The sequence below is a fragment of the Halomonas kalidii genome, assembly GCF_030010475.1.
Taxonomy (GTDB): Bacteria; Pseudomonadota; Gammaproteobacteria; order Pseudomonadales; family Halomonadaceae; genus Halomonas; species Halomonas heilongjiangensis.
The window spans coordinates 111,928-225,627 of the sequence record NZ_JASCQN010000052.1 but is presented as its reverse complement, the minus strand read 5'-3'; the positions used below and the strand labels follow the sequence as shown (position 1 = coordinate 225,627).

The 113,700-nt window shown below is 67.8% G+C and carries 100 protein-coding genes, 1 tRNA gene and 1 other RNA gene (1 of these 102 only partly in view); 37 read left to right on the top strand and 65 right to left on the bottom strand.

Annotation, left to right across the window (positions count from 1 at the left end):
- Positions 1-51 precede the first annotated feature (51 nt).
- Positions 52-1,412 (top strand): IS3 family transposase gene (locus QLQ85_RS20340; protein WP_407650358.1). Its coding sequence is split into 2 segments (ribosomal slippage): positions 52-517 and positions 517-1,412, totalling 1,362 coding nucleotides; the frame shifts between segments, so codons are not numbered across the junction.
- Positions 1,413-1,488: 76 nt separating this feature from the next.
- Here QLQ85_RS20340 and QLQ85_RS20335 read toward each other — a convergent pair.
- Positions 1,489-3,216 carry a bifunctional protein-serine/threonine kinase/phosphatase gene (locus QLQ85_RS20335; protein ID WP_282740657.1) on the bottom strand — a complete coding sequence of 576 codons (1,728 nt, stop codon included), beginning with the start codon at positions 3,214-3,216 and terminating at the stop codon, positions 1,489-1,491.
- Positions 3,217-3,452: 236 nt separating this feature from the next.
- Here QLQ85_RS20335 and ppa point away from each other — a divergent pair, with 236 nt between their 5' ends.
- Positions 3,453-3,983, top strand: a complete 531-nt coding sequence (ppa, locus tag QLQ85_RS20330; RefSeq protein ID WP_102628538.1) for an inorganic diphosphatase — start codon at positions 3,453-3,455, stop codon at positions 3,981-3,983.
- Positions 3,984-4,044: 61 nt separating this feature from the next.
- On the opposite strand, the gene QLQ85_RS20325 is transcribed toward ppa, so the two are convergent.
- Complete coding sequence (locus tag QLQ85_RS20325; RefSeq protein WP_282740656.1) at positions 4,045-5,253, bottom strand: DUF2333 family protein; 1,209 nt, start codon at positions 5,251-5,253, stop codon at positions 4,045-4,047.
- Positions 5,254-5,442: 189 nt separating this feature from the next.
- Here QLQ85_RS20325 and dsbD point away from each other — a divergent pair, with 189 nt between their 5' ends.
- From dsbD to purH, 7 genes are all read left to right on the top strand, one after another.
- Positions 5,443-7,296, top strand: a complete 1,854-nt coding sequence (gene dsbD, locus QLQ85_RS20320) for a protein-disulfide reductase DsbD (protein ID WP_282740655.1) — start codon at positions 5,443-5,445, stop codon at positions 7,294-7,296.
- 248 nt (positions 7,297-7,544) lie between these two features.
- Positions 7,545-8,009: an acetyl-CoA carboxylase biotin carboxyl carrier protein gene (gene accB / locus QLQ85_RS20315; protein ID WP_282740654.1), complete on the top strand. Its 465-nt coding sequence runs from the start codon at positions 7,545-7,547 to the stop codon at positions 8,007-8,009.
- Between the two features lie 29 nt (positions 8,010-8,038).
- On the top strand, positions 8,039-9,382 hold the full coding sequence (gene accC, locus QLQ85_RS20310) for an acetyl-CoA carboxylase biotin carboxylase subunit (protein ID WP_282740653.1): 1,344 nt from the start codon (positions 8,039-8,041) through the stop codon (positions 9,380-9,382).
- Between the two features lie 103 nt (positions 9,383-9,485).
- Complete coding sequence (prmA, locus tag QLQ85_RS20305; RefSeq protein WP_282740652.1) at positions 9,486-10,397, top strand: 50S ribosomal protein L11 methyltransferase; 912 nt, start codon at positions 9,486-9,488, stop codon at positions 10,395-10,397.
- A gap of 115 nt (positions 10,398-10,512) precedes the next feature.
- Positions 10,513-11,574 (top strand): tRNA dihydrouridine synthase DusB, encoded by a 1,062-nt coding sequence (gene dusB / locus QLQ85_RS20300; RefSeq protein ID WP_282740651.1) that lies wholly within the window; start codon positions 10,513-10,515, stop codon positions 11,572-11,574.
- Between the two features lie 74 nt (positions 11,575-11,648).
- The gene (gene fis, locus QLQ85_RS20295; RefSeq protein WP_282740666.1) at positions 11,649-11,921 is read left to right on the top strand and encodes a DNA-binding transcriptional regulator Fis; all 273 of its coding nucleotides are present in this window, start codon (positions 11,649-11,651) and stop codon (positions 11,919-11,921) included.
- A gap of 113 nt (positions 11,922-12,034) precedes the next feature.
- Complete coding sequence (gene purH / locus QLQ85_RS20290; protein WP_282740650.1) at positions 12,035-13,618, top strand: bifunctional phosphoribosylaminoimidazolecarboxamide formyltransferase/IMP cyclohydrolase; 1,584 nt, start codon at positions 12,035-12,037, stop codon at positions 13,616-13,618.
- Between the two features lie 206 nt (positions 13,619-13,824).
- On the opposite strand, the gene QLQ85_RS20285 is transcribed toward purH, so the two are convergent.
- From QLQ85_RS20285 to folE, 3 genes are all read right to left on the bottom strand, one after another.
- Entirely contained in the window at positions 13,825-15,282 is a 1,458-nt protein-coding gene (locus QLQ85_RS20285) for an NAD-dependent succinate-semialdehyde dehydrogenase (protein WP_282740649.1), read from the bottom strand.
- Positions 15,283-15,390: 108 nt separating this feature from the next.
- On the bottom strand, positions 15,391-15,801 hold the full coding sequence (gene folX / locus QLQ85_RS20280) for a dihydroneopterin triphosphate 2'-epimerase (protein ID WP_102628547.1): 411 nt from the start codon (positions 15,799-15,801) through the stop codon (positions 15,391-15,393).
- Between the two features lie 25 nt (positions 15,802-15,826).
- Entirely contained in the window at positions 15,827-16,384 is a 558-nt protein-coding gene (folE, locus tag QLQ85_RS20275) for a GTP cyclohydrolase I FolE (protein WP_102628548.1), read from the bottom strand.
- 319 nt (positions 16,385-16,703) lie between these two features.
- On the opposite strand from folE, the gene QLQ85_RS20270 reads away from it, so the two are divergent.
- Positions 16,704-17,255, top strand: coding sequence for a hypothetical protein (locus QLQ85_RS20270; protein ID WP_282740648.1), 552 nt, complete (start codon positions 16,704-16,706; stop codon positions 17,253-17,255).
- A gap of 69 nt (positions 17,256-17,324) precedes the next feature.
- On the opposite strand, the gene QLQ85_RS20265 is transcribed toward QLQ85_RS20270, so the two are convergent.
- Positions 17,325-18,311: a serine/threonine protein kinase gene (locus tag QLQ85_RS20265; RefSeq protein ID WP_282740647.1), complete on the bottom strand. Its 987-nt coding sequence runs from the start codon at positions 18,309-18,311 to the stop codon at positions 17,325-17,327.
- Positions 18,312-18,343: 32 nt separating this feature from the next.
- Positions 18,344-19,063 carry a ComF family protein gene (locus QLQ85_RS20260; protein ID WP_282740646.1) on the bottom strand — a complete coding sequence of 240 codons (720 nt, stop codon included), beginning with the start codon at positions 19,061-19,063 and terminating at the stop codon, positions 18,344-18,346.
- A gap of 70 nt (positions 19,064-19,133) precedes the next feature.
- Between QLQ85_RS20260 and bioB the strand changes: the two genes are divergently transcribed.
- From bioB to bioA, 7 genes are all read left to right on the top strand, one after another.
- A complete protein-coding gene (gene bioB / locus QLQ85_RS20255) occupies positions 19,134-20,264 on the top strand; it encodes a biotin synthase BioB (RefSeq protein ID WP_282740645.1) in 1,131 nt (376 codons plus the stop codon).
- 7 nt (positions 20,265-20,271) lie between these two features.
- Positions 20,272-21,450, top strand: a complete 1,179-nt coding sequence (gene bioF / locus QLQ85_RS20250; protein WP_282740644.1) for an 8-amino-7-oxononanoate synthase — start codon at positions 20,272-20,274, stop codon at positions 21,448-21,450.
- The gene (locus QLQ85_RS20245) at positions 21,447-22,172 is read left to right on the top strand and encodes an alpha/beta fold hydrolase (protein ID WP_282740643.1); all 726 of its coding nucleotides are present in this window, start codon (positions 21,447-21,449) and stop codon (positions 22,170-22,172) included. The genes bioF and QLQ85_RS20245 overlap by 4 nt, the downstream gene beginning before the upstream one ends.
- Positions 22,169-22,969 carry a malonyl-ACP O-methyltransferase gene (locus QLQ85_RS20240; RefSeq protein ID WP_282740642.1) on the top strand — a complete coding sequence of 267 codons (801 nt, stop codon included), beginning with the start codon at positions 22,169-22,171 and terminating at the stop codon, positions 22,967-22,969. The genes QLQ85_RS20245 and QLQ85_RS20240 overlap by 4 nt, the downstream gene beginning before the upstream one ends.
- Before the next feature lies 1 nt (position 22,970).
- Positions 22,971-23,672: a dethiobiotin synthase gene (gene bioD, locus QLQ85_RS20235; RefSeq protein WP_282740641.1), complete on the top strand. Its 702-nt coding sequence runs from the start codon at positions 22,971-22,973 to the stop codon at positions 23,670-23,672.
- A 44-nt stretch (positions 23,673-23,716) separates the two neighbouring features.
- A tRNA-Leu gene (locus QLQ85_RS20230) sits at positions 23,717-23,801 on the top strand.
- A gap of 126 nt (positions 23,802-23,927) precedes the next feature.
- A complete protein-coding gene (gene bioA, locus QLQ85_RS20225; protein ID WP_282740640.1) occupies positions 23,928-25,199 on the top strand; it encodes an adenosylmethionine--8-amino-7-oxononanoate transaminase in 1,272 nt (423 codons plus the stop codon).
- A gap of 77 nt (positions 25,200-25,276) precedes the next feature.
- On the opposite strand, the gene QLQ85_RS20220 is transcribed toward bioA, so the two are convergent.
- Together QLQ85_RS20220 and QLQ85_RS20215 are read right to left on the bottom strand one after the other, a co-directional pair.
- Positions 25,277-27,184: a CocE/NonD family hydrolase gene (locus tag QLQ85_RS20220; protein WP_456070619.1), complete on the bottom strand. Its 1,908-nt coding sequence runs from the start codon at positions 27,182-27,184 to the stop codon at positions 25,277-25,279.
- A gap of 113 nt (positions 27,185-27,297) precedes the next feature.
- The gene (locus QLQ85_RS20215; protein WP_282740639.1) at positions 27,298-28,602 is read right to left on the bottom strand and encodes an ATP-grasp domain-containing protein; all 1,305 of its coding nucleotides are present in this window, start codon (positions 28,600-28,602) and stop codon (positions 27,298-27,300) included.
- A 219-nt stretch (positions 28,603-28,821) separates the two neighbouring features.
- On the opposite strand from QLQ85_RS20215, the gene QLQ85_RS20210 reads away from it, so the two are divergent.
- The gene (locus QLQ85_RS20210) at positions 28,822-29,124 is read left to right on the top strand and encodes a winged helix-turn-helix domain-containing protein (RefSeq protein ID WP_282740638.1); all 303 of its coding nucleotides are present in this window, start codon (positions 28,822-28,824) and stop codon (positions 29,122-29,124) included.
- A 13-nt stretch (positions 29,125-29,137) separates the two neighbouring features.
- Here QLQ85_RS20210 and QLQ85_RS20205 read toward each other — a convergent pair whose 3' ends face one another.
- The gene (locus QLQ85_RS20205; protein WP_282721551.1) at positions 29,138-29,398 is read right to left on the bottom strand and encodes a hypothetical protein; all 261 of its coding nucleotides are present in this window, start codon (positions 29,396-29,398) and stop codon (positions 29,138-29,140) included.
- A gap of 235 nt (positions 29,399-29,633) precedes the next feature.
- On the opposite strand from QLQ85_RS20205, the gene QLQ85_RS20200 reads away from it, so the two are divergent.
- Positions 29,634-30,188, top strand: coding sequence for a thioredoxin family protein (locus tag QLQ85_RS20200; RefSeq protein ID WP_282740637.1), 555 nt, complete (start codon positions 29,634-29,636; stop codon positions 30,186-30,188).
- Here the strand turns inward: QLQ85_RS20200 and QLQ85_RS20195 are convergent.
- The gene (locus QLQ85_RS20195; protein WP_282740636.1) at positions 30,169-31,029 is read right to left on the bottom strand and encodes an MBL fold metallo-hydrolase; all 861 of its coding nucleotides are present in this window, start codon (positions 31,027-31,029) and stop codon (positions 30,169-30,171) included. The two genes, QLQ85_RS20200 and QLQ85_RS20195, sit on opposite strands and share 20 nt — an antisense overlap.
- Positions 31,030-31,132: 103 nt before the next feature.
- Here QLQ85_RS20195 and QLQ85_RS20190 point away from each other — a divergent pair, with 103 nt between their 5' ends.
- A complete protein-coding gene (locus tag QLQ85_RS20190) occupies positions 31,133-31,726 on the top strand; it encodes a TetR/AcrR family transcriptional regulator (protein WP_282740635.1) in 594 nt (197 codons plus the stop codon).
- 252 nt (positions 31,727-31,978) lie between these two features.
- Complete coding sequence (locus tag QLQ85_RS20185; RefSeq protein WP_282740634.1) at positions 31,979-32,584, top strand: hypothetical protein; 606 nt, start codon at positions 31,979-31,981, stop codon at positions 32,582-32,584.
- A gap of 72 nt (positions 32,585-32,656) precedes the next feature.
- Here QLQ85_RS20185 and QLQ85_RS20180 read toward each other — a convergent pair whose 3' ends face one another.
- Both QLQ85_RS20180 and QLQ85_RS20175 read right to left on the bottom strand, forming a co-directional pair.
- A complete protein-coding gene (locus QLQ85_RS20180; protein WP_282740633.1) occupies positions 32,657-33,805 on the bottom strand; it encodes a hypothetical protein in 1,149 nt (382 codons plus the stop codon).
- Entirely contained in the window at positions 33,802-34,644 is an 843-nt protein-coding gene (locus QLQ85_RS20175) for a hypothetical protein (RefSeq protein ID WP_282740632.1), read from the bottom strand. The genes QLQ85_RS20180 and QLQ85_RS20175 overlap by 4 nt, the downstream gene beginning before the upstream one ends.
- Positions 34,645-34,922: 278 nt before the next feature.
- Here QLQ85_RS20175 and QLQ85_RS20170 point away from each other — a divergent pair, with 278 nt between their 5' ends.
- Positions 34,923-35,399, top strand: a complete 477-nt coding sequence (locus QLQ85_RS20170) for a nucleoside deaminase (RefSeq protein WP_282721544.1) — start codon at positions 34,923-34,925, stop codon at positions 35,397-35,399.
- Between the two features lie 95 nt (positions 35,400-35,494).
- Here QLQ85_RS20170 and QLQ85_RS20165 read toward each other — a convergent pair whose 3' ends face one another.
- From QLQ85_RS20165 to QLQ85_RS20145, 5 genes are all read right to left on the bottom strand, one after another.
- Entirely contained in the window at positions 35,495-36,757 is a 1,263-nt protein-coding gene (locus QLQ85_RS20165) for an amidase (protein ID WP_282740631.1), read from the bottom strand.
- 181 nt (positions 36,758-36,938) lie between these two features.
- Positions 36,939-38,750 carry an acyl-CoA dehydrogenase C-terminal domain-containing protein gene (locus QLQ85_RS20160; RefSeq protein ID WP_282740630.1) on the bottom strand — a complete coding sequence of 604 codons (1,812 nt, stop codon included), beginning with the start codon at positions 38,748-38,750 and terminating at the stop codon, positions 36,939-36,941.
- 230 nt (positions 38,751-38,980) lie between these two features.
- Positions 38,981-39,748 (bottom strand): SDR family NAD(P)-dependent oxidoreductase, encoded by a 768-nt coding sequence (locus tag QLQ85_RS20155; RefSeq protein WP_282740629.1) that lies wholly within the window; start codon positions 39,746-39,748, stop codon positions 38,981-38,983.
- A gap of 19 nt (positions 39,749-39,767) precedes the next feature.
- Positions 39,768-41,438, bottom strand: a complete 1,671-nt coding sequence (locus QLQ85_RS20150) for an AMP-binding protein (protein ID WP_282740628.1) — start codon at positions 41,436-41,438, stop codon at positions 39,768-39,770.
- Positions 41,439-41,670: 232 nt separating this feature from the next.
- A complete protein-coding gene (locus tag QLQ85_RS20145) occupies positions 41,671-42,240 on the bottom strand; it encodes a TetR/AcrR family transcriptional regulator (RefSeq protein ID WP_282740627.1) in 570 nt (189 codons plus the stop codon).
- A 150-nt stretch (positions 42,241-42,390) separates the two neighbouring features.
- Between QLQ85_RS20145 and QLQ85_RS20140 the strand changes: the two genes are divergently transcribed.
- Entirely contained in the window at positions 42,391-43,578 is a 1,188-nt protein-coding gene (locus QLQ85_RS20140; RefSeq protein WP_282740626.1) for an acetyl-CoA C-acyltransferase, read from the top strand.
- A 45-nt stretch (positions 43,579-43,623) separates the two neighbouring features.
- Here QLQ85_RS20140 and QLQ85_RS20135 read toward each other — a convergent pair whose 3' ends face one another.
- Both QLQ85_RS20135 and QLQ85_RS20130 read right to left on the bottom strand, forming a co-directional pair.
- Positions 43,624-44,424 (bottom strand): ABC transporter permease, encoded by an 801-nt coding sequence (locus QLQ85_RS20135; protein ID WP_282740625.1) that lies wholly within the window; start codon positions 44,422-44,424, stop codon positions 43,624-43,626.
- On the bottom strand, positions 44,415-45,050 hold the full coding sequence (locus QLQ85_RS20130) for an ABC transporter ATP-binding protein (protein ID WP_282740624.1): 636 nt from the start codon (positions 45,048-45,050) through the stop codon (positions 44,415-44,417). Before QLQ85_RS20130 ends, QLQ85_RS20135 begins: the two co-directional genes overlap by 10 nt.
- Positions 45,051-45,196: 146 nt before the next feature.
- On the opposite strand from QLQ85_RS20130, the gene arsB reads away from it, so the two are divergent.
- Positions 45,197-46,276, top strand: coding sequence for an ACR3 family arsenite efflux transporter (gene arsB / locus QLQ85_RS20125; protein ID WP_282740623.1), 1,080 nt, complete (start codon positions 45,197-45,199; stop codon positions 46,274-46,276).
- Positions 46,277-46,338: 62 nt separating this feature from the next.
- Entirely contained in the window at positions 46,339-47,547 is a 1,209-nt protein-coding gene (locus tag QLQ85_RS20120; protein WP_282740622.1) for an MFS transporter, read from the top strand.
- A gap of 37 nt (positions 47,548-47,584) precedes the next feature.
- Here the strand turns inward: QLQ85_RS20120 and QLQ85_RS20115 are convergent, their stop codons facing one another.
- From QLQ85_RS20115 to QLQ85_RS20070, 10 genes are all read right to left on the bottom strand, one after another.
- The gene (locus QLQ85_RS20115) at positions 47,585-47,881 is read right to left on the bottom strand and encodes a metalloregulator ArsR/SmtB family transcription factor (protein WP_407650426.1); all 297 of its coding nucleotides are present in this window, start codon (positions 47,879-47,881) and stop codon (positions 47,585-47,587) included.
- A gap of 129 nt (positions 47,882-48,010) precedes the next feature.
- On the bottom strand, positions 48,011-49,234 hold the full coding sequence (gene arsJ, locus QLQ85_RS20110) for an organoarsenical effux MFS transporter ArsJ (RefSeq protein WP_282740621.1): 1,224 nt from the start codon (positions 49,232-49,234) through the stop codon (positions 48,011-48,013).
- The gene (locus QLQ85_RS20105; RefSeq protein WP_282740620.1) at positions 49,227-50,255 is read right to left on the bottom strand and encodes an ArsJ-associated glyceraldehyde-3-phosphate dehydrogenase; all 1,029 of its coding nucleotides are present in this window, start codon (positions 50,253-50,255) and stop codon (positions 49,227-49,229) included. The genes arsJ and QLQ85_RS20105 overlap by 8 nt, the downstream gene beginning before the upstream one ends.
- A 100-nt stretch (positions 50,256-50,355) precedes the next feature.
- On the bottom strand, positions 50,356-52,011 hold the full coding sequence (locus QLQ85_RS20100) for a methyl-accepting chemotaxis protein (protein WP_282740619.1): 1,656 nt from the start codon (positions 52,009-52,011) through the stop codon (positions 50,356-50,358).
- A gap of 144 nt (positions 52,012-52,155) precedes the next feature.
- Complete coding sequence (locus QLQ85_RS20095; protein ID WP_282740618.1) at positions 52,156-52,578, bottom strand: arsenate reductase ArsC; 423 nt, start codon at positions 52,576-52,578, stop codon at positions 52,156-52,158.
- Between the two features lie 126 nt (positions 52,579-52,704).
- Positions 52,705-53,541: a phosphate ABC transporter ATP-binding protein PstB gene (pstB, locus tag QLQ85_RS20090; protein ID WP_282740617.1), complete on the bottom strand. Its 837-nt coding sequence runs from the start codon at positions 53,539-53,541 to the stop codon at positions 52,705-52,707.
- A 26-nt stretch (positions 53,542-53,567) separates the two neighbouring features.
- On the bottom strand, positions 53,568-54,734 hold the full coding sequence (gene pstA / locus QLQ85_RS20085; protein WP_282740616.1) for a phosphate ABC transporter permease PstA: 1,167 nt from the start codon (positions 54,732-54,734) through the stop codon (positions 53,568-53,570).
- An 18-nt stretch (positions 54,735-54,752) separates the two neighbouring features.
- Positions 54,753-56,009 (bottom strand): phosphate ABC transporter permease subunit PstC, encoded by a 1,257-nt coding sequence (pstC, locus tag QLQ85_RS20080; protein ID WP_282740615.1) that lies wholly within the window; start codon positions 56,007-56,009, stop codon positions 54,753-54,755.
- 107 nt (positions 56,010-56,116) lie between these two features.
- On the bottom strand, positions 56,117-57,142 hold the full coding sequence (locus QLQ85_RS20075; RefSeq protein ID WP_282740614.1) for a substrate-binding domain-containing protein: 1,026 nt from the start codon (positions 57,140-57,142) through the stop codon (positions 56,117-56,119).
- A 217-nt stretch (positions 57,143-57,359) separates the two neighbouring features.
- Positions 57,360-58,544, bottom strand: coding sequence for a multidrug effflux MFS transporter (locus tag QLQ85_RS20070; RefSeq protein ID WP_282740613.1), 1,185 nt, complete (start codon positions 58,542-58,544; stop codon positions 57,360-57,362).
- Positions 58,545-58,680: 136 nt separating this feature from the next.
- On the opposite strand from QLQ85_RS20070, the gene tal reads away from it, so the two are divergent.
- Complete coding sequence (gene tal, locus QLQ85_RS20065; RefSeq protein WP_282721518.1) at positions 58,681-59,625, top strand: transaldolase; 945 nt, start codon at positions 58,681-58,683, stop codon at positions 59,623-59,625.
- A gap of 102 nt (positions 59,626-59,727) precedes the next feature.
- On the opposite strand, the gene QLQ85_RS20060 is transcribed toward tal, so the two are convergent.
- From QLQ85_RS20060 to QLQ85_RS20020, 9 genes are all read right to left on the bottom strand, one after another.
- Positions 59,728-60,237: an STAS domain-containing protein gene (locus tag QLQ85_RS20060; protein ID WP_282740612.1), complete on the bottom strand. Its 510-nt coding sequence runs from the start codon at positions 60,235-60,237 to the stop codon at positions 59,728-59,730.
- Positions 60,224-61,438 carry a PP2C family protein-serine/threonine phosphatase gene (locus QLQ85_RS20055; protein WP_282740611.1) on the bottom strand — a complete coding sequence of 405 codons (1,215 nt, stop codon included), beginning with the start codon at positions 61,436-61,438 and terminating at the stop codon, positions 60,224-60,226. Before QLQ85_RS20055 ends, QLQ85_RS20060 begins: the two co-directional genes overlap by 14 nt.
- Before the next feature lie 11 nt (positions 61,439-61,449).
- Positions 61,450-62,241, bottom strand: coding sequence for an MlaA family lipoprotein (locus QLQ85_RS20050; RefSeq protein WP_282740610.1), 792 nt, complete (start codon positions 62,239-62,241; stop codon positions 61,450-61,452).
- A 56-nt stretch (positions 62,242-62,297) separates the two neighbouring features.
- Positions 62,298-63,410, bottom strand: a complete 1,113-nt coding sequence (locus tag QLQ85_RS20045) for a beta-ketoacyl-ACP synthase III (protein ID WP_282740609.1) — start codon at positions 63,408-63,410, stop codon at positions 62,298-62,300.
- Positions 63,407-67,429, bottom strand: coding sequence for an ATP-dependent RNA helicase HrpA (hrpA, locus tag QLQ85_RS20040; protein ID WP_407650423.1), 4,023 nt, complete (start codon positions 67,427-67,429; stop codon positions 63,407-63,409). Before hrpA ends, QLQ85_RS20045 begins: the two co-directional genes overlap by 4 nt.
- A gap of 163 nt (positions 67,430-67,592) precedes the next feature.
- Positions 67,593-69,269, bottom strand: coding sequence for an AMP-binding protein (locus QLQ85_RS20035; RefSeq protein ID WP_282740608.1), 1,677 nt, complete (start codon positions 69,267-69,269; stop codon positions 67,593-67,595).
- Positions 69,270-69,464: 195 nt separating this feature from the next.
- Positions 69,465-70,262 carry a class II glutamine amidotransferase gene (locus QLQ85_RS20030; protein ID WP_282740607.1) on the bottom strand — a complete coding sequence of 266 codons (798 nt, stop codon included), beginning with the start codon at positions 70,260-70,262 and terminating at the stop codon, positions 69,465-69,467.
- Complete coding sequence (locus QLQ85_RS20025; RefSeq protein WP_282740606.1) at positions 70,255-72,105, bottom strand: vWA domain-containing protein; 1,851 nt, start codon at positions 72,103-72,105, stop codon at positions 70,255-70,257. The genes QLQ85_RS20030 and QLQ85_RS20025 overlap by 8 nt, the downstream gene beginning before the upstream one ends.
- Before the next feature lie 9 nt (positions 72,106-72,114).
- Positions 72,115-72,531, bottom strand: a complete 417-nt coding sequence (locus QLQ85_RS20020) for a hypothetical protein (protein WP_326521389.1) — start codon at positions 72,529-72,531, stop codon at positions 72,115-72,117.
- 90 nt (positions 72,532-72,621) lie between these two features.
- Between QLQ85_RS20020 and QLQ85_RS20015 the strand changes: the two genes are divergently transcribed.
- Complete coding sequence (locus tag QLQ85_RS20015; RefSeq protein ID WP_282740604.1) at positions 72,622-74,712, top strand: S9 family peptidase; 2,091 nt, start codon at positions 72,622-72,624, stop codon at positions 74,710-74,712.
- 131 nt (positions 74,713-74,843) lie between these two features.
- On the opposite strand, the gene QLQ85_RS20010 is transcribed toward QLQ85_RS20015, so the two are convergent.
- Positions 74,844-75,542 carry a hypothetical protein gene (locus QLQ85_RS20010; RefSeq protein WP_282740603.1) on the bottom strand — a complete coding sequence of 233 codons (699 nt, stop codon included), beginning with the start codon at positions 75,540-75,542 and terminating at the stop codon, positions 74,844-74,846.
- 289 nt (positions 75,543-75,831) lie between these two features.
- Between QLQ85_RS20010 and QLQ85_RS20005 the strand changes: the two genes are divergently transcribed.
- Positions 75,832-76,812: a cysteine synthase A gene (locus QLQ85_RS20005; RefSeq protein ID WP_282740602.1), complete on the top strand. Its 981-nt coding sequence runs from the start codon at positions 75,832-75,834 to the stop codon at positions 76,810-76,812.
- 7 nt (positions 76,813-76,819) lie between these two features.
- Here the strand turns inward: QLQ85_RS20005 and QLQ85_RS20000 are convergent, their stop codons facing one another.
- From QLQ85_RS20000 to ffs, 8 genes are all read right to left on the bottom strand, one after another.
- On the bottom strand, positions 76,820-77,269 hold the full coding sequence (locus QLQ85_RS20000; protein WP_282740601.1) for a YcgN family cysteine cluster protein: 450 nt from the start codon (positions 77,267-77,269) through the stop codon (positions 76,820-76,822).
- Between the two features lie 43 nt (positions 77,270-77,312).
- Positions 77,313-77,624 (bottom strand): YcgL domain-containing protein, encoded by a 312-nt coding sequence (locus QLQ85_RS19995; protein WP_282740600.1) that lies wholly within the window; start codon positions 77,622-77,624, stop codon positions 77,313-77,315.
- The gene (rnd, locus tag QLQ85_RS19990) at positions 77,621-78,751 is read right to left on the bottom strand and encodes a ribonuclease D (RefSeq protein ID WP_282740599.1); all 1,131 of its coding nucleotides are present in this window, start codon (positions 78,749-78,751) and stop codon (positions 77,621-77,623) included. Before rnd ends, QLQ85_RS19995 begins: the two co-directional genes overlap by 4 nt.
- A 35-nt stretch (positions 78,752-78,786) precedes the next feature.
- Positions 78,787-79,407, bottom strand: a complete 621-nt coding sequence (recR, locus tag QLQ85_RS19985; protein ID WP_282740598.1) for a recombination mediator RecR — start codon at positions 79,405-79,407, stop codon at positions 78,787-78,789.
- A 154-nt stretch (positions 79,408-79,561) separates the two neighbouring features.
- On the bottom strand, positions 79,562-79,888 hold the full coding sequence (locus QLQ85_RS19980; RefSeq protein WP_102629293.1) for a YbaB/EbfC family nucleoid-associated protein: 327 nt from the start codon (positions 79,886-79,888) through the stop codon (positions 79,562-79,564).
- A gap of 54 nt (positions 79,889-79,942) precedes the next feature.
- Positions 79,943-81,913: a DNA polymerase III subunit gamma/tau gene (dnaX, locus tag QLQ85_RS19975; RefSeq protein ID WP_282740597.1), complete on the bottom strand. Its 1,971-nt coding sequence runs from the start codon at positions 81,911-81,913 to the stop codon at positions 79,943-79,945.
- A gap of 106 nt (positions 81,914-82,019) precedes the next feature.
- Positions 82,020-84,338 carry a putative bifunctional diguanylate cyclase/phosphodiesterase gene (locus QLQ85_RS19970; protein WP_282740596.1) on the bottom strand — a complete coding sequence of 773 codons (2,319 nt, stop codon included), beginning with the start codon at positions 84,336-84,338 and terminating at the stop codon, positions 82,020-82,022.
- Positions 84,339-84,633: 295 nt separating this feature from the next.
- An RNA gene (gene ffs / locus QLQ85_RS19965) (signal recognition particle sRNA small type) lies at positions 84,634-84,730 on the bottom strand.
- 245 nt (positions 84,731-84,975) lie between these two features.
- Between ffs and QLQ85_RS19960 the strand changes: the two genes are divergently transcribed.
- Together QLQ85_RS19960 and QLQ85_RS19955 are read left to right on the top strand one after the other, a co-directional pair.
- On the top strand, positions 84,976-86,199 hold the full coding sequence (locus tag QLQ85_RS19960; RefSeq protein ID WP_282740595.1) for an ATP-grasp domain-containing protein: 1,224 nt from the start codon (positions 84,976-84,978) through the stop codon (positions 86,197-86,199).
- Between the two features lie 46 nt (positions 86,200-86,245).
- Positions 86,246-88,294, top strand: a complete 2,049-nt coding sequence (locus tag QLQ85_RS19955) for a hypothetical protein (RefSeq protein WP_282740594.1) — start codon at positions 86,246-86,248, stop codon at positions 88,292-88,294.
- Here the strand turns inward: QLQ85_RS19955 and QLQ85_RS19950 are convergent, their stop codons facing one another.
- Complete coding sequence (locus QLQ85_RS19950) at positions 88,295-89,314, bottom strand: AbrB family transcriptional regulator (protein WP_282740593.1); 1,020 nt, start codon at positions 89,312-89,314, stop codon at positions 88,295-88,297.
- A gap of 92 nt (positions 89,315-89,406) precedes the next feature.
- Here QLQ85_RS19950 and QLQ85_RS19945 point away from each other — a divergent pair, with 92 nt between their 5' ends.
- Positions 89,407-90,183: a TlyA family RNA methyltransferase gene (locus QLQ85_RS19945; RefSeq protein ID WP_282740592.1), complete on the top strand. Its 777-nt coding sequence runs from the start codon at positions 89,407-89,409 to the stop codon at positions 90,181-90,183.
- A gap of 18 nt (positions 90,184-90,201) precedes the next feature.
- Here the strand turns inward: QLQ85_RS19945 and mscK are convergent, their stop codons facing one another.
- Positions 90,202-93,570 (bottom strand): mechanosensitive channel MscK, encoded by a 3,369-nt coding sequence (mscK, locus tag QLQ85_RS19940; protein ID WP_282740591.1) that lies wholly within the window; start codon positions 93,568-93,570, stop codon positions 90,202-90,204.
- A gap of 399 nt (positions 93,571-93,969) precedes the next feature.
- Here mscK and QLQ85_RS19935 point away from each other — a divergent pair, with 399 nt between their 5' ends.
- The 4 genes from QLQ85_RS19935 (at position 93,970) to QLQ85_RS19920 (ending at position 96,165) form a co-directional block, all read left to right on the top strand.
- A complete protein-coding gene (locus QLQ85_RS19935; protein ID WP_407650422.1) occupies positions 93,970-95,016 on the top strand; it encodes a phospholipase A in 1,047 nt (348 codons plus the stop codon).
- 111 nt (positions 95,017-95,127) lie between these two features.
- Positions 95,128-95,460: a DUF883 family protein gene (locus QLQ85_RS19930; RefSeq protein ID WP_102627306.1), complete on the top strand. Its 333-nt coding sequence runs from the start codon at positions 95,128-95,130 to the stop codon at positions 95,458-95,460.
- Complete coding sequence (locus QLQ85_RS19925) at positions 95,460-95,852, top strand: phage holin family protein (RefSeq protein WP_282740590.1); 393 nt, start codon at positions 95,460-95,462, stop codon at positions 95,850-95,852. Before QLQ85_RS19930 ends, QLQ85_RS19925 begins: the two co-directional genes overlap by 1 nt.
- On the top strand, positions 95,845-96,165 hold the full coding sequence (locus QLQ85_RS19920; protein ID WP_282740589.1) for a YqjK-like family protein: 321 nt from the start codon (positions 95,845-95,847) through the stop codon (positions 96,163-96,165). Before QLQ85_RS19925 ends, QLQ85_RS19920 begins: the two co-directional genes overlap by 8 nt.
- 128 nt (positions 96,166-96,293) lie before the next feature.
- Here QLQ85_RS19920 and QLQ85_RS19915 read toward each other — a convergent pair whose 3' ends face one another.
- Together QLQ85_RS19915 and QLQ85_RS19910 are read right to left on the bottom strand one after the other, a co-directional pair.
- On the bottom strand, positions 96,294-96,944 hold the full coding sequence (locus QLQ85_RS19915) for a hypothetical protein (protein ID WP_282740588.1): 651 nt from the start codon (positions 96,942-96,944) through the stop codon (positions 96,294-96,296).
- 59 nt (positions 96,945-97,003) lie between these two features.
- Positions 97,004-98,200 (bottom strand): BaiN/RdsA family NAD(P)/FAD-dependent oxidoreductase, encoded by a 1,197-nt coding sequence (locus QLQ85_RS19910; RefSeq protein ID WP_282740587.1) that lies wholly within the window; start codon positions 98,198-98,200, stop codon positions 97,004-97,006.
- A 371-nt stretch (positions 98,201-98,571) separates the two neighbouring features.
- On the opposite strand from QLQ85_RS19910, the gene QLQ85_RS19905 reads away from it, so the two are divergent.
- The gene (locus QLQ85_RS19905; protein ID WP_282740586.1) at positions 98,572-99,474 is read left to right on the top strand and encodes a helix-turn-helix transcriptional regulator; all 903 of its coding nucleotides are present in this window, start codon (positions 98,572-98,574) and stop codon (positions 99,472-99,474) included.
- 185 nt (positions 99,475-99,659) lie between these two features.
- Here QLQ85_RS19905 and QLQ85_RS19900 read toward each other — a convergent pair whose 3' ends face one another.
- The 13 genes from QLQ85_RS19900 to QLQ85_RS19840 form a co-directional block, all read right to left on the bottom strand.
- Positions 99,660-100,952 (bottom strand): TadG family pilus assembly protein, encoded by a 1,293-nt coding sequence (locus QLQ85_RS19900; protein ID WP_282740585.1) that lies wholly within the window; start codon positions 100,950-100,952, stop codon positions 99,660-99,662.
- A 2-nt stretch (positions 100,953-100,954) separates the two neighbouring features.
- The gene (locus QLQ85_RS19895; protein WP_282740584.1) at positions 100,955-101,395 is read right to left on the bottom strand and encodes a TadE/TadG family type IV pilus assembly protein; all 441 of its coding nucleotides are present in this window, start codon (positions 101,393-101,395) and stop codon (positions 100,955-100,957) included.
- 49 nt (positions 101,396-101,444) lie between these two features.
- Complete coding sequence (locus QLQ85_RS19890; protein ID WP_282740583.1) at positions 101,445-102,395, bottom strand: tetratricopeptide repeat protein; 951 nt, start codon at positions 102,393-102,395, stop codon at positions 101,445-101,447.
- 67 nt (positions 102,396-102,462) lie between these two features.
- Entirely contained in the window at positions 102,463-103,446 is a 984-nt protein-coding gene (locus QLQ85_RS19885; protein ID WP_282740582.1) for a type II secretion system F family protein, read from the bottom strand.
- A gap of 12 nt (positions 103,447-103,458) precedes the next feature.
- The gene (locus QLQ85_RS19880; RefSeq protein ID WP_282740581.1) at positions 103,459-104,454 is read right to left on the bottom strand and encodes a type II secretion system F family protein; all 996 of its coding nucleotides are present in this window, start codon (positions 104,452-104,454) and stop codon (positions 103,459-103,461) included.
- A complete protein-coding gene (locus tag QLQ85_RS19875) occupies positions 104,445-105,791 on the bottom strand; it encodes a CpaF family protein (protein WP_282740580.1) in 1,347 nt (448 codons plus the stop codon). The genes QLQ85_RS19880 and QLQ85_RS19875 overlap by 10 nt, the downstream gene beginning before the upstream one ends.
- 134 nt (positions 105,792-105,925) lie before the next feature.
- Positions 105,926-107,113 carry an AAA family ATPase gene (locus QLQ85_RS19870; protein WP_282740579.1) on the bottom strand — a complete coding sequence of 396 codons (1,188 nt, stop codon included), beginning with the start codon at positions 107,111-107,113 and terminating at the stop codon, positions 105,926-105,928.
- 49 nt (positions 107,114-107,162) lie between these two features.
- Entirely contained in the window at positions 107,163-107,438 is a 276-nt protein-coding gene (locus QLQ85_RS19865; RefSeq protein WP_282740578.1) for a hypothetical protein, read from the bottom strand.
- An 80-nt stretch (positions 107,439-107,518) separates the two neighbouring features.
- A complete protein-coding gene (locus QLQ85_RS19860; protein WP_282740577.1) occupies positions 107,519-109,081 on the bottom strand; it encodes a type II and III secretion system protein family protein in 1,563 nt (520 codons plus the stop codon).
- Between the two features lie 168 nt (positions 109,082-109,249).
- On the bottom strand, positions 109,250-110,071 hold the full coding sequence (gene cpaB, locus QLQ85_RS19855; RefSeq protein WP_282740576.1) for a Flp pilus assembly protein CpaB: 822 nt from the start codon (positions 110,069-110,071) through the stop codon (positions 109,250-109,252).
- Positions 110,068-111,429, bottom strand: coding sequence for an AAA family ATPase (locus tag QLQ85_RS19850; protein ID WP_282740575.1), 1,362 nt, complete (start codon positions 111,427-111,429; stop codon positions 110,068-110,070). The genes cpaB and QLQ85_RS19850 overlap by 4 nt, the downstream gene beginning before the upstream one ends.
- A 136-nt stretch (positions 111,430-111,565) precedes the next feature.
- On the bottom strand, positions 111,566-112,105 hold the full coding sequence (locus QLQ85_RS19845; RefSeq protein ID WP_282740574.1) for an A24 family peptidase: 540 nt from the start codon (positions 112,103-112,105) through the stop codon (positions 111,566-111,568).
- Between the two features lie 133 nt (positions 112,106-112,238).
- Positions 112,239-112,445, bottom strand: a complete 207-nt coding sequence (locus QLQ85_RS19840) for a Flp family type IVb pilin (RefSeq protein WP_282740573.1) — start codon at positions 112,443-112,445, stop codon at positions 112,239-112,241.
- Between the two features lie 343 nt (positions 112,446-112,788).
- On the opposite strand from QLQ85_RS19840, the gene QLQ85_RS19835 reads away from it, so the two are divergent.
- Positions 112,789-113,700 carry the 5' portion of an efflux RND transporter periplasmic adaptor subunit gene (locus QLQ85_RS19835; RefSeq protein ID WP_282740572.1) on the top strand. It continues 174 nt past the right edge of the window, so the window shows 912 of its 1,086 coding nt (coding positions 1-912); it begins with the start codon at positions 112,789-112,791; the stop codon falls past the right edge of the window.

Genomic DNA, 113,700 nt, shown 5'->3' with positions numbered 1-113,700 from the left:
TGAACTGCACCCCGAAAGTTGGACACCTAATCCAACCCTCGGGGTGTTTCTATGAGCAATCGATACGACGAGTGGTTCAAGCTGCTAGTGGTGCAGCAGTGTTTGCATGAGGACACTAGCCTACGCGAGGTGGCTCGCCAGCATCGCCTTGACCATTCCCTGGTGCGTAAATGGCGGGAACGCTACCGCCAGCATGGCGCGCCGGGGCTAGGCAAGAAGTACAGTCACTACAGTGCTGCCTTCAAGCTGGCGGTACTCGAGAGAATGTGGCGAGATGGCTTGTCACGCCGGCAGGCTGCCACCCTGTTCGATATTCGCGGAGATGCCGCTATTGGCATATGGGAGCAGCAGTACCATAGTGGTGGCCTGACTGCGTTATCGCCAAAGCGAAAGGGACGCCGCCCGATGGTCAAAAAGCCGCCTTCACCACCACCCCCACCTGATGAAGAGCGCTCTCATGAGGAGTTGCTCAAAGAGTTGGCGTATCTGCGGGCGGAGAACGCCTATCTAAAAAAGCTCGATGCCTTGATCCGGGAGAAGCAGGCGGCAACGCAGGGCAGAAAGCCCAAGCCGTCCAAGGGTTAAGGCACGAGCATTCGCTGGCTCTGCTGCTGCGTGCGGCAGAGCTACCGCGCAGCACGTTCTACTACCAGCTCAAGGCCCTGGGCGCTGACGATCAGTGCGCGCCCCTGAAGGCGCGTATCCGGGCGATCTACGATAGCCACAAAGGGCGCTATGGTTATCGCCGCATCACTGCTGCCCTACGGCAGGCAGGTGAAGTGATCAACCACAAGGCCGTCCAGCGCTTGATGCAACAGCTGGGCTTGAAGTCCCTGGTTCGCCCAAAGCGGTATCGCGCCTACCGAGGAGCAGTGGGACATGTGGCTCCCAACGTACTCGACCGGCAGTTTCAGGCAGAAGGACCGAATCAGAAGTGGGTGACCGACATCACGGAGTTCAACGTCGACGGACAGAAGCTGTATCTGTCCCCCATCATGGATCTCTACAACGGCGAGATCGTCGCCTATCAGACCAGCAGGCGTCCCGTACTCTCACTGGTGAAGCACATGCTGCAGCAGGCCTTTGCCCGCTTGAAGCACTCGGACCGGCCACTGCTGCATTCCGATCAGGGGTGGCATTACCAGCATCCCACCTATCGCGCCCTGTTGGCAGGACAGGCGCTGACCCAGAGCATGTCACGCAAGGGCAACTGCTTGGACAATGCCGCCATGGAGAGCTTCTTCGGCACCCTGAAGGCCGAGTATTTCCACCTGAACCGGTTCGATACGGTTGAGCAGTTGCAGCAAGGCCTCGATCGTTACATCCATTACTACAACCACGAGCGCATCAGGCTGAAACTAAAAGGCCTGAGCCCCGTACAGTACAGGACTCAGGCCTTGGGCGCCGGCTGAACGAACCGTCCAACTATTGGGGGTCAGTTCACATCCGGTGGGGCTTTCTTGTGGCCCCACCAACGCTGCTGACGCATCAGCGCAATAGCCAGGACAGCACCAGCAGCAGCAGCAGGATACCCGCCACCCCCTGCCAGAAACCGCCCGGCTCACGCAGCATCCGCGGGCTGGTGCGCGAGCCGTCCCGTTCGGCCCCCAGCGGCTGACGCAGCGCATGGAGGAACTCCGACATGCGCCGGTAGCGCAGCGCGCGCTGCGGATCCAGCGCCCGGCGCAGGGCATCGTCCAGCGCCGGCGTCACTTCGGGGTTGAGGGTGCGGGCGCTGCGATAGGCGAGCTGCTCCAGGTCGGTGTGGCCGCGCAATCGGTCGGGTGTCAGGGCATAGGGCAACTCGCCGGTCAGCAACCAGTAGACGGTGGAGGCAAAGGAGTACTGGTCGCTGCGCCGCCCCACCGAGTCGTCCAGGGCATACTCCGGGGCGCTGTGCTCGGTGAGCCCCACCTGACGCACCAGTTCCCGCGAGCGCTTGTGGCCGTCCACGTCACGCAGGTGACAGGCACTGAAGTCGGTCAGCACCACCTGGCCATGGGTGTCGATCAGCACATTGCCGGGATGGATCTGCTGGTGCAACAGGTCACGGTGGTGCAGCGCCTGTACCGCCTTGCCGAGCTGGTTGGCGATGTCCAGGCGCTGGACCAGACTCGCCTGGGGATGCCGTCGTGCCCACTCGGTCAGGGTCTCCCCCTCCACGTAGGCCATCAGGTAGTAGAGATGGCGGCGCGGCCGCGAGGGCTCCATGATGCGCACCACGAACGGCGACTTGACCCGCTCCACCACCCACTGCTGGAGCAGGAAGTGCTCCAGGTAGGCATTGCGGTTCGAGAGCTCCGGGCTCGGCGCCTTCATCACCATCTCCCGCTCGCTGTGCACGTCGCGCACGCGGTAGACCCGCGACTGGGCGGTACGCGACAGCACCGCCTGAACCTCCAGCCCGTCCAGGCGCTCGCCGGGGGAGAGCTCGGGGGGGATCGGCAGGTCACCGTAGACCCGTCCCGGCGTGTCCTGCTCCTCGTCGGGCAGTTGATCGATGCGCACCAGTTGGAAGCAGAACTGCTCGGCACCATAGCCACGCTCCTGGGCCCGCGCGACCGCCGCCTCGGCGAGGCGTTCGCAGGCGGCATCCAGGTCGCTGGCGTCCTGGCGGATCAGCCGCACGTAGTCCGAAGGCATCAGGGTGCCCTGCGCCACCTGGGTGGTGAACAGGAAGAGGTCGCCCTGCTTGAGGGGCATGCGCATGTAGTCGATGTCGATGCTGCCATCCATGCCGAGCGCTCGCGAAGGATAGCGATAACCGCCCAGGTCGGTGACATGATCGCGGGAGAGCTGCTCGAACTCGGCACCGCGCAGCCGGAACACCAGGGTGTCGCCCATGTGGAAGAGATGCCCCTCGCGACCCCGGTAGACCAGCGCCGAGAGCGAGGAGACATAACTTCCCTCCTCGAGGTGCTGGCTCTGGCTGTAACACCAGCCGTTGAGGGCACGCAGCACCCGGGTGGCCGAGCTCTTGACGTCCCAGTGGTCGGGGGTCGAGAAGTAATCCGCCAGGAAACCGCGAACGCTGAGATCCCCCGCCTGCTTGGCGATGGCGTTGCGCGAGATGGAGTCGCTGATCACCGCACAGGCACCCTTGGCACGCATGAGCGTCTGCTCGGGAACGCGCACCGACATCGAGCTGCGGTGCCGGCGCAGGTCCGGGGCCACGAAGGCCTGTCCATAACTCAGTGACAGCGGGGCGGATGCCAAGATGCTCTCCTCAGGGTCGAACCTCGGGGTCGAAACGGCACGTCGTCACGGGCCAGGGGTTCATCGGAACACCATGATACACTCGTGACGGTGCGGCTGGAGTGTCAACCATGGCCGCACGCGCCACCCACGCCCCGCGTCGGCACCTATGTCGCATTGGTAATACCTGCCCCGGCTCCGTATAATTCGCCGGATTTTTCGCCTATCCGGATTTTCGCCAACCGAAGGAAGCGACGATGAACTTCGACAACATCCCCGCCGGCAAGGAACTCCCCAACGACGTCTACGTCGCCATCGAGATCCCGGCCAACCACGCGCCGATCAAGTACGAGATCGACAAGGACATGGGCGCGCTGCTGGTCGACCGCTTCATGGCCACGCCGATGTTCTACCCGGCCAACTACGGCTTCATCCCGCACACCCTGGCCGACGACGGCGACCCCCTGGATGCCCTGGTGGTGACGCCCTATCCGGTGCAGGCCGGTGCGGTGATCCGTGCCCGCCCGGTGGGCATCCTCAACATGACCGACGAGGCCGGCGAGGACGCCAAGCTGGTCTGCGTGCCGCATCCCAAGCTCTCCACCCTCTATGACGATGTCCAGGAGGTCACCGACCTGCCCGAGCTGCTGCGCCAGCAGATCGCCCACTTCTTCGAGAACTACAAGGATCTCGAGAAGGGCAAGTGGGTGAAGGTGGAGTCCTGGGAAGGCGCCGAGGCCGCCCGCAAGGCGATCGAGAAGTCCGTGGCCGCCTACCAGAAGGCCTGATCACGCCTCTCGCACACGCGAACGGGCCGCCCCTCCGGGCGGCCCGTTCGTTTATCGGGGCTCACCCCTCGGACGCCCCACCCTCCTCCGGGGTCGGCTCCGACAGCGGCTCGGACTCCCCGGTCTGCTCGTCCTCCCGGGCCTCCTCGGGCGATGCCAGGGCCGGGGGCGGGCTCTCTCCCCCGGCATCCTCGCTGCGTTCCACCGCTTCCACCGGCGGCTCGACGGGCTGCTCCTCCTCGACCGCCTCGGGGGCGGCCAACCCGGCCGGCGGCGCGTCGAGCGCCTGGGCCAGCTCCCGGGCCAGGTCCCTGGCCCGGATCACGTGGTTGGCCATCACCAGCGAATGGTTGGCGAAGATACCGAAGCCCGAGCCGTTGAGCACCATCGGACTCCACAGCCGTCGCTGGGTCCGCTCGAGCTCGGCGACGAGCAACTCCCACTCGCCCAGCACATCGGCCCGCTCGAGCGCGTCTGCCTGGTCGCGGCGCACTGCCTCGAGCAGATGCAGGAGCGCCCAGCCGGTCCCGCGGGCCTCGAAGAAGATATCGTCGACCCGGTACCAGGGCGTGCGCGAAGGCAACTCGCCGGCATCGATGCCCAGGTCGCGCAGCCGCTCACGGCTGCCGACGCTGGCGGAGAGCCGCGTCCCCAGATCGTCGAGCCGCCTGCCGACCTGCTCCAGCCAGGCCACCAGGCCGGTGCCGGCGTCGAAGCCCGCTCCCCCTTCCTCGCCCAGCGCCGCCAGGTAGTCGTCGAGAGCGTCGAACGCCTGCTCGAGACGATGCTCGGTCGATGGATAGAGCCAGTCGCGACCATCCCCTCCCAGTCGGTCGGCGACCTCCTCCAGCGCCGGCTGGTCGCCCTCCTCCATGGTCGGCAGCGCCCGGGAGAGGTCGTGAGCCTGTTTCAGCGCCCCCAGTTCCCAATTGGGCATGTTGTCCAGCCACAGCCCCGGCGGCGCGATGTCGTTGCGCAGGTAGCCACCGGGCTTGTCGCGCAGGGTACTCACGACGCTCATCAGGGTGGCGGTGGTGACGGCGCCACGGGCAGCCGGAGAGGATGCCGACTCGCCGCGCTGCTCGGCGGCGGCCTGCTCGACGTCGAAGGTCGCCGGCTCCCGGCTCCACCAGATCCCCAGCGCCACGACCACCAGCAGGTAGATCACCACCAGCGCCAGCAGCGGCTTCCAGATCCAGCCATAGTCCGGTCGCTCGAGTGCCTCGGTCCTCCTGCGGCGCCTGGCGGCACCCTTTTCCGTCAAAGCCATGGTCCTGATTCCCTGAAGTTGGCAAAGGCGGCGGCGCGACAATGAAGCGCAGCCGGAGCGGCATCATGCGATCAACAGTGCCGGCTTCCTGGGTTATCCTAGCAGCTGAACTCTCTCGCGGCGCCCGGTGTGGAACCCCGAGCAGCCGCCAGAGTCCTAATCGCGCCTACCTGGAAGAGGAAGACCGAGTTGATCATCAGACGCCTGGCCTGCCTGCTCGCCCTTGCGCTGCTGCCGCTCGCCGGTCACGCCCAGTGGTTCTCCTCGAACGGCTCCGACGGTGACTTCCTGCCGGTGCTGGAGGCCTTCCAGCCCAGTGCCTGGCACGACGGCGAGACCCTGTTCGTGGGGGTCGAGAATGCCGACGGCTACTATCTCTACCGTCACCAGTTCGCTGTCGAGGCCGGGGACGAAGCACTCGAGCTGGGTGAACCCCGGCTACCGCCGGGCGAGTTCAAGAGCGACGAGTTCCTCGGCGATGTCCATGTCTTCTATGACCGGGTGGTGTTCGAGGTGCCACTGGAGAAGGCCGCCCAGGGGCCGCTGGACCTTACCCTGACCTTCCAGGGCTGCGCCGATGCCGGCCTCTGCTACCCCCCGGAACGGGTCGACCTGCAGGCGTCCGAGAGTTCGCCGCCGGCGGCCTTCGCCGGCTGGAGCGCCAGCGGCGACGGCAGCGGTGGTGGCGCCGACGACGAGGGGACGCGCAGCGCCTCCGCCATGGTCGCCCCCCAGAGCGACGATAGCCGCTTCAGCGCCCTGATGAGCGATGCCAGCCTGCCGCTGGCCCTGGGCCTGTTCTTCCTCGCCGGACTGGGGCTCACCTTCACCCCCTGCGTGCTGCCGATGGTGCCGATCCTGTCGTCGATCATCGTCGGCCAGCACCCGACCCGCCCGCGCGCCTTCGCCCTCTCGGCCAGCTACGTGGCCGGCATGGCACTGACCTACTCGGTGGTCGGCGTGCTGATGGGGCTGTTCGGCGCCGGCCTCAACCTCCAGGCGCGGCTGCAGTCCGCCCCGGTACTGATCAGCTTCGCGGTACTGTTCGTGCTCTTCGCCCTGGCCATGTTCGGCGCCTTCAACCTGCGCCTGGCCCCCCGGCTGGCCGGACGACTCGACGCCTGGCAGGCTCGCGCCCAGCGCAGCGGCCCAGGCGGCCTGGCACTGGCCGGCGCGCTCTCGGTACTGGTGGTCTCGCCCTGCGTCTCGGCGCCCCTGGCCGGCGCCCTGGTGTTCATCTCCACCACCGGCGACGCCCTGCTGGGCGGCGCCGCCCTGCTCGCCCTGGGACTCGGCATGGGCGTGCCACTGCTCGTGGTCGGCACTTTCGGCACCACCCTGCTGCCCCGCACCGGCGCCTGGATGAACGGCGTCAAGATCGCCTTCGGCATTCTGCTGCTGGGTGTGGCGATCTGGCTGGTCGAGCGCCTGCTGCCACCCGCCATGGCCCTGCTGCTATGGGCCGCCCTGGCCATCGGCAGTGCCATCGCGCTGGGGGCACTGACCGTCAACCAGGCCCAGGGCTGGCCCCGGGTGCGCCAGGCCGCCGGCATCCTGCTGCTGGCCTGGGGCGTCGCCCTGGTGCTCGGCGCCGCCCGCGGCGCCCACGATCCGCTTCGCCCCCTGGCCTCCACCGCCGCGGTGCCCCTCACCGGGCAGGCGACCGAGGTCACCACCGTGAATAGCCTCGATACCCTGGAGGTGGCCCTGCGGACTGCCAACGACGAGGGCCGCCCGGCCTTCGTCCACTTCACCGCCGACTGGTGCATCTCCTGCAAGCAGCTCGAGCGCTATGTCTACCCCGACCCCCGGGTCGCCGAGCCGCTCTCCTCGTTCGCCCGCATCAATGTCGACGTCACCGCGACCGACGACACCTCCCGCGAGCTGCTCGACCACTTCGGGCTGTTCGGCCCGCCGAGCCTGCTGTTCTTCGATGACGCCGAGGAGATCCGCGCAGCGCGCATCCAGGGCGAGGTGCGCGCCGCCGCCCTGGCCAGCCACCTGGAGGGGGTGCTGGAGCGGCTGGAGGCCCGCCGGGGCTGAGCCTGCGCGTTGGGGCGGGGGCCGCGAAGATCGCCGAACAGGTGCTTGAATCTCGCGATCGAACGCTGTTCTCCTGCTCGCTGGACATCCACGCCGATTTTCGGCACACTCCGGCGTCAATGCCTTATCAAGGCCGATAGAGGCGGGAAGAGTCGCCATCTTGCCGCGATCTATTGCGAGTTGGCCCGGGTTGACAGCGTCGCCGGGGCTGCCGCCACCCACCGATACCAATCGATCGAGACAGAGTCATGGATATCCGCAAGGTCAAGAAGCTGATCGAACTGCTCGAAGAGTCCAACATCAGCGAAATCGAGATCCAGGAAGGCGAGGAATCGGTACGCATCAGCCGACACCCCAACGGCACGAACTGGCAGCAGCCCATGCCCCAGGGCTATGCGCCACCGGCACCGGCGGCCGCCGCCCCCCCGGCCGCAGCGGCTCCCGCCGAACCCGCCGGCGAAGCGGCACCCGCCTATCAGGGCCACGCCGTGACCTCGCCCATGGTCGGCACCTTCTACCGCTCGCCGGCACCGGGCGCCAAGCCCTTCATCGAGGTGGGCTCCAGCGTCAAGAAGGGTGATACCGTGTGCATCATCGAGGCCATGAAGATGATGAACCAGATCGAGGCCGATCGCGATGGCGTGATCGAGGCGTTCCTGGTCGAGGATGGCGAACCGGTCGAGTTCGACCAGCCGATGCTCGTCATCTCCTGATCTTCCCACAGACACTGGCGGACCCCATCATGCTGGACAAGGTTCTCATCGCCAATCGCGGCGAGATCGCCCTGCGCATCCTGCGCGCCTGCAAGGAGCTGGGCATCAAGACCGTCGCGGTCCACTCCAAGGCCGACCGCGAGCTGATGCACGTGCGCCTGGCCGACGAGGCCGTGTGCATCGGGCCGGCGCCCTCGGCCCAGTCCTACCTGAACATCCCGGCGCTGATCAGCGCCGCCGAAGTCACCGATGCCAGCGCCATCCATCCCGGCTACGGCTTCCTCTCCGAGAACGCCAACTTCGCCGAACAGGTCGAGCGCTCCGGCTTCGTCTTCATCGGCCCACGGGCCGAAACCATCCGCCTGATGGGCGACAAGGTCAGCGCCATCGAGTCGATGAAGAAGGCCGGCGTCCCCACGGTGCCCGGCTCCGACGGCCCGCTGCCGGAGGACGACGAAGGGGAGATCGTCACCATCGCCCGGCGCATCGGCTACCCGGTGATCATCAAGGCCGCCGCCGGTGGCGGCGGGCGCGGCATGCGCGTGGTGCACACCGAGGCCCATCTGCTCTCGGCGGTGACCGTCACCCGGACCGAGGCCCACTCGGCCTTCGGCGACGGCACCGTCTACATGGAGAAGTTCCTCGAGAATCCGCGTCACGTCGAGGTGCAGGTGCTGGCCGACGGCCAGGGCAACGCCATCCACCTCTATGATCGCGACTGCTCGCTGCAGCGCCGCCACCAGAAGGTGATCGAGGAGGCGCCGGCCCCGGGCATCGATCCCGCCGCCCGCGCCGAGGTGCTCGAAGCGTGCCGGCAGGCCTGCCTCACCATTAACTACCGTGGCGCCGGCACCTTCGAGTTCCTCTACGAGAACGGCCAGTTCTTCTTCATCGAGATGAACACCCGGGTCCAGGTGGAGCATCCGGTCACCGAGATGGTCACCGGCGTGGATATCGTCCGCGAGCAGCTGCGCATCGCCTCGGGGCTGCCGCTGTCGGTTCGCCAGGAAGACGTGCAGCTCAACGGCCACTCCTTCGAGTGCCGCATCAACGCCGAGGATGCCCGTACCTTCATGCCCTCCCCCGGCAAGGTGACCCTCTACCACCCGCCGGGCGGCCTGGGCGTGCGCATGGACTCTCACGTCTACACCGGCTACACGGTGCCGCCTCACTACGACTCGCTGATCGGCAAGCTGATCACCTGGGGCGCCGACCGCGAGACCGCGTTGATCCGCATGCGCAACGCCCTGGACGAATTGCTGGTGGAAGGCATCAAGACCAACACCGACCTGCACAAGGACCTGGTCCGCGACGGCTACTTCCAGCAGGGTGGCGTGAATATCCACTACCTGGAAAAGAAGCTCGCGCAGTAAACGCGCAGCGCTTCGCGGGGTGGCCGACGCCACCCCGTTTTCGTTTCCCGTTGTCCGTCACCCCGGCGATCCGATCGCCCCTTGACGCCTCAAGGAGCCCGCCATGCCCTGGCTGCAACTGAAGGCCCATATCGCCCCCGAGCAGGCCGAGATCCTGGAAGAGCTGCTGCTCGCCGAAGGCGCCACCGCCATCACCCTGCAGGACGCCCACGACGACCCGGTGTTCGAGCCCGAGCGTGGCACCACCCCGTTGTGGGACGAGACGGTGCTCACCGGGCTCTATGACGACCTGGAGGGCATCACGGCGATGCTCGAGCGGCTGGCCGCCGCCTGGGCCGAGAGCATGCCCGGCGAGCCGCTCCCGGTGATCGAGCACGAACTCCTCACCGACCGCGACTGGGAGCGCGAGTGGATGGACGACTTCACGCCCCTGCGCATGGGCCAGCGGCTATGGATCGTGCCGAGCTGGCACGAGCCCCCCGAACCCGGCGCGGTGAACCTGCACCTCGACCCGGGGCTCGCCTTCGGCACTGGCACCCACCCCACCACGGCGCTCTGCCTGGAGTGGCTCGATGGCCTGGCGGTGGCCGGCGCGCTCGACGGTCGCGAGGTACTCGACGTCGGCTGCGGCTCCGGGATCCTGGCCATCGCCGCCCTGAAGCTCGGTGCCGTGAGCGCCGTAGGCACCGACATCGACCCCCAGGCGCTGCAGGCCAGCCGCGACAATGCCGAGCGCAACGCCATCGCGGAGGCCGACTTCCGGCTCTGCTACCCGGAACAGCTCGATGCCGGCGGCTTTCCGGTCGTGCTCGCCAATATCCTCGCCGGCCCGCTGGTCGAGCTGGCACCGACCATCGCCGGTCATGTCGCCCCCGGTGGCCGCCTGGCGCTCTCCGGCATCCTAGCGCCCCAGGCCGAGGAGGTGCTCGAGGCCTACCGGGCGGAGGGCCTGCTGATGGACGAGCCGGTGGTGCGCGAGGGCTGGGTGCGGCTGAGCGGGTACCGGGCGATGTGAGCAGCGGGTACCGGGCGACGTGAACGACGGACACTGCCCGCACGACCAAAGACCGCCTTCACCATCGACGACCGGGGGCGTATGATATGCCCCCTTCGAACCGACAGACGACATCATGCCCGTGACCCGTTCCTCCCTGCCCCGGATCGGCCGCTTCGAGTTGCCCAACAGGGTGATCCTGGCGCCCATGGCCGGGGTCACCGACCGCCCCTTCCGGCAGCTCTGCCGGCAACTCGGGGCGGGCCTGGTGGTGGGCGAGATGGTTACCTCGGACCCCGGCCTATGGCACACCCGCAAGTCGCGTCTGCGCCTGGACCACCGCGGCGAGCCGGGCCCCCGGGCGGTACAGATCGCCGGCGGTGACGCCGCCATGCTCGCCGAGGCGGCGCGACTCAATGCCGAGCACGGTGCCGAGATCATCGACATCAACATGGGCTGCCCGGCCAAGAAGGTGTGCAACAAGGCCGCCGGCTCGGCGCTGCTGCGCGACGAGGTCCTGGTGGCCGAGATTCTCGAGGCGGTGGTGGCCGCCGTTGACATCCCGGTGACGTTGAAGATCCGCACCGGCTGGTGCGCCGAGAGCAACAACGGGGTCCGCGTGGCCCGGCTCGCCGAGGCCGCCGGCATCCAGGCCCTGGCCGTCCACGGCCGCCATCGTCAGCAGCGCTACTCGGGCGAGGCCGAATATGACACCATCGCCGCCATCAAGGCCGCGGTGAGGATTCCGGTCTTCGCCAACGGCGATATCGATTCTCCCGAGAAGGCCGCCCGAGTCCTCGACTATACTGGTGCGGATGCAGTGATGATCGGCCGCGGCGCCCAGGGCTACCCCTGGATCTTTCGCGAGATCGATCACTACCTTCGCCAGGGAGAGCATCTTTCTCCCCCGGCCGACGAGGAACGCGCCGGCGTCCTGCGCGACCATCTCGCGGCCCTGCATGATTTCTATGGTGAGCACATGGGTGTGCGCATTGCACGCAAGCATGTCGGCTGGTATCTGGCCGGTGATACCCGCCTCGGCGAGACGGACCGACGCGCCCTGCGGGCCACCTTCAATGGCCTGGAGTGCTCGACAGCCCAGTGCCGCTTCATTGACGAACTGTTTCGTCACGAGCCCGCCACGGCCCCGAGCCGCCTGGCACGGGCCGTGGCATCGGATGGAATCTGTGCCGCATGACCAGCCAAGCCTTCCCCCAGAATCCCGAGCTGTCGGGGCTAGATGCCGCCCGGACCTCCCGTGATCTCGCCGGCATGGCCGACTCCGCCCGGGATGCCTCCCCGGCCGGTGCGGCGTCGCAGCAACCGCTGCGCGAAGCCGTCGACGACGCCATGCGACGCTACTTCGACCACCTGGACGGCGGTGATGTCACCGGCCTCTACGCCATGGTCATGGCCGAGGTCGAGTCGCCACTGCTGGCCGCCGTACTCGAATATACCCAGGGCAACCAGACCCGGGCCGCCGAGATGCTCGGCCTCAACCGCGGCACCCTGCGCAAGAAGCTCAAGCAGTACGGCCTGATCTGAACCCCGAAGGGAGCCCCGCGCGGACTCCCTTCGCCTTGTCTACCGCCCGTTGCGTGGCCCGCTTTCCGTGACCCGATATTCCACCCACCCACTGCCAGCCCGAGAGTGACTCCATGGCCCAATCCTCCTCCGGCGCGGTTCGCCGCGCGCTGATCAGCGTTTCCGACAAGACCGGCATCATCGACTTCGCCCGCGGACTCACCGCGCACGGCATCGAACTGCTCTCCACCGGCGGGACCTTCCGCCTGCTTCAGGAGAACGGCATCAGCGTCACCGAGGTCTCCGAACACACCGGCTTCCCGGAGATCATGGACGGCCGGGTCAAGACCCTGCACCCCAGGATCCACGGCGGCATCCTCGGCCGGCGCGGCCAGGACGACGCGGTGATGGCCGAGCACGGCATCGACCCCATCGACATGGTGGTGGTCAACCTCTACCCCTTCGCCGAGACCGTGGCCCGGTCCGACTGCACCCTCGAGGACGCCATCGAGAACATCGACATCGGCGGCCCCACCATGGTGCGCGCCTGCGCCAAGAACCATGCCCATACCACCATCGTGGTGAGCGCCGCCGACTACGCCCGGGTGCTGGCCGAGATCGCCGCCGGCAACGGGGCGGTGTCCGAAGCCACCCGCTTCGACCTGGCGGTCAAGGCCTTCGAACACACCGCCGGCTACGATGCCGCCATCGCCGACTACCTGGGCCAACGGGTCCCCGGCGGCGAGGACGGCTTCCCGCGCACCTACAACCTGCAGTTCGTCAAGCAGCAGGCCATGCGCTACGGTGAGAACCCCCACCAGGGCGCAGCCTTCTACGTCGAGGCCGATGCCCGCGAGGCCAGCGTGGCCACCGCCACCCAGCGGCAGGGCAAGGCGTTGTCGTTCAACAACGTCGCCGACACCGATGCCGCCTTCGAGTGCGTCAAGGCCTTCACCGAGACCGCCTGCGTGATCGTCAAGCACGCCAACCCCTGTGGCGTGGCGGTGGGGATCACCCCCTGCGAGGCCTACGAAAAGGCCTTCGCCACCGATCCCACCAGCGCCTTCGGCGGCATCATCGCCTTCAACGAACCGCTCGACGCCGAGACGGCCCGCGCCATCATCGACCGGCAGTTCGTCGAGGTGATCATCGCCCCCGGGGTCGAGGACGACGCCCTGCCCATCGTCGCCGAGAAGCCCAATGTGCGCCTGCTCGATGTCGGTGAAGAGCGCTGGCCCGGCGAGCGCGAGCACGCCCACGACTTCAAGCGCGTCACCGGCGGGCTGCTGGTGCAGGACCGCGATCTGGGCATGGTCGGACGCGACGAGCTGACCGTGGTCACCGAGCGGGTGCCCAGCGAGCAGGAGATGCGCGACCTGGCGTTCGCCTGGAAGGTCGCCAAGTACGTCAAGTCCAACGCCATCGTCTACGCCAAGGCCGGCCAGACCATCGGCGTCGGCGCCGGCCAGATGAGCCGCGTCTACTCGGCGAAGATCGCCGGCATCAAGGCCGCCGACGAGGGCCTCTCGGTGCCCGGCTCGGTGATGGCCAGCGACGCCTTCTTCCCGTTCCGCGACGGCATCGACGCCGCGGCGGCGGCCGGCATCACCGCGGTGATCCAGCCCGGCGGCTCGATGCGCGACCAGGAGGTGATCGACGCCGCCAACGAGGCCGGCATCGCCATGGTCTTCACCGGTATGCGCCATTTTAGGCATTAAAAGGGCGAGGCATGACACAAGAAAACCCGCGACCAACCAGGTCGCGGGTTTTTTGGTGCTGGCCACCATTGCGGGGGCGATTCATCCTGTAGGAGCCACGCTCCGCGGGGCGATGGGCGGAGGCCACAACGGTCGTTCGATACCGCTGGGGCGCCTGCGGCGCCAATCGCCCGGCAGAGCCGAGCTCCTACAGACCTCGGTCGCTATCAGCCCAGGTCGATGCAGAGGTACTTGGTCTCCAGAAACTCCTCCAGCCCCTGGTGGCCGCCCTCGCGACCCAGGCCCGAGGCCTTGACCCCGCCGAAGGGCGCGGCGGCGTTGGAGATCAGCCCGGTGTTGATGCCCACCATGCCGTACTCCAGGGCGTCGGCCACCCGCCAGACGCGGCTCAGGTCGCGGGAGTAGAAGTAGGACGCCAGGCCGTATTCGGTGTCGTTGGCCATGGCGATGGCGTCCTCCTCGTCCTCGAAGGGGAACACCGCCGCCAGCGGGCCGAAGGTCTCCTCGTGGGCCACCTTCATGCTGCTGGTGGCGAAGCTGACCAGAGTCGGGGTGAAGAAGTTGCCGCCCAGCGGGTGCGGGTGCCCCCCCAGCAGCAGCTCGGCACCGTGGTCCACGGCATCGTGGACATGCTCGCTGACCTTGGCGACGGCGTTGTCGTCGATCAGCGGCCCGATGTTGATGCCGGCCTCGGTGCCATTCCCCACCTTGAGCTCGCTGTTCATGGCCACGGCGAGCTTCTCGCAGAAGGCGTTGACCACGCTGGACTGCACCAGGAAGCGGTTGGTACAGACGCAGGTCTGGCCCGCGTTGCGGAACTTGGCGGCCATGGCGCCTTCCACCGCGGCGTCGAGGTCGGCGTCCTCGAAGACGATGAAGGGCGCGTTGCCACCGAGTTCCAGCGAGATCTTCTGGATGTGCTGCGAGGCCTGGGCCATCAGTTGGCGACCCACCTCGGTGGAGCCGGTGAAGGTGATCTTGCGCACCAGCGGCGACTCGGTCAGCGCGGCGGCGATCTCGGCGGCACGCCCCGGCACCACGTTGAACACCCCGCGCGGTACGCCGGCCCGTTCGGCCAGCAGCGCCAGGGCCGTCGCCGAGAACGGGGTCTGGCTGGCCGGCTTGACCACGACGGTGCAGCCCGCCGCCAGCGCCGCTCCGGCCTTGCGGGTGATCATCGCCGCCGGGAAGTTCCAGGGCGTGATGGCCCCCACCACACCCACCGGCTGCTTGGTCACCACGATGCGCTGGCTGGGCTTGGCGGCGGGAACGGTCTCGCCATAGATGCGCCTCGCCTCCTCGGCGAACCAGCGCAGGAAGCTCGCCGCATAGGCGATCTCGCCGGCGGCTTCCTTGAGCGGCTTGCCCTGCTCATGGGTCATGATCATGGCCAGGTCGTCCTGGTGCTCGAGCATCAGGTCGTGCCACTTCATCAGAATGTCGGCACGCTCCTGGGCGGTCAGCCCCTTCCAGGCCGGCAGCGCGGCATCGGCGGCGGCGATGGCGCGCTCGGTCTCGACCCGCCCCAGGCGCGGCACATTGCCCATGCTCTCGCCGGTGGCCGGGTTGAGCACGTCGATCTGCTCACCGCTGTCGGCGGCGACCCAACTGCCGTCGATATAGGCGAAGGGGCAATAGAGCTGCGTTTCCTTGAGGGCTTGCATGTTCGTCTCCTGCCGCATCTGCGGTCCGTTGTCGGTTTACCTTCATGCTAAGCGTAAAGGCCCCCCTGCACCGAAGCCAATCCATTTCGGCATGCTACCGCGACGGACTCAGCGCGGGCGGCGTGGTTCGCGGGACTCGGAGAGGGTAATGGAGACGGAGTCGGCGAAGCGCAGCGCATTGGGCTTGTCGATCTCGACCTGAGCGGTGAGTACCTGCTCGTGGGCCATGATCAGATCGAGCACCTCGCGGGTCATGCGCTCCAGCAGCAGGAAGCGGTGGTCCTCGACATGGGCGATCACCTGCTTGGTGATGGTGCGGTAGTTCAGCGCCTGCTCGATATGGTTGAACGCCACCGCCTTGTCGGCGCGATAGCGGATCACCGCATTGATCACCACGTCCTGGCGATTGTGGAGCTCATCGTCCTTGATGCCGATATGGGTACGCAGCCGCAGGTTCTTGAGGCGAATGGTCGCCAGGTCATGGTCGAAGTGCTGGTCGTCGATGGCGTGCAGCGGCATGGCAGGACTCCTTGCGCAGCGGGGCTCAGCGGCCGTTGACCAGGGTCAGGAACTCCTGGCGGGTCGGCTGGTTGTCGCGGAAGCCCCCCAGCATCACCGAAGAGGTCATGCTCGAATTCTGCTTCTCCACGCCACGCATCATCATGCACAGGTGACGGGCCTCGATCACTACCGCCACGCCACTCGCCCCGGTGACCTGCTGGACCGCCTCGGCGATCTGTCGGGTCAGGTTCTCCTGGATCTGCATGCGGCGGGCGTACATGTCGACGATGCGGGCAAACTTCGACAGGCCCAGTACACGTCCCTTGGGCAGGTAGGCGATATGGCACTTGCCGATGAAGGGCAGCAGGTGGTGCTCGCACATGGAGTAGAGCTCGATGTCCTTGACCAGCACCATCTCGTCGGTCTCCGACTCGAAGACGGCACCGTTGACGATCTCCTCGAGGGACTGGTTGTAGCCATGATTGAGAAACTGCATGGCCTTGGCGGCCCGTTTCGGGGTGTCGCGCAGGCCCTCCCGCTCGGGATCCTCCCCCAGTTCGAGGATGATCTGGCGATAGTGGTTGGCGAGTTCTTCGGTCATCGTCGGGCCCCATGGCGTTGTCGGTTGTCGTGGTGCACGCAGTCAGTGGTGAGGGTCATCGGTTCCGCTGGCCGCCGGCAGCGACATGCCAGGCGGCATTTCCATTACGGAATTTATACATAGACGGGAGAATGTACAATCACGGCATCCACGAACCCTGCATTCTAGCGCAAGGCAGGGGCCATGCGCAGGCCCCCGCCGGCATCGGGGTGACAGTATGTCGCGCCGGCAGCAGCAGCGCCACGGCTGCTCGCCCCCGACCACTATGGTAGAATAAGACTCCCTTCATGCTGTGCCCCAGTCATCCTCGAGAGCCGACATGATCAAGACCCCCACCCTGCTGCTGGCCGCGGCCCTGCTGATTCCGTCCCTGGCGCTCGGCGCCACCCTGGAGCTCCCCAGCGACGCCCGGGTCGAATTCCAGGTCATCGACCCCCTGCACCTGAGCCAGGACGAGCCGCGTCACGACGACATCGTGTTGCGACCGGTCGCCGACGGCAACGCCACCCACCAGCTACCGGAGTATTGCGTGGTGATCGGCGATGCCCGCCTGGACGGTGAACGCATCCGCCTCACCGCCAAGGCCCTGACCTGCATCGAGACCGACGGCAGCGACAGCGAGATCTACAGCGGCGAGATCTCGGCCGCCGCCTACGGAGAGGACGGCAGCTACGGCGTGGCCGCCGCCTGCGACGAGGGTCGCTGTGCGCTGGAGCCGTCCGTGGGCTTCCTGCTGCAGTTTGCCGAGGGGCTCGCCATCGAGCAGCAGGACAACCCGTCGGCGCAGATCAACGAACAGCGCCGCCAGGCCGAAGGGGCCGGCGTCGCCAACCCGCTGCCCGCCGAGGCACCGGATCCCGACGACGACTGAGGCCTGCCCCTCCGCGCCCCGCCACGACGCTCCCTTCGGGGAGCGTCGTGCGTTCCGGGGCGGTGAACATCACGCCAGCCAGCGGGGTTTCTGCTCCAGCAATTGCCGCTGCTGCTCCAGCATGCGGATATGCCCGTCCCAGTAGCCGGCGTCAGCCAGCCAGGGGAAGGCCGGCGGAAAGGCCGGATCGTCCCAGCGCGCCACCAGCCAGGCACTGTGCCGCAACAGCCGCAGGGTGCGCAGCGGCTCCACCAGCGCCAGCTCGCCGCGGTCGAAGTCCAGGTGCTGCTCGTAGCCCTCGATCACCTCGGAGAGCTGCATCTGGCGCTCCTCGTCGCGCTCGGCGGTGAACAGCATCCACAGGTCCTGCACCGCGGGCGCCATCAGGCAGTCATCGAAGTCGACCAGGGCGAAGTGCTCGTCGCGCCCCAGGATATTGCCGATATGGCAGTCGCCATGGACGCGGATCGCCCGCCCGGGCGCCCAGGCATGGGGCGCCAGCTGCCGATGCAGGGTATCGGTGATCCGCTCGTAGGCCCGGCGCTGGCGACGATCCAGCCAGGCGCTGCCCAGCACCCGCTCGCGGGCCTCGACCACCATGGCGTCCAGGTCCAGGGTCTGGCGGTGGGCGAAGGTCGAGCGCCGCCCCACTTCATGGACGGCACCGATCAGCTCGCCCAGCACGAACAGATGGGCGGGGTTCTCGAGCTCCGGGGCCTGTCCCGGCAACTGGGGGTAGAGCGCGAAGCGGAACCCCTCGGCGCGATGCAGGCTCTCGCCCGCCTCGTTGCGCCACGGCGCCGCCACCGCCACCCCCGCCGCCTCGAGCTCGGCCAGGAAGTCATGCTCCTCCTGGATCTGGGCATCGCTCCAACGCTCGGGGCGATAGAACTTGACCACCCAGCGGCGCCGCTCCTCGTCGTGCACCAGGAAGACGCGGTTCTCGTAGCTGTTCAGCGCGAAGGGCTCGCCGGGCAGCCACAGGCCGAGCGACTCCACCGCCGCCACGATCCGGGCGGGCTCCAGGCGGGCGAAGGGATGGGTAGTGGTGGCCATGGGCGCTCCGAAGGGGGAAAGCGTGCATCCTATCAGAGGTGGAGGTGCAACGGGGTGCGCGCCACCGCCCAGACCTCCACCCGCTCGGCGCCGGCGCGGCGACAGGCCGCCGCCAGGGCGTCCAGGGTCGCGCCGGTGGTCATGACGTCATCGACCAACACCACCCCGGATGGCAGCGCGGCCTCGACCCGGAAGGCGCCACGCAGGTTGGCCCGCCGCTCGCGGCGATCGAGGCCGCGCTGGCTGCGGGTGTCGCGCCGCCGCTCGGCCTCGATCAGCGGCCGCCCCGACCGCCTCGCCAGGCGCCGGGCCAGCCAGCCCGCCTGGTCGAAGCCCCGCTCCCGGGCCCGCCGGGGGTGCAGCGGCACCGGCACCACGGCCGCGGGCCAGGCCAGTGCCTCGGCCGGCAACCCGGCCGTCAGCAGGTCGAGCAGCACCGCGCCCGCTCGCGGCGAAGCGTGGAACTTGAAGCGCCGCACCAGGCCGGCGACCTCACCCTCATAGCGCAGCGGGACCCGCGCCCGGTCGTAGGCCGGCGGCAGGCGCAGGCAGGCTCCGCAGCGGCGCCCGGCCAGTTGCCCCGGCTGGGGCTCGGCGCAGCACGGGCAGGCCGGCAGGTTCCAGGACAGGGACGCGAAGCAGGCCTCGCACCAGGGGTGGCCGTCGCTGCCGGGGGCCAGGCAGAACGCGCAGCGGCCCGGCAGCGCCCGACGCAGGGCGCCGTCAACCAGATCGATCCATGCGGTTGACAAGCCCCGTCGAGCCCGTAAGCTGTCCGACAACCTGGTGATTCCGACAAAGTTGACCATAAGCGAGCCTGCCATGTCCTCCGTGCCGCACGACTCTTTCGCCGATACTCGCGCCGACACCCTGACCCTAGCCACCTCTCCGGCGGTTCGCCACGACTGGACCCTCGACGAGATCGAGGCGCTCTTCGCCCTGCCCTTCAACGACCTGCTGTTCCGCGCCCAGCAGGTGCACCGCGCCCACTTCGATGCCAATGCCGTGCAGGTCTCCACCCTGCTGTCGATCAAGACCGGCGCCTGCCCCGAGGACTGCAAGTACTGCCCGCAGTCCGGCCACTACAACACCGGGCTCGGCAAGGAGAAGCTGCTGGAGATCGAGAAGGTGGTGACACAGGCCCGGGCGGCGAAGGAGGCCGGCGCCAGCCGCTTCTGCATGGGCGCGGCCTGGAAGAGCCCGCGGGAGCGGGACCTCGAGGTGGTGCTGGAGATGGTCGGCCGGGTCAAGGCGCTGGGGCTCGAGACCTGCATGACGCTGGGCATGGTCGACTCCGACCAGGCCAGGCGCCTGTCCGAGGCCGGGCTCGACTACTACAACCACAACCTCGACACCTCGCCTGAGTACTACGGCGAGATCATCACCACCCGCACCTACGGCGATCGCCTGGAGACCCTGGCCAACGTGCGCGAGGCCGGCATGAAGGTCTGCTCCGGGGGCATCCTGGGCATGGGCGAGGCGCCCCGCGACCGGGCCGCCCTGCTCCAGCAACTGGTGAAGCTCGAGCCACACCCCGAGTCGGTGCCGATCAACATGCTGGTCAAGGTCCCCGGCACCCCGCTGGAGAACGCGGAGGATCTCGATCCCATCGACTTCATCCGCGCCATCGCCGTGGCCCGCATCCTGATGCCGAAGAGCCATGTGCGCCTCTCCGCCGGTCGCGAGCAGATGAACGAATCGACCCAGGCGCTGGCCTTCCTGGCCGGGGCCAACTCGATCTTCTACGGTGACCAGCTGCTGACCACGTCCAACCCCCAGGTGGAGCAGGACCGGGCGCTGTTCGCCAAGCTCGGCCTCCACCCCGAACGCCGCGAGACCTGTGCCGACGACGACCGCCAGCGGGAAACGCTGGAGGCCGCCATGGCGCGCCAGGCCGGCCAGGCCCGGGCCGCCGCCCTGGCCTACGACGCCACTGCCGCCACCGAGGCCTGAGGTCCGCATGCTGGCACCACGCAGCGACTGGACGACGTGGCTCGCCGAGCGGGTGGGCGAACGCCGGGCCCGCGGGCTGTGGCGCACGCGGCGCTGTCACACCTCCGAGGGTGTGCTCGACTTCGCCGGCAACGACTACCTGGGCCTGGCCCGGGACCCGCGACTGGCGGAGGCCCAGGCCGCCGGCGCCCGGCGTTTCGGCGCCGGCGCCCGGGCCTCGCACCTGGTCAGCGGCCATCTCGAGGTGCACGAGGCCCTGGAGGAGCGCCTGGCGGCGCTCACCGGCCGGCCGGCGGCGCTGCTCTTCTCCACCGGCTACATGGCCAACCTCGGCACCCTCCAGGCGCTCTGCGACGGCCGGACCCAGGTCTTCCAGGACCGGCTCAACCACGCCTCGCTGCTCGACGGCGCCACTCTCGCCGGTGCCCGCTCGCGGCGCTTCCACCACCGCGACCTCGAGGATCTCGAGCGACTGTTGGCCCGCGCCCCCGAAGAGGCGCTCCGGCTGGTGGTCAGCGACGGGGTGTTCAGCATGGATGGCGACGTGGCCGACATCGCCGGCCTCGCCGCGACCAGCGAGCGCCACGGCGCCTGGCTGATGATCGACGATGCCCACGGCCTCGGCGTGCTCGGCAGCCACGGCGACGGCTGCGTGGGCCGCGCCCACGGCATCGACCGGGTGCCGGTGCTGGTCGGCACCCTGGGCAAGGCGCTGGGCACCGGGGGCGCCTTCGTGGCCGGCAGCCGCGCACTGATCGAGCACCTGATCCAGTTCGCCCGACCCTATGTGTATACCACCGCCCAGCCGCCCGGGGTCGCTGCGGCGACGCTCGAGGCGCTCGACATCCTTGCCGTCGAGCCCGAACGCCGCACCCGGCTGGCGAGCCTGATCCGGCGCTTCCGCGCCGAGGCGGCCCGACTCGGCCTGCCGCTGGCCGACTCCGACACGCCGATCCAGCCGCTGGTGCTGGGCGACAGCGAGCGCGTCATGCGCTGGGCCGGGCGCTTGAGCGAACGGGGACTGCTGGTCGGCGCCATCCGCGAGCCCACCGTCCCCCCTGGCCAGGCACGGCTGCGCATCACCCTCAGCGCCGCCCACACGGATGCCGACCTCGACGCCCTGCTCGAGGCGCTGGCCGCGCTCCAGGCGGACGCTGACGGCGGCCGGGACGGGGTCGCCCCATGAGCCGCCTGGTGCTGCTCTCCGGCTGGGGCATCGACGCCCGCATCTGGCGCCCGCTCGAGGCCCACTGGCCGGCCGGCCTCGAGGTGACCACCCCCGACTGGCCCGGCTATGGGGCGTGCCCGGGCCTCGACGATCCCGACGACCTCGCCGCCCTGGCCGCGGCCATGGCCGGCGACCTGCCCGCGGATGCCGTCTGGGTCGGCTGGTCGCTGGGCGGCCTGCTCGCCGCCGCCCTGCTCGACCACCTGCCCGCCCCCCGGGCGCTGGTACTGCTCGGCATGGGACCACGCTTCTGTACCGAGGGCGGCATCCCACCGCAGGAGCTCGCCGCCTTCCGGCGCGCCTTCGCCCGCGACGGCGAGGCCACCCGGCAACACTTCCTGCGCTGGCAGCTACAGGGCGAACCCGCTCCGCGAGCCGCTCACCGCCGCCTGATCGACCTGATCGGCCGGGAGCCGGGGCCCGAAGCCGCCACCCTGGCCGCCGGCCTCGAACGGCTCGCCACCCTGGATGTCTCGGCCCGGCTCGACGCCTCGCCCTGCCCGGTACGACGCATCGCCGGCGAACGGGATCCGCTGCTCGCTCCCGCGCTGCGCGCGTCCGCCGAGCAACGGCTCGCCGGCGCCGGTCACTGCCCGATGCTGTCGCAACCCGACGCCCTGGCGGCGTGTCTCGCCCGCATCGCCCGGGCGCCGGCCCCGACCGAGGAGTGCCCCACATGACCGCCTCGACCGCTCACTCGCCACAGCCGCCGCCCCCGGACTGGCAACGCCGGGTGGCGCACGCCTTCTCCCGCGCCGCCGACCGCTACGAGCGCCTCGCCCACGCCCAGCAGGCCATGGGCGAGGCACTCTGGGCCCGGCTGCCGGCCCGACCGGCCCGGGCCGTACTCGACCTGGGTTGCGGGCCGGGCCACTGGAGCGCCCGCCTGGCGGACCGCCATGGCCCCGGCTGCCGGGTGACCGGGCTCGACCTGGCGCCCGGCATGCTCGAGGTGGCCAGGACGCGCCACGGGGCGCGAGCCGGCTGGTTGTGCGGCGACGCCGCCGCCCTGCCGCTGTCCGATGCCAGCCTGGACCTGGTGTTCTCCAACCTGGCGATCCAGTGGTGCCCCGACCTGGAAGCGGTGCTCGGCGAACTCCACCGGGTACTGCGCCCGGGCGGGTGCGCACTGATCAACACCCTGGGGCCGGGCACCCTGACCGAGGTGAACGAGGCCTGGTCGCACCCCGGGCAGCCCGCCGCCCTGCTGGCGTTCCGCTCACGGGAGCGCCACCTGGCGGCGGCCCGGCTGGCGGGCTTCACCGGCGTCACGGTGGAGGCCGCCACCCGCCGCTTCCACTACCCGGACCTGGCCGCGGTGATGGCCTCGATCAAGGGCATCGGCGCCCAGGCCGCCCGCGGCGAACGGCTCACCCGCGCCGACCTGGCCCGGGCCCGCCGACGCTACGAGGCCCTGCGCGAGCCCGACGGCCTGCCCGTTTCCTACCGGCTGCTGACCCTGGTGCTGGAGCGCTGAGATGCCCGCCTACTTCGTGACCGGTACCGATACCGACGCCGGCAAGACCCTGGTCACCACCGGCCTGCTCGCCCTGGCGCGCCGCCGCGGCCTGAGCACGCTCGGGCTCAAGCCCATCGCCTCGGGCTGTGAACGCACCGCCGACGGACTGCGCAACGCCGATGCCCTGGCGCTGCAGGCCCAATGTGCGCCGGCCCAGCCCTACGCGGCGATCAACCCCTTCGCCTTCGCCCCCGCCATCGCCCCGCACCTGGCCGCCCGCCGGGCGGGCGTCGCCCTCGGCCTCGACGACCTGGTCGATCCTCTGCGGCCCATGCTCGCCCTCGCGCGCGGCCTGACGCTGGTCGAGGGAGCCGGCGGCTGGCGGGTCCCGCTCAACGAGGACGAGGATCTCGCGGGCCTCGCCGGGCGTCTCGGCCTGCCGGTGATCCTGGTGGTGGGGCTGAAGCTCGGCTGCCTCAATCACGCCCGCCTCACCGCCGAGGCGATCGTCGCCGACGGCCAGCCCCTCGCCGGCTGGGTGGGCAACCTGCTCGATCCCGCCTTCGCATCCGACCGCGAGCTGTACCGCGACAACCTGGCGACCCTGACCCATCGGCTGCCCAGCCCCTGCCTGGGCGTGGTGCCACGCCTCGCGGCGAGAAGCCCCCGGGCGCTGGCCGAAGCCACCGCCGACCACCTGGTGCTGCCCGATGTCGATTGACTTGCGAAGGCCCGTCCGTACAATGTGGACGCCTGCCCGACCGTGCGGATGTGGTGGAATTGGTAGACACGCCAGATTTAGGTTCTGGTGCCTTCGGGCGTGGGAGTTCAAGTCTCCCCATCCGCACCATTTCAGCTCCTCGATTTCAAAAGCGAATGTCCGTCTTCCCCCGGGAAAGCACGGCGCCTTAGCGTCCCCGGCGTTTCGCTCCGCTCGCCCGACCCTGTTCGCCACCCTCGTCCCCCGGAGGCCCGCATGACGTCCCCCGTCTGGCATCCCTATGCCCACCTCAAGACCCAATCGCCGGCGCCCAAGGTGGTCGGCGGCACGGGGCCGCGCTTCACCCTGGAAAGCGGCGAGTCGTTGCTCGACGCCACCTGCTCCTGGTGGTGCATGATCCATGGCTATGCCCACCCGCGGCTGGTGGCAGCGATCCGCGAGCAGGCCGGCGAGCTGTGCCACGTGATGCTCGGCGGCCTGACCCACGAGCCCGCCGACCGCCTGGCCCGGGAACTGGTCAGGATCACCCCGGCGGGGCTGAACCACGTCTTCTACTCCGACAGTGGCTCGGTGGGCATGGAAGTGGCGATGAAGATGGCCGTGCAGTATCACCAGCTGCGCGGCAGGCCCGGCAAGCATCGCCTGCTCTCGCTGATGAAGGCCTACCATGGCGATACCGCCGGCTGCATGGCGGTGTGCGACCCCGAGGAGGGCATGCACTCGCTGTTCGCCGGCTACCTGCCGCGGCATCACTTCGCCCCGGCCCCCACTGCACCCTTCGACGCCGAGCCGGAAGCGGTCCGGGCCGACCTCGACGCCCTGCGCGCGGTGCTCGAGGCCCACCACCACGAGATCGCCGCCCTGCTGATGGAGCCCCTGCTGCAGGCCGCCGGCGGGCTCAACATGACCTCGCCCCACTACCTCAGGGGCGCACGCGAGCTGTGCGACGAATTCGACGTGCTGCTGGTGTTCGACGAGGTGGCCACCGGCTTCGGCCGTACGGGGAAGCTGTTCGCCGCCGACCATGCCGACGTGACGCCGGACATCATGGTGCTCTCCAAGGGGCTCACCGGGGGCTATCTCGGCCATGCGGCGACCCTGGCCACGGACCGGGTGCATGAGGCGTTCGTCGGTGACAGCCCCCACCATGCCTTTATGCATGGCCCGACCTTCATGGGCAATCCGCTGGCCTGCCGGGTGGCGCTGGAGAGCCTCGCGGTGTTCGAGGAAGAGGACTACCTGGGCCGCATCGCCGGACTCAATCGCGTGCTGCGCGATGAGCTGCTCGAGGACGCGACGCTCGCTGCCCATCCCGCGGTCGGGGACGTGCGGGTGCTCGGCGCCACCGCGGTGATCGAGACCCGCGACGACGCGGAACTTGCCGGCGTGGGCCACTGGGCCCGCGAGCAGGGCGTCTGGCTGCGTCCCATCGGCCGCTGGCTCTACACCATGCCCGCCTATATCACCGACGATGCCGACATGCGCCGCATCACCGACGTCATGAAGGGCTGGTTCCTCAAGCGCTGAGCGGTGACCCCGGTCGCTACACCAGCCGGCGCGGGATGGTGACATCCCAGCTGCGGCAGTATACCCGCCGCTCCCCCTCATAGGCATCCAGGGTCGCATGAAGGTGGAAGGTCCCGGCGTCGGAAGTCAGCACNCACGGTGCGCGTCACCGTGCTGACTTCCCAATCCCCCCGCTTCAGGGAGCGGTCCCAGCGCGTCTCGCCACTGATGGACCCGAAATCGTCGGCCCGGGAGCGATAGCGCTCCACCGCCCGAGTCTGCACCTCGAGGCCGGAATCCTCCAGCCGCACCCGGCCATTGTCGTTGATCACCTCGAGGGTCGACAGATCCTCGGCCAGGTCACGATGCACATACCAGTTGTGATGCCCGGGCTCGAGACGCGTGGTGGCGATGGTCGGGGCCGCCTCCGGCTCAGCGAACGGGACCAGGCGGTCATCCTCGCCACGCGGCGGGCGCACGGGCAGGTGCAGGGCGCTCCCCTTGTCGAAGATCGTCAGCCGCACGCGCTCGGGTGGAGGCCAGGCCAGTGGCCAGTAGGAGGTGGAGATCGACAGGCGCAGCCGATGACCACGGGGGAACACCTGGGCCACGTCGTTGAACGCCACCCTGACGCGGTAGCGACGGCCGGGCTCCAGCACCGAGGGCGCCTCGTGCCCGTCGCGGTGGGTCAGGTTGAGCAGACCGTAGGTCACCCGGGTGGCCTTGTCGTCCGGTGCCACGTCAGAGAGGCGCGCCGCCACCATGGCGACGGGACGATCGGCGGAACACTCCAGCTCCAGCTGGGGGGCCCCCATGATCTCCAGGGTGTCGTCCAGCGGCGGGCTGTCGAAGATCAGGGCGCCACCGTCTTCCTGGCGCTGGTCGTGGGCCAGGTCGGGCCCCGCGGCATAGGAGCACCACTTGCCGGCGAAGAGGCCGCAGGTCAACGGTGACTGCAGGGTCAGCGCGGTTTCGTCGCCACGGTCCTTGCCATCGAGCATCAGCCGCCCCGGGGCCAGGGGCAGCCGCCAGGGAGTGACAGTGGGTGACGGCCAGCATGGCTCCGCCACCCAGCGGCCGGGGCGGTGACCATAGCGGGTGGTCGGCGGCATGCTGTCCTGCATCCAGACCCGGATCGCCGGATCGCCGGCCACCCCCCGCTCCTCCCCCCTGAGCCACTGCTCCCACCAGCGCAGACACTCCTGCAGGAAGCCGATGGCCGGGCCGGGCTCGCCCAGGTGCGGATACTTGTGGCTCCAGGGGCCGATCAACCCCTTGCAGAGGCCGGGCAGGTTCTCCACCAACCGCTTGACCGCGTTGGAGTAGCCATCCGCCCAGCCACTGGCAGCCAGCACCGGCACCTCGACCCGTGAGAAGTCCTCGCAGATGGAGCCGTGCTGCCAGTAGGCATCGCGGTGTGGATGCACCAGCCAGGTGGCGAGCCACAGGCCGCTGCCCTCCAGCCGCTCACGCCACATCTCGCGCCAGCGGTCGCCGACTACCGCCGGGTCCGGGGGCAGCGAATTGTAGGCGAACATGGTCGAAGCCCAGGAGAGGTTGTCGCCCAGCAGGCAACCGCCCATGTAATGCACATCGTCGGCGTAGCGGTCGTCGGTGGAACAGACGCTGACCACGGCCTTCAGCTCGGGGGGCCGCCGGGCCGCCAGTTGCAGGCCGTTGAAGCCGCCCCAGGAGATGCCGATCATGCCGACATTGCCGTCGCACCAGGGCTGGTCGGCGAGCCAGCGCAGGATCGCCTCGCCGTCCGCCAGCTCCTCCTCCAGGTACTCGTCGGTCAGCACGCCACCGGAGTCGCCGCTACCGCGGATATCGACGCGGATCGACGCATAGCCGTGGCCGGCGAAGTAATGATGGTGCATGACGTCGCGCCGCGCGGAGCCGTCGCGCAGCCGGTAGGGTATGTACTCGAGGATGGCCGGCACCGGCGAGGCCTCGGCCCCCTCCGGCAGCCAGAGGCGAGCATTGAGCGCGATACCATCGGCCATGGGAATCCAGACCGGATCATGACACTCGACGCGATGGGGAAAATCGGTCACGACTCTCATCAGGCCCCTCCATCAACCCGGGTGGCTGGCCGCCCCGACACCCTCTCGTCGACTCAGCTCACCGCCTCGTCGGGAAGCGGCGCGATGTCGAACGGCAGCATCTCCACACATCGCGCGATCCGGGCAAGCAGTTCGTCATGGGTGTCGGCCCCGGTGAACAGCACCCCGAGCTCCCAGGAAAAGGAGTCCTGATGGAGCAGTTCCGACAACCGCATCCTCTCGCGGACGTTGATCTCGACCGTCGTGCCCGGAAAGACCTGCTCGACGCGCCGGATCTCCTCCGCCGATGGCACGCGGCACACGATGCCGTCCTCGAAGACCCGCAGCATCTGCTTGGCCGCGACGGCATAGCGACCTTCGCGGTGCGGCATGCGCGGCTCGACCCCCAGTGCCACGTCGACCATCACCTGGAATTGGGGAGCCCCGTCGACCAGCTGGAAGAGCGCTGCATGGGAACGTGAAATCCGGGAATTGATCTCCAGCACCCAGAGGCGGTCGCTCTGGGTATCATGATAGAACTCGATGTTGAATGGCGCGGCGTCGTAGCCGATCTGCGCGATGACGCGCCGGGTGATGGCAAGCATGTCCTGCTGCACCGGGTCGGGCAGCCGCGAGGGATACTCGTAGCGCAGCAGGACCGAGCGATACCAAGCGTCGCGTATGCTGTCCACCACGCCGGTGAGATGGACCTCGCCGTGCTGGACATAGCCCTCCAGGGTGCACTGGCGGCCGGAAGAGATGATGGACTCGGCGATGCAGTGTTGGCCGCTCACCGCGGCAATCTCGTCGGGCAGGTCGGCATGCGCCGTGACCTCATCGAAGGGGGTGCCGAAACGGCCGATTCCCGCGCGGATCAGGGGCAATACCTCCTGCAGCTGCCGAGCATCCTCGATATGGAAGCCGAGGTGGGAAGAGTGGGCCTTCACCGGCTTGATCCAGAAGGGATAGTCGATATGGATCGTCTCGACGGCATGCTCGTCGAAGGGGTCGACCGCCTGGAAGAGCGGAACGCACTCGGGGACCGACTTCTTCTGCTCGAGGCGGCTCCAGTACTTGTGCTCGCACTTCAGAACGGCCTCCAGGGAAGGACCTCGCAGCCCGAGCCGCTGCTGCAACACCGGCACCAGCGCGCTGGTGGGGAAGTCCCAGTAACCGACGATGGCATCCACCGAACCGGGAAACCGCCGGAGCTCCGCCAGGGCGTCAGCCACCAGGCGATCGAACCGGTACTCGTCGGCCTGCACCACTTCGTCGAGCGACAGCAAGGCGTGGAATGCATAGTCCTCACCGTGCTCCAGATGCCGGAGCAGCCGCCTGCTCAGCTCATCGAACCCGATCACGAACACATTCCAGGTCATCGCTACTCTCCCTCATGAACCCGGCGACGGGGCGGCACCCTGCTCGCCCCCCGACACAGCCCCTCATCACAGCATGGTAGCTTCTCGGGGGAAGGCCTTGATCTCTAACAAGCGGGAGTGGAAACGTCGCTGTCGATCGGATCCTGTTGCCGACGCACTTCGGCTCGACTACTCTTGCAGGCTCGTCTCCGAGTGACCCGCGACAGCCAGGGGCCGATCATGCCACTCACCAAGACCCAGTCCAGCTTCTACCGACGCCTCTACGTCGCCCACCTGGTCGACAGCGGCGTCACCAGCGTACCGGCGATCATGGCCACCACCGGCATGCCACGACGCACCGCCCAGGACACCCTGGGCGCCCTGGCCGAGTTGGACATCGTCTGCGAGTTCGAAAAGGACGCCGGCGAGCGGCACAACATCGGCCGCTATGTGATTCGCGACTGGGGGCCCTTCGACCCGAGCTGGATCTCGGCCCACGCCGCTCGCCTCGGCGCCGAGCTCGGCTACCCACCGCCCCCCTGAGCCAGCCTGCGACTCACCGCCACCGATAGGTGACGCCGCCGATCTCGACTTCCATGATCTCACCGAACGAGACCATGAAGCCGTCCATGTCGCCGGGCGCTCCGTGGCTGCCCTGCAACGCCGTCTCCGGAATGACCTTCACCCCGGTGGAGCCGACATGCTGTACTCGGGCCGAGAAACGCTTGCCTTCATGCTCGACCACCAGTCGCTCGCCGGCCATGCAGCGCTCGACTCGGGCCAGCAGTTCCGCTTCGGTTACCTGCTGCACGCTCATATCCGTCACCTCCTCCCTGTGTCGCCCCGTCGCTCGTTATCCTCCCATGGACCAGCGAGAGGTCCGCGAATTCAACTATCCGCCTGCCTGCACGCCTGCAGGAAGGGGCGCTGCACTTCTCGCCTTCGTAACCGGCCTTGGCCTGATCAAGTTTAGACAGGCCCGGCCGGCCGACTCCAGCGGCGCCTTCTGTTACCCTGAGACTATCCTTCAAGCACTACAGGAGGCCTTCCCCATGTCCCTGACGCCCTCGAACATGGCCGAGCTCGGTAGTCCCTTGCTGCCCTTCCGCCTTCCCGACCCCCACGGCACGGAGATTGACAGCGCCGACTTCCAGGGCCAGCCGCTGCTGGTGGCCTTCATCTGCAACCACTGCCCCTTCGTCAAGCACGTTGCCGATGCCTTCGCCGACTTCGCCCGAGAGTATGGCGAACGCGGCCTCGCCGTGGTCGCCATCAACAGCAACGACTTCCACAGCCATCCCGACGACAGCCCGACGCGCATGATCGAGGAGGCCCGCTCTCGGAACTACGGCTTTCCCTACCTGGTGGACGAGAGCCAGGACGTGGCCCGCGCCTTCCAGGCCGCCTGCACACCGGACTTCTTCCTCTTCGATGCCGACCACCGGCTCGTCTACCGCGGCCAGTTCGACGACAGCCGGCCGAGCAAGGAGACCCCGGTGACCGGGGCCGACCTGCGTGCCGCCGCCGATGCCGTGCTGGCCGGTCAGTCGCCGGACGCCGACCAGAAGCCATCGATGGGCTGCAACATCAAATGGAAGACGGCATGACCGGGCCCCGGCTGCCAAGGCCATGCTCCGCCGCCACGGCCTCCATGGAGTCCGGCGCAATGCCGGAGCTGGGGCCGACGCACCAGGCGTCGTGCACCAAGGCAGTGAGACGCTCGACACCCTGACAGGCGACGGGTAGATGGCCCGACAACAGCGTCGTCGGCTCGAGCCGCCGCAGCGACGAGAGTGTACGCCCCAGCGCCTCGCGGTCTGCCGTCGCGAGCCAGGGCGCATCGATGGACGACCAGGCCACCAGGCCATCGTGCAGTGCATCCGCATCGACCTCCTCGAGCGGGGTGGCCGTCTCGGGCAGCAGGGCGCCGAAGCTGTCGGCCGCGAAGCAGGTGCCGGAGCGCGTGTCGAAGAACCCCAGCGTCTCCGGTGCGTCGTAGTACGGTGGCCGCAGCGGCACCAGGCTGCGATCGCCGAGCTCGAGCCTTGCCCCCGGCTCCAGCAGCTGCACCCGGGAGAGGTCGTGCCCGAGCATGCCCATCTTGCCCATGCCGAGAAAGTTCGTGACCACCCTGGCCCGGGGCGCGCGCTCGAGGATGCGCGCAAGATTCCCGATATGGTCGGCATCGGTATGGCTCAGCCAGATCCAGCGCAGGTCGTCGAGATCGATCTCCGCCTCCAGCGCCTCGACGAAGGCCTCCCCCAGCGTCGCCAGGCCGGTGTCGACCAGCACGGGCTCGGCCCCCTTCAGCAGGAAGGCGTTGACGGCCAGCCCACCCAGCCCCGGAACCGGCAGGAAGGCGGGCAACACCCGCCAGTCGCTCCCGGCCGCCTGGCATTCCAGCATTACGGCGTCGTGACTGATGGTCATGTTGTCGTTGTTGGTCATGCGGCACCCCCTCTTTTTTTGAGTGAACACCATTGTTCACAAGCGACATTTAAGCCCGCCGACCTCACTTGTCAATAGTTGAATGAACATGTATGTTCACTGAATGACCACCAGACGCCGTTATACCCAGCGCAAGCGCGCGGAATCGCGGGAAGAGACCCGGCTGCGGATCGTCGAGGCGACCATGCAGCTGCACGAGGAGATCGGCCCACGCGCCACGACGATCAGCGCCATCGCCGAACGCGCCGGCGTGCAGCGGCTGACCGTCTACCGCCACTTTCCCGACGAAACGGCAGTGTTCCAGGCCTGCACCCAACACTGGCTGGAACAGTACCCGCCTCCCGATCCGACCGACTGGGCCGACCTCGAGCCCGGGCCGGCGCGTACCCGTGCGGCGCTGGCCGCCTTCTATCGTTACTATCGCGGTACCGAGCGCATGTGGGCCGCCGCACACCGGGACGAGTCGGCCGTGCCGGCGCTGCAGGGCCCCATGGCAGAGTTTCGTGCCCACCTGCGTCGAGTAGGCGACAATCTGATCGAAGGCTTCGGCGCGAGCACCGATACCCGGCTCGCCGCCACGCTCCACCACGCCCTCGCCTTCACCACCTGGGCCTCACTGGATACGCAGGGCCTGGACGACGGGGCCATGGCCGACCTGGCCCTGGTATGGGTAACGGCACTGCTCCCCTCGAAGTGACGCGCCGAGGCTGACACTGCCACCCACCGGGAATGACGATCGGCGCTCAGCATTTCGCCTCTCCCTTGAGCATTTCCCTGAAACCCAAGAAGGGAAAAAATCACGCGTCGACGAGATGGCGCCTTGAATATGATGAGCACAGGACCCCTCGGCGGTTTCACTCTCCCTGCAAGGGGCCCGCTCGGGCAGGCCGGTGCCGAACGGCAGGGCTGCCGGGGCTCGGCGTACTCGATGCCCGTGGAGGACAGTCACATGCGTGGAGCAGTCGTATTGGGAGGTGCCATCACCGCCGGATTCGCGCTGTCCGGCCCCCTGGCAGGAAACGCCCAGGCCGATGAGGTCACGGAGCTGATCGAATCGATCCGCGTCGCCGTGGAGCGGTTCGAGGATGTGAATGTCGCCCTGGCGGAAGGGTACATTCCAGACCCGTCGGGCGAATGCGTGATGGCCGGGGCCCATGGCCTGCATGCCGAGCTGGGCGGCATGGGCATCCACTACCTGCACCCGGGCCTGTTGGGCATCACGGCGACCGGGCCACGGGTCGACGGCACCGGCATCCACACCGACTTCCTCGAGCCGGCCATCCTGCTCTATGAACCCCGGGAAGATGACTCACTGGTGCTGGTCGGAGTCGAGAACCTGGTATTCCGTAAGGCGTGGGAGGAAGCGGGCCATACCGAGGCCCCGAGCTTCGCCGACCGCAGTTGGGATCCCATGGCCGATGACCCGGCCACGGAGCTCGACGAGGCGCACGGCTTCGAGCCGCATTACGACCAACATGTCTGGTTCGTCGACAACAGCAACGGCAGCCTCGCGCCCTTCAATCCATCGGTGACCTGCGCGCACAGTGCCCTCTGACCCGAGCGCGACCGGCTCCGCAAGGGCTGGCCGTCTTCCCCGCTTTCACGCCAGGCGAGGCGGGGGTCCCGTTCAATCGCCCCGAGTGCCGAAGATCCGGTACTCCTCGGGCATCTGCTCACTCTCCTCGGCCTCGCCGGCATGATGTTCCATTCGCGAGGCCAAGGTCATGGTACTGCCCGTGGCCAGGTCCTCGAGCGAGTGGGCCAGCTCCTCCCTGGCCCGGTCGATCTCCTCGTGAAGCTGGGCTTCCATCCCGGGCCGGTAATGGGCCTCCTGGACCTTGAGCAGCGCGTATTCGCTGCCGACGAAGCCGGCCAGCGAGACCGCGGCGGTGGCCGTGCCGATCAACATGGCCCCGGGACCGGTGGGCGCCGTGGCGGCGGCCACCGCGCCGCCCGACGCCAGCGAGCGGGCGGTATTGGTGCCGAGGCGGGCCAGCAGGCTGCGCATGGCCATCCGGCTGCCCTGCGCGGCGGCTCCGGCCCCCAGCCGCTGGGCCAGGGCGCGGCCCGCCACCAGGCCGATGCCGGCACCGCCCAGGGTGGCGGTGCCCCAGCGCGTGGCGTCCAGGCTGTCGTGCAGCGCCCGTTGCAGCACCAGGTCGAGATCGAGGGCATGGACGGGGCCTTCACCCTCCCCTGCCGGCGCCGCCTGCCGTGGGGCGTACTCCCGGAGAAGCCGCTGGGCGGCGCCCTGCATCAGCCCCTCTTGCACCCGGGCCAGCCGCTGCGGATACTCCGCCTCCAGCTCGGCCAGGTCCTCCTCGACCCCGCTGGCGGCGATCAGGCGCTCGTGGCGCTGCGCGTCCAGCCAGTCCTCCAGTTCGCCGGCCACCGCCATGCCCAGCCGCAGGTAGCTGCCGGACAGCGAGTAGTACCAGTCGAGATACCCCGGCACCGCCGCCTCCAGCGTCGCGAACGCCGCCTCCAGTCGCTCGTCGACCCAGGGTTGCATCCCGGCCGCCACGTCTTGCTGCAGTCGTGCGGTGAGTCGGTCCAGGTCCCGGCCGAACTCGGCGTGGGTCTCGGCATCGAGCAGCAGTGACTCGCCGTTGACCACCACCCGGAATAGCGGCGCTTCGGTGCGGCCCTGCAGCAGGCGATGGCCGAGGTCGAGCAGCAGCATCAGCGCCATGACCGCCAGCAGGGAGGCGACCCAGCCTCGCCAGCCGCTCATTCGCCACCCGGCCATGGCCCGGGTGCCTCGGGCCGAGTTCATGGGGTCTCCTCCTCGCCACGTAGACGCGACGCTACGGGAGCTGACCGGCGGCCCTCCCGGCGCAGCGCGTCGGCACCGATCAACAGGCGGACATAGGCCCAGGCGAAGGCGCTCTGGGTCAGCAACAGCAGCAGCCAGCCCAGCAGCGCCAGGGGAGCGCCGAGCCGCAGGCTCTCCACCGCGTTCTGCATGGCCCAGTACTGGGTGAGCTCCACGGCGCTGCCCAGCCGCTCGAAGAAACCGAGCAGCGAAGCGGCGTCGCGCCCCTGCAGGTGCCGCAGCAGCGCTTCTTCCCAGCCCAGGCCCACCAGATAGGGCTGGGGCAACCAGAGGGCCGCGACCACCAGCGCCAGGGTCAGCAGGCCGGCGGCGGGCACCACCACCAGGCGCCGCGTCACCGCCGGGAGATGCTCGCCGATGACATGCCGCGCCAGGCGACGACGCAGGCCATTGCGCAGCACCACCAACCCGACCACCGCGAACAGCAGCAGTGGCCAGTCGCCCCAGGCCAGCAGGCGCAGCTGCACCAGCAGCAGCAGTGCCAGGCAGGCGCCCAGCAACTGGTGACGGGCCACCATCAGCGCCCCGCCGCGCAGCCAGCGGTGCCAGGGCGAATCGTCACGCAGGTACTGGTCCAGCCAGGCACGGCGACGCAGCCGGGCGGCCTCCAGGCTGCCGGCGGCGATCAGCTGGGTGACCAGCACCCAGGCCGGCAGGAACAGCAGACCGGCGAGCCGGTCCCCCAGCAGCGACCAGAGCAGCACCACCAGCACCGCCAGGGCCAGATGTGCGTGGCTCCACGCGAGCGCTCTCCACCCCCTGCCTTGCCCTTCAGGCATCGACGGACCTCCAGCCACGGCTTACCAAAGGATGTCTGCAGACAGCGCGGCCACGTCAACACCGCTTGTGCGCCTGCTCCCCCTTCGAACCTATCACGGCATCGGCGTGCCATCACCGATTCCAGGGAGATGGCGATGTGTCCCGCTTCCCTGCGGCGGAGGCTATAGTGCAACTCGGAGGCGGTGCATCCGCCTGCCTCGACGGCTTCGCCCCCCGCCGTCCGTGCCGCGGCCTTCGGCCAGCAGCGCGGACGGGCGACAGCACGGAGGAAACCCGAATGATCGACGAGACGGACATGCAGCACCTGCGGCGCTGCGTGGCCCTGGCGGAAGAGGCCCTGGAGGCCGGGGACGAGCCCTTCGGCTCGGTGCTGGTCGGCGCCGACGGCACGGTGCTGGCCGAGGACCACAACCGTGTCGCCGGCGGCGACAGCACCCGCCACCCGGAGTTCGCCCTGGCCCGCTGGGCCGCCGAGCACCTCACCCCCGAGCAGCGAGCCGCCGCCACCGTGTACACCTCCGGCGAGCACTGCCCGATGTGCGCCGCCGCGCATGGCTGGGTCGGCCTGGGCCGCATCGTCTACGCCAGCTCGGCGGCACAGTTCGTCGGCTGGCTGGAGGAGTTCGGCACGCCCCCGCCACCGGTGCGCCCCCTACCGATCCGGGAGGTCGTCCCCGGCCTGGAGGTCGAGGGGCCGGTGCCCGGCCTCGACCAGCAGGTGCGCGAGCTACACCGGCGCAAGTACGCTGCGTGACTGGACGCGCACCGCCTGGAGCCGCCTGTCGGGCTCGACGCTGATCTGCTGCGAAACCCGGGCTTTCGCGACGATCGGTCGAATCCGACAGGCGGCTAGCCGGGACGGACCTGCATCAGGCAGCGGGCGATCGCCAGCAGCCGGTCGTCCTGGAAACGGTCGCCGATCAGTTGCACCCCCACCGGCAACCCCTGGTGACCGCGGCCCAGCGGCAGGTTGAGGCAGGGCACGCCGAGCAGCGTCCAGGCGCGGCAGAACAGCGGATCGCCGGTCGCCTGGAGTCCCTCGGGCGCCACCCCCTGGGCACTGGCGGCGAGGATCACGTCCACCTCGTCGACGAAGAACCGGGACAGCACCTGGCGCAGCTCGTTCGCCGCCTGCTGCGCCTGCCGGTAGCGTGCATAGGGCAGCGTCTGCCCCTCCTCGATCAGCGCCACCAGCCGAGGGCCCATGCTGTCGGCATGCTGCCGGTGCTCGCTGGCCAGGGTCTGTGCCGCCTCGTAGGCCATGACCTCCTTCTGGTACTCGACCAGGGCGGCGAACCGCTCGTCCAGCGGCAGCGGGACGACATTGGCCCCCAGTCGCTCGAGCCGGATCCGCGTGCGGGCCAGCGCCCGCTGCACGTCGGCGTCAAGCACCCGGTCGCTCGGCAGGCTTCTCACCCCGACCCGTACGCCATCGAGGGTCGGCAGGGCGTCGATGGCCGGTGCCCGGGTCAGCGCCGAGAAGGTCGTGCAGATATCCTCGATATGGTTGGCGAACCAGCCCAGGGTATCCAGCGACGGGGCGAAGGACTTGATCCCGGCGAGGCTCACCGCATCGAAGGTCGGCTTGAAGCCGAATACCCCGCAGTAGCTCGCCGGGCGGATGATGCTGCCGGCGGTCTGGGTGCCGAAGGCCAGCGGCACCATGCCGGCGGCCACGGCCGCGGCCGAGCCGCTCGAGGAGCCGCCCGGGGTCCGCGTGAGATCATGGGGATTGCGGGTCTTGCCGGAGGTGAAGTAGGCGAGCTCGGTGGTCACGGTCTTGCCCATGATCAAGGCCCCCTGCCGCTCGAGTAGCGTGACCAGGGCGGCATCGACCAGCGAACCCGGCGTGCCGAGGTAGCCGCCGGTGCCCCAGGCGGTGGGCAGGTCGCGGGTCTCGATGATGTCCTTGAGCCCGACGGGCACCCCGCGCAGCAGCCCGGCGGCGGGAGGCTCGGGTGTGCGCGGGGCGAGCACCTCCCAGGCCTGCACCTCGGGCTCGCGTGCTGCGATACGCTCGCGGCAGAGATGCCACCAATCCAGCGGCTGGCTCTCGCCGGCGGCGAGACGCGCGCGGAACCGGTCGATGCTCATGTCGTCGTGCGGGTACAAGGCCTCCCTCCCCTTCTGCCTCCGGTCATGACCAAGCGTAGTGCAAGGGGAGCGGCCACGGAGGCATCACCGGCGGCAGGGGATCGATAGCGTTCGATCGACGCTACGGCACACGCAAAAAAAGCGGCGGGCAAGATGCCCACCGCCAAGCCACCGATCGTTCCCGATCGAGAGAGAGGTATCAGATCTCGAAGCCGCGGCCGAAGTCTTCGCTGGAGAGCGCCATCAACGAGCCGGCGCCGGCCTGGATCATGGCGGCGTGGGCGCGGGTGCGCGGCAGCAGGCGCTGGAAGTAGAAGCGCGCGGTGTCGAGCTTGGCCTGGTAGAAGGCGGCCTCATCGGTGCCCTCGGCCAGCATGGCGCTGGCCAGCTTCGCCGCCCGGGCGAACAGGTAGGCCAGGGTCACGTAGCCGGCGTACATCAGGTAGTCGACGCTCGCCGCACCCACCTCCTCGCGATCCTGCATCGCCTTCATGCCGATGCCCATGGTCAGCTCGCCCCACTCGGTATTGAGCTTGGCCAGCGGCGTGACGAACTCGGCCAGCCCGCCGTTGCCCTCCTCGGCCTGGCAGAACTTGTGGATCTCCCTGGTGAAGACCTTGAGGCTCTCGCCCTGGCTCATCAGCACCTTGCGGCCCAGCAGGTCGAGGGCCTGGATGCCGGTGGTGCCCTCGTAGAGGCGGGTGATGCGCGCATCGCGCACCAACTGTTCCATGCCCCACTCCTGGATGAAGCCGTGGCCGCCGAAGACCTGCACGCCCTCGTTGGTCGCCTCGAAGCCGACCTCGGTGAGGAACGCCTTGACGACGGGCGTCAGCAGGCCGAGCAGGGTCTCGGCCCGCTCGCGCTCGGCGGCGTCCTGGCCATGCTCGACGATGTCCAGCATCTGGGCGGTATAGAGCACCAGCATCCGACCGCCCTCGGCGAAGGCCTTCTGGGTCAGCAGCATGCGGCGCACGTCCGGGTGGACGATGATCGGGTCGGCGGGCTTCTCGGGTGCCTGGGGGCCGGAGAGCGCACGCATCTGCAGGCGGTCGCGGGCATAGGCCAGGGCATTCTGGAAGCTCGCCTCGGTCAGCCCCAGGCCCTGGATGCCGACGCCCAGGCGGGCGGCGTTCATCATGGTGAACATGCAGGCCAGGCCCTTGTTGGGCGGCCCCACCAGGAAGCCGCGGGCCCCATCGAAGTTCATCACGCAGGTGGCGTTACCGTGGATGCCCATCTTGTGCTCCAGCGAGCCGCAGGCCACGCCGTTGCGCTCGCCCGGATTGCCGTCGGCATCCGGTAAAAACTTGGGCACTACAAATAACGAGATGCCCTTCGAGCCCTCCGGGGCGTCCGGCAGCTTGGCCAGCACCAGGTGGACGATGTTCTCGGCCAGATCATGATCGCCGGCGGAGATAAAGATCTTGGTGCCGGTGATGTCGAAGGCGCCATCGGCCTTCGGCACCGCACGGGTCTTGATCAGGCCCAGATCGGTACCGCAGTGCGGCTCGGTCAGACACATGGTACCGGTCCACACGCCTTCCACCAGCTTGGTCAGGTAGGTGGCCTGCTGCTCCTCGGTGCCGTGATGGCGCAGGGCATCGGCGGCGCCGTGGGAGAGCCCGGGATACATGCCCCAGGCCAGATTGGTGGCGCAGATCATCTCGGAGAGCACCATGGCCAGCGAGTGGGGCAGCCCCTGGCCGCCGTGCTCGGGGTCGGCGGCCAGGCTCGGCCAGCCACCCTCCACGTACTGCTGATAGGCCTGCCTGAAGCCCTTGGGCGCCTTGACCTCGCCGCCCTCCAGCAGGCAGCCCTCCCGGTCACCGCTCTGGTTCAGCGGCAGCAACACCTCGCGGGCGAAGCGCGCGCCCTCCTCGAGGATGGCGGCGACCACGTCGGGCGTGGCCTCCTCGCCGCCGGACAGGCGGGCGTAGTGGGCCGGGTAGTCCAGCATCTCGTCCATCACGAAGCGCAGGTCGCGCAGGGGGGCCTGATAGTCGGGCATCTCGATCTCTCCCAGAAAAGGTCGCCTGAAGTCGGGCGCACGAGAGCGGCGGCAACCGCTTTCAAACATACGTTTGAAATTAGCCGTCGCATCGCAAAGAGTCAAGCGTTCGTTTTATCTGGAAGCTGGAAAACAGCTTGCCCCCACTCACTGCCGGGTCAAGGGTGTACTTCCAGCTTCCAGGTGCGGAGCGCCGCTCTTCAAGCTTCAAGCCCCGGGCGAAGCCCGGCTTACTGCATGCGGATGCCGCCGTCGAGGCGGATCACCTCGCCGTTGAGCATGGGGTTGGTGACGATCTGCTCGGCCAGGCGGGCGAACTCCGCGGGCCTGCCGAGTCGCTTGGGGAACGGCACGGCGGCGGCCAGGGCCTGGGCGGCCTCGTCGGGGATCTCGCTCATCATCGGCGTCTCGAACACGCCGGGGGCGATGGCCATCACGCGGATGCCGTGGCGCGACAACTCGCGGGCGGCAGGCAGGCTCATGCCCACCACCCCGGCCTTGGAGGCGCTGTAGGCACACTGCCCCACCTGGCCGTCGAAGGCGGCGATGGAGGCGGTGTTGACGATCACGCCGCGCTCGCCGTCCTCGCCCGGCGAGTTCTTCGCCATGGCGGCCGCGGCCAGGCGCATGACGTTGAAGGTGCCCACCAGGTTGATCTGGATGGTGCGGGCATAGGCGTCGAGGTCGGCGGGATTGCCGTCGCGGTCGACCAGCTTGGCCACGCTGACCACGCCGGCGCAGTGGATCATCCCGGCGAGCCCACGGCCGTCGGCGAGTGCCAGGGCGGCATCGATGGCGGCCTGGATGTCGTCACCCGAGGTGACGTCGCCGCGCACCGCCCGGGCGGCGTCGCCGAGCCTTTCGGCGTGGGCCTCCACGGCCTCGCTGAGGTCGCAGAGCACCACGCGGCCTCCGCCGGCGACCAGGCGCTCGGCGGTGGCCGCCCCCAGCCCGGAGGCGGCGCCGGTGATCAGAAAGGTATTGTCCTTCACTTGCATGTCGATTTCCTCGGGGTCGTCATTTGGCCGGGGCCGCTTCGGCCTTCTCGGCGGCATCGGCGCGCAGCTTGAAGCGCTGGATCTTGCCGCTGGGGGTCTTGGGCAGCACGTCGACGAACTCGATCACCCGCGGGAAGGCATGGGTCGAGAGCCGTTCGCGCACCTGCTGGCGGATCTCGTCGGCCAGCGCATCGCTCGGCTCGAAACCGTCGCGCAGCACCACGTAGGACTTGATGATCTCGCCACGGATCTCGTCGGGCTGGCCCACGGCGGCGGATTCGGCCACCGCCGGGTGAGTCATCACGCTGTTCTCCACGTCGGTGGGCCCGACCCGGTAGCCGGCGGTGGTGATGATGTCATCGTCGCGGCCGGCGAACTGGAAGGTCCCGTCCTCGTTGCGGATCACCACGTCGCCGGTCAGGTAGTAGCCCTCGGCGAAGGGGTGCTTCTCCTGCCAGGTGTAGCCGGCGAAGAAATGCGCCGGGGAGTTGGCGATATCCACCGCCAGCACGCCCGGCTCCCCCGGGGGCAGCTCGTGGTACTCGGCGTCGAGGATCGCCAGGCGGTAGCCGGGCATCGGTACGCCCATGGCCCCGATATGCTTGGGGTGAGACAGCGCATGGTGGTTGCAGCAGGTCATGCCGGTCTCGGTCTGGCCATAGTGGTCCATCACCGGGCAGCCCAGGGCGCGCTCGACCCAGCTCACCACCTCGGTATTGAGCGGCTCGCCGGCGGAGCTCGCCACGCGCAGCTCGAGGGTCTCGCGGGCGCCGTCGAACAGCCCCGAGGCCTTCATCAGCCGGTAGGCCGTGGGGGCGGCGGCGAAGTTGGTGATGCGGTGGCGCTGCATGAACGCCATGGCGCCCCCGGCGCTGAAGCCCGCCTCGCAGAAGTGGGTGGTCACGCCCAGCAGCAGCGGACCGGCGATGGCGTAGTAGAGCCCGTAGGCCCAGCCGGGGTCGGCCATGTTCCAGAAGCGGTCGTCCTCGCGCAGGTCGATGGCCAGCTCCATGTAGAGGGCGAAGGCCAGCATGCCGGCCAGCGGCACCGCCACGCCCTTGGGCTTGCCAACGGTGCCGGAAGTGAACATCTGCAGGAAGGGCGCGTCCGGCGCCAGCCGCGGCGGGCTGGCCTCGATCGGCGAGTGGGCCAGGGCCTCGGCCCAGTCCAGGTCGTCGCCGTGCTCGGCGCTCGGGCCGCCCACGGCGAGCACCGGCGGGCACTGGGAGAGGCCGTCGAACTTGAAGCGGTTGACGTGATCGGTGATCACCAGCCGGGTGTCGGCACGCCCCAGGCGGTAGTCGACGGCGTCGGGACCGAAGGCGGTGAACAGCGGCTGGTAGACCGCACCGATGCGCCAGCTGGCCAGCACCGCCACCAGCAACTGCGGCGAGCGTGGCAGCATGCAGGCGATACGGTCGCCCACGCCCAGGCCACGCTCGGCGAACCAACCGGCGAGCCTGGCGCTCTCGGCTTCCAGTTCGGCGTAGCTCAGCTTGTTGACCCGGCCCTCGGTGTCCTCGTGCACCAGAGCGAGGACATCGCCACGGCCGGCACGCAGGTGGCGCCCGCAGCAGGACTCGAAGGCGTTGGCCTTGCCGTCGCGATGGTCGTCCAGCCGCGCGATGACGTCATCCACGCTGAAGGTCTCGAGGTAGGCCCGGTACTCGGGAGTCGACGCTGTGCTCATGTCATGCCCTCACGGATGCTTGTGCTTGTTGTCGGCAGAGAATGTCGGCGATCGTGTGACCGTGGCGCTGGCGTATGCGCCAACCTTCTGGTTATATACAGTTGACGTAAGCGTCAACCTAGCAAGCGCTTGGTACAAGCTAGAGGCTCTCGCGGAAGGGAGCAACCCCTGAACGGGCAGAAGGGACTAGACGATGGTCGAGCGTGGCGGGCCGCAAGTCCCGTGAACGGCCTCAGGTAGCGGGACGGGTGATCATGGCGACCAGCTCGCGAGCCAGGTCATCCGGCGAGCGCGCCCCCGACGGATCGTACCAGCGCACCGTCCAGTTCAATGCCCCCATGACGAAGCGCGAGACCAGGAAGCGGTCGCCATGAATCAAGCCGGCGGCCAGGGCCTCGTCGATGACGTCTTCCCACAGCGCTTCGTAGGCGTCGCGCAGGTGGCTCAGGTGGTCCCTGGCCGCGGTGTCGAGACGTCGCCACTCGTAGAGTGCCACCACATGGGCGTTGCGGTCGGTGAGCAGGGTCTCGAGATGCGCGCGGGCCATGGCATGCAACCGCGCCTCCGGCGTGTTGTCGCACTGTTGAAGGGTCTCGCGTGCGATGGCCAGGGCGTTCTGGGTGCCCTCCTCGATCACCGCGGCGAGGATCTCCTGCTTGTCGCGGAAGTGATGGAAGAGGCTGCCGGACTTGATGCCCATCTCCTGGGCCAGCATGCGCACCGTGGTCCGGTCGAAGCCCTCCTGGACGAACAGTTGGGCGGCCTGGCGGGTGAGTTCCTTGCGGCGCGGGGAGTCATTCATTACATTCATCGACGTTTACACTAGCGCTTGCTTGGTTGACCCTGAGAAAACCACAGCCCCGACGGCAGGTCAACGCGCCCTGCCCCACGGGCCGGCAACTCGTATAACGATAATCGCACCACCCGCACTGCTACTCCGGGAGTATCCACCATGAGCCAGTCCAACGATATCGTCTTCCTCTCCGCCACCCGCACCCCCATGGGCGGCATGCTCGGCAGCCTCTCCAGCCTCACCGCGCCACAGCTCGGCGCCGCCGCCATCCGCGCCGCCATCGAGCGCGCCGGGATCGCCCCCGATGCCATCGACGAAGGCATCCTGGGCTGCGTGCTGCCGGCCGGTGTCAAGCAGGGCCCGGCACGCCAGGCGATGCGCCAGGCCGGCATTCCCGATGGCATCGGCGCCACCACCATCAACAAGCTGTGCGGCTCGGGCATGAAGGCCACCATGCTGGCCCACGACCTGATCCGCGCCGGCAGCGGCGAGATGATCCTCGCCGGCGGCATGGAATCGATGTCCAACGCGCCCCATGTGCTGACCAGGGCGCGGACGGGCTATCGCCTCGGTCACGGCGAACTCAAGGACCATATGTTCCTCGATGGCCTGGAGGACGCCGAGACCGGCAAGCTGATGGGGGTCTTCGCCCAGGAGGTCGCCAGTTCCCGTGACTACAGCCGCGAGCGCCTCGACGACTTCGCCATCGCCTCGCTGGAGCGCGCCATGGCGGCCACCAACGCCGGCCACCTGGACGCCGAGATGGTGCCGGTCACGGTCACCACCCGCCAGGGCGAGAGCGTGGTGAATCACGACGAACAGCCCTTTCAGGCCAAGCTCGACAAGGTCCGCTCGCTGCGCCCGGCCTTCGCCAAGGAGGGCACCATCACCGCCGCCAACTCCAGCTCGATCTCCGATGGTGCCTCGGCGCTGATCCTGGCCAGCCAGGCGGCGGCGGACCGGCACGGCGTCAAGCCCATCGCGCGGATGCTCGGCCACAGCACCCACTCCCAGCACCCCAGCGAGTTCACCATCGCCCCGGTGGGGGCCATCGACAAGCTGCTGAAGAAGCTCGACTGGAGCGTGAAGGACGTCGACCTGTTCGAGATCAACGAGGCCTTCGCCGTGGTCACCCTGCTGGCCATGGACGGGCTCGACATTCCCCACGACAAGGTCAACGTCTTCGGTGGCGCCTGCGCCCAGGGCCACCCCATCGGCTCCACCGGCTCGCGGATCATCGCCACCCTGATCCATGCCCTGCGCACCAGGGGCGGCAAGCGCGGCATCGCCAGCCTGTGCATCGGCGGCGGCGAGGCCACCGCGGTGGCGGTCGAACTGGTCGACTGACTCGCGACCCGCTCCTATCCGGCGCCCGCCTTGCGGCGGGCGCCGCTATTTCGGCACCGCCAGCCGATCCAGCCGTAGCCGCTCACGACCATCGAACAGTCGCCGGCTGCCCGCCGCCACCGCCGCCAGGGTGCCGAAGCCGGTGCCCAGGGTGATGGTGAACATGATCAGGATCTGGTACTTCACCGCCAGCGCCGGCGGGCTGCCGGCGAGTATCTGGCCGGTCATCATCCCCGGTAGGCTGACCACCCCGGCGGCGGCCATGGCATTGATCATCGGCATCAGGCCGCTGCGCATCGCCTCGCGGCGGATGTCGCCGATCGCCTCCTGCCAGCGCTGGCCGAGCATCAGGCGGTTCTCGATCACCGCGCGCTGACGCCAGGCGGTCTCGGTGAGACGATCGAGCGCCAGCGCCACCCCGGTCATGGTGTTGCCGAGCATCATGCCCAGCAGCGGAATCGCATACTGGGGGCGGTACCAGGGCTCGGGGCCGATGATCACCGTCAGGGTCAGCACGGTGACGGTGAACGACGACAGGAACATCGCCACCGTGCCGATGCCGAAGGCCCAGCCACCGAGCAGCCGGCGCTTCTGTCGCGCCATCACCTCGCGCCCGGCGATCAGCAGCATGCCAAGCGCCATCAACGCCACCCAGTGCAGCCGCTCGGCCGCGAACAGCGCCTCGAGCACCAGGCCGACCAGCGCCAGCTGGATCACGGTGCGCGCCGCGGCGATCAGCAGACTGCGGCTCATGCCCAGTCGCGCCGCCGCCGTGCAGCCGGCGAGCGCCACCACCATCAGCGCCGCCAGGGCCAGTTGCCACCAGGAGAGCTCGATCACGTCCATGCGGCCTGCTCCTCTTCCACCAGGCCACCGCCATGGATCCGCTGGTGACGCTTCGCCACCCGACCGATCTGCGCCCGGTCGTGGGCGACCCAGATCACCGGCCAGCCGTGCTCGCGCACCCTTTCCACCAGCCAGGCCTCGACGCGCCTCGTGGTGGCGTCGTCCAGGTTGGCGGTGGGCTCGTCGAGCAGCAGCGCCGACGGCTCGCGACACAGCGCCCTCAGCAGCGCCAGGCGCTGCTTCTCGCCCGACGAGAGCCGGCTCACCTGCCACCCCAGCGCCTCCCGGTCGAACCCCAGGGCCTCGAGATCGCGGTCACCGGGGTCGGCAAGGTGCTCGCCGACACTGTCGGCCCACCAGTGGCTCTCCGCCGGCACCAGCATCACCCGTTGGCGCCAGCGGTGGCCCGACACCGCCGACTGGGCCAGCTCGCCCAGCCACACCTCGCCGCGGTGGGGCTCGAGGTCGGCGACGGCGCGCAGCAGCCGGCTCTTGCCCGAGCCGCTGGCCCCGGAGAGACAGAGAATCTCGCCGGGCTCGACGGCCAGGTTGACACTCTCGAGCTCGCCGATCCCCAGTCGATCGAGGCGCAGGGAGTCGGTGGCGGGCGGTGCGGTAACGGACAAGGAGCCTCCCGATGACGGTGACGTGGCGTGCGAGACCGATCATAGCAGCGCCATGCGATCGGTGTGGCTCGACGAGCCGATCGATTGAAGACATATGGAAATACATATATTCTGTCCACACTTCTCGCCGAGCAACGGACGCGCCCATGACGACCCGTTCCAGCACGACAGCACCCAGCTCCGCCGAGGGCATGGGCCTGTTCGAGCGTTTTCTCTCCCTCTGGGTGGCATTGGCCATCGTCGCCGGCGTGCTGCTCGGCCAGTTCGCCCCGGCGGTTCCCGAGACCCTGTCGCGCTTCGAGATCGCCCAGGTGTCGATCCCGGTGGCGGTGCTGATCTGGGCGATGATCTTTCCGATGATGGCGCAGATCGACTTCGCCGCGGTGCTCGGCGTACGCCGCCAGCCCAAGGGGCTGATCATCACCACCACGGTGAACTGGCTGATCAAGCCCTTCACCATGTTCGCCATCGCCTGGCTGTTCCTGATGGTGATCTTTCGCCCGTTCATTCCCCAGGAACTGGCCAGCCAGTACCTGGCCGGCGCCATCCTGCTCGGTGCCGCGCCCTGCACCGCCATGGTCTTCGTGTGGAGTTTCCTGACCCGTGGCGATGCCGCCTACACCCTGGTGCAGGTGGCGCTCAACGACCTGATCATGCTGTTCGCCTTCGCGCCCATCGTGGTCTTCCTGCTCGGCGTGTCGAACATCCAGGTGCCCTGGGACACGGTCGCCCTGTCGGTAGTGCTCTACATCGTGATTCCCTTGACCGCCGGCTACCTGACCCGCCGCACCCTGATCGCCCGCCACGGCTCCGAATGGTACGACGACGTCTTCATGAAGCGGGTGGGCCCGATCACGCCGATCGGCCTGATCATCACCCTGGTGCTGCTGTTCGCCTTCCAGGGAGAGGTGATCCTCGAGGCGCCACTGCATATCGTACTGATCGCCATTCCACTGCTCCTCCAGACCTTCCTGATCTTCTTCGTCGCCTATGGCTGGGCCAAGGCCTGGAAGGTGCCCCACAACGTGGCCGCCCCCGGGGCGATGATCGGCGCCAGCAACTTCTTCGAGCTGGCGGTGGCCGCCGCCATCGCCCTGTTCGGCCTGCAGTCCGGGGCGGCGCTGGCCACGGTGGTGGGCGTGCTGGTGGAGGTGCCGCTGATGCTGGCGCTGGTACGCATCGCCAACGCCACCCGTGACCGCTTCCCCGCCTCTGCGGAGACCTGATCAGGCCGCGCTACGGCTTTCGTCGCCTTGCCCTGCCGACGCCCACGGTCAAGGATGCACGCATGAGTGCTTCCTCGTGGCAACGCCATCCCCTCCTCATCATCGTCCTGGCCCAGCTCTGCGGCACCTCGCTGTGGTTCAGCGTCAACGGGGTTGGCCTGGCGCTGTCCCGAGACCTGGGGCTCTCCGAGGCCGATCTGGGTCGCTTGACGCTGTCGGTCCAGGCCGGCTTCATCGTCGGCACCCTGACCATCGCCGCCACCGGGCTCGCCGATCGCTTCCGCGCCAGCCGCATCTTCGCCGCCTCCTGCCTGGCCGGCGCCCTGGTCAACGGCGGCTTCGTGCTGGCGGCGGCTCATCCGCCTCTCGATCTGCTGCTGCGCTTCGCGACCGGGCTATGCCTGGCCGGCATCTATCCGCTGGGCATGAAGCTGGTGATCGGCTGGACGCCACGGCACACCGGCGCGGCACTCGCCTGGCTGGTCGGCATGCTCACCCTGGGCACCGCCCTGCCCCACCTGCTGCGGGGCTCCACCCTGAGCCTGCCCTGGGAGTGGCCGCTGCTCGGCGCCTCGACCCTGGCCCTGGTCGGCGGCGCCATGGTCCTCGCCCTGGGCGACGGCCCCCACCTGCCCCCGCCGGGCGGCAAGGTTCGACTGCTCGATGGTCTCGCCGCCCTGCGCGAGCGGCGCTTTCGTGCCGTGGCAGGCGGCTACTTCGGCCACTGCTGGGAGCTCTACGCCTTCTGGATGCTGACCCCCTTCCTGGTCATGCGCGAGGTCGAGCGACTCACCGCGCCACCGGGTCTGGTCTCCTGGCTGTCGTTCGGGATCATCGCCCTGGGGCTCATCGGCTGCGTGGGCGGCGGAAGCCTGAGTCGCCGGCGGGGCAGCCTCTGGGTGGCGCGCCGGGCCCTGGCCACCTCGGGGATGATCTGCCTGGCCTACCCCCTGCTGCCCGGGGCACCCCCCGAGTTGTTGCTGGGTCTGCTCGCCCTGTGGGGACTGACCGTGATCGCCGACTCGCCGCAGTTCTCGGCCCTGGCCGCGGCCACCGCGCCACGGGAGCGGATCGGCTCGACCCTGGCGGTGATGAACGCGGTGGGCTTCGCCCTGACCATCCCGGCGATCTCGCTGACCACCACGCTGTGGAGCCTGCAGGGCACCTGGGTGCTGTGGTGGCTGCTGCCGGGACCGCTGCTCGGGCTCCTGGCGCTGCGCGGCCTCATGGAGCTCGAAGCCCATCCCGATGCCGGCACGCCCACACGCTGAGACCGGGGCTCGGCGTCACCTCTCGTGACGTCCTCGCTCAGCACATGGCCAGGCGCCGCTCGGGGCGATTCCCCATGTCCCCGAGCCGCGACCGGCATTCGCCGAGCCTGGCCGCCTCGCCCTGCGCGGCGGCCTGAAGGGTGGTGATCGCCCAGCCGGGGAGCCCGGGCGCGAGGCTGTAGTAGACCCACTGCCCCTCGCGGCGGTCATTGAGCAGGCCACAGCGGCGCAGCTGCGCCAGGTGCCGCGATACCTTGGGCTGGGACTGCTCCAGGGCATGGGTCATCTCGCAGACGCAGAGCTCCTCCTCGACCTGGATCAACAGCAGCAGCATCAGGCGGGTGTCATCCGCCAGGCACTTGAAGAAGCGAACCGGTTCCAGCAGCGTCAAGACGGTCTCCACGACAGGTGATTGTTCAGGGCCATTCTACGGGAAGGGGGCACAGGCCGACAGCGGCCCGCTTCAGGCGTGCTGGCGCGGCAGCGCCAGGGCCAGCGCCGCACTGGCCACCACCAACGCCGCCGAGATCCACAGGCAGGCGGCAAGCCCGAAGACCTGGTAGACCCAGCCGGAGAGCAGCGTGCCCAGCAACCGGCCCATGGCGTTGGCCATGTAGTAGAAGCCGACGTCCATGGAGACGCCGTCGGCCCGGGCGTAGTGCACGATCAGGTAGCTGTGCCAGCTGGAGTTGATGGCGAACAGCACGCCGAAGGCCAGCAGCCCCGCCACCAGCCAGCCCACCTGGGCCAGCGGCAGCAGCGCCAGCAGTGCCGGCAGGCCGGCGAGCGCCAGCGCCCAGAACGCCGTGACCCCGCGTGCCCCGCCCTTGACCAGCCCGGTGAGGCGCGGCGCCTGGGTCTGCACGCCGCCGTAGCCGATCACCCAGATCGCCAGCAACCCGCCCACCGTCCAGTGGCTCCAGCCGTGCTGGTCATAGAGGAACACCGGCAGAGCCACCACGAACCACACATCGCGCGAGGCGAACAGGCAGAGCCGCGCCGCCGCCAGCACGTTGATCGCCCGCGACTTGGAGAACACCTCGCGAAACTTGGGCTTGCGCTTCTGGCGCCCCAGGTCGGCCTTGAGGCGCACCAGCGACAAGCCCAACACACCCACGAGCATCAGCGCCATGACGCCGACCGCGCCTTGAAAGCCGATCAGGGTCAGCAGCAGGCCGCCAAGGAAGAAACCGGCGCCCTTGAGGGCGTTCTTGGAGCCAGTGAGGATCGCCACCCAGCGGTAGAGAGCACTGCCGGCACTGGGGCTGTCCGTGGGCACCAGCACCTTGACCGCGCTCTTGGCGCTCATCTTGTTGAGATCCTTGGCGATCCCCGACAGCGCCTGGGCGGCCATCACCCAGGGCACGGTCAGCGCCGCGGCGGGCACCATCAGCATGGCCAGCGCCACGATCTGCAGGCCAAGGCCCATGTTCATGGTGCGGTTGAGGCCGAGCCGGGCACCGAGCCAACCGCCCACCAGGTTGGTGACCACGCCGAAGGCCTCGTAGAAGAGGAACAGCAGGGCCACCTCCAGCGGCGAGTAGCCGAGCTGGTGGAAGTGCAGCACCACCAGCATGCGCAGGGCGCCGTCGGTAAGGGTAAAGGCCCAGTAGTTGCCGGTGATCAACAGGTACTGGCGGACCTCGACGGGCAGCCCGCGCAGCCGAGCGGCAAGCGATTCAGCCACGGCCCACCTTCAGGGCCAGCTCGGCGGTGCGGTTGGCGTAGCCCCACTCGTTGTCGTACCAGGCGTAGAGCTTGAGCTGGGTGCCGTTCACCACCATGGTGGAGAGCGCATCGATGATCGAGCTGCGCGGGTCGGTGCGGTAGTCGATGGAGACCAGCGGGCGCTCCTCATAGCCCAGGATGCCGGCCAGTTGGCCCTCGGCCGCGGCCTTCAGCGCCGCGTTGACCTCCTCCACCGTCACCTCGCGCGCGAGTTCGAAGACCATGTCGGTGAGCGAGGCGTTGGCCAGGGGCACGCGGATGGCATGGCCGTTGAGCCTGCCGGCGAGTTCGGGGAAGATCTCGGTGATCGCCTTGGCCGACCCGGTGGTGGTGGGAATCAGGCTCATGCCGCAGGCCCGCGAACGGCGCAGGTCGGGTTTGCCGGGAGAGCTCGGGGCATCGAGGATGACCTGGGTGTTGGTGATGTCGTGCACCGTGGTCATCGAGCCGTGGCGAATGCCATAGGTTTCGTGGATCACCTTGACCACCGGCGCTAGGCAATTGGTGGTACAGCTCGCCGCGGTGACGATGCGATGCGTCTCGGGCTCAAAGCGGTCATCATTGACGCCCACCACCACGTTGAGCACGCCCTCCTCCTTGACCGGCGCACTGACCACCACACGATCCACGCCCTGATCCAGGTAGGCCTGCAGCTTTTCGCGGCTCTTCATCTTGCCGGAGCACTCGATAACGACATCGCAGCCCGACCAGTCGCTGTCGGTGGTGGCAACGTTGGCGCTGAAACCGATCCGCTTGTCGTCGATGACGATGGCGTCCTCCTCGGCGACGATGCCCTCCCCCGGCGACCAGCGGCCGTGCACCGAGTCGAACTCCAGCAGGTGGGCGAAGGTGGCGGCATCGCCGCCCGGGTCGTTGATGCGGCCGATCTCGACCTCGCCTGATTCGACGCGGGGCCAGAGGCTGCGCAGCGTCAGCCGGCCGATACGGCCCAGGCCATTGATTCCGATTGTCAGCGTCATCCGAAGCGCCTCATCTGTTGGGGGTTAGCCGAGAACGGCGATAATATATGGGCAGGAATATATACGGAAAAGCATATTTATCAACTCCCCGGTGCCGACCTCAAGCGATGGCCGGCAGCCGTGCCGCCGTCTCCTCCGCTGGCGGCTCTGCCCCCTCCGCCAGGGCCGCCCAGTCGGGGGCTTCGTCCTCGACGGGATCGGCGTCGAGGTGGAACCCCCGGGCGAAGGCCGCCATGCGTTGGGCCTCGACCTCCAGGCGCTGGGCGTCACCGGCGGCCCACTCCACAAGACGGGCGCTGTCCCGGGTCGCCGCCTGCATCTGCGCCATGGCCCCATTGACCTCGTCGATGCCACCCCGCTGGGCCTGGGAGGCCTCGTTTATGCGCGACATCAGGGCTTCCACCCGCTCGATGGCGAGGATGATCTCGCGGGTATGCTCCACGGCCTCGCGGGACAGCTCGCCGCCGGCCGCCACGCTCTGCCGCGAGGCCTCGATGCGCCCACGAATCTCCTTGGCGGCGTGGTCACTGCGGGAGGCCAGCTCGCTCACCTCCTTGGCCACCACCGCGAAGCCGCGCCCCTGGTCGCCGGCCCGGGCCGCCTCCACCGAGGCGTTCAGGGCCAAAATATTGGTCTGGAAGGCGATGCTCTCGATCAACGCGATCATGCTGGCGATCTCCTCGGAATGGGACTGGATCGCCTCCATGGTGTCGGCAAAGCGGGTGATCACCGTCTCCCCCTCCCGGGCCCGTCGGGTGGCCCCCTGAGCGGAGCGGCCCACCTCGTCGGCGGTATTCACATTGCCCTCCACGGCCCGGGTCAGGTGGGCCAAGTGGTCCGCGGTCTGGGCTAGGGTCGCGGCCTGTTGCTGGGTCTGGGCGGCCAGGGAGGCATTGTCCTCGGCCATGCTGCGGCTGGCGCCATGCACGCCCTCGCTGCCCTGGCGCAGGTAGCCCACCGTCTCGGTCAGGGAGGCCTGCATGGTCGCCAGCTCGGCGAACAGCTGGCCGATCTCGTTGCGGCCCCGGGCCTCGATGGGGGCCGAGAGGTCGCCCTCGGCGATGCGCCGGAAATGCCCCATCACCTCGCGCAGCGGGCGAATCACGTTGCGGGTCACGCCCCACAGCACCAGGGCCACCAGCAGGGCCGCCGTCGCCAGGGTGGCCAGCAGACTGGCGCCGAGCCAGTCGGCCAGGCGCCGGAACTGGGCCGCCAGCGCCTGGCCTTCGCCGACGGAGGCGGCGAAGAAGTCGTCGGCCACCGTCATAAAGGCCTGGCTGCTCTCGGTGACCCGGGACTGGCCGGAGCGATAGCCGGCATGGTCACCGTCCTGAAGCAGCATCAGCTGCAGGCCGAGGTTGTTGTCCACCAGGGACTGGTAACGCTGGCTCAGGGCCTCGATGGCCTCCTGCTGGCCGGGGGCGGGGGGCACCGCCTGGAAGCGCCGGAAGGCCGCCTCGGCGGAGCCCAGCAGCGCCTCAGCCCGCTCGATGACCGGCCCCGGCCGTTCGAAGGCCGGAGTTCGCAGCAGCTCGGCGGCGCGATCCATCTCGACCCTCGCCCGCAGCACGTCGATATAGGCGCGGTTGAGGGCCTGGGCCTGTTCCACGTTGAGGCGATTGAGGGTGCCGAAGGCATCGCGGCTGATATAGTTCGAGTAGAGACCGAGCAGGCTGGCGCCGAGGATCAGGATGGCGAAGGCGGCCAGGACCAGCGACCAGCTGCGTCTGACCGTCATATTTTCGAAGCGAAGCATGGGCTCTCCGGAAGGCAAGAATGGCGGAGGTGGCGCGGAGGATGCGCGCGACCGGCGACCATGCCAGGCATCGCCCTCCTGGCGATACCATGTCTCCTTCCCGACCCGGCGGTGGCTGCCGTATCTATTAGTAACAATTTATTATTACAGCCGAGTGTCTTGGCCCCGGCTGGCCAGCCACAGGGTGAGGCGCCGGCGGATCTCCTGCAGGGCCTGGGCATAGGCGTCGGGGCGGTCGATCAGCCGCGGGTCGCGGATATCCCAGTAGAGGTGTTCGTCCGAGCTTCCCCGCCAGTCGCGGCACGCCTGCTGCGCCTTGTCGCAGAGCACGATCACCGCCGCGAAGCGCTCCCCGGCGAAGTCGTCCAGCGACTTGCTGGCCAGCCCCTCGGCGGCGATGCCCTGCTTCTCCAGGGCCGCCAGCGTCAGTTCATGGGGGCGGTCCGGCTCGCTGCCGGCACTGAAGGCCTCGAAGCGATCGCCCGCCAGGTGTCGCAGCAATGCCTCGCCCATCAATGAGCGGGCGGAGTTGGCGTTGCAGAGAAAGAGTACCCGCTGCCTGTTCATGAATGCGGCTCCTTGATATATGGAATTTCATATATAAAGCGAGCAGATGTCAACCGTATGACAGGGGACGGAGACGACAACGGGGAAGCCAAGGCCTCCCCGTCGCTGCTTCTCGCGTCATGGCACTCAGCCGTAGCGCCCGGTGATGTAGTCCTCGGCCTTCTTGGTGGCCGGGTTGGAGAACATCGTCTTGGTGTCGTTGTACTCGATGATCTCGCCCAGGTGGAAGAAGGCGGTGTAGTCGGCCACCCGCGCCGCCTGCTGCATGTTGTGGGTCACGGTGACGATGGTGAACTGCTGCTTGAGCTTGTCCATCAGGTCCTCGATGGTCGCCGTGGAGATCGGGTCCAGGGCCGAGGTGGGCTCGTCCATCAGGATCACGTCGGGCTGCACGGCGATGGCCCGGGCGATGCACAGGCGCTGCTGCTGCCCCCCCGAGAGCGAGGTGCCCGGCTGGTGCAGCTTGTCCTTCACCTCCTCCCACAGGCCGGCGTCGCGCAACGCCCTTTCCACCAGCTCGTCCTGCTCGGCCTTGCGACCGACCAGGTCATGCATGCGCGGCGCATAGGCGATGTTCTCGTAGATCGACTTGGGGAAGGGATTGGGCTTCTGGAACACCATGCCCACCCGGCGGCGCAGCGCCACCTCGTCCATCTTCGCCGCATTGACGTCACGGCCGCCCATCTCCACCAGCCCCGCGATGCGCACCCCGGGAATCAGGTCGTTCATGCGGTTGAGGCAGCGCAGGAAGGTCGACTTGCCGCAGCCCGAGGGACCGATCAGCGCCGTGACATTCTTCTCGAAGATATCGATGTCGAGGCCCTTGAGGGCCTGGCTCTGGCCGTACCAGAGGCTGAGATCGCGCACCCGGATGCTCAGGTCGTGGCAGGCCTCTTCGTTGCGGTTATGCGGTTGTCCGACCGCGGGTGTCTGGCCATGGCGGGGAGCGGCTTGCATGTTCATGTCGATGTCCTCTGTGACGCGCTGGCTCACCAGCGACGCTCGAATTTCTTGCGCAGTACCACGGCGGTGGCATTCAGGAAGATCAGGATCGAGAGCAGCACCAGGATGCCGCCGGCGGTCTTCTCGACGAAGGCGCGGTCGGGCTCGCCCGCCCAGGTGAAGATCTGTGCCGGCAGCACCGTGGCGGCCTGGGTGAACGACGCCGACACATCGGGAATGAAGGCCACCATCCCGACGATGATCAGCGGCGCGGTCTCGCCCATGGCCTGGGCCAGGCCGATGATCGAACCGGTCATGATGCCCGGCATGGCCAGGGGCAGCACATGGTCGCGCACCACCTGCCAGCGCGAGCAGCCCACCCCGAAGGCGGCGTGGCGGATCGAGTCGGGCACGCTGCGCAGCGCCGTGCGGGTGGCGATGATGATCACCGGCAACGTCATCAGCGCCAGCGTCATGCCACCCACCAGCGGGGAGGAGCGCGGCACCCCGAAGAAGTTGATGAAGATCGCCAGGCCCAGCAGGCCGAACAGGATCGAGGGAATCGCCGCCAGGTTGTTGATGTTGATCTCGATGATCTGGGTCAAGCGGTTGTCCGGGGCGAACTCCTCCAGATAGAGCGCCGTCATCACGCCGATGGGAAAGGCGATGGCCAGGGTCACCAGCATGGTCATGACGGTGCCCACCGCGGCAGCCAGGATGCCCGAGCTCTCGGCCATCTTGGAGTCGCCACGCGAGAAGAAGGTGGTGTTGAACTTCAACGTCACCTGGCCGCTCTCGGCCAGCTCGTCGACCACCTCACGCTCCGCCTCGCTGAGCTTGTTGCGATGTCCCTTCAGGTACTGGTCCACCTCACCGTTGGCCAGTACCCAGCGCCGCTCGCTGGTGCCGAGCAGATCGGGATCATCGCGCAACATCCCCGGGATCAGACGCTCGAAGCTGCGGCTGACGATCCGCGAGACCTCGGGATCCATGGCCGCGCGCCCCATGCGGCTTGCCTCCTCGTTGTAGTCCAGTTCCACCTGCACGTAGGCCTGCTGGAAGGCCGGCAGGCCCTTGTTCAGCATGTCGGCGAAGAAGAGCACCAGGAACAGGCCGGCCAGCCCCAGCGCCCCCATGGAGATCCACTTCAGTCGCGCCGACTTGCGGTGGCGCCTCTTGAGCTGGGCGCTGATCTCGTCGAAGGATTGACTCATCTGGGCGATTCCTCGGCGTTACAGGTTGTTGACGCGGTACTTCTCGCGGAAGCGGCGGATCATGAGCACCGATACCAGGTTCAGGCTCAGGGTGACGCCGAACAGCACCAGCCCCAGGGCGAAGGCGGAGAGGGTCTCGGCACTCTCGAACTCCAGGTCACCGGTGAGTGCCGCGACGATGCGTACCGTCACCGTGGTCATGTCTTCCAGCGGGTTGGCGGTGAGGTTGGGCCGCATGCCGGCCGCCATCACCACGATCATGGTTTCGCCGAGCGCCCTGGAAACCGCCAGCAACGAGGCGGAGATGATACCGGGCAGTGCCGCCGGGATGACCACGTCGCGAATCGTCTCGCCCTTGGTCATGCCCAGCGCCAGGGAGCCCTGACGCATGCTGTCGGGCACCGAATTGATGACGTCGTCGGAGAGCGAGGAGATGAACGGGATGATCATGATGCCCATCACCATGCCCGGTGCCACGGCGTTGTTGAACGACGCATCCAGTCCCAGCGCATTGGCGACGTTGACGATGATCGGCGCCACCGTGATGGCGGCGAAGAAGCCGTAGACCACGGTGGGGATGCCCGCCAACACCTCGAGGGTGGGCTTGGCCAGGGTACGCACCCGCTTGGGGGCGAACTCGGCCATGTAGATGGCTGCCAGCAGACCGATGGGGATCGCCACCAGCATGGCGATGGCGGTGATCATGAAGGTGCCGGCGAACAGCGGTACCGATCCGAACTGGGCGGCGCTTCCGCCCTCAGCGGCGCGACCGGCCGCCGCCAGGAAGCTGGCGCCGGGGTTCCAGACGGTGCCGGTGATGAAGTCCCAGAAGCTGTGCATCTGGAAGAAGCGCAGCGCCTCGAAGACGATGGAGAAGAGGATGCCGAAGGTGGTGAAGATCGAGATCAGCGCGGCACCGACCAGGATCCAGCGGATGACCCGTTCGATGGCCTGCCGGGCGTGGAAGTCCGGATGCACCCGGTTCATGCCCACCATCAGGCCGATCGCGGCCACCCCCAGGCTGCCGGCCAGCAGGTAGGGCGTCGGGATCTCGGCGCCCAGCAGCAGCAGCAGGAAGCCGCCCACGGCACTGACCAGCAGGGCGGGACCGGCGGTGGCCAGCACGGCGAACCAGGCGTACTGGTCGGGTTGGGCATACATGGCCGTGCCGGTGGCACGCACCCGCGCGGCCTTGGCACGCCCCAGGAAGAAGGCTATCAGACCCAGCAGCAGCAGGGCGCCGCTGAACAGTGCCAGGAGTTGGTTGGTCTGCATAGGATTCTCTCGATGAATGGCAACGGCAGGCAGACTGCCGTAACGTGCGACGGCCGGCAGCCTCGGGCTGCCGGCCAGGTCAGGCCTCCTTGCCCGTGACGTGCGTCTTACAGATCGGCGACCTGCAGGGCGACGCGCTCGGTGACCTTCTGACGGGCCACCTCGCGCTCGGCCTCGGGCAGCGGGATCAGGCCGAGGTCACTCAGGTAGCCACCCTCGCCGATCATGGTCTCGGAGACGAACATCTCGACATACTCGTACAGCGGGGACACCTCCTCGGCGTGCTGGTTCTTCACGTAGAAGAACAGCGAGCGGGCCACCGGATAGTCGCCGGCGCTGATGGCCTCGGCGTCGGGCGCCACGCCATCGATGCTGGTACCGATCAGGGTATCGGGGTTCTCGACCAGGAAGGAGTAGCCGAAGATGCCGAAGGCGTTGGTGTCCTCGCTCAGGCGCTGGACGATCAGGTTGTCGTTCTCGCCAGCGTCGATGTAGGCACCATCGGCACGAATCTCGGTGAAGGCCTCGCCGCCGTAGGCTTCCATTTCCTCGGAAGCGACTTCCATCACCAGCTCCTCGAAGGCGTCACGAGTCCCGGAGGTGCTGGGCGGCCCATAGATGGAGATGGCACGCTCCGGCAGCTCGGAATCGATGTCGCTCCACTTCTCGTAGGGGTTGTCGACAAGTTCGCCATCCACCGGCACCCGGGCGGCCACGGCCAGGAAGAGCTGCTCGAGGGTCAGGTCGAGCTCGCCGTTGGCGCTGGACTGGGCCAGCACGATGCCGTCGGAGCCGATCTTCACCTCGGTGACATCGGTCACGCCGTTCTCTTCGCAACGCTCCACCTCGGAGGCCTTGATGCGACGCGAGGCGTTGGAGATGTCAGGAGTGCCCTCACCGATGCCGTTGCAGAACAGGCGGATGCCGCCACCGGAGCCGGTGGACTCGATGACCGGGGTCGGGTACTCGGTGATGGCACCGAACTCCTCGGTGACGTAGCTGGCAAACGGGTAGACGGTGCTGGAGCCGACGATACGGATCTGATCGCGGGCCTGGGCGACACCGGCCACGCCCATGACGGTGGCAGCGATGACCGTGGTCTTGAATGCACGGCTCTTGAGGATGCGGTTCATGCGAGTCACTCCTGTCGATGGAAAGGTGTCTGGCCTTCTCACGGCACACATTGCCGGAGCCGCATGACAGCTTCATGACAGGACGAAAGGAGCGTAACCAAGAGTGACTGACGGTGGTGGTAGACCGCCGCTTCAGACCAGCAACCCCAGCGCCGCGAGGGCGCAGACGGCGAGCGAGCAGCCTTGCAGCCAGCGGCGATCGAGCCAGGCCAGTGCCTCAGGCAGGCACCGGTCTACCCGCCAGGGTTCTCAGCCCCCAGTTGCCGACCAGCGACGCCACCAGCATGGTCAGCACCATGGGCCAGAGGCTTTCGATCTCGAAGGCCCCCACCATCACCCCCGCCAGGGCGGCGGCGCCGAACTTGATGCCCCCCATCAGCGCCGTGGCCGTGGCACTCATGTGGCCGAAGTGATCGAGCAGCGCCGACATGGCGTTGGGGGTGATCATGCCGATCATGCCGGCATAGACCATGATCACCAGCACTACCACGGGCAGCGAGGCGGCCCCTGCCGCGGCCGCCAACACCAGGACACTGGCAGCCACCAACTGCACGGTGAGCCCCAGATGCAGGTTCTGCTGTGGCGAGCGACTCTTCAGCAAATGAATGTTGAGGCGGTTGGAAAGGGCGATCACCACCACATTGATGCCGAATACCAGCGGGTAAATGGCCGGCGAGAGGCCAAAATGCTCCAGGTAGAGGTAGGGCGATGCAGTGACGAAGGCGAACAGGCCGCCGAAGGAGGCCGCCACGGCACAGATGTAGCCCATGCCCTCGCGATGGCGAAACACACTGGCGTAGTTGCGCAACACCTGACGCGGCGAGGCCGCGGGCAGGTTCGGATCACGGGTCTCGGGCAGCCGGGTGCTCATCAGCCACAGCAGGAAGGCGGCATAGACGGCCAGGAAGACGAAGATCAGCCACCAGTCCGCCAGGTAGAGGAGCCCGCTGCCCACCACCGGCGCCACCAGTGGTGCCAGCATCATGATCATGACCATGGTCGACATCACGCTTGCCGCCTCGCGGCCGCTGAAACAGTCGCGCACGATGGCCGCCGAGTTGACCACGCAGGCGCCGCCCCCCAGTGCCTGGACGAAGCGCCAGACGAGCAGTTCGGACAGCGAGCCGATGGTGGTGATCGCCAGGCTCGCCAGCATGAACACCACCAGCCCACCGAGCAGGACCGGCTTGCGCCCCAGCCGATCGGAGAGCGGGCCGAAGAGCAACTGGCCGATGGCGAACCCCGCCAGGAAGACACTGATCGACAGCTCGGTATGATGAATGCTGGCCCCCACTCTGGCGGCCAGGGCTGCCATGGCGGGCAGATAGGCATCGATGGCGAAGGGGGCCAGCGCCGTGTTGGCCGCCACCAGTATCGCCACGCGTCGCGCATTGAGGCTCAAGGGATCTCCTTTCCGCAGTCGGCTTGTCTTTGATAGGAAGCTAATAATACCCCATGGAGGCGTCGCCTGCCGGTGTCTGTTCCCGCTCTCACAGCCTTGTTACAGTGGAATCATCTTAACCAAGGAGCCAGGCCCAATGGCAGACGATCTGCTTTCGCAACTCAAGAGCATGACCACGGTAGTGGCCGACACCGGCGACATCGAGGCCATTCGGCGCTTCCAGCCCACCGATGCGACGACCAATCCCTCGCTGATCCTCCAGGCCGCCCAGCAGGAGGCGCGCCGCGCACGGCTGCAGGCGATCGCCCGCCAGGCCACCGATATCGACGACGCCCTGGACGCGGTGGCCGTCGAGATCGGCAGCGAGATCAGCGAGCTGGTGCCGGGCTACGTCTCCACCGAAGTCAGCGCCCGGCTCTCCTTCGACACCGAGGCCACCCTGGCCCGGGCCCGCTCGTTGATCGAGCGCTACGACCGCCACGGCGTCGGCCCCGAGCGCATCCTGATCAAGGTCGCCTCCACCTGGGAGGGCATCCGTGCCGCCCGTCAACTCGAGCGCGAGGGTATCCATACCAATCTCACCCTGCTGTTCAGCCTCACCCAGGCCCAGGTCTGCGCCGATGCCGGCGTGACCCTGGTCTCGCCCTTCGTCGGCCGCATCCTCGATTGGCACAAGGCCCGCGAGCCCGACGCGGATTTCGCCGGCGATCGCGATCCGGGCGTGCGGTCGGTCAAGGACATCTACGAGCACTACAAGGGCCACGGTTACGATACCGTGGTGATGGGGGCGAGCTTCCGCAACGCGGGCGAGATCCTGGCCCTGGCCGGCTGTGACCGCCTGACCATCTCCCCTGCCCTGCTCGGCGAACTGGCCGAGACCCGGGGCACCCTGGAGCGACGCCTCTCGCCACTGGATGCCGAGACGCATGCGCCGGAGCCACTGGACGAATCCGAATTCCGCTGGGCGATGAACGAGGATGCCATGGCCACCGAGAAACTGGCCGAAGGCATCCGCAAGTTCATGGACGATCAACGCAAGCTCGAGGCCCTGCTGGGCGAGCTGAGAAAAGGAACCAGCTAGTCGAAGACGCACCGGTAGCCGGTTGCCAACGCGGGGAGGCCCTATGGGGCGGCCTCGGAGCCATCTGCCGCGAACGTGCTGGCATCATCGATCAGTCGCGGCTCAATGGTGGTGCGAGGCGGCCTCCTGGGCCTCGAGCATCTCCACGAGAGGCTGGAATTCCTCGCGGTTGTGCTCGTTCATGTGCATCAGGATACGGTGCGCCTCGAGGATGCGATGGCGCAGCCCCTCCTCGTCAGCGGGCACCTCGGGGAGGTCGCTGAGCTCGCAGGGTTCGGTGATCGGCGACTCCACCAGGGTGAAATAGCGCTCGAAGCCCATGACGTCGAGCATGCGCTGGACATCGGGATGATCGGCGACGATGGTGGGCGGCTGCTCGAGCTTGCCCTGCACGGCCATGGCCACCTTGGCGAGAAACCCCAGGGCCGTGGAATCCACGTTGGAGGCTTCCCGCAGGTCGATCATCACCGCCCGGAGACCGGGGGTCCGGGAGAGCTGCTGCGCCTGGCTGTCCAGGGTGGCACAGAGTGTCAGCCGCACGTCGCCGCACAGCTTGAGCACGAAGACCCCGGAGTCGAACGCCGCCTGGATGCGGCCTTCATGAATCATCATTGCCAAATCCGCTCAACATCATGATCGTCAGGTCGTCAGGCAATTTTTCCAGCCCCGGGCCGTCCTCGACGACGGTCTCGTCGTCGGCGGGCACGTCTCCCAGGGCCAGGCTGCCCCGCAGGTCTTCCAGCGTCTCGCTGGCCTGTACCCGCTGCTCGAGTTCCCTGAGCCGCATGTCGAGCGTCTCGCCCGGCAGGCACTCCAGTATTCCATCGGAACACAGCCACAGGCGGAAGTTCTCCGGCAGCGGGCACCCCAGGGAGGGATACTCGACACCCGGAAACAGCCCCACCGGCATGCCCTCGCCGGACAGCGGATGGACCTCGCCATTCGCCACCATCAACGGCATGGGCAGCTGTGCGCCCAGCGAATAGTGCAGATAGCGACGCTCCAGGTCAATCACCCCGACGAACAGGGTGGCGTGCTTGCCGATGCCGGTGTCCAACAGCTCGCGGTTGAGTTCCGCCAACCAGTGCGGCGCCAGCTTCTCCGGCCGGGTGCCGTCCCATTCACCCTGCCAGCGATTGGAGAGATACTTCAACAGTACCGTGACGAAGGCCGACGAGGCGCCATGGCCCGACACATCGGCGAAGTAGAAGAGGATGAAGCGCTCATCGAAGCGCTGGAAATCGAGAAAATCCCCTGACAGATAGAGCGACGGGGCCAGCCAGTAATCGCAGGACACGCCGCCGACCACCTGGGGTCTCGGCGGCAGCAGCTTGCGCTGTATCTGTCCACCGGCCTGCTGGTCCAGGCGCAGCATCGCCAGGTGGGTCTCGAGGCTCTCGTTGAGGTCCCCCAGATGCTCATTGAGCTGGGCCAGACGCTCGCGATCCTGGGCCCGTTCCTGGGCCAGCCGGTGCAGCTCGATCGCCTTGCGGATCATTCGTCGCAGCAGTTGCCCGTGACGCAACGGCTCGACGATATAGTCGACCAGCCCGGCATCCACCGCCTTGAGCAGGTCCGCGTCCAGCCGCTTGTCGCTGACCACCAGGGTCGGCAGGGAGGCGTTGAGGCGCGCCCAGTCGCGACTGGGGACCGCACGGGCATGGGCCACCACCAGTGCCGTCTCCGGTGGCAGGTCATCCATGCTGTCGGCGGCGAACACCGCCAACCCATCCCGGGCGATGGTTTCGGCCAGCGCATCCCTGGCCTCACCCGGAACATCGATTACTCCAATCAGCTGCTTGGGACGGTCCATGCCGGGGTGCCTCAATCGGCGAAAGCGCCGTCGTCGAAATCCGCATCATCAAACTCGAAGTCGAACTCGTCGCTGGCGAAGGGGTCATCGCCCAGTTCGCCGTCGCTGACCTCGAAACGCCGTCGCTGCAGCCAGGCATCGCGGATGAAACTATAGCGATCGCCACGGATCAGCTCTTCCTGATCCAACAGGCCGGCCCGCGTATCCACTATCCTCAATCCGGTCAGCCCGTAGCGCACCTTGTCGTCCTCCACATAGGTGACGGGATCAGTGTACATGTCCAGCGGCAAGCCGGCAGTATCACGCACGGTACTCGGGCCGAGGAAGGGCAGCACCAGATAGGCCCCTTCACCCACGCCCCAGGCACCGAGAGTCTGGCCGAAATCCTCCTCGCGGCCGGTGATCTCCATGTGGGTGGCGAAGTCCCACAGGCCGCCGATGCCCACCGTGGTGTTGATCAAGAAGCGCGAGGTGGCGATGCCGGCATTCCCCGGCTTGCCCTGCAGCACACTGTTGAGGGCGGTGCGGATCTCGCCGAGGTTGGAGAAGAAGTTGCCCACCCCGGTCTGCACCGGCTGCGGCGTCACGCTGCGATAGCCCCGCGCCACCGGCTTCAGCACCGCCCGATCCAGGGCGTCGTTGAAGACGAACACCCGGCGATTGAACCCCTCCCAGGGGTCGTCGGGGTGACGCTCCTCCACCGTAGCGGTACTGGCGCAACCGGCCAGCAACACCACCGCCAGCAGCGTCGACAGGCGGCGGCCAATCCCCCCCCATCCCTTACCGCTTTCCTCGCACTTCATCGCATGCTCCATCCCTGGCCGCTTGTCGTATCCCGCATCTCGATGTCCGGAAGCCCTCACCGGCGGCGCACCACGACGCTGCCGGCGCTGTAGCCCGCCCCGAAAGAGCAGACCACACCGAGTGCGCCGGGGGCAAGATCCCCGCGATGCAGGTGAAAGGCGATGATCGAGCCTGCCGAACTGGTGTTGGCATAGCGATCGAGAATGATCGGCGCCTGCTCGGGACTCGGGTCGTGGCCCAGCACGCGGCGGGCGATCAGGTCGTTCATATGGCGGTTGGCCTGATGCAGCCACAGCCGCGCGAGGTCGTCTCCCGCCAGCCCGAGGCTCGCCAGGTGGTCGGTGATCAGTGCCGCCACCATGGGGCAGACCTCCTTGAACACCCGCCGGCCCTCCTGGACGAACAGCTTGTCCGGCGCCCGGGGATCGCTGTCGGTGACCCGGTCGAGGAAACCGGCGTTGTTGCGGATGGCATTGGAGAAGCGCGTCACCAGGCGGGTGCCGAGGATCTCGAAACCGCCATCGCCGGTGGCCAGTTCGTCACTCTCCAGCACAACGGCGGTGCAGGCATCACCGAAGATGAAGTGGCTGTCGCGATCGCGGAAGTTGAGATGCGCCGAGCAGATCTCCGGGCTGACCACCAGGGCCCGACTCGCGTTGCCGACTCGGATCGCATTGGCCGCGGTCTCGATGGCGAAGGTGGCCGAGCTGCAGGCCACGTTCATGTCGAAGGCGTAGCCGCCGGCACCGAGCGCCGCCTGAAGCTCCACCGCGAGGGCCGGATAGGGGCGCTCGAGGTTGGAGCAGGCGACGATCACCAGGTCGATATCGGCGGCAGCGACCCCGGCGCCCTCGAGCGCCTGCCCGGCCGCGGCAAGGCCCATCCCGCACTGGATGGAGGGCTCGTCGTTGCTGCACCGTGGCAGGCGCGGGCGCATGCGTTCGGGGTCGAGGATGCCTTCGGCGTCGAGTACGTAGCGATTGAGAATGCCCGACGCCTTGACGATGAAGTCGCTGCTCGAATAGTCGAGGCGCTCTTCGACGCCCGCCTGGGCACGACGGGCGTTCTCCGCCTCCACCCAGGCATTGAACGCGGCCACCAGGGCATCGTTGTCGATGGCGTGCTCCGGTGTGAAGAGTCCGGTGCCGGTGATCACCACGTGGGTCATGCTGTTCTCCCTGTGAGCTCTGCCCAGCGCTTCTCGAGCCGCTTGACCGAGACCGGAAATTTCGTGCCCAACTGCTGGGCGAAGAGCGAGACCCGCAGCTCCTCGATCCACCAGCCGAACTCCACCAGCGCCGGATTCTCGATGCCCCCGCGGCGCTCGCTCGCACGGCGGGCGGCCAGGCGCTGTTCGAATGCCTGGAGCTCCTGCATGTGCATCTGGTCGCGCATGCGCTCCCGCGGGGCCTTCTCCAGGCGAACCAGCGCCGCCTCCATGTAGCGAGGATACTCCTCGAGCCACTCCCCCGCCTCGCCGACGAAGCCGGGATGCACCAGCCGCTGCATCTGTGCCTTGAGATCACTGTATACCAGCGCCAGGGCCAGATTCAGGTTGCCCTTCAACGCCTTGGTCACTGCCAGATGCCCCTTCAGCGCCGCCTCCAGGGTCGCCAGTCGTGCCTCGGCCCGTGGTATCAGCTCGGCCCGGGTCTCGTCGAGGCGCGCCTCGAGCTCGGCCGACGAGCGCGGCAGCGGCGCCACCGCCACCACCTGACGGAACACCGCCGTGACCACGTCCTCGCTGAGCCGACGCTTGCTGCCGACCTTGGCGAACAGCAACGCACAGGTATCGAGGCTCTTGAGCTTCTCGATCGCACGTACCCGATCGGGCAGGCGGCGCATCGCCAGTCGCACCACGCCATCGCGATGGGCCTCCCGGGCCTTGTCGGGATGGTCGAAGAGCTCGACCCGGAAACGCTCGCCGTCGGGTACCAGGGCCGGGTAGGCCTCGACGCGAATGCCGGCCTGGGTGGTGACCCGCGACGCCGGCAGTGCCACCTCGGGCAGCTCGTCGACCGGCGCCTCGAGCCTCGCCTCCTCCGCCAGCGCCCGGGCGCCCTGCCCCGCCGCCGCCTCGAAGCGACGTTCCAGCTCGCGTGCGTCGCGCCCCTGGCCGAGCACCTTGCCGGCATGATCGATCACCCTGAGATTCATCACCAGGTGCGGCTCGAGTTGATCCGGCTGCCAGTCGTCGGGATCAACCCGCACCCCGGTACGGCGGCGCAGGAACTCGCCCAGGGCCTCGGTGAGCGGCGCATCATCGGGAACGAGGGTCTCGAGGGCCGCATCGACCCAGTCGGGGATCGGCACCACCTGGCGGCGAACCGCCTTGGGCAACGACTTCATCAGCGCGATGCACTTCTCGCGCAACAGGCCCGGCACCAGCCACTCGAGGCGTGCCAGCGGCAACTGGGACAGCATCGCCGCCGGTACGGTCAGCGTCACGCCATCGTCGGGGGCGCCGGGGGCGAAGTGATAGGCCAGCGGATAGCGTACCCCGTTAAGCGACAGCTCATCGGGATACTGTGCCTCGGTGACCTCCTCGGCCTCCCGGGCCAGCAGGGCGGCGCGGTCGAACTTGAGGATGTCGGGGTCATCGGCCTCGGCCCGCTTGCGCCAGGCCTCGAAACCCTTGCCGTTGTGGATCTCCGCGGGGATTCGCTCGTCGTAGAAGGCAAACAGCGTCTCCTCGTCGACCAGGATGTCGCGGCGCCTGGCACGGTCCTCGAGATCCTCGACCTCCTCGACCAACGCCCGGTTATGGGTGAAGAACTCGCCCCGGGTACGGAATTCGCCCTCGACCAGCGCCCGGCGGATGAACAGCTCCCGTGACTCCTGCGGGGCGATCGGCCCGTAATGCACCTTGCGCCCGGCGACGATGGGCAGGCCGAACAGGGTCACCTGCTCGCTGGCCACCACCTGGGCCCGCTTCATCTCCCAGCGTGGCTCGCTGTAGGCGCGCTTGACCAGGTGGCCGGCCAGCGGCTCGATCCACTGGGGGTCGATCCTCGCCACGGTGCGGGCGAAGAGCTTCGTGGTCTCGACCAGTTCGAAGGCCATCAGCCACTTGGGCGACTTCTTCGCCAGGCCCGAGCCCGGGTGGACGAAGAACTTGCGATTGCGCGCGCCCAGGTACTCGCGGTTCTCCGTGAGCAGTCCCAGATGCGAGAGCAGCCCGGTGAGCAGCGCCTGGTGCATCCGCACGGCGCTCTCGCGGCGCGCCGCCTGCTCGTCCTCGTTCACACTGTCGGACTCGGGGCGGGGCGTCGGCGGCGGCACCTCGATCTCCATGTCGCGCAGCAGCTGGCGCAGCTGGCGGAAGGTGTCGTGCCACTCGCGCAGCCGCAGGTAGTTCAGGTAGTGATCGCGGCACCAGCGGCGCAGTCGGTTGCCGGAGAGCTCCTCGCGGGCCGCCTCGAAGCCGTGCCAGAGGTTGAGCAAGGCGACGAAGTCGGAGTCGGGATCGTGCCAGCGGCGGTGCGCCTGGTCGGCGGCCTGACGCTTGTCCGCCGGGCGGTCGCGGGGGTCCTGCACCGCCAGCGCCGAGACCACGATCAGCACCTCGCGCAGGCCGCCCCGCTCGGCGCCGGCCAGCACCATGCGCGCCAGCCGCGGGTCGATGGGCAACCGGGCCAGCTTGCGGCCGATCGGGGTCAGGCGATTGCGCTCGTCCACCGCGCCGAGTTCGAACAGCAGCCGGAAGCCGTCGCTGACGAAGCGCGAGTCGGGCGGGTCGACGAAGGGGAAGTCCTCGATGTCGCCGAGCGACAGCGACAGCATCGACAGGATCACCGAGGCGAGGTTGGTGCGGCGGATCTCGGGGTCGGTGAACGCGGGCCGGGCGAGGAAGTCCTCCTCGTCGTAGAGGCGGATGCAGACCCCCTCGGCGACGCGGCCACAGCGCCCCTTGCGCTGGTCGGCACTGGCCTGGCTGACCGCCTCCACCGGCAGGCGCTGGATCTTCGCCCTGTAGCTGTAGCGGCTGATGCGCACCAGGCCCGGGTCGATCACGTAGCGGATGCCCGGAACGGTGAGCGAGGTCTCGGCCACGTTGGTGGCCAGCACGATGCGTCGCCCGGCATGGGGCGCGAAGACCCGGTTCTGCTCGGCGTTGGAGAGCCGCGCATAGAGCGGCAGGATCTCGGTGCCCTTGAGGTCGGCGCGGCGCAGGGTGTCGGCGGTCTCGCGGATCTCGCGCTCGCCGGGCAGGAACACCAGGATGTCCCGGGGGCCATGGAACCAGCGCTTCTCGCGCTCGACGGCCTCGAGCTCCTCCACCGCGTGGAGGATGCCCTCCTGCAGGGTGCGGTCTTCCTCGTCATCGGCCTCGCGCACCAGTGGACGATAGCGCACCTCCACCGGGTAGGTTCGCCCCGAGACCTCCACCACCGGTGCCGGTCGCGGCGTGCCGTCGTTCCCCGGCAGGGCGAAGTGCGCGGAGAAGCGCTCCACGTCGATGGTCGCCGAGGTGATGACCACCTTGAGGTCTGGGCGGCGCGCCAGCAGCCGCTTGAGGTAGCCGAGCAGGAAATCGATGTTGAGGCTGCGCTCGTGGGCCTCGTCGATGATGATCGTGTCGTAGCGCGTCAGGTCCGGGTCGTGGCGGGTCTCGGCCAGCAGGATGCCGTCGGTCATCAGCTTGACCAGGGTGTCGTCGCCGGTCTGGTCGGTGAAGCGCACCTGGTAGCCCACCTGCTCGCCCAGCGGCACGGCCATCTCCTCGGCCAGGCGTGCGGCCACCGAGCGAGCCGCCAGGCGCCGCGGCTGGGTGTGGCCGATCAGCCCACGCCGGCCCAGCCCGAGCTCCAGGCAGAGCTTGGGCAACTGGGTGGTCTTGCCGGAGCCGGTCTCGCCGGCCACCACCACCACCTGGTGGTCGCGTAGCGCCTCGAGGATCTCGCCGCGGCGCTCGGCCACCGGCAGCGCCTCGGGGTAGTCGAGGGTTACCGGGATGGTAGCGCGGCGGGCCACCGCCTGTTGCGAGCGCTCCAGCGCCTCGCGCACCTGGCCGAGCCCCCGGTCCACCGGCTTGCCCTCCTTCAGCCGCCGGGCAAGACCGCGCAGGCGCCTGTCCAGGGTCGGCACATCGCGCAGCATGGCGTCATCGAGCCCCCGGCGCAGGGCCTGGAGATCGTCGGCGGCAGACAGCTTGGCGGGATCCTGCGGTCGGGTAACGGTGGTCACGGTGGGCTCGATCGACTCCGATGGGTGGGAGCAAAGACACTGCCCGCTCCGGAAACCGGAACGGGCAGCTCATTGTAACGCCGTGTACCATGCGACGCCTAATCCGCGCCATTGGCATTGGCTATGGGATCGCTATAGTCAGCCTATCGATGCGGCCGGCGGCTCAGGCCGGCGCCTTGCCCTGATCCTCGTCGCGCAGCTGACGGCGCAGCACTTTCCCCACATTGGTCTTCGGCAGTTCGTCGCGGAACTCCACGAATTTCGGCACCTTGTAGCCGGAAAGCTCCTTCTTGCACCAGGCACGCAGGGTCTCGGCATCGAGGCCCTCGTCCCTGGCCACCACGAACAGCTTGATCGCCTCGCCGCTGGCGTCGTCGGGGACCCCCACGGCGGCGGACTCGACCACCCCCGGATGGGCGGCCACGACGTCCTCGATCTCATTGGGATAGACGTTGAAGCCGGAGACCAGAATCATGTCCTTCTTGCGATCGACGATACGGATGTAACCGTCCTCCTGGAGCACGGCGATGTCCCCGGTATGGAACCAGCCAGCGGCATCGATGGACTTGGCGGTCTCGTCGTCGCGATTCCAGTAGCCCTTCATCACCTGGGGGCCCTTCACGCAGAGCTCGCCGGGCTCGCCCAGCGGCAGGTCGTTGCCGTCGGCATCGGTCACCTTCACCGAGGTCCCGGCCACCGGCTTGCCGATGGTGCCGAGCTGAATGGCGTCGACGGGATTGAAGCTGACGATCGGCGAGGTCTCGGTGAGCCCGTAGCCCTCGGCGATGGCGCAGCCGGTGGTCTCCTCCCAGCGCTGCGCCACCGCCTTGGTCAACGCCATGCCCCCGGAGATGGTCAGGTGCAGCTGCGAGAAGTCGAGGCCACGGAAGTCCTCGCGGTTGCACAGGGCGTTGAACAGGGTGTTCAGGCCGATGAAGCCGGTGAAGCGGAGACCCTTGAGCTCCTTGACGAAGTTGTCCAGGTCGCGGGGGTTGGTGATCAGGATGGAGTGGTTGCCGGTCTCCACCATGAACAGGCAGTTCACCGTGAAGGTATAGATGTGATAGACCGGCAGCGGCGCGATGATGGTCTCGGCGCCGTCGGTGAGCGCCGGGCCGATGGCCTGGCGTGCCTGGAGCATGTTGGCGATCAGGTTGCGGTGGGTGAGCATGGTGCCCTTGGCCAGCCCGGTGGTACCACCGGTGTACTGCAGCGCCGCGATGTCGTCGGCCTGGCGAGCGGTCTCCCTGTGGCTGCGCCCGGCCCCCGCCTTGAGTGCCTGACGGAAAGGCGTGGCACCGGGCAACGAGAAGCTGGGCACCATCTTCTTGACGTACTTGACCACGGCATTGATCAGCAGCCGCTTGGGGAAAGCGTGCAGATCGCCGAGTTCGGTGACCAGTACGTGCCGGATATCGGTGCGGTCGAGGACCTTCTCGAGCTTGTCGGCCATATTGGCCAGGATCAGGATGGCCTTGGCACCGGAATCCTTGAACTGGTGCACCATCTCTCGCTCGGTGTAGAGCGGGTTGGTGTTGACCACCACCAGGCCGGCACGCAGGGCGCCGAACACCGCCACCGGGAACTGCAGCACGTTGGGCAGCTGGATGGCGATGCGATCACCCGGCTGCAGGTCGGTGTCATGCTGCAGCCAGGCGGCGAAGTCGCCGGAGAGGCGGTCGAGCTCGGCGTAAGTGAGCGTCTGCCCCATGCAACTGAAGGCCGGCTTGTCGCCGAAGCGCTTGACCGAGGCATGGAAGACATCCATCACCGAGTCGTAGTGGTCCAGCCCTTCCAGCTCGGGACCGATCAGGATCGGGGCGTTGGCGTGCTCGTTCATGGACGCGATCTCCTCGGTGTCGTCGACGGCGTGCGACGGTTGTTGTTTTTCCGGTGCCCTACGATATACCGCTGCGGCACCGCTGTAAAACAAACGATTGAAACAAACGTTTGCTCGCAACACGCCGTCTGGCAAGTCCTCCTCTTGCAGGCTTCAAGCTGGCTCACGCCGACACGCCTGGCAAGTCGCGGCTTCTCACGCTGGCACCCGGCCATGACGAGCCACGATCTCGCCAGCCTTCCACACCAGCAGCTCGCCGGGGACCATGCGCACCCAATCCTCGTTGTCGGTCAAGGGTTCGGTGGCGAGCACCGAGACGACATCGTCGGGGGTGGTGTGTTCGGCGAAGTTCACCGTCAGTTCGGCATCCGAGAGGTTTGCCCGGCCGAAGGGCGCACGGCGTGTGATATGGGCCAGCTTGGTCGAGCAATAGGTGTAGAGATAGTCGCCGTCGGCCAGCATCAGGTTGAAGACGCCGAGCCCGCGCAGGCGCTCGCAGAGCTGGTGGAGCAGGCGCCACAGCCCGCGGCGCTGCTCGTCATCACCCGGCCGCTCGGGAAAGCGGCGGCGCAGTTCGCCGAGCAGCCAGCAGAAGGCGTGCTCGCTGTCGGTGTCGCCCACCGGATGGTAGAACCCCAGTGGCAGCGTCTGCCAGCCGGTGAGCTGGCCGTTGTGGGCATAGCACCAGAGCCGCCCCCACATCTCGCGCACGAAGGGGTGGGTGTTGGCCAGGCGCACCTGGCCCACGTTGGCCTGGCGGATATGGCTGATGACGATGGTCGACTTGATCGGGTAGTCGCAGATCAGCCGCGCGATGGGCGAGCGAACCGACGGGTGAGGGTCGCGGAAATCGCGATACCCCCCCTCCTCGTAGAAGGCGATGCCCCAGCCGTCGCGGTGGGGGCCGGTGCCGCCACCGCGATGCAGGAAGCCCGTGAAGCTGAAGCAGATGTCGGTGGGCACGTTGGCGCTCATGCCCAAGAGCTCACACATGGGGTTCCTCCCGGCGGGCGACCCGCCGCCACCGCCGGCGACGCCGGACCAACAGCAGTACCAGCATCAGCACCACCGCCAGCACCACGCCCGCCCAGAGTCGCGGGTCTCGCCCGTGGGACTCGGCCAGACGCTCCAGCCCCGGACGCCCTTCCTGCCACAGCTCCATGGCCAGGCGTGGCAGGGCGTTGACCAGCGCCACGAAGCGATCGGCGGCATTGAGGTCCTCCCCGGCTCCCGCGTCCAGGTCGGGATCGAGATCCTCGCCGAAGCGCTCGGCGGCCAGCGTCGGACCGGCCATGTCGGCCAGGTCGAGTCCGGTGCTGGCGTCGGGATTGAGCAGCAGCCGCGGCAGGCGGAGCTCCCGGGTCTCGCCATCGAGCGTGATGCGTGCGGTGATCAACAGCGGCCGGCTGATGGCGTCGTCCAGCTCCGGAAGCGGCATGTGCCAGCGTCGCTCCTCCACGGCCTCGGCAGCCAACGTCTCGCCCGAGAGCTCCCCCGATAGCTCGGTGTTGTCGCGATCGAGGCGCGGATGCTCGGCGACCAATGCCACGCGGCCGGCCCGGGGCTCGTGTCTCGCGCCGATGGCGGGCAGGATGTTCACCGCCTGGATGCGCTGGCGATGGAAGTCCTCCCCCTCGGCGCGCAGCACCAGCCGCGCGCTACCGGTCAGGGCGGGGGCCGGCAGCACCCCGACGAAGCGCCCCTCCTGTTCCTCCAGGCGCACGGCAGCCTGGACGCTACCTTCCGGGTCGTAGAGCTGTACGCTCATGACGATCTCGTCGACCCCCTCGACGAGCGGCTCGCCTTCGCGTTCGAGCCAGGCCTCCAGCGGCAGCGGGAAGCCGAGGTAGAGGGTCGCCGGCAGGCTCTCGGTATTGAGGGTCAGCGGTGCCACCACACTGATGCGGCTGTCGTCGCCGACCTCCCCTTCCAGGCGCCACTCGCCGGGCTGGGGTTCGGGGATGCGAATCAGGTCGAAGCGTGGCTCCACCTGCCAGTGGCTTCCTTCCGGGCGGTCGTCGGCACGATAGACGGTGCCGTCGGGGGCGATCAGGCTCAGGGGCTCGCCGTCGGGGTCATGGAACAGTAGCGCCGAAAAGGACTCGACATCCGGGTCGATGATGAAACGCCCCTCGTCCAGCGGCACCTGGTCGGTGGGAAAGATGCGCTCGAAGATGTCGAGGAAGGCCCCGAGCAGGCTCTCGGGGGTCTCGACCATCGCCGGCAGGCCGGCGGTGATCTGGGAGAGGCGCTCCACCAGCGCCAGGTCGGCCTCCTCGGAAAAGGCGATGCCATGCACCACCACACCCTCGGCGGCAAGCCGGGTCGCCAGGTCGTCGAGCAGCGTCTGCCGTGAGGCACGGTCCACTCCGGGCTTGGCTCCGCGGGCCGGCGGCAGATCGATCATGCCATCGGTGAGCAATACCAGGTGGCGTCCGCCGTTGGGGTCGGGGGTCGCCGCCTCGCGCACCGCGGCCTCGATGTCGGTGAACTGCTGGTACTCCCCCAGCGCCGGCGACAGGGCCAGGGCCCGGCGACGCCACTCGGCGTCCACGCGACCCAGCGGCAGGGGATTGTCGACCCGCTCGCCGAAGGTCCAGACCCCGGCACTGACGCCGTCCGGCAGCAGCGACACCAGCAGTTCCAGGGCGCTGGTACCGAGCTGGTTGGGGTCGTTCTCCTTCATGCTGCCCGAGACATCGATGATCACCCGCACGTCCGGCTGCTCCTCGACCTCCTGGGCCAGGCTTGGCCCCGCCGCCAGGCACAGTAGGCCGGCCGCCACCAACAGCCCGCGGACTCGCCATCCGCGCCTGCCCACCATCCACCAAGCCATCGTGGCTCCTTAGCCGATCATCGGCTCCCGACGCTCCCCACCACCACCGCGGCGGGGAGGCATAGGCTCGTCATCCTCATCCATGTCGACGTATTCATGATGATGACGCCCCCGCCACCAGAGCAGCAGCCCCACCCCGGCCCCGGCCAGGCCACCCGCGACCAGCAGCAGCAACGCCGGCACCATCACCGAGGCATTGCGCTCAAGGAAGGCGACGGCAGCCACCATCACCGCCGGCGCGAAGCCGGTATAGAACTCGCCCTCATCGAGCAGCGGCAGGCGGAAGCGTGCCGGCACCCAGATCATGCCGGCCACCAGCCAGGTGATCACCAACCGTGGCAACCGTGGCAGGAAACCCAGCCCCAGGTAACCGGTCAACACCACCACCAGCGACAAAAACCCGTAGCTCAGCCATAGTAGGGACATCGAATCTGTTATCGGCATCGATACCTCGCAGCCCGTGCGTCCCGCGACGCACCGTCTTGAAAATGTTCTAAGTATGGTACATCCCGCGCAATGAAAGCACAGCCGCCCCATGACAATCTCCAGCGCCCAGACGACTCTCCCGTGGCCCGCTTCCGTCGCGCCGACGACCCCGAGTGGCACTGGCTGGAGAATCGAGACGATCCGGAGGTGATCGCCTTCCTGGAGGCGGCCAATCGCGAATCCGCGAGCTGGTTCGCCCCCCTGGACGAGCTGGTGGAGCGACTCTATCACGGCCACCTGGCTCGCCGTGAGCTCGCCGTTCATGGCCTGCGCACGCCGCTGGACCACTTCACCTACTGGAGCGAAACCGCGGTGGATGCCGACTACCCGGTATGGTGGCGCCATCCTAACGATCGCGACGACGCTGTCGAGATCTTCCTCGACCTCCAGGCCCGTGCCGAGTCCCACCACTTCCTCGAGCTGGGCGACATGGCGCTGTCGCCGGACGAGGCCTGGCTCGCCTGGACCGAGGACACTCGCGGTGACGAGACCTTCGCGCTCTTCCTCAAGCGGTTGCCGGACGGGGAGGCGGTGAAACTGCTCGAGGAGATCGGTCCCGAACTCACCTGGGCCGAGGACAACCAGACCCTGCTGTATACCCGCTACGACGCCACCCAGCGACCGGAAAGCATCTGGCGGCTACCGCTGACGAAAGGGGCGGACGGAGCCCCCGAGGCAGGGGAACCCACCCTGGTACTGCGCGAGGAGGACCCGGAGTTCTGGCTGGGTCTGGGCAAGACCCGCTCCCGGGAGTGGCTGGTGCTGGAGAGTGCCTCCAAGGACACCAGCGAGTGCCACCTGGTGCCTGCCCGGCAACCGGCTACCGCGCCGCGTTGTTTTCGTGGCCGCGAGAGTGGCGTCGAATACTCCCTCGACCATCGCCCCGGCCATTTCTATGTGCTGCACAATCGCCAGGCGCCTCACTTCCGGCTCGACGTGGTGGACGAGGCCGACCCGGCAGGCGACTGGCGGCCCATGATCGCCCACCGCCAGGACGAGACCCTGGAGGGCGTCGATGCCTTCACCTGGGGGCTGGTGATCAGTGCACGCGACCATCACCAGGCACAGGTGTACCTGCGCATCCTCGAGCTGGACGACGCGGGCGGCATCGGCCGGGACGAACGCCTGCCACTGCCGGAGACGCCCTGCAGCCTGGCGCTGGGCGACTCGCCCCACTTCGACGCACGGCGCCTGCGGTTACGCGAAGAGTCCTTCACCCTGCCGGTGACCTGGCTGGAACACGACCTGGACAGCGGTGAACGCCGTCTGCTCAAGCGCCAGCCGATCCATGGCGACCTCGCGCCGGAGCAGTTGGCCTGCGAGCGACTCTGGGCCACGTCCCACGACGGTGAGCGGATTCCCGTCTCGGTGGTGATGCGCGCCGACCTCGCCGGGCACCCGCTGCCTACCCTGCTCTACGGCTACGGCGCTTACGGCGAGGTGCTCGATCCCTGGTTCTCGGTCGCCCGGCTGGAACTGCTCGCCCGGGGCATGGCCTTTGCCGTGGCCCACGTTCGTGGCGGGGGCGATCGCGGCGAACCCTGGTACCTGGCCGGCAAGCTGGAGCACAAGGAGAACAGCTTCCGCGACTTCCTGGCCGCCCGCGATACCCTGGTCGAGAAGGGCATCAGCGATGGCGAGCAGATCGCCGCCTATGGCGCCAGCGCCGGCGGCCTGCTGGTCGGTGCCAGTCTCAACCTGGCGCCCAAGGCCTTCTGTGCGGCAGTGCTCGATGTCCCCTTCGTCGACGTACTGCGCACCATGGAGAATCCCGACCTGCCTTTGACCACTGCCGAGTACACCGAGTGGGGAAACCCCGATGAACCCGATACGCGCAAGCGTATTCGCGCCTACTCGCCGCTGGACAACCTCTCGGCTCAGCCCTGGCCCACGGTCTTCCTGCAGGGCAGCTGGCACGACACCCGAGTGCCCTACTGGGAACCCGCCAAGCTCTACGCCCGGCTGACCGAACTCGGCACCGCCCGCGGTCCCGTGCTGTTGCGCACCGACATGGCCGCCGGCCACGGCGGGGCCTCCGGACGCTTCAAGGCCTGGCACGACAATGCCCGTCAGGATGCCTTCATTCTATGGGCCCTGGGGCTGGAGACGCGAGAGGGTTGAAGACACCGCCAGCTTGTCGGCGCCTTCAGGGGGCGATCGGCCAACGGAGAAACGCGCCCGCAGGGAAACCCTTCCCCTTCAAGGCGCGCTCCTAGCCAAGTGACGAAAGAGACCGGCACTCGCCCCGCGGTCTAGTTGCCTCCACCGGCGCCGCCGCCCGCACCACCGCCGTCACCACCGCCGCTGTCGCCGCCGCCGGACCCGCCGCTGTCACCCCCCCCGGCACCACCGCCGCTGTCGCCGCCGCCGGACCCACCGCTGTCACCACCCCCGGCACCACCGCCACTGTCGCCACCGCCGGATCCGCCGCTGCCACCGCCCCCGGCACCACCCCCGCCGGACCCACCTTCACCGCCGCCGTTGCCTGTGCCGCCGGTGTCGATATCGTCACCATCACCGGTACCACCGTCGGAACCACCGCCGTCGTCGGAACCACCGCCACCGTCGGAACCACCGCCGTCGTCGGAACCACCGCCACCGTCGGAACCACCGCCATCGGAACCACCACCATCGGAACCACCGCCATCGGAACCACCGCCGTTGGAACCACCGCCACCGTCGGAACCACCGCCGCCTTCACCACCGCTACCACCGCCAGGACCACCCAGGCTAGAGAGATCGCCACCGGAACCGGTCGGCGGTAGCCGTTTCAACAACTCGGCCAACTGTTCGTCACTGAGGACAGCACCCTCGTGGATGACCTGGTTGAACAGCTCGGCCAGTTCTTCATCGCTGAGTGTATTGCCCCATTCCGACGCCTGTGCCCAGGCCCCCGTCGACGCCACTGCCCCCAGGGACAGTGCCAATGTTATCGCCTTGTAATGTTTCATGTTCCGTCCCCTTTCACTGCCCCTTGTGCGCCTGTCATCCTGGCTGCCCCGCTCAATCCAACAAATAGTTACAATTCTGTAAAGAATCGCAACTTATGAGGACCAGCGCCATCGGAAAAGAGACTGAAAATGAGGAGCAAAACCTTGGGATGAAAATGCTCCGCCCGGGATGAGGCATGTCATGTCACCGGGGTGGCCAGGCCCTGTGGCCTGGCCCGACGACCGGTACACGGCCGGATGCGAGGGTCCATACTACGGGCAGATACATCCTCGGGAGTGGAGGATCGCGATGGACGAGCGTATCTGCACGGGCTTCGCCGGGGCGGTGGGGCATACGCCGCTGATCCGCCTGGCGCGCTTCTCCGCCGAGAGCGGCTGCGACATCCTCGGCAAGGCCGAATTCATGAACCCCGGGGGCTCGGTCAAGGATCGGGCCGCGCTCTATATGGTCCTCGACGCCGAACGACGCGGGTTGCTCGGCCCCGGCGGTACCGTGGTGGAGGGCACGGCCGGCAATACCGGCATCGGCCTGGCGCATATCTGCAATGCCCGCGGCTACCGCTGCGTGATCGTGATCCCCGAGACCCAGAGCCAGGAAAAGATCGACCTGCTGCGCACCCTCGGAGCCGAGGTGCATGCCGTCCCGGCCAAGCCCTACCGCGACCCCGACAACTACCAGAAGATCGCCGGGCGCATGGCGGCGGACATGGACAACGCCATCTGGGCCAACCAGTTCGACAACGTCGCCAACCGCCAGGCCCACTACGAGACCACCGGTCCGGAGATCTGGGAGCAGACGGGGGGACACATCGATGCCTTCGTCGCGGCCACCGGCACCGGCGGCACCCTGGCCGGGGTCAGCCGCTATCTCAAGGAGCGACGTCACGCTGTCCGCTGCATTCTTGCCGATCCCAGCGGCAGCGGCCTGTACCGTTACGTCACCACCGGCCAACCTGAGGTGGTGGGCGGTGACTCCATCACCGAGGGGATCGGCAGCACCCGGGTGACCGCCAACCTGGAGGGTTCGCCGCTCGATGATGCCTTGATGATCGAAGACCAGGAGGCCGTCACCACGGTCTACCGCCTGCTCCACGAGGAGGGCCTCTTCCTGGGCAGCTCCTCGGGGCTCAACATGGCCGCCGCCCTGCACGTCGCCCGGCAGCTGGGCCCGGGCCACACCATCGTCACGGTGCTGTGCGACGGCGGTGGGCGCTATTACTCGCGGCTGTTCAACGCCGAGTGGCTGGCCGGCAAGGGGTTACACGCCTAGTGCACCCTCAGCCGTCGATGGGCAGGATGGCGATGATGTGGTCCTCGAGCTCCTCTTCGGGGACCTCGCTCTGGGAGACGGCGAAACTGCGCACGCTGATGCCCTTGCGGTGGACCCGTTCCGGGTCCCCCGAGATCAGCGGGTGCCAGCCGGCGAGCTTGCGCCCCTCGGCAAGGCGGCGATAGGCGCAGGACTTCGGCAACCAGCGAAACTCCTCGATGCGCGCGGGGGTGAGCTGGGCGCAGTCGGGCACCTTCGCGAAACGGTTCTCGTAGTCGCTGCAGCGGCAGCCGTGGATGTCGAGCAGCCGGCAGGCGACATTGAGCACCGCGAGATCACCGCTCTCCTCGTCCTGGAACTTGAGCAGGCAGCACTGGCCGCAGCCGTCGCACAGCGCCTCCCACTCCTCGGGGGTCAGCTCCTCGAGGTCGAAGCGCTCCCAGAACCGGTCTCTCATGATCTCTCCTGCGCGGGGCGCGGCTGGGTGTCGAGGCGCGAAACTAGTAGCGAGCCTCGGTGGGCGTGCGATAGAGGTCGAGCAGGTACTCCTCCTTGGCCGGCGGCATCTGCAGGTAGAAGCCCTTGTCGCGAATCGCCGCCATGATGTCGACCGCCCTGGCCCGGCCCAGCGTCTTCTCCGGGGTGAGGATCAGGGTCATCGCCGGGAGTGGCCTGCCGAAGCGCTCGAGCAGCGCCTCGGGCACCTCGCCGAGCCCCTGGCGCTTGTCCACGTAGAGATACATCTCGTCCACGCGCGGGCTCTTGAAGACCTCGCACAGCAGCTTGTCGCCCTTCATTCGATTGTCATTCATCCGGATTGCACCTCGTCCAGGGCCATTCTCAGGCCCGCATTCAACCGTTCGCCGCGCCAGCCGCCGGGCAGCGGCAGCGGCTGCTGCTCGAGGTCGGCGGTCACCAGCGCCTCCAGATCGCGCCGGCGCATCAGTACCTCGGGGGCCAGCCCCAGCGCCTCGGCCTCGGCGTTCACCACTCGCTTGAGGGCCTTGAGACGCCTCTTGAAGTCCGGCGCCATCGGCGAGGGCATTGCCGGCGGCAATGCCTGCTCGTCGACATGCAGCGCTTCGCGCACCAGGGTCAGCAGCTCATCGCCCTCGCGCTTGACCAGCGGCGGCTTGACGCCCTCGACCTGGGCGAGCTCGTAGCGGTTCTCGGGCAGCCGCTCGGCGATGGCGTAGAGCAGGCGGTCGTTGACCAGCCAGCCCCGCGGCACGTCGCGGCGACGGGCCTCGCCCTCGCGCCAGGTGGTCAGCCGGCGGTAGGCCTCGATCTGGCGCGGTGCGAGCCGCCACAGCTGGCGATTGCGCAGGTACCACTGCCCGTCGGCGGCATCGCTGCGGGCCGCCTGGGCGACCATCTCGCGACAGTCGGCCTCGAGCCAGGCCATCCGCCCCTGCCGCTCGAGCGACTCGCGCTGGTGCTCCCACACCTGCACCAGGTAGACCACGTCCAGGGCGGCATAGCTCAGCTGGGCGTCACTGAGCGGGCGCAGCAACCAGTTCGAACGGGTCTCGTCCTTGGGCAGGATCTCGCCAGTCCAGTGCTGCACCAGCCGCTGGTAGCCCATGGAGGGGTCCTCGCCGAGCAGGCCCTGGGCGAGCTGGGTGTCGACCAGCGGCGCCGGCGGCACCCCGGCCCAGTGGGCGAAGACCTCGAGGTCCTCGCTGCTGGCGTGCAGCAGCTTGAGCGGCCCCTCGCAGAGCAGGCGCCGGAAGGCGTCGGTGCACTCCACCTCGAGCGGGTCGACGACGAAGGCCGGACCGCCGGCGGAGAACTGGATCAGCGCCGGCACCGGGTGAAAGGTGTTCTCGCGGAAGAACTCGGTGTCCAGCGCGATCACCTCGGCCCCGACCACCTCGGCGCAGGCGGCATCCAGGGCAGCGGGGGTATCGATCCAGCGAATCTCGGGGGTCAGGGGCATGCGGTATCCGGCAGGCTAGAGGGCAAGAAAAAGGGTCAGTCACCCTGGAACGGCAGGCGACCGTTGAAGGCATGGCTCAGGGTGCCGCCATCGACGTACTCGAGTTCGCCCCCCATGGGCACGCCATAGGCCAGGCGCGAGAGCTTCACGCCCCGGGACGCGAGCAGGGAGGCGATATAGTGGGCGGTCGCCTCGCCCTCCACGGTGGGATTGGTGGCGAGGATCACCTCCTCGACGCCACCCTCGGCCGCCTCGCTCCCGGATACCAGAGCCTCGAGCTGGTCGAGGCCGATGTCCTCGGGACCGATACCGTCCAGCGGCGAGAGATGGCCGTGCAACACGAAGTAACGCCCGCGATAGCCACCGGCCTCCTCGATGGCCAACTGGTCGGCCGGAGACTCGACCACGCAGAGTACGCTGTCGTCGCGCCGGGGGCTATTGCAGAGCGCGCAGACATCTTCCTCGGTGAGGGTGCGGCAACGCCGGCAGTAGCCGACCGCCTCCAGCGCCACGCCCAGCACCTCGGCCAGGCGACGACCACCGTCGCGGTCGCGCTCGAGCAGGTGCATGGCCATGCGCTGGGCGGTCTTGGGGCCGACGCCGGGCAACACCCGCAGCGACTCCATCAGTCGATCGACCAGGGGAGAGAAGCTCATGGCAAGCCTCCGGCTAGCTCCAGGATAAACGTAGGCGAGCGATGATCAGGCAAGGCAAAAAATCCTCGAAAAAGCGGAGTTTACACGATAGTAAATGAGCATTTTGAGGGATTTTTTAACGCTGCATGATCGAGCGCAGTCCGTTTATACGGAGCTAGAAAGGCATCTTGAAGCCCGGCGGCAGGTTCAGGCCGGCAGTCGCCTCTTCCATCTTCGCCCGGGAGCTGGCCTCGACCTTGCGCACCGCATCGTTCACCGCAGCAGCCAGCAGGTCCTCGAGCAGTTCCTTGTCCTCTTCCATGACGCTGGGGTCGATGTCGACCTTGCTGACGTCATGGCGGCCATTCATGGTCACCTTGACCATGCCGGCACCGGCCTCGCCCTGGACCTCGGCCTTGGCGACCTCTTCCTGGACGCGCTGCATCTTCTCCTGCATCTCCTGGGCCTGCTTCATCAGGTTGCCCATTCCGCCCTTCATCATGGGGGATTCCTCTCACTTGGTAGTGTGAATGCTGCTGTGATCGGGTGCGGCGCGTCAGCCGCGTGCCTCGGCATCGGCGGGCTTGACCGTGGATTCGATCAGGCGGGCGCCGAAGGCCTGCTGCAATTGCCGAACATGCGGGTCGTTGCTCAGCGCTTCAACCGCCTCGGCATGGCGCTCGGCGGCCAGGCGCTCGGCCTGCAGCCTGGGGGTCTCGATGCCCTCGGGCAGTGGGCCCTCCTCGACGCTGAGGCGGCGCTCGATGCCGGCCCCCGCCAGTGCCCGGGTGATCCGCTCCACGTGCACCTCGGCGTTCATCGCCGAGAGCGCCGGATCGAGCCGCAGCGACAGCCGCTCGCCGTCGTCGGCTTCGACAACGCAATTCGCCGCCAGGTTGCGGGTCAGGCCGCCGAGCCCCAGTGACTCGAAGCAAGCCAGCCAGCCGGCATGGTCGAGGCGTCCATCGACTTCCTCGTTCGAGAGGGTGGTGCCGGAGGCCGGGGCGGCGGGCTCGAGAGCCCGAGCCGCGGACTTGGCTGCGTCAGGGAGGGGATCGGGCGGCGGCGCGGCCACCTCTGGTTTCGGCGACACCGGGGCGACCGACTCGGGCGCGCTACCCGCCCCACGCGAGGCGTCCCGCTCTTCCCAGGGCGGCAGCTCTTCCGCTGGTGGCGGCTCTTCCACTGGTGGCGGCTCTTTCGCTGGCGGCGCCTTGGGCTCGACCGGTGGCGCGGCTTCTGGAGGTGACGCGGATGCCGGCGCGCTCGGAGCCTCGACGGAGGGCGGGTCACCCGCGCCGGACGGCGGCTGGGGCGCGCTCGATGCCGGCTCGTCCGGGGCACCGGCCGCAGGCGCTTCGTCGGACTGCTTGTCGTCGGCGCCACCCCGCAGCGGCAAAGGCGTCTTCGCCGGCCGGGGCACGCCCTGGGGACGGAAGGCCAGCATGCGCAACAGGGTCATCTCCAGCGCCATGCGCAGGTCGGGGGCGTGCTCCATGTCGCCGCGCCCCTGGATGCCGATCTGATAGTAGAGCTGTACGTCCTCGGCGGTGAAGCGGGCGGCCAGCTGCAGCAGCGCCTCGCGGTCACCATGGCCGTTGTCCAGCGCCTCCGGCACCATCTGGGCGATGGCCAGGCGGTGCAGCACCCCGGTGACGTCGTCGAGCACCGCGGCGAAGTCGGGCCCCTGCTCGGCCAGGGCCGCGACCTCGGCGAGCACGCGCGCCGCGTCCACCTCGGCCAGGGCCTCGAGCAGGACCAGCACATGACGGTGATCCAGGGTACCCAGCATGGCCGCCACGTCGGCGTGGCGCACCTGCCCCTGGCCGAAGGCGATGGCCTGGTCGGTGAGGCTCAGGGCATCGCGCATCGAGCCATCGGCGGCCTTGCCCAGCAGCCACAGGGCGCTCTCGTCGCAGGGCACCGACTCGGCCTCGAGGACCCGGGTGAGGTGCTCGACGATGCGCTCCGGCGCCATGTTCTTGAGGGTGAACTGCAGGCAGCGCGACAGCACCGTGACCGGCAACTTCTGCGGGTCGGTGGTGGCGAGCAGGAACTTCACGTGGGGCGGTGGCTCTTCCAGGGTCTTGAGCAGCGCGTTGAAGCTATGGGTGGAGAGCATGTGCACCTCGTCGATGAGGTACACCTTGTAGCGCCCCTGGGTCGGCGCGTACTGCACGTTGTCGAGCAGCTCGCGGGTATCCTCCACCTTGGTGCGCGAGGCAGCGTCGACCTCGATCAGGTCGACGAAGCGCCCCTCGTCGATGGCCCGGCAGCTGTCACACACGCCACAGGGCGTCGAGGTGATGCCCTCGTCGCCATGCCCCTGCGCCGTGCAGTTGAGGCACTTGGCGAGGATGCGCGCGAGGGTGGTCTTGCCCACCCCACGGGTGCCGGTGAACAGGTAGGCGTGGTGCAGGCGTCCCTGGTCCAGGGCATTGACCAGCGCCCGCTGGACATGCTCCTGGCCGACCAGTTCATGGAAGGTACGCGGCCGCCACTTGCGGGCCAGAACCTGATAGCTCATGCAGCGCGGGATCCTTGCAGCTGGGCTGGCTGGCAGCCGGACTCGGGATCGACGCCGCCCGGGAATCCCCCAGGCCACGCCGATCGTGGAAATCGAAGCTCCCATTCTACCGGCTGGGGACGGGGGCGCAAAGCTCGGCTCCGCCGCCCCAGCGTCGATCGAACACGTCGGCGGGTACCGGCCGGCTCAACAGGAACCCCTGGTAGCGCTCGCAACCCAGGCCCGCCAGGAAGTCGAGCTGCACCGGGAGCTCGACCCCCTCGGCGACCACCTCGAGCCCTAGCCGCCCGGCCATCGACAGGATGGCGGCCAGGATGATCTCGTCGTCCACGTCACCCGGCACGTCGCGCACGAAGGACTGGTCGATCTTCAGTCGCTGCACGGGCAGCCGCTTGAGATAGGCAAGCGACGAGTAGCCGGTACCGAAGTCGTCCACCGCCAGCATCACGCCCAGCTCACGCAGCTCGTGGAGTACGCCGATGCCCTCGTCGGCGTGGCTGATCAGGAACCCCTCGGTGATCTCGAGCTCCAGCCGCTCCGGCGACAAGCCGCTCTCCTGCAGCACTCGCCGCACGTCGCCGACGATATCACCGTGGACCACCTGGGCACCGGAGAGGTTGACGGCCACCTGCAGGTCGAGCCCGCGCAACTCCCACTGCCGCGCACGACGGCACGCCTCACCGAGTATCCAGCGCCCCAGGGCATGGCTCAGCCCCGACTCCTCGGCCAACGGGATGAAGCGCTCCGGCATGATCGTCTCGCCCTCCGGCGAGACCCAGCGAATCAACGCCTCGGCGCCGAACACCCGGCCTCCGTCGATGAAGGCCTGCGGCTGGAAGTAGAGCTGCAGCTCGCCGCGCTCGAGCGCCCGGCGCAACCCCACCTCGAGGTCGAAACGCTCGCGGCTCGCCTCTCCCAGCGCCGCGGTGTAGCGCTGCCAGGTGTTGCGCTTGAGGGCCTTGGCCCGGTACATGGCGGTATCGGCGTTGCGGATCAGCGCCTCGCTGGTCGTACCGTCCTCGGGAAACAGGCTGATGCCGATGGACGCCCCGAGGAAGATCTCGTGCCCCCCGACGCGAAAGGGCTCCGCCAGGGCGTCGATCAACTGGCACGCCACCTCTTCGGCAGCCTCGGGGGGCGACAGGTGCTCGATCACCACCAGGAACTCGTCGCCGCCCAGCCGTCCCAACTGCCCCCTGTCGCGCAGTGCCAGCGACAACCGCCGGCCCACCGCACGCAGCAGGCGATCACCCAGCGGGTGGCCGAGGCTGTCGTTGACGCCCTTGAAATGGTCCAGGTCGAGAAACAGCACGGCGAGCCGGGACCGCTCCGACGTCGCGGCCTCCAGCGCCGCCTCGAGTCGCTGGCCGAGATGGTAGCGATTGGGCAGACGGGTCAGGGCATCGTAATGGGCCGACTCCTCGAGGCGCCGCGCCTGCTCGTCGATACGCGACAACAGCGGCCTGAGTGCCCGGGCGGTGACCAGCGCCCCCAGCAGCATCATGGCCAGGGTCGCCAGCAGCGGCCAGGCCAGCACGCGAAAGACCTCGGCATAGAAACTGCCGGCCGGCACCACCACCAGCACTCCCCAGCCGGGCGTCACCGCGGGCACACCGATCAACACCTGCTCGCGACTCCCCATGCCGGTCCTGTGGAGGCCGGACCACCCCTCGCCCAGGGCCTGCACTCGGGGCCCTTCCACCTCGTCCGGCGCCCTGACCAAGGGCTCCCCCCTCTCCCCGCCGGTCAACAGAACCCCGCCATCCAACGCCACCAGGTACTGGCGTGCCGCGGCACCGAATCGGTCGTCGTCGGCCAGTAGCGCTGTCAGGTCATCCAGCCGAAAATAGAGCAGATCGGTGCCGATGGGCGCCCCGTTGTCGGCGAGGATCGGCGCCGCCACTTCCACTGCCAGCGCCTCGCCCACCTGCACCAGCCGAGCAGGCGAACTCGCCTCCCCGTCATTGCGCTGCGCCTCCTGCTGCCCCAGCGGCGTGCGCCCAAGGGACAGCAGCGTCTCCCCTGCCGAATCCCGGCGCACCAGGCCGATGAGCTCCTCGGACGGGGCCATGGCATCGCGCAGTCGCGGGGCGCTGTAGGCGACCAGCGAGGGGCGACTGAGTTCGCCGTCGGCATGGGACACCAGACGCCGACGGATCTCCTCGTCGCTGGCCAGCTGCCGAGCCAGCTCCTCGAAGAGGCGCAGCCGATCGTCCAGGGCATCCGCCTGGATCTGGACGCTGGCCAGCGTGGTGGTTGCCAGCCTGTCGCGGGTGACATGAAAGAGCGGCACGGCGGTACTCGCCCCCACCAGAGCTCCCGTGGCCAGGATCCCCATCATGGCCAGTGTCACGATGCGCTGCCGTGCCCGCCTCGTCCCGCCCCCCATCTCCTCGTGTACTCCCCGGCCGATGGGATCGCCCACGACTATCACGACCCGCCCTGGTTACAGTGTATCGGTTTCCCGGGGAAATACCCTGCCCCGCCTCGCGGATAAAGGCCATCACCCGGGACGACGTCTCGCTGACGCGGCAGGACAGTGATCGAGGAGGAGTGCATCGGAACGCTGCCCTGGCCGACGCCACGGGGACGCCGCCGCAATGACGGTTGCACACCGGGGGGCGTATTGTCATGGAAGCAGCAGGAACGGACGAGTAAACCGGCGGAAAGACGGACAGGCAGGCATCGGAGGGGGAATGGCACCGCCTATATGGAGGCGGCCCCGACAGCCACATCCCGGCACACGCGTCCACCACTACCGTTGCTCCCTTCCGGGCCTGGCGGGGTTTGCGGCTTAGCGTTGCGAGAGGACCGACGGGGCCACCACAGCGGATGCGTACCGAGCCTGGCTCGGGGCATCAAACTCGACGCGGCATCAAGGGCTTGTCGAGTGCGCGGGCACTATAACAGCGGCCCGCCATGGCGGCAAGGGGCAGCGCCCGAGCGGTGGCGCGAGGATGTCACCCCTCGCCCGCTGGTGTATGGTGAGGGGTATTCGCTTCCTTCCGACAGCCACTCCCGTCCGGGAGGAATCATCCATTGCCGACATCTGGAGGCGCCCCATGAAGAAGGATCCGAACAAGGGCTACATCGCCCTGCTGGGCTGGAGCCTGAATGCCATCGAAGCCGCCGAGAACTTCGACAGACGCTATGTGGTGGTCGCCCCGGACTGGGCCGAGGAGTACTGTCAGAAGCACGACATTCCCTATGTGCCCTGGAACTTCGAGCGCCTCAACGACCGTTCCATGGAGATCGCCGAAACACTCAAGGAGATGGGCGTCGATGTGGCCATTCCGCTGTTCGAGGAGACCGTGGAGTGGGCCGGCGCCATCAACTCGCTGCTGCTCGACAACCCGCGGCTCTACGGCCAGTCGCTGCTGCTGCGTGACAAGGCGCTGATGAAGCGCCGCGCCCAGTTGGGCGGCATCCGGGTGGGCATCTTCGAGGAGGCCCACGACAAGGGAGATGTCATCCGCTTCCTCAAGCGGGTCAACCAGACCCTGCTCAAGCTCGACGGCGACCCCAACGACCCCATTCACCTCAAGGCCTTCGACAAGGCCGGCTGCCTGGGCCACCGGGTGATCCGTACCCCGGACGAGGTCGATACCATTCCCGACGAGGAGTTCCCGGTGCTGATGGAGTCACACCTGGACGGCTGGGAATTTGCCGTGGAGGCCTGGATCCACAACGGCAAGGTCGCCTTCCTCAACATCTCGGAATACGTGACCCTGGGCTACTCGGTGTTCGTGCCCGCCTCGCCGGAACTCGAGCAGTACCGCCCGCAGATCACCGCCCAGATCGAGAAGCTGATCAAGGCCTTCGACATCGAGTTCGGCCTGATCCACCCCGAGTACTTCGTGACCAGCGACGGCGAGATGTACTTCGGCGAGGTCGCCTACCGGCCGCCGGGCTTCAAGGTCTTCGAACTGCTCGAGCGGGTCTACGGCTTCAACGCCTACCAGGCCAGCATGCTGGTGTTCGACCCCAAGTCCACGCCAGAAGAAGTCAGCGCCTACTTCCCGAAGGAAGTGGTCGATGCCGACGGCTACGCCGGCTGCTTCGGCGTCTACCCGCGCCGCCGGGTGGTCAGCAAGCTGGAAATTCCCGAAGAGGTCGAGGACGACCCCTACTTCGAGTCCCACGAATTGACGCCGCCCATGGAGGAGACCGTCACCAAGCGGACCGCCTTCGGCACCCACTGGGGGCTGATCTACTTCAAGGGTGACGAGGCCGCCCGCATGAAGGATCTGCTCAAGCAGATGGAAGAGCTTGATTTCTATGTCTGATCGAGGCGTCATGGGGATGATGACAGCCTGACGACAAGGAGTCGGCGTGACGACGCACCGACCTACGCACGACACAAGCGAGCCGGCAGGCGACGACAAGCTCGCCGGCCTGCTGGCGAAACTCGATGACGCGACCACCCTGCTCACCGAATCACGCGACTTCGCCAAGCCAGGGAAGCTGCCCCGGGTGCTGGATACCGCGCGTCGCGTGCTGCTCCAGGAGGGTGGCGCCGCCGCCGTGGAAGCCCGCGCCAGGGCACTGGAGGAGGCCGGGGTCTTCCTCGGCTCCGACTGGGAGACCCCCCAGTACCTGGTGCCTTCGCTCACCACCCATGCGCTGAAGAGCCCCGACCCCAACACCGTGGTGATCGAGGCCCTGAGCGAACTGCGGCTGCTGGCGGTGGCCAAGGGCGAGTACCTGCATCCGCTGGTCTCGGCGGAGCAGGCCCACCACTACCTCACCCAGGTGATGGCGCTCAACCTCTGGCTGCTGTTCGGTGCGCCCAGCGAGGCCGAGCGCGAGACCCAGGGTCGCCTGGCGCAGATCCCGCGCCACCTGTTCCGCCACCTGGCCGAGCGCATCGGCTACGAACACATCATCGACAAGCTGATCGAGGAGATCTGGCGGATCCTGCAGCAGCGTCCGATCCAGGTCGAACCGGTCAAGCAGATGATCACCCAGATCGCCATCTGCCAGGCCAATCCGGCGATCGACCTGGGCACCAGCGGCCAGGGCGCCGACCGCCTGGTCAGCTCGCTGTTCGGCCCCACCCTGGCGTGCCGCGAGGATCCGGGGCTGGAGGTTTATCGCGAACGGCTCTCGAGCATGGACAGCGCCGCCCTCCAGGGCGAGGCCACCGGCTTCGCCCGCGCCATGCACGATACCGGCCTGGTGTCGCCCTACCATCCGGTGCTGCTGCGCCACCTGCTCGACCATGGCGACCACCTGCTCGCCGAGGCGCTGGGACTCTCCTCCACCGGCCGCGACTGCCTGCTCTGCTACCGCGAGCTGGTCCATGCCCTGATCCGCGGCGGCGTCCACCCGGCCACCCCCCAGGCGGCCTATGGCCTGGCACTGATGCTCGAGCGCGGCATCCTCTACCAGCCACCGGTGGCCCCGGCCATGTGGCGCCAGCTGGGGCTCTCGCTCTCGGAGTGGTCCCAGGCACGCCTGAACCTGGCCTATGGCGAGGCCATCTCGCCGCGGGCGCGGCTGCTGGAAGGCGTGCTGTGCATGCTCGGGCAGCCGCTGGGCGTGGGTCAGGGCAACAACCCCACCTGCCAGTCGGCCAGGGCACTCTCCATGTGGGCCTACAACGACCCCGACTACCTGCTGCAGATGGTGGCCTGGGCGGCCCGTGACGACGAGATCATCATGCATTTCGAAGGCATGCCGCTCTCCTCCATGGCGAGCCTCTCCGGCGTGGCCCAGACCCTGCCCATAGACCTGGACCCGGTGTCGCTGATCGTGGTGCCCCACCTCGACCGCATCTATGCCGAGATGGGGCGGCGCTGCATCGGCCGCGAGGGCGACCCGCACCGCTGGGTGAACCCGGAATTCCACGGCTGGTGGTCGGGCCGGGGCTTCCGCATCAATGTCGACGTGGCCACCGGACAGCTGCACGAACTGGACACCTTCCTGCGCCACTTCTATGCCAGCTACCACCCCTACTACAACGGCAACCAACCGCTGATCCACCCGCAGCCGGCGGGCATCGCCGTGACCGACAGCGCCGCCCGCTTCATCGGCTGGCACGCCATCACGGTGCTGCGGGTCTCGCTGGACCCGAACGACGTCATGCGGGTCTACTTCTTCAACCCCAACAACGACAGCGGCCAGGACTGGGGCGACGGCATCAAGGTGAGCACCGCCGGCAAGGGGGAGCGGTTCGGCGAGTCGTCGCTGCCCTTCGAGCAGTTCGCCTCGCGCCTCTACATCTTCCACTACGACCCGCTGGAGCGCGGCGAACTGGCCCAGATCACCCAGGAGGAACTCGACCGGGTCACCGGCCACGTCCACCGCAGCTGGGGGGCCGACCGGATCCCACCCACGGGCCTGCAGGCCGATGCCGGCCAGGAGCCCAACGGGAACTGATCACGGGCGGCGCCGCAGGAATCGCGCCCAGAAGGGCGCGAAGAGCATCAGTGCCACCATGCGCAACAGGTGGTGGCAGGCGACGAATACCGGGTCGAGGTCCAACGCCACGGCCAGGATCGCCATCTCGCCGATCCCCCCCGGGGCCAGCGCCAGCAGGGCCACGTCCCGCGGCACCCCCACCAGGCGGTGGATCAGCTCGGCGAACAGCGCCAGCACCGCCAGCGCCACCAGGGTGGCGACGAAGGCCTCGAACAGGTAGCGCCCGAGGCGCGCCGAGGAGAGGCCTCGAAAGCGCGAGCCGATGGCACTGCCCAATACCCACAGCATCAGGTTCATGCCCCAGTCGGGCAGTCGTAGACTGGCGATATCGAATCCGGAGAGCAGCGCCGTGAAGACCAGCGGTGCCAGCAGGGTCGGACTCGGCAGCTTGAGCAAGTGCCCCAGGGGAATCAGCGCCGGCAACGCCAGCAACAGCCACGGATCCTGCAGCGTCCGCACCGCCGGCTCGCCATTTGCGGCTGCGCCCTCATAGGCCCAGAACAGCGGTGGCAGGATCAGCACCACCAGCACCACCCGCAGGGACTGGGCGATGGCGATCCGTCGCGGCTCACCGCCGCACTTCTCGCCCATCAGAATCATCGCCGTCATCGCTCCCGGGGCAGAGGCGAACCAGGCGCTGACCGAGTCGAAGCCGCAGCGCCGATACCAGGCCGCCGCCGCCGCGGTGGACGCCGCCACCCCCACGAGCAGCAGGGCCATCGACAGCGGCCACTCCAGCACCCGTGCCGCGAGCTCGGGCGTCACCTGACTGCCCAGCACCAACCCCAGCACCCCGAGGAAGGCCTCGCGCAGTCGCTCCGGCACCCGCACATCGACGCCACGAGCGGAGACGAGCAGGTTGGCGACCAGGGGGCCCAGCATCCAGGCCAGCGGCAGCCCGACCAGGTGGAAGATCAGTCCACCGACGGCACCGATCGCCAGTGACCTGGCCAGCGCCAATCCCGTCGCTTGCTCCAAGCTCGCTCCTTTTTGTTACCCGGCTAATAAAGCCAGTATGCCATACTATGCCCCGATCCTGCCCCGCCTTCACGCTCGCCGCCGGAGAGACCATGCCGCGCCTCGACCAACTGCTCGTCACCCAGGGCCTGGCCCGTTCCCGCACCCGCGCCCAGCGGCTGATCCGTCATGGCCGCGTCAGCCTGGTCGGCGATGGCCGCGTGCTGACCAAGCCCGGCGAGAAGCTGCCCGACGCTGTGCGACTGCGGGTCGAGGAGGACCCGGAGGAGCGCTACGTGTCGCGGGCCGGACTCAAGCTGGAGGCGCTGATCGAGGCCCTGGGACTCGACCTGGCGGGCAAGCTGGTGCTGGACGTGGGCCAATCCACCGGCGGCTTCACCGACTGTGCCCTGCGCTTCGGGGCCCGTCACGTGATCGGCGTGGAGGTGGGCCACGACCAGCTCGACTCCGAACTGCGCGGCGACCCCCGAGTGACCTGCCTGGAGGGAGTGAATGCTCGCGCCATGGCCGGCGATGCCCGGCTACACGAGGCACTCGCCGCTCAGGGGGGCGAGGCGCCGGGGCTCGCGGTGATGGACGTCTCCTTCATCTCCCAGACGCTGATCCTGCCCGAGCTCGCCACCCTGCTCGCCCGGGACGGCGAGCTGCTCAGCCTGGTCAAGCCGCAGTTCGAGGTGGGGCCGGGCAGCGTCAATGCTCGCGGCATCGTCAGCGAGCCGGCACGCTACGGCGAAGTGGAAGCGGCGATCCGACGCTGCTGCCTCGAGCAGGGATTCCGCATCCTGCACTGGCAGGAGAGTCCGCTGCTCGGCGGCGACGGCAACCGGGAGTTCCTGCTCCACGCCGTTCGGCGAGGAGCCGCGGACTGACAGCGACGCTCACGCACCTCAGCGCCCGCCATCGCCTCCGTCTCCGTCGTCGAAATCACCCGGGTCGCCCCTGGCCCCGGGCGGCGGGAAGGTCGGATCGGTCACCTGGCCGGGCGTGGCGCTCTGCACCTTCTTCACCGTCCCGTCGGTGCGATGCAGCCACACATCGAGCTGGTTGAAGGCGATATCGACCTCGTGGTCGGCGAACAGCTCGCCCACTCGGCAGTTGATCTCGTCGGTGGCGAAGAGCCGGTCACCGAGGCTGTTGACGAAGATGCGCAGCTCGAAAGTGAGGGTGCTCTCGCCGTAGGCCATGAAGAACACCTGGGGCTCGGGGTCGGCCAGCACCCGGGGGTTCTCGTCGGCGGCCAGTCGCAGCAGGCGGTGCACCAGGCGGTGATCCGAGCCGTAGGCGACCCCATAAGTGAGCACCACCCGGGTGATCGTATCCGACAACGACCAGTTGATCAGCTGGTCGGTGACGAAGGTCTTGTTGGGGATGATGATCTCCTTGCGGTCGAAATCGGTGACCGTGGTGGCCCGGATGCGAATCTTGCTCACCGTACCGGTGAGGTTGCTCAGGGTGATGGTGTCGCCGATCCGCACCGGCCGCTCGAAGAGGATGATCAGCCCCGAGACGAAGTTGGCGAAGATCTCCTGCAGGCCGAAGCCCAACCCCACCCCCATCGCCGCCACCAGCCACTGCAGCTGGCTCCAGGCCACGCCCAGGGTCGCCAGGGACATCACCAGGCCGGTACCGACGATGGCGTAGGAGAGCAGCGAGGTGATGGCATAGGCGCTGCCCTGCTTGAGTTCCAGGCGCGACAGCACCATCACCTCGAGCAGCCCCGGCAGGTTGCGGGCCATCATCAGGGTCAGCGCGAAGACCAGCAGCGCGGTGAAGATATCGGCCACCGAGAGCGTGCTGGTGACCAGGGCGGCGTCCTCGCCGTCGCCATTGCCCCAGATCGCCACCTGGTCCAGGTAGCTCAGCACCGTCAGCAGGTCCGACCACACCAGGTAGAGCAGCACCGCGAAACCGATCAGCAGGATCAGCTTGGACAGCCGCAGCGACTGCTGGTTGATCTGCTCCATGTCCAGCGGTGGCTCCTCCACCACCTCGAGCCCGCCCTCGGCCCCCTCCTGCACCTGGGCACGGCGCCGTGCCAGGGCGCGCCGGAAGGCGAGGCGACGCGCCGCCACTGCCAGCCCCCGAACCACGGTGGACTCGACCAGTATCCACATGCCCAGCAGGTAGAGGGTGATCACGAAGCGCCCCACCAGGCTCAGCGCCGTGTACTCGTAGCCGGCGACGATCAAGCCGATGAAGACCAGCGGGATCCCGGCCATGGCCAGGCCGAGGATCAGCCGAAACAGCTTGACCCCGAAGAAGGGCGCATGGGCAAGGATCAGCCGCGCCTGCAGCACGCACATGGCCACCAGGCCGCCGAGCAGCAGCCCCAGCGCCAGGGGGCGCAGCGTCAGGCTGATATCGCCGTCCCGTGCCAGGGTCGAGATCAGCAGCACCGGCACCAGCGCCACCCCCAACCACAGCAGCAGCCAGCGCAACCGGGCGACGTAGCCGGCCGGCCAGTAGAAGTGCTTGGTGGCCACGCCATCCCTCACCAGCAGGCGTCGCGACCAGGCGATCACGCCCCAGGCCAGCGACAGGTGCCAGAAGGCCTGGCCGAGACCCACGGCGATACCATGGCCACCCGCCACCAGGGCCACCCCCGCACCGGCCAGAGCCAGCGGGCCGGGAAGCGCCAGCAGGGCGTTGAGCGCCACAGCCTGGGGCGTGTGCCCCTGGCTGTCGCTGCGCAACCGCCCGATCTGCTCGTGCAGCACGGCGAGCCGGGCCTGGATGCGCCGGCGACACCACAGCAACACGGCCACCGCCAGCAGGAAGGGCACGCCGAGCAGGGCCTCGGCGCCGGGCATGCGCCAGTGCACCGGCAGCACCTCGCGCCATTCGCCCTCCTCCCATTCGGTGAGCAGGTGCGAGGGCAACTGGCGAAGCCACGACAGATCCAGCGGTCGTGTGTTGGCGATCCAGAACAGCTGCTCGTCGATGGTGGTGCGCAGCTCCCGGGAGGTTTCCAGCAACTGCTGCTGGTTGAGCTGCAGCTCGATGGCGGTGCTTAGCAGATTGCCGTAGGACTGCTCGAGCTGGTCGACCAGCTCGCGACGCGACTGGTAGAGGCCCTGCAGCGACTCGACCAGGGCGGGACTGACCTCGACGCCCGCCTCCTCCAGACGCTGGTTGGCCAGCCGCTCGCCCTGGCGCAGCGCGTCGCGCTGGCGGACCAGGTCGAACTGGCGCAGGCGCAGGTCGGCGATCTCGTCCTGGAGGTCGCGGCGGGCATCCACCTGGGGCAGCGAGCGGCGCTGCTCGCGCAGGATCCGCGACAGCAGCAGGCTGCCGCGGATCGCCTCGATCTGCTCGTTGAGGCTGCGCTGCAACTGGCGCACATGGTCGAGCTGGCTGCGGGTCGCCAGGCTGTCCCGCACCAGGCTGTTGTTGCGATCGTTGGCGCGCAGCAGCTCCAGACTCAGGTCCCGGTTGAGCTGCTGGGCCCGCTCCAGCACGGGATGTCCGGCCTCGAGCAGCGGATTGTCCCGCGCGGCATCGGCGATGGCCTGCTCCGAGGCGAGCCTGCGCTTGCGCTCGATGACGCTCTGCAGCAGCGCCAGCTCGGTCTCCTGGCGTGCGACCTGCTGCGTCAAGAGGTCGCGCCGCTGCTGGGCGAGCTCGCGCAAGCGGGTGTTGGTGCCCAGCTCACGCTGGTGCAGGCGCAGGGTCTGCTCCGCCAGACGTCGCTCGACCCGTTGCCGCCAGAGCCGTGGATCATCCTCGGCCAGCTCCCGCACCTCCAGCTCGTCCAGCGAGCGGCGCGCCTGCTCGACGGCCTGCATCGCCTCGGCAATCGCCTGCTGGGCCCGCTCGGGCAGGGTCTGGGCGGAGAGCAGCTGGGAGTTGACCTCGGCGAGACGATCCTGCAACTGCTGCAGCTCGAGCACCGCCTCCTGCTGGCGATATTCGAGCTCTTCCAGGGGCTCATCGTCCAGGCCGGTAGCGGAAAGTGCCGCCGCCGCCTCCTCCTCCTCACGCAGCTCACGCTGCAGGCGCAGCAGCTCGGCCGGCGCCTGCTCCACCCGCTCCTCCAGGGCCTGCAGGCGCTCCTCGGTCTCGGCCAGCTGCTCCAGCCCCTCCAGGACCGCCTCGAGCATCTCGGTGCGACGCTGGTCGGCATCGCTGAGCGTCTCGCCCTCCTCGGGCTGCAACGCCGCGAGCCGCTCTTCCACCACGGCTCGTTCCGGCAGCGACTCGTTGGCGTGTGCCTCGAGCACCAGGCCCAGCAGCAGCAGGATCACCCAGCCAGCCATGGCCGGCCCAATACGGCCCCATCCCCGGAAGCCTCGTTCACGTCGCATCCTGATCACTGACTCCCTTGGGCAGAATCCTGGCCAAACCGGCCGCTAGGAGCCTGTCGGATTTGACCGATCGTCGCGAGAAAGACGGATTTCGAGACAAGTTTATCGATCTGATGAGGCGAATAGCGCGCTATTTAACGAATCAGATCGAATGAAATTGGCCGAAAGCCCGGGTTTCGTAGCAGATCAGCGTTAAGTCCGACAGGCTCCTAGGCCCAATTCTCGACCTCCCGGCGCGGCAAGGCAATGCCGTCGCCACGCGGAGACAGCGACGTCGTCGCATCGCCACGGTTGACTTGCCCCCCCGGCGTGGTAGAACGACGGTCACATGTCTACACGGTCGCCGACGTCATGATTCCTCCTCGTTCAGTCTCACTGCTCGCCCTGCCACTGCTGCTGATGGGGCCAGCCACCATGGCCCTGGCCGAGGAAGCAGGTCTCACCGTCGACGAGCGGACTGCCATCGAATCGCGCATCGACGCCCTGAACAACGAACTCGAGTCGCTGCGCCAGCAACTGGCCGCGGATGAGCGGCAGGCCCAGGGCGAGGCTTCCGACCCGGAAGAGCTGCTCTCCGCCGAGATAGAACAAGACCTCGAAGAGGTGGAGGAGCGTCGCCAGCTCGAGCGGGAATCCTCACTCAACCCCTACGCCATCACCACGCACCGACGCAACTACCTGCTGCCGCTGAGCTACAACCGCAACCCCAACGGCGAGGGCTTCGACGGCGGCGACAGCTCTCCGGATCGCGCCGAGGTGAAGTTCCAGTTCAGTGCCAAGTTCAACCTGGCCGAGGACCTGTTCGTTGACAATGGCGACCTCTACTTCGCCTACACCCAGCGCAGCTGGTGGCAGGCCTACAATGCCGACAACTCCGCGCCCTTCCGCGAGACCAACTTCGAACCCGAGGTCTTCCTGGACTTCGACAACCGCTGGTCGCTGCTCGGCTGGACCAACATCAACAACCGGGTGGCCTTCAACCACCAGTCCAACGGTCGCTCCGGTGACCAGTCTCGCAGCTGGAACCGGGTGATCCTGGAATCGACCTTCATCAACGGCGACTGGGCATTCAGCCTGGCGCCCCATTGGCGAGTCCCCGAATCCGAAGGCGACGACGACAACCCCGACATCGAGCGCTACATGGGCTACGGCGATGTCACCCTCGCCCGTCGTTTCGGCGACCAGGAACTGAGCCTGCTGTGGCGAGGCAACCCCAGTGCCGGCAACATGGGCACTCAGCTCGACTACTCCTGGCCGCTGTTCGGCAACATCCGCGGGCATCTCCAGTATTACTACGGCTTCGGCGAGAGCATGATCGACTACGACGAACGCTCTCATCGCCTGGGCATCGGCTTCAGCCTCAACCCGCTGTTCTCCGGCAGCGGCATGAGCCGCTGACACCGGCGGGTGAATCGGTGGCGACGGCTTGTAGAACATGGCCGGACGTATTGAAGTCACCCCGGCGACTGCTATGCTGAGCCTGTCATTAACCGTCAGAGGAAGACCCAGATGGCAAGCCGAACCTCCCACACCCATGAGTCTGCCCAGCAGCTCAAGGAAGACCTGCATCACCTGACCCAGACCATCGAGGAGTTGGTCAACGCCACCGCCGACGACTCCCGCAGCAACATCAAGGAGCTGCGCGAACGTGCCGAGAAGCGCCTCAGGGATACCCGCGACCGTCTCGAGGCCCGCGGCGAACGGTTGTATGGTGAGACCCGCGACACCCTCACCCACCAGGCCGATGCCTGCGATCGCTACGTGCATGACAACCCCTGGACCAGCATCGGCATCGGCGCCGCGATGGGGGTCGTCATCGGCATGCTGATCGGACGTCGCTGATGGCCGAGAGCCAGGGACCGGCACAGCGACTGTTCACCGCCGGCAAGCGCCTGCTGGGTAGCCTGCTGGCCACCGGTGAGACGCGGCTACGTCTCGCCGTCCTGGAAATCGAGGAGGAGCGCGCCCGGCTCGTCACCCTGCTGCTGCTCGCCGGGCTGAGCCTGCTGCTGCTGCTGCTCGGTCTCGCCGTCCTGACCCTGCTGGTGGTGGTGATGTTCTGGGACAGCCACCGGCTGGTCGCCATCGGTGTCAGTGCGCTGGTACTGCTCGGCAGCGGTGCCGCGCTCGCGTTGTGGGTGCGCCAGTTGGCCCGTCGCCGGACCCTGCTCGTGAGCACGCTCAAGCACCTGGCCACCGACCGCGAGCTGGTAGAGCGCTCACGCCATGACTGAGACCCGCGCGTCCCGTCTCCCGGCCCGACGAACCGATACCGCCCTCGACCGTGTCGAACGCAAGGCGCATCTGGAAGCCACCATCGAACAGCAGCGCATCGACATCCTGGTCGAGGCCAGCCGCTGGCGCGAGGCCAGCCGCCCCATCGACGACGGCTGGCGCGCCCTGATGCGCTTCAAGGTACCGCTCTATACGGTGGGGGGCATGCTGCTGCTGAAGGGCTCTCGTCATCCCCACTCGGTGCTGCGGGTGGCCAGGCGCCTGGCGGCCGGCGCCCTGCTGTTCAGGCGCGTGCGGCGCCTGCTGCGCTGACGCCTGATCGCATCAACCTGATCCTGGGGCTCGTCACCGTGGCCATCGCGTCCGGCGGCCGCTTCCTCTGAACCACCACCCGGGTCATGCCGCCAGGCACTGTCTGAAAAGTCGGCGAGCGATGGTATCTAGAGCGTCGCGGCAGCCGTGGCCCTCCCACGCCCTCCCCCCGGCACCCACTTCATCCAGCCATCGCCTCGGCTCAGCCGTTTCTCGATGAAGTGCCGGGTCCGGGTCTGGTTGTCGCTGTGATCGCGGGACCACACCGCCAGGGCGGCCATGAACAGGGCCGTCAGGGCCATCTCCTCGAGCTGGGCGCGACGGGTACCGTAGCGAGCCTCGAGGCCTGCCGCCTCGCGCAACCACTGGATGGTGCGCGACAGGTCGAAGACCATCGGCACCCAGGTATGCAGGTGGGGCAGATGGGCCTTGGTGCGCAGCATCTCCACGGTGACCCGGCGGTGGCCGGCGAAGGCGCCGAACCAGGCCAGCAGGCAGTGCTCCAGGCGTGCCCGCTCCGGCCAACGGGCAAAGCCCTCGGGCTTCTCGGCCAGCATCGCCAGCCAGCCACGCTGGAACCAGGCATTGGCTACCGCATCGAGATCCCGGTACTCGGCGAGCACGCGGCTCACCGGCACCTCGAGTCGGGCCGCCACCTCGGTCAGGCGTACCGCCTCCCAGCCGAGGACCTCGGCCTGTCGTACCGCTTCCTCCACGACGCGCTCGGCGAACGGGGTCTCGTCGACCCCCGGCTCGTGATGGACGGAAATCATGCTCATGACTCAGCTCCCGCGGCGATCGGAATCTCCATAGAGAGCATAGAACAGCGCCCTCTTCCCTACAGGGAATTGCCGCAGGCGACACCGCTAGCCCAGGCCCACTGGAAGTTGTAGCCACCGAGTTCGCCGGTGACGTCGAGCACCTCGCCGATGAAGCGCAGCGGCGGCAGGCCGTCGACGGCGAAGGTCTTCGACGAGATCGTCCGGGTATCGACCCCGCCCAGGGTCACCTCGGCGGTGCGCCAACCCTCGGTGCCGGCGGGCTTGAGGCGCCAGTCGCCGAGGCGCGCGGCCCAGGCGGCAAGCTCGGCATTGGAGCGTTCGGCGAGTATGCCGTCGCCGCCATGCCACTCGACGAGCGCCTGGGCCAACCGCCTGGGAAACCGTTCGGCGAGCCAGCTGGAGAGCTGCCGCCTGGGAGTGTCGCGGCGCGCCACCGTCAGCGCCTCGAAGGCATCGAGGCCGGGCAGCAGGTCGATGGCCAGCTCGTCGCCGGGTTCCCAGAAGCTCGAGATCTGCAGCATGGCCGGCCCCGAGAGGCCGCGGTGGGTGAACAGCATCGGCTCGGCATAGTGCCCCCGCGGCTCGCCGTCGCGCAGTGTCCGCACGCTCACCTCGCATGAGACACCGGCCAGGGCGGAGGCCCGCTCCTTCCAGTGCGAGGTGAGGGTGAAGGGCACCAGGGCCGGGCGCGTCTCGGTGACCGCGAGGCCGAATCGGCGCGCCACGTCGTAGCCGAAGCCGGAGGCCCCCATGGTGGGAACCGACAGGCCCCCGGTGGCCACCACCACAGCACCGGTGTCGATGCGTCCGATCGAGGTCTCGAGCCGCATGCCCTCAGCCACCCTCTCGATCTCTACGACGGTGGTCCCGAGGCGGATATCCACCCCGGCCCAGTCGCACTCGGTGAGCAGCACGCCGAGCAGCTCCTTGGCCGAGTGGGCACAGAACAGCTGGCCCGGTGCCTTCTCCACGTACTCGACGCCGTGGCGCTCGACCAGCTCGACGAAGTGCTCGGGACGATAGCGCTTCAGCGCCGAAATGCAGAAGTGCGGGTTGGCGGAGAAGAAATTGGCGGGGCCGGTGGCCAGGTTGGTGAAGTTGCAGCGCCCGCCGCCGGACATCAGGATCTTCTTGCCGGCCTTGTTGGCGTGATCCAGCACCAGCACGCGCCGCCCGGCATAGCCGGCGGTCAGCGCGCACATCAGGCCGGCGGCACCGGCACCGATCACCACGACATCGGGTTGGGGGCGCATAGGGCAACACCATCGCTCTCGACACAAAGGCCGGCGATTCTACCAGAATGGTGTGGTGCCTGTGGCAAGCGTTCTCGGTCGCCTGCCCGAGGCCGCCGGACGGCGCTGGTGGCGATCTCGGGATCATGCCGCAAACATCCCATCGGGTTCGTTTCCCCCATCAGCATGAGGTATCTCATCCCTTGAGCCCCAGTTATTTACCTCCTGGCATTAATAAATAAAAGCACACAACTTGAAACACAAAGCTACAATGAGACGAAAACAGGGTGTACCGAGCGCAAGCAGTACATAACGTTATAAGAACGCGTGCCTTGGTGATAACAAGGGCAGCGGATGTAACGGCAGGTAGGGGCACAAGGGGGAACTTCGTCATGCAGGCTCATGACTACGTGCTAGTTGTGGTTCGCGATCTCCAGGAAACTCACGAGAAGGACTACCACCGGGCCCTGGTGCAAAGGGGGTATGACGTCAGACTCGTCGGCGCTGGCCAGGACCCGATCCCGATCATGACGAACCAGCCGCCCATTGCGGCCTGCTTCCAGTTCGACTACCCCGACCTCCAGGGGCTGGCGGACCTGCGTCAGGCCAAGCAGCGTGTCGCCTCGGTGCCGCTGCTGATGGTGACCCAGGCCCATTCGGAAAGCCTGGCGGTCTGGGCCTTCCGCACCCGGGTGTGGGACTATTTCGTGCACCCCGTGGACCTGGCCAGGTTCATGGAGGTCGTGGACACCCTCCACGACCTGAGGCTGCCCGAGCGCACCGCCGGCAGTACCCGGAAAGCCATGGAGGTGAGCAACCAGATCCCGCCGGAGGCACGCATCCGCTTCCCGGCGCCCGGCGACCAGCACGCGCGCCTCGACCTGGCCATCACCTTCATCGAGCAGCACCTGCACCAGAAGATCGCCCAGGCCGACGTGGCGGCGCGCTGTGGTCTCAGCGCCTTCCAGCTCAGCCGGCTGTTCAGGAAGCTCACCGGCACCACCTTCCAGGAATTCCTGCTCCGGCGCCGCATCTCCGAGGCGCAGCGCCTGCTGGCCAACCCCAGGGTATCGGTCACCGACGTCTGCTTCAGCGTCGGCTTTCGCGATCTCTCCTACTTCACCCGCACCTTCCAGAAGCACGTCGGCCAGACGCCGACCGCCTATCGCCATACGCTGACCGTCCAGTATGGCCAGTTTCAGCCCATCACCGACCATGGCGTCCACCACCATGTCGAGAGTCTCGACGGTCGTCTCGCCATGATGCGGCAACACGCCCCCTGCCTGGCACGTTGAATACCGCCACGGTCTCTCGACATCCGCTTTGCGGGGCTCCCACAGGGGATAGATCCCCACCCTTGTCCGGTCACTTCCAACATACAAGCTGGGCTTTCCCGCAGTTCGACGCCAGTTGGCGAAGCACATAATAAAAAGGGCGCTGGCTGCAAGGCAGTCGGCCAGCGCCAAGGGGGCTCGGGCGGCTAGTCCACCAGGACGGGTATTCGCGCCAGGATGCCGAAGTTCTCCCCTCCCGTCTGACCCTTGGGTTCGTGATAGTCGCAGCTCGGCAGGAAGTAGATACTCATCTTGCGCCAGTCGGCCGGCGTGTCATCCTCGCTCCGCAGCGAGAAGTGATCGACGAAGTCGTCCCAGCGCGCCTCGCCATCGGTACTGGCGTTCTCCCAGTCACCGGGCCATTCCACGCCTTCGGCATCAGCCTCCAGGCCCATTCGCTCGGGAGCGAACTCGTCGATCTTGTTCTCCTGGGCGTTGCTGACGGCCCACACGATATGCACCGTCACGGTTCCCACCAGTCGGTTACTCGGCGCCACGCCATCCTCGCAGTCGATCACCGGCAGGGTCAGGGTCCAGGTCGTTTCCCGGCTGGTCTCGTCTACCCAGCGGTCATAGAATGCCTGAAATGCGGACTGGACCTGGCCGTTGTTGGTGGCGATATCCTCACCAAAGTACATCTCGTTCTCGTTGCCATCGCCCTCTACCAGATCCCGCAACTCGTTGGCATTGGTGGCCCCATTCTGGTCGTGCTCGAAGTTGGTCCAGCCACCGGTCTGGTCACCGTCGGGAATGAAGCGGCCCATGTTGCAGGAGAAGTTGCCATCCGGATCCTGGAGTGCCTGCTTGCATAGCGCGATCGGCTGATCCACGTCGAAGGGACGCAGCGTGCCGGCAAAGCCGATATAGGCCACCGAGTGAGCCAAGACGTCAACATTATCAATTCCCAAAACACGGGCAAAGAATGTTTCCACCGGTGTCTGCTGGCGGGCCGTGACCACCTCCACCGCATTGATGAAGGGCTCGAAGGGGTCGTACTGGTCGAGCTCTGCCGTCGACTTCTCGGACAGATTCACCGGGGTCAGGGAGTCGTCGGGGGTAAAGGTACGGTTGGCGAAGCTCCAGTGACCGCGCAGCGCACTGATCACCTCCGACGAAGTATTCTGGCTATCGTTGGCCTGGGCGGCCTCAGTGGCCCATGCATTCGCACTCTTATAATTTATGCCGTCATAGGGCTTGCTGCCGTCGTTGACCTCGCTTCCGTCTTCCAGATAGAGAAACCGGGCACCGGCCAGGGAGCCGGCATCGGCGGCGTTGTGCAACTCGTTTCTGGCTACGAAGAGGTTGCCCCCGTCCACTGCCATAGCCATAAAGCCCAGCAGAATAACCAAGGAAACAGTAACCAGAACAACCGATACCCCTTGTTGCCGATTCCTCGTTCCCCAACGCTGCCTAGCTATTTTAGTCTTGTGAATATTCATCGCTATTCCGCCCGCATTCTGGTTACAGCCTGAATCTCGATCAAGTTACCCAAGGTGCCAACAAAGCCTGGCAAGATGAGGAACTGGTAGGGATAGTCGACAGTAACGGTGACCTCGCTCCCCGGTGGCATATTGGGATCGGTACGCTCGATAGTGATATCCATCTCGGCGGGACCACCCAGGGAGATCAGGTACTGCTCTGCATAGTCACGAACAGCTTGCTCGATAGCGTCATCTTCGGCTGCTATATCCCGAGGGTCAGGCCGAAAGAGGATGCCGGACCTCGCCCCTTCCCGGCTGGCATTGGTCACTATTGCCTTGTCATAGAAGGCGACACTGAACTCGATGATGCCGAACAGCAGAATGAACAACAGGACTGCCGTGAGGGCAAATTCCACCACCTCAGCCCCTTTTTGCCTGTGCAATGAGCGTAGTTGCTTCATACCCTTCTCCCTCTATGCCCGTTCATGGCCGCCCCTCCCCGAAGAGGTATTAGTTGGCCGCTGGACTACCATTACGCCGTAACAGGCTATCGAGGTTGCGGGCATTCTCGCTGGCTGTAACGTAGTAGGCCGGTGACAGTCGCATGGCTTCGTGGAAGAACCCCATGGCATCCTGGTAGCGTCCCTCGAGCATCGAGATATAGCCGATGTCGTTGTAGGCCTTGGAACGATCGCCGTTGCGGGCCACGGCCTCGATGGCCGTCTCGTGGTCGCCTTCCCGGGCATAGACCAGCCCCAGGTTGCGCCAGGCCAGCTCATAGTTGGGGTTGGCGCTCACCGCACGGCGCAGCGCCTGGCGTGCCCCCGGCCAGTCGCCGGCCAGGTAGCGCGAGTAGCCCAGGTTGTTGAGCACCCGTGGCGTGCCGGGGGCGATCTCCAGCGCCTTCTCGAAGTGGGATTGGGCCTGACCATGCTCGCCGCTCATGTCGGCGATCACCCCCAGGGCGTTGTAGGCCTGCCAGGGGGCCTTGCCCCGCACGACCAGCGGCTCGAGGTGCTGCCGGGCCCCTTCGAAGTCGCGCTGCTCGAGCAGGGCGACCCCCAGGGCGGTACTCGCCCCCAGGTGGTTGGCATCGATCTCCAGTGCCCAGCGATAGGCCTTCTCGGCCAGGTCGTGGTTGCCGCGGCCATGATGGATGATGCCGATGCTGTAGAGCGGGTCGGCCTTGGGTCGCTTCTCCATGCGCAGCCCACGCAGGTACTCGAACAGCGCCCGGTCCGGGTCGCCGGCGCGCAGGGCGGCATTGCCGTTGCGATAGGCCTCCTCCGGCGAGGCGACCGGGAAGGCCGTGCCGTACTCGACCGAAGATCCCCCGCTGCCCAGGGACGCATAGGGGTCCGAGCCGGCCTGCTGCTGGGCGTTGGTCGCACAGCCACCAAGGCCCAGGATCAGGATCAGGATCAAGGTCGTACTGGCGGTTACGTTTCTTCTTGTCAACATGACAGTAACTCCCTTTCAGTATCAGTAGGTGTTACGACGACCATCTGGTTGGCGGCCTCTGGCTTGTCTATTGATTAAGTGGCGTGTTTGAGAACGCATCGATCACTCCCAAAATGGGTGGACCCAGTGTCACCAGAAAAAAGCTAGGCAAGATGCAGAAGATCAAGGGAAAGAGCATCTTGGTGCTGACCTTGGCCGCCCGCTCCTCGGCTTGTTGGGTGCGCTTGTCGCGCAGCTCTACGGCGAAAAGCCGCAAGGTCAGGGCGATGCTGGTACCGAAGCGCATGCTCTGCAGCAGGGTGGTGACCAGGCCGCGAATATCATCCACACCGGTGCGCTCCTCCAGGTCGCGCAGGGCGGCCTTGTTGTCCATGCCGGCCTGGGTCTGCAGGCCGAACAGGTGCAGCTCCTCGGCCAGCTCCGGGTGACTGATCTCAAGGTCGCGGGCGACCCGCTGGATGGCTGCACCCAGGCCCAGGCCCGCTTCGCTGCACACCACCAGCAGGTCGAGCGCATCCGGCAGGCCGCGACTAACCATCTTCGTGCGCCGCTTGATCGTCCGCTCCAGCCAGAAACGTGGCAGCAGGTAGCCAGCGAGGGCGGCGGAAACCACCAGCAAGATGCTAATTACCGGATCGAGGCGCACGAAGGGGACCACCAGAATCAGTAGCAGCAGGGGGGGAACCACGGTGAGCAACAGGCGAATGCCGAAGAAGATATTGACCGCTGCCGACGAGCGCTTGCCGGCGCGGCGCATATCCCGGGCGATGCGACTCCTGGCCTCCTCTTCGGTAGGCACCAGGCGCTCGCCCATGGGCCCCAGCCACTGCCCCAGGCCCGAATCCCCGGCCGCGCCGTTACCGGTGGCACTGGCCTCCAGACCTCGCAGGCGCCGACGCAGAGGGTCGGAGACCCCCATCACCACCAGCATCACGGCGATCAACAGCGCAAAGATCGCCAGGCCCATCATGGCAGCAAAGCCCAACTGTATCGCCTGGGGGTCACCGAGCAGTTCACCCAACGGCGCCAGCCACACCATCACGCTTTCCATGTCATATCCTCCTCAGACCTCGATACGCACGATCTTGCGCAGCCATAGAATCCCGATGACGACCATCACGAAGGCCACCACCACCAGATGCCTCCCCAAAGGATCTTTTGTTAACATCGGCAAAAATTCAGCGTTAACTAATGTTAGAATCCCCGCTAACACAAACGGCATAAGTGAAAGAATCCATGCTGCCATTCTCCCTTCCGCCGAGAGCGTGCGCACCTTGCGCTGGAAGCGGAAGCGATCGCGCACCACGGCGGCCAGGCCATCGAGCAGCTCGGCGAGGTTGCCGCCGGTTTCCTTCTGGATCAGCACCGAGGTGACGAATATCATTACCGTCACGCTCTGCACCCGCCGCAGCAGGCCGAGCATGGCGCCGCGCACGTCGCCGCCGTAGTTGATCTCCATGAAGGTGGTGCGGATCTCGCCGGCGATGGGCTCGGCCATCTCCTCGGCCACCAGGTGCATGGCATCGCTGAAGGGGTGGCCAGCGCGCAGCGCCCGGGCCATGATGATCAGGGCGTCGGGCAACTGCTCCTCGAAACGGGCTAGGCGCCGCTTGCGCGCCCGCATCAGGCGCAGGAAGGGAAAGGCCCCAACGCATACTCCCAACAATACGCCCAGTAACGGCTGGGGCAGCAGCTGGTGACCTGCAACGCCAGTGATCCCACCCAGGCAAACCGAATAGAGCACCACCCGGTAGGCCGGCGTCTCCTGCCCTGCCTGCTCGATGAGCTGGTGCACGCGCTCCATACCGGGCAGCCTTTCAAGCACTCGCTCCAGGGGCGATAGCTTGCGCAGATACTTGCGCTGCACCAGAGAAACCCCACTGCGCTCCGCCTCGGCGGAGATCGCCCTCAGGCGCTTCTTGAGACGCTTCTGGGCCTGGCGGTTCTCGCCGAAGGCCGGCACCAGGAAACTCTGCACCAGCAGGAAGGCGGCGATGAAGACCATGCCGATGACGATCACCTCGTCGGAGAGCTGTATCTCCAGGCCGATCAGATCCATGACCGCTGCCCTCCGCTGTTCTGGAAGATCTCCAGGCCCGGATCGAGCCCGCGGCGCTTGAGGTGGTCATGGAATCCGGGCACCACCCCGGTGGCCAGGTAGCGCCCGACCACCTTGCCCTCGGCGTCCATGCCCTCGCGCTCGAAGCGGAAGATCTCCGACATGGTGATGATCTCACCCTCCTGGCCGTTGACCTCCTGCACGCTGACCAGGCGGCGCACGCCGTCCTCCTGGCGCTCGATCTGCACCACCACGTCGATGGCCGAGGCGATCTGCGAGCGCAGCGCCTGGGCCGGCAACTGGTAGCCGCTCATTGCCACCATGTTCTCGATGCGCGTCAGGGCATCGCGGGGGGTGTTGGCGTGGATGGTGGTCAGCGAGCCGTCGTGGCCGGTGTTCATGGCCTGCAGCATGTCGAAGGCCTCGCCACCGCGCACCTCGCCGACCACGATGCGGTCGGGGCGCATGCGCAGGCTGTTGCGCACCAGGTCGCGCTGGCTCACCTCGCCCTTGCCCTCGATATTGGGCGGCCGGGTCTCCAGGCGCCCCACGTGGGGCTGCTGCAGCTGCAGCTCCGCCGAGTCCTCGATGGTGACGATGCGCTCGTCGGCGGGGATGAAGCCCGACAGCACGTTGAGCAGGGTGGTCTTGCCGGCGCCGGTGCCGCCGGAGACCAGCACGTTGAGCCGCGCCTTGACCACCTTCTCCATCAGCCGGGCGATCTCCGGCGAGAGGCTGCCGTACTCGACCAGGCTCTCCACCCCCAGGCGCTCGACCGCGAAGCGGCGGATCGACAGCATGGGGCCGTCGATGGCCAGCGGCGCAATCACCGCGTTGACCCGCGAGCCGTCCTTGAGTCGCGCGTCCACCATGGGCGAGGACTCGTCGATGCGCCGCCCGACGCTGGAGACGATACGGTCGATGATGGTCATCAGGTGGGCGTCGCTGTCGAAGCGCAGCTCGGTCTGCTCCAGCTTGCCGCGGCGCTCCACGTAGATAGGCGTGGCGCCGTTGACCAGGATGTCCGATACCGTCTTGTCCGCCAGCAGCGTCTCCAGCGGCCCCAGCCCCAGTACCTCGTCCTGCAGCTCGGTGACGATGCGCTGGCGCAGGACGGCGTTGAAGGGCAGCGTCTCCTTGCTCATCAGCGACTCGCACACCTGCTGCACCTGCGACCGCGCCTCGCGCTCCTCCAGGGTGCTGAGCAGGGTCAGGTCCATCACCTTGACCAGTTGACGGAACAGCCGCTGTTTGTACTCCTGCTCGGCCTGGGAGAGCCGGCCGGGCTCGCGCCCTCCCCAGCTCGAACGCGGGTCGACGTCTACGGCAGGGGTCATTCGATCTCGCAGGTTCATCGCCACTCTCCTTGATGTCCGCCTTTCTCTATATCTGCCTTGTTCAATTTCCACCTGGCGCTATGTCTGCCTGGCTCCATAACCGGTAGCCATCTCCCCGGCCTTGCCCTGTTCGCTCAATGCCGTCCCGGCAGCGCCCAGCCCAGCAGCGAGCGCTTGCGGGGCGCGCCGGCGCCGGGGGGCGGTGCGTCCAGCGCCTCGGCCAGCGCCTTGAGCTGGCGGGTCAGGGGCGACCTGGGGGCGATCTCGCCCAGCGGGCTGCCCACATTGATGCTGTGGCAGGCCTGCTTGAAGTCGTTGGGCAGGGTGTGCAGCACCAGGCCCGGCAGGGCATCGCCGATGGCCTCGAGGTCGATGTCGCTGCGCTTGTCGTAGCGGTTGACCACCACGCTGACCCGTGACGAGAGCAGGCCGAGCTCGTGGAGGAGGATGTCGCGCAGGCGCTGGGCATCGTGCAGGTGCGCCACCCCCTGCTGCATCACCACCAGGATGTGGTCGGCGCGCTCCAGCACGCAGGCGGTGGCGCCGTTGATCCAGCGCGGCAGGTCGATGACCACCTCGTCGTGGGCCTGGGCGAGCACCGCCAGCAGCTGCTCGACCCGGCCTTCGGGCACCTCCCCCAGGCTCAGGCGATCCCCCGGCGAGGAGGCGAGCAGCCCCAGGCCGCTCTCGTGGCGTCGCAGGTAGGCCTCCAGCGCCAGGGCATCGAGGCCGTCGGCCGATTCCAGCGCCCGCACCAGGCCGTGGTCCGGCACCAGGTTGAAGTAGAGCGGCAGCGAGCCGAACTGCACGTCCATGTCCACCAGCACGGTGCCGCGCCCCTGCTTGGCCATACGATGGGCCAGGTTGGCTGCCACCAGGCTGGCCCCCGAGCCCCCCTTGGCATTGATCACCGCGATGGTGCGCGCCACTCGGCCGGGCTCCTGTCGGCGGTCGCGGGCGAGTTCCCGCAGGAACTGCAGGATCTCGCCATCGTCGATGGGCGGCGAGAAGAAGTCCCGGGCGCCGGCGCGCATGGCCAGGCGAATCAGTTCCACGTTGCCCCTGGGCCCCACCACCAGCAGCGGCGGGCGCTCGCCGGCCGAGCGCTCGCACAGCGTCGTCAGCTCGGCCTCCCAGCGCTCGCCGACCAGCAGTATCAGGGCATCGGGCAGGGGCGAGACGCCTTCGAGGGGATCGACGCAGCCATTGACCAACAGCCGGGAGCTCACCTGGATATCCGCCTGGCTGCGCAGCAGCGACTCCAGAGCCTGCAACTCCTCCCGGGCCCTTCCCGCCAGTAGTATTTCGAGCCGTTTACGCATTGCATCACCTGCTTTTCATCGAAAGTCCTGGTCATCGACCGGCACGCCATCAGGGCATCGAGCTGCTCGGCGCCTGACCACTACCGCCGACCGGCTGGCGATAGCCCTGCATGGCCTCCATCGCCTTGGCGCCATGCAGCGGCGGCACCTCGTCGCCGGGTTCATAGGTCTGCAGTGCCTTGGTGTGGTGCACGCTGTCGCCGAAGGGCGGCAGGTCGGCGCCGGGCCTCGGCGCCACGCAGCCGGCCAGAACCAGGACCGTGACGATTGCCAGCAGCCAACGGCCACTGGGTAGCCCGGCCAACGATGCCCTCTGTGCAGGCATGGGATGGAAACCAGGGCGGTGTGTGTGTGGACGGAACATGGTGCGCTCTCCCGAATGGTTGCAGCGAAGGCATTGAGCCATCAGAGGTCATGGCCGAATCGGCCTTCGGTCCCGCCCTCCGGGCGGCTCGACATCAGCTCCAGGTCGAAGCTGGTGGGTCGCGGCCGGGGGTCGTCGCGCTCGGCGAGAGACCGGAAGCTGCCCAGCAGGTAGAACTCCAGGTCGTTGGGCGGCACGAAGGAGCCGGTGGGCAGCCGTACCTGTTCCGGCGCGAAGGAGCGGGCGAGCCGCGGGGTGACGAAGATCACCAGCTCGGTCTGCTCCTTGATGAACTCCTGGCTGCGGAACAGCGCCCCCAGCACCGGTACCTCGCCCAGGCCCGGCAGCTTGGAGACGTTCTCGCGCAGGCTCTCGTTGAGCATGCCGGCGATGGCGATGGTCTGGCCGCTGGCCAGTTCCACGGTGGAACTGGCGCTGCGCTTGGTCAGCGCCGGCACGAAGAACTGCGTGGCTACCCCGCTGCCCACGCCGACCTGCAGGCTGTTGGCCGACACCAGGTCGGAGACCGAGACGTCCACCTTGAGGTTGATGGTGCCGGAATCGAGCACCACCGGCAGGAAGCCGAGCCCCACGCCGAACTCCTTGTGATCGATGGCCACCTGGCCGTCGCCCTGGGGCACGGGAATGGGGAACTCGCCCCCGGCGAGGAACTGGGCCGGCTGCCCGGTCAGGGTGGTGAGGTTGGGCTCGGCTAGGATCTTGGCCACCCCTTCGGTACTGGCCGCATCCAGCACCAGGTTGAGCAGGTAGTCGCTACGCTGGTAGCTGGCGAAGATGCCGGTGTCCGCGATGGTGGCGGTGGCCGGTGCAAACTCATCGACGACGGGGCCGATGGGCGAGCCGCCGCCGAATACCGGAATCCGGCCGCCCAGGCCATCCCCCCCCTCGAAGACGGCGTCCGGGAAGCTGGCCCCACCGCTGACGCCGCCGATGCGCAGCGCCGAGGAGCCGACGTTGAAGACGTTGAAGTTGGCCTCCAGGCGCTTGACCAGCGAGCGCGACACCTCAGCCACCTTGACGTCGAGCATCACCTGCTGGGCGCCGCCCACCTGCATCAGGTTGAGTACGGCCTCCTCGCCCCCACCGCCGAAACGGTTGGCCAGGCGCAGCGCGGTCTCCAGCCGCTCGGCGCTGGAGACCTCGCCGCTGAGCACGATCCCCTCCTGGGCCGAGCGCACCTGGATGTTCTCGCCGGGCAGCAGGTCATGCAGGCTGCTCTTCAGCGTCTCCAGGTCGTGGGTCACGGTGACGTTGAGGGTGCCCTCGACGTTCTCCGAGCGATCCCAGAGCACCACGTTGGTGGTGCCGGTGGACTTGCCCAGCACATAGAGCTGGCGGGAGCCCATCACCACGATGTCGGCGACCTCAGGATTGCCCACCGAGACCACCCCGACCGCCCGGGGAAACTGCAGCACCTGCCCCTTGTTGATCGCCACGGCCACCGCTACCACCCGCCCCTCGGCGGGCATGGCGACGCTACGCTGCTCGCCGGTCTGCGCCGAGAGCTGCGATGTCCAGCTCGCCGCCAGTAGTGCCAGCAGTGCCAGTGCCAGCCATTTCAGCCATTCGCCTTGCCTGATCATGTCGATTCCCCCTTGATGCCTGTTCTTCTTTAACCCGCTGGTCTTCTTTAACCCGCTGTTCTTCTTACCCTGATCTTCTCCCTGCTCTTGCCGTGATCGACCCTGCCCCAGCGGTCGATCCCCTCCATCAACGCCTTGCCCCTGTCTGCCGTCACGCTCCCTTGGGTGTCAGTTACTTACGCTGACTGTGCTGCTCTGGGTGCCGCGTATCACCTGCACCTGGTGCCGCACCGGCGCCCTGGCGACGGGCCGCGGCGTCGGGGCCCGCTCCTCGGGCTCGGCGACGTTCATTACCGAACGCTGGGCCACCAGCAGATCCGACGCGTCCTCCTTCTCCAGGGGGTTGCGCAGGGTGAGCTGCACCTTGCCCTCCTGGGTGGCCTTGACCAGGGACTCGGCCTCCTCGGTGGATACCTCCAGGGTCACCGCGCGCACGATCACCGGGCCGTCGCGCTCCTGGCTGGCGATCTGGTCCACCGCCAGCACCTTGAGGTTGCGCAGCACTGTCTTCGTCTCGACGTCGTTGCGGCTACCGTCCCGCTGCTTGGTGGAGAGCACGTCGACCCGGTTGCCCGGCAACAGGAACCCCGCCACCCCCACCACGTCGTCGACCCGCACGCTCATGGCCCGCTTGCCGGGGTCGAGCAGTGCCGCCAGGGCGCTGCCGCCCAGGTGTTCGGAGACCCGCCCCTCCAGCACGATCTCTCCGGGATAGATCACCTGGTTGCTGACCCGCCCCACCACGCTCTCGACATCGTTGAAGCTGCTGGGCGGCACCACGTCCCTGGGCATGGTCACCACCTTGAGGTCGGAGGCCTGCACGGTGGTGCCGAAAGGCACCTGCAGGGCCGCCACCACCACCTGGCTGGCATCGGCCAGGGCGTCGCCCTCGCCGCCCTGCTCCTGCATCCAGTTCATGGCCACCACGGCCGCCCCCAGCGCCATCATCAGCGAGAGCGCGAACATGGCGAAGATCCCCTTGCGTTTCATGATGCATCCCTCCGGTTGGCGGCGACGTCGCCGTGCGATGAATCAGAGAAGTCGCCGAAGTAGGTCTGCCAGGCCCAGGCCAGGGTCTCGCGGTCGGGGGCGCTGCCGCCCCGGTAGGCGAGCTGGTCCCCGGCGAGGCTCAGCAGGTCGCGGGGGTGACAGGCGAGCAGCGGCACGCCGAAGCGCGCGTGCAGCTCGTCGATCACGAACTCGGCCAGCTCTGCCTCGCAGGGCAGCCCCAGGGCCTCGCACTGCTGCTGCCAGATCGCCAGGTAGGCGTCGCGGGACAGCGGTGAAAAGCGGATCTTGTAGCCGATGCGGCGCAGGAAGGCGGCATCGGCCAGGGTGAGCGGGTCCAGGTTGGTGGAGAACACCAGGGCCACGTCGAAGGGCACGCTGAAGTGGTAGCCGTTGGAGAGCGCCAGGAAGTCGCGACGCTCCTCCAGCGGCACGATCCAGCGGTTGAACAGCTCGGTGGGGGTCATGCGCTGGCGCCCCAGGTCGTCGATCACCAGCATGCCGTTGTTGGCCAGCAGCTGGACCGGCGCCTGGTGGATATGGGTGGCGGCGTCGTACTGGATCTCGAGCCGCTCCATGGTCAGCTCGCCACCGGTGACCACGCAGGGGCGACGGCAGCGCACATAGCGCGGGTCGTGGCCGTCCTCTAGATAGAGCTGTGCGGCGGGGGAGGCCTCGGGGTCATCCAGCGCCTGGTGCACCGCGGGGTCGAAGCAGCGCACCGCCTTGCCCCCCACCAGGATGGCGTGGGGAATCAGCACCTCGCCCTCCAGCAGCCGCACCAGGCGCCGCGCGATATAGCTCTTGCCGGTGCCCGCCTCGCCGTGGATGAACATGGCGCGGCCGGAGTGCAGCCCCGGGCCCAACTGGTCGAGCAGCGCCGGGTCGATCACCGTATCGGCGAAGGCGGCCATCACCGTGTCGCGGCGAATGGCCACGTCGCTGAGTGCCTGGCTGCGCACCCGGGCGCTGTACGCCTCCAGGGTGACCGGCGCCTCCCCGCTGTAGCCGTCGCGGTTGAGCGCCTCCAGCGCCGAGGCGCGGCCGCGGTCGGTGAGGCCGAAGCGCAGCACCCCGCCGCTGCCCTGGCCGCGCACCTCGAGGCGCCCCTCGTCGCGCAGGAAGCGGCAGATCTCCTCCACCACCCCGCCGGCCAGCGCCGTGCCGCGGCTGAGCTGGTGCAGGTCGAGCACGCCCTGCTCGAAGAGCTGCTTGACCAGCAGGTCGCCCAGGTAGAGCACCGAGAGCCCGGTCTCCGCCACCGTGCCAGGGCGCGGCGCCCGCCGGGCCGCCGCGCGGCTGGCGGTGACGTTGTGGAATGTTGGCGCTTCCTGGCTCATGGACCACCTCACATTACGTTACAATCTGCTTTATCGTTATCGAATGACTTGGCAATTACCGCTGATTACTTCCCTGATGTCTCTGCCCTCTTACCTCTTACCTCTTAGCTCTTCCGTCTTTTTCTTCCGTCGTCTTTCAGCCCAGCGGCCATTGCCAGATCATCCATCCTGTCGTGCCAATAGCGATCGACACCGCAAACGGAAACTTCTTGCCCATCACCTCGCCCTTTTCCGGAGCGATATAGATCGGCCTACCCGTCGTTACCAAGGTCTTGGTCATCAAGCCATAGCGCGCCATCGGCGAAGACGACTGACGAAACAGCACTGCAAAAAAAATATAGCCAGTGGCGATCACACTACCGACCAGGATGCTGGCCAGTGCCGCCTGAAAGACGCCGAGTGGGCCGAGAAAGGTGCCCACCGCGGCCATCAGCTTGGCATCACCGGCACCGGTAAAACCAAGCAGATAGCCCGGAAGGAGAATTGCCAGCCCCACCAGCAGGCCGGTGATGGCGGCCAGGACACCGCCGGAACCTGCCTGTACAGCTTGCAGCAGAATTCCCATGGCGGCCCCGGCCATAATGAGGTAGTTGGGAATGCGTCGTTGATAAAGGTCCCAAAATACCGCAGCAACCACTAACACTAGAAGGCTTGACGATACTAATGGCGCCACCATAATGGTCCTCCTATTGACTACTAGACAATGAACCACAAAAAAATGAGATATAGAAAATAAAGTCAGGGCGCCAAGATGGCGCCCTGCCATCTTCCTACTATGTGAACAAAATCATTGTTCACCACCAGTAATATCAGGCACCACCACCACCAATGTCACCTGCTGTGCCTTGAAGGACGTTAGCTATGGCAGTGAATACGGCCTCAATTTGCGGTGAAAGAGCCGTATATGCCACAACAAATACTGCGACCATCAAGCCGCAGACGAGAATCCATTCTACTGTCTCAGCACCCTCTTCCTCGCGCCAGAAGCGCTCGATACCCTGCATCAGCTTGCTCATGGTTGCTTCTCCACTTGGTTGGTCTTTCAAGCCTGCTGTTGTCGGGAACCGGTGCCTCTGGCCCCGGCTCACGTGACTGAGCATCGCAGTTACAGTCCAGTTACGCTTGGAGTATCTTGCAGCGCCCTAGGAGTATCTTGCGTCGCCCCGCCGATGGGTCGTCGGGGGCCCTGGCGGCGGTGATTGCCGACCCATGTACAACTCTTGTACATTGATCCGTGTAGGCCGCCGCCAACTTATGCATTGTTGTCACACTCTTCCCCCGTCAGGCGTTTAGGCTTCAGGGAAGCGACCCGACGGACCGGGCGCCCGCTCATCGCTCACCGACAAGAACGACCACTCCATGACCCCATCGCGTATTCGCCTGCTCCTGCTGCTCGGCCTGGCAGCCTTGATGCTTTCGCCGATGCTGGCCGCCCAGGAGCGCACCGCCGTGATCGGTGCCCGGGCCAGCCTCGAGCCCTGGTCCGACCCCCTGGAGGCGCTGGGCACCCTGCGCGCCGACGAGAGCGTGACGCTCTCCGCCACCGTCACCGAGATCGTCGCCGAGGTGAATTTCCGCGATGGCGAGGTGGTCGAGGCCGGCCAACTGCTGGTGCGGCTGGAGGATGGCGAGGAGCAGGCCCAGTTGCGGGTCACCCAGGCGCTGCGTGACGAGCGTCGCAGCGCCGTCGAGCGCCTGACCCAGTTGCAGAGCCGCAACATGGCGCCGCGGGCCGACGTGGAGGACGCCCAGGCGCGGCTACGCCAGGTGCAGGCCGAGATCCAGGCGCTCGAGGCGCGGCTGACCAACTACCGCCTGCGCGCCCCCTTCGACGGCAGGGTGGGCTTTCGCAACGTCAGCATCGGCGCCCTGGTCACCCCGGGCACCGAGCTGGTGACCCTGGACAAGCTCGACGTGATGAAGCTCGACTTCAGCGTGCCGGAGGTCTACCTGGCGCTGCTCGAGCCGGGCCTGGGCCTGACCGCCCGCAGCGTGGCCTTCCCCGACGAAGCCTTCGAGGGCGAGGTGGCCAGCGTCGGCTCGCGGGTCGACCCGGTCAGTCGCAGCGTCGCCGTGCGCGCCGAGCTGGCCAACCCCGAGCTGCGCCTGCGCCCCGGCATGCTGATGGAGGTGGTGCTCCGCCGCAGCCCCCGCGAGGCGGTGGTGGTGCCGGAGTCGGTGCTGATTCCCAGTGGCGACCGCCAGCACGTGCTGGTGATCGACGAGAGCGACGAGTATCGCCTCGAGCGCCGCGAGGTGCGGGTCGGCGAG

Coding starts and splice junctions, on each gene's coding strand:
- QLQ85_RS20325 (WP_282740656.1), bottom strand. CDS start 5,253: ATGGCTTTGACGGAAAAGGGTGCCGCCAGGCGCCGCAGGAGGACCGAG.
- QLQ85_RS20240 (WP_282740642.1), top strand. CDS start 22,169: ATGACCGCCTCGACCGCTCACTCGCCACAGCCGCCGCCCCCGGACTGG.
- QLQ85_RS19885 (WP_282740582.1), bottom strand. CDS start 103,446: ATGGAAAGCGTGATGGTGTGGCTGGCGCCGTTGGGTGAACTGCTCGGT.
- bioB (WP_282740645.1), top strand. CDS start 19,134: ATGTCCTCCGTGCCGCACGACTCTTTCGCCGATACTCGCGCCGACACC.
- QLQ85_RS20200 (WP_282740637.1), top strand. CDS start 29,634: ATGTCCCTGACGCCCTCGAACATGGCCGAGCTCGGTAGTCCCTTGCTG.
- QLQ85_RS20155 (WP_282740629.1), bottom strand. CDS start 39,748: ATGCAAGTGAAGGACAATACCTTTCTGATCACCGGCGCCGCCTCCGGG.
- QLQ85_RS20045 (WP_282740609.1), bottom strand. CDS start 63,410: ATGACCCACGTGGTGATCACCGGCACCGGACTCTTCACACCGGAGCAC.
- QLQ85_RS20015 (WP_282740604.1), top strand. CDS start 72,622: ATGAAAGCACAGCCGCCCCATGACAATCTCCAGCGCCCAGACGACTCT.
- accB (WP_282740654.1), top strand. CDS start 7,545: ATGGATATCCGCAAGGTCAAGAAGCTGATCGAACTGCTCGAAGAGTCC.
- QLQ85_RS20030 (WP_282740607.1), bottom strand. CDS start 70,262: ATGTGTGAGCTCTTGGGCATGAGCGCCAACGTGCCCACCGACATCTGC.
- QLQ85_RS19845 (WP_282740574.1), bottom strand. CDS start 112,105: ATGGTGGCGCCATTAGTATCGTCAAGCCTTCTAGTGTTAGTGGTTGCT.
- folX (WP_102628547.1), bottom strand. CDS start 15,801: ATGCCGCTGCACGCCATCGACGACCAGCACTTCGACCATGACCTGGCG.
- bioA (WP_282740640.1), top strand. CDS start 23,928: ATGACGTCCCCCGTCTGGCATCCCTATGCCCACCTCAAGACCCAATCG.
- QLQ85_RS20020 (WP_326521389.1), bottom strand. CDS start 72,531: ATGTCCCTACTATGGCTGAGCTACGGGTTTTTGTCGCTGGTGGTGGTG.
- QLQ85_RS20185 (WP_282740634.1), top strand. CDS start 31,979: ATGCGTGGAGCAGTCGTATTGGGAGGTGCCATCACCGCCGGATTCGCG.
- QLQ85_RS20075 (WP_282740614.1), bottom strand. CDS start 57,142: ATGAACCGCATCCTCAAGAGCCGTGCATTCAAGACCACGGTCATCGCT.
- QLQ85_RS19910 (WP_282740587.1), bottom strand. CDS start 98,200: ATGCGCCCCCAACCCGATGTCGTGGTGATCGGTGCCGGTGCCGCCGGC.
- QLQ85_RS20170 (WP_282721544.1), top strand. CDS start 34,923: ATGATCGACGAGACGGACATGCAGCACCTGCGGCGCTGCGTGGCCCTG.
- QLQ85_RS19840 (WP_282740573.1), bottom strand. CDS start 112,445: ATGAGCAAGCTGATGCAGGGTATCGAGCGCTTCTGGCGCGAGGAAGAG.
- mscK (WP_282740591.1), bottom strand. CDS start 93,570: ATGGCTGGCTGGGTGATCCTGCTGCTGCTGGGCCTGGTGCTCGAGGCA.
- QLQ85_RS19960 (WP_282740595.1), top strand. CDS start 84,976: ATGAAGAAGGATCCGAACAAGGGCTACATCGCCCTGCTGGGCTGGAGC.
- QLQ85_RS19995 (WP_282740600.1), bottom strand. CDS start 77,624: ATGAATGACAATCGAATGAAGGGCGACAAGCTGCTGTGCGAGGTCTTC.
- QLQ85_RS20050 (WP_282740610.1), bottom strand. CDS start 62,241: ATGAAGTGCGAGGAAAGCGGTAAGGGATGGGGGGGGATTGGCCGCCGC.
- bioF (WP_282740644.1), top strand. CDS start 20,272: ATGCTGGCACCACGCAGCGACTGGACGACGTGGCTCGCCGAGCGGGTG.
- QLQ85_RS20120 (WP_282740622.1), top strand. CDS start 46,339: ATGAGTGCTTCCTCGTGGCAACGCCATCCCCTCCTCATCATCGTCCTG.
- QLQ85_RS20215 (WP_282740639.1), bottom strand. CDS start 28,602: ATGACCTGGAATGTGTTCGTGATCGGGTTCGATGAGCTGAGCAGGCGG.
- QLQ85_RS20005 (WP_282740602.1), top strand. CDS start 75,832: ATGGACGAGCGTATCTGCACGGGCTTCGCCGGGGCGGTGGGGCATACG.
- QLQ85_RS20175 (WP_282740632.1), bottom strand. CDS start 34,644: ATGCCTGAAGGGCAAGGCAGGGGGTGGAGAGCGCTCGCGTGGAGCCAC.
- pstA (WP_282740616.1), bottom strand. CDS start 54,734: ATGAGTCAATCCTTCGACGAGATCAGCGCCCAGCTCAAGAGGCGCCAC.
- QLQ85_RS19850 (WP_282740575.1), bottom strand. CDS start 111,429: ATGAGCCAGGAAGCGCCAACATTCCACAACGTCACCGCCAGCCGCGCG.
- QLQ85_RS20205 (WP_282721551.1), bottom strand. CDS start 29,398: ATGAGCGTGCAGCAGGTAACCGAAGCGGAACTGCTGGCCCGAGTCGAG.
- QLQ85_RS20095 (WP_282740618.1), bottom strand. CDS start 52,578: ATGAACAGGCAGCGGGTACTCTTTCTCTGCAACGCCAACTCCGCCCGC.
- QLQ85_RS20035 (WP_282740608.1), bottom strand. CDS start 69,269: ATGAACGAGCACGCCAACGCCCCGATCCTGATCGGTCCCGAGCTGGAA.
- fis (WP_282740666.1), top strand. CDS start 11,649: ATGGCCGACTCCGCCCGGGATGCCTCCCCGGCCGGTGCGGCGTCGCAG.
- QLQ85_RS19945 (WP_282740592.1), top strand. CDS start 89,407: ATGCCGCGCCTCGACCAACTGCTCGTCACCCAGGGCCTGGCCCGTTCC.
- purH (WP_282740650.1), top strand. CDS start 12,035: ATGGCCCAATCCTCCTCCGGCGCGGTTCGCCGCGCGCTGATCAGCGTT.
- QLQ85_RS19880 (WP_282740581.1), bottom strand. CDS start 104,454: ATGGATCTGATCGGCCTGGAGATACAGCTCTCCGACGAGGTGATCGTC.
- QLQ85_RS20180 (WP_282740633.1), bottom strand. CDS start 33,805: ATGAACTCGGCCCGAGGCACCCGGGCCATGGCCGGGTGGCGAATGAGC.
- dusB (WP_282740651.1), top strand. CDS start 10,513: ATGCCCGTGACCCGTTCCTCCCTGCCCCGGATCGGCCGCTTCGAGTTG.
- rnd (WP_282740599.1), bottom strand. CDS start 78,751: ATGCCCCTGACCCCCGAGATTCGCTGGATCGATACCCCCGCTGCCCTG.
- cpaB (WP_282740576.1), bottom strand. CDS start 110,071: ATGAAACGCAAGGGGATCTTCGCCATGTTCGCGCTCTCGCTGATGATG.
- QLQ85_RS19865 (WP_282740578.1), bottom strand. CDS start 107,438: ATGCCTGCACAGAGGGCATCGTTGGCCGGGCTACCCAGTGGCCGTTGG.
- bioD (WP_282740641.1), top strand. CDS start 22,971: ATGCCCGCCTACTTCGTGACCGGTACCGATACCGACGCCGGCAAGACC.
- QLQ85_RS20285 (WP_282740649.1), bottom strand. CDS start 15,282: ATGCAAGCCCTCAAGGAAACGCAGCTCTATTGCCCCTTCGCCTATATC.
- QLQ85_RS20190 (WP_282740635.1), top strand. CDS start 31,133: ATGACCACCAGACGCCGTTATACCCAGCGCAAGCGCGCGGAATCGCGG.
- QLQ85_RS19925 (WP_282740590.1), top strand. CDS start 95,460: ATGGCCGAGAGCCAGGGACCGGCACAGCGACTGTTCACCGCCGGCAAG.
- QLQ85_RS19890 (WP_282740583.1), bottom strand. CDS start 102,395: ATGTTGACAAGAAGAAACGTAACCGCCAGTACGACCTTGATCCTGATC.
- ppa (WP_102628538.1), top strand. CDS start 3,453: ATGAACTTCGACAACATCCCCGCCGGCAAGGAACTCCCCAACGACGTC.
- QLQ85_RS20140 (WP_282740626.1), top strand. CDS start 42,391: ATGAGCCAGTCCAACGATATCGTCTTCCTCTCCGCCACCCGCACCCCC.
- QLQ85_RS19895 (WP_282740584.1), bottom strand. CDS start 101,395: ATGAAGCAACTACGCTCATTGCACAGGCAAAAAGGGGCTGAGGTGGTG.
- QLQ85_RS20010 (WP_282740603.1), bottom strand. CDS start 75,542: ATGAAACATTACAAGGCGATAACATTGGCACTGTCCCTGGGGGCAGTG.
- accC (WP_282740653.1), top strand. CDS start 8,039: ATGCTGGACAAGGTTCTCATCGCCAATCGCGGCGAGATCGCCCTGCGC.
- pstB (WP_282740617.1), bottom strand. CDS start 53,541: ATGAACATGCAAGCCGCTCCCCGCCATGGCCAGACACCCGCGGTCGGA.
- QLQ85_RS20245 (WP_282740643.1), top strand. CDS start 21,447: ATGAGCCGCCTGGTGCTGCTCTCCGGCTGGGGCATCGACGCCCGCATC.
- pstC (WP_282740615.1), bottom strand. CDS start 56,009: ATGCAGACCAACCAACTCCTGGCACTGTTCAGCGGCGCCCTGCTGCTG.
- QLQ85_RS20265 (WP_282740647.1), bottom strand. CDS start 18,311: ATGGCCACCACTACCCATCCCTTCGCCCGCCTGGAGCCCGCCCGGATC.
- QLQ85_RS20195 (WP_282740636.1), bottom strand. CDS start 31,029: ATGACCAACAACGACAACATGACCATCAGTCACGACGCCGTAATGCTG.
- QLQ85_RS19930 (WP_102627306.1), top strand. CDS start 95,128: ATGGCAAGCCGAACCTCCCACACCCATGAGTCTGCCCAGCAGCTCAAG.
- QLQ85_RS19920 (WP_282740589.1), top strand. CDS start 95,845: ATGACTGAGACCCGCGCGTCCCGTCTCCCGGCCCGACGAACCGATACC.
- QLQ85_RS20055 (WP_282740611.1), bottom strand. CDS start 61,438: ATGGACCGTCCCAAGCAGCTGATTGGAGTAATCGATGTTCCGGGTGAG.
- QLQ85_RS19915 (WP_282740588.1), bottom strand. CDS start 96,944: ATGAGCATGATTTCCGTCCATCACGAGCCGGGGGTCGACGAGACCCCG.
- QLQ85_RS19935 (WP_407650422.1), top strand. CDS start 93,970: ATGATTCCTCCTCGTTCAGTCTCACTGCTCGCCCTGCCACTGCTGCTG.
- dnaX (WP_282740597.1), bottom strand. CDS start 81,913: ATGAGCTATCAGGTTCTGGCCCGCAAGTGGCGGCCGCGTACCTTCCAT.
- QLQ85_RS19900 (WP_282740585.1), bottom strand. CDS start 100,952: ATGAATATTCACAAGACTAAAATAGCTAGGCAGCGTTGGGGAACGAGG.
- QLQ85_RS20060 (WP_282740612.1), bottom strand. CDS start 60,237: ATGATGATTCATGAAGGCCGCATCCAGGCGGCGTTCGACTCCGGGGTC.
- folE (WP_102628548.1), bottom strand. CDS start 16,384: ATGACCGAAGAACTCGCCAACCACTATCGCCAGATCATCCTCGAACTG.
- prmA (WP_282740652.1), top strand. CDS start 9,486: ATGCCCTGGCTGCAACTGAAGGCCCATATCGCCCCCGAGCAGGCCGAG.
- QLQ85_RS19905 (WP_282740586.1), top strand. CDS start 98,572: ATGCAGGCTCATGACTACGTGCTAGTTGTGGTTCGCGATCTCCAGGAA.
- QLQ85_RS20150 (WP_282740628.1), bottom strand. CDS start 41,438: ATGAGCACAGCGTCGACTCCCGAGTACCGGGCCTACCTCGAGACCTTC.
- QLQ85_RS20210 (WP_282740638.1), top strand. CDS start 28,822: ATGCCACTCACCAAGACCCAGTCCAGCTTCTACCGACGCCTCTACGTC.
- arsB (WP_282740623.1), top strand. CDS start 45,197: ATGACGACCCGTTCCAGCACGACAGCACCCAGCTCCGCCGAGGGCATG.
- QLQ85_RS20135 (WP_282740625.1), bottom strand. CDS start 44,424: ATGGACGTGATCGAGCTCTCCTGGTGGCAACTGGCCCTGGCGGCGCTG.
- QLQ85_RS19860 (WP_282740577.1), bottom strand. CDS start 109,081: ATGATCAGGCAAGGCGAATGGCTGAAATGGCTGGCACTGGCACTGCTG.
- QLQ85_RS20105 (WP_282740620.1), bottom strand. CDS start 50,255: ATGACGCTGACAATCGGAATCAATGGCCTGGGCCGTATCGGCCGGCTG.
- QLQ85_RS20115 (WP_407650426.1), bottom strand. CDS start 47,881: ATGCTGCTGCTGTTGATCCAGGTCGAGGAGGAGCTCTGCGTCTGCGAG.
- QLQ85_RS19875 (WP_282740580.1), bottom strand. CDS start 105,791: ATGACCCCTGCCGTAGACGTCGACCCGCGTTCGAGCTGGGGAGGGCGC.
- QLQ85_RS20100 (WP_282740619.1), bottom strand. CDS start 52,011: ATGCTTCGCTTCGAAAATATGACGGTCAGACGCAGCTGGTCGCTGGTC.
- tal (WP_282721518.1), top strand. CDS start 58,681: ATGGCAGACGATCTGCTTTCGCAACTCAAGAGCATGACCACGGTAGTG.
- recR (WP_282740598.1), bottom strand. CDS start 79,407: ATGAGCTTCTCTCCCCTGGTCGATCGACTGATGGAGTCGCTGCGGGTG.
- QLQ85_RS20270 (WP_282740648.1), top strand. CDS start 16,704: ATGATCAAGACCCCCACCCTGCTGCTGGCCGCGGCCCTGCTGATTCCG.
- QLQ85_RS19870 (WP_282740579.1), bottom strand. CDS start 107,113: ATGCGTAAACGGCTCGAAATACTACTGGCGGGAAGGGCCCGGGAGGAG.
- QLQ85_RS20160 (WP_282740630.1), bottom strand. CDS start 38,750: ATGCCCGACTATCAGGCCCCCCTGCGCGACCTGCGCTTCGTGATGGAC.
- QLQ85_RS19980 (WP_102629293.1), bottom strand. CDS start 79,888: ATGATGAAGGGCGGAATGGGCAACCTGATGAAGCAGGCCCAGGAGATG.
- QLQ85_RS20025 (WP_282740606.1), bottom strand. CDS start 72,105: ATGGCTTGGTGGATGGTGGGCAGGCGCGGATGGCGAGTCCGCGGGCTG.
- QLQ85_RS20000 (WP_282740601.1), bottom strand. CDS start 77,269: ATGAGAGACCGGTTCTGGGAGCGCTTCGACCTCGAGGAGCTGACCCCC.
- QLQ85_RS20145 (WP_282740627.1), bottom strand. CDS start 42,240: ATGAATGACTCCCCGCGCCGCAAGGAACTCACCCGCCAGGCCGCCCAA.